Source organism: Pantoea sp. X-Soil-OKNW-713 (assembly GCF_059730685.1).
This window is the reverse complement of sequence record NZ_AP035995.1, coordinates 3,787,013-3,902,355: the sequence shown is the minus strand read 5'-3', so window position 1 is coordinate 3,902,355 and position 115,343 is coordinate 3,787,013. Positions and strand designations below refer to the sequence as shown.

The window sequence follows — 115,343 nt, the reverse complement described above, 5'->3', positions numbered from 1 at the left end:
AAGGTGCCAATGTCCTCGGTTTTGGTTTTATGGATAAAGAAGAGCTGGGTGAACGGCTGGTACAGGCCTGGAACAAAAAATACGGCAGCTAAGTATGAAACAACAATACGTGACTCAGGTAACGGTACAGGGCAAAGGTGACAGCAAAGCCAAAGCCTTTGCCGATGCCCTGAGTAAGGTGCAGCAGCAGGTGCTGCGCACCACACAAAAAATTCTGCTGCGCATCGAACCCCAGGATGTCCGGGTGCTGCGCGCGCAGGAGCGCGTTAAGACAGAGAAGTTTTTGTTCTTTTTCCTCGCGCGTGAGCGACGGAACTACAGCGTGGAGCTGGAGATTACCGTCAGCGTCACCGTGATCGATACCGAACAGGTGGAATTCACGGCGGCACCTTAACAACAGACGAAAAACAAAGGTAAACGCATGTTTTTAATTATTTTGTTTAAGTCGTTAATCATTGGCGGGTTGGTAGGGGTTGGCGTTGGAGCAGGTGCGGCGCGCATGTTCCATGCTCCTACCACGCAGGGCATGGGCGCGTTCCGTACGCTGGGCGAGCTTAACTCCTGTGAGGGCGATCCGGCATCGCACTTCTCCTTTGGTCTCGGCTTTTTCTTTAACGCCTGGGCTTCATCCGTTGCAGCGGGTTCCTTCACTCAGGATGTTGACCATCGCATCCTGCCGAACTGGGGCGCGGCGGCCCTGATGGTGAAAAACCGCAACGTAGCAGAAACACTACACAACCCGAAGAAGATGGCGATTGCCTGCGGCATCATCGGCATGATCGTCGTCGCCTTCCTGAACAGCACCGCTTCTGCCGTTCCGGCAGCGTTGCAGGTTACGGCGGTAAAAGTATTGGTACCGGCGGCCAACCTGCTGGTGAACACCGTGATGCCGGTGATTTTCTGGCTGGCAGCGATTGATGCCGGTAAGAAATCGGGCTTCTGGGCCACCATTTTCGGCGGCCTGGCGCAGCTGATTATGGGCAACGCCGTACCGGGCCTGGTACTGGGTATCCTGATCGGTAAGGGTGTCGAGGAGAGCGGCTGGAACAAAGTCACCAAGGTGATGATGACCGCCATTGTGCTGCTGTTCGTGCTGAGCGGTTTCTTCCGCGGCTTTGACATGAAACTGCTGCAATCCTTCCAACTGGGTATTCCCGGCTGGCTGGACATGATTCACAACAGCCTCAGCGGCAAATAAGGAGCCATCAGCATGAACGAAAACAAAGGGTTCTGGTACGCCGACTGGTCTTTCCCGATTTTTGTCGGCCTGCTCTCCGCCGGGGTGTTTGCCGGTACGCATATGTACTACCTGTACGGCATTGGTGCTTTTAACGAAGTGGCGTTTGTCTCCATGCTGCGTTCCGGCATGGAAACCGGGGTCTACGGCGCGGTAGCGGCGTTCGGTGCCAGCTTCCTGTTCGCCCGTATCATCGAAGGTTCGCTGGTGGGGATTCTCGATATCGGCGGGGCGATTCAGACCGGCGTTGGTCTGGGGGTTCCGGCGTTGTTACTGGGCGCGGGCATTGTCTTCCCGGTCGCGAACTTCGCCGCCTCGCTGGCAACCGGTCTGGTGATTGGCGTGGCGATTGGCTACATCATCATCCTGGCGCGTAAGTTCACCATCAATCAGAGCGACTCCACCTACGGTGCCGACGTGATGATGGGGGCGGGTAACGCCTCTGGCCGCTTCCTCGGTCCGTTGATCATCCTGTCGGCAATGACCGCGTCAATTCCTATTGGTCTTGGTTCGTTGGCGGGTTCGCTGCTGTTTTACCTGTGGAACAAGCCGATTACCGGTGGTGCGATTCTCGGTGCGATGGTGCTGGGCGCGATCTTCCCGGTTTCTCTCTAAGGAGGGGGTATGTTTGATGTCATTCTCCGTCGTGCGCGTCTGTGCGACGGACAGCTGGTGGATATTGCGTGGCAGGACGGCAAAATCGCCGCACTGGGTAGCGTAAGCGGTCAGGCGGCACAAGTACGCGACCTGGCCGGGCGCTACTACCTCAGCGCAGGCTGGATCGACAGCCACGTTCACTGTTATCCCAAATCGCCGATTTATCACGACGATGCGGATGCCATCGGTGTGGCGCAGGGGGTCACCACGGTGGTGGATGCCGGCAGCACCGGCGCTGATGATATTGACGATTTTTATCAGCTTACGCGACAGGTCACGACTGACGTTCGTGCGCTGATCAACATAGCCCGCACCGGCATTGTCACGCAGAACGAGCTGGCCGATATGGCGCAAATCGACGGTGAGGCGGTGGTGCAGGCTATTCAGCGTCGTCCCGATTTTATCGTCGGCCTCAAAGCGCGTATGAGCAGCAGCGTAGTGGGCGAAAACGGTATCCAGCCGTTAATCCGGGCCAAAGCCATTCAGCAGGCGGCGGGTGATTTGCCGCTGATGGTGCATATCGGCAACAACCCGCCGGTGCTGGAGGACATTGCCGATCTGCTGACTTCCGGCGACATCATCACCCATTGCTACAACGGCAAACCCAACCGCATTCTTACGCCGCAGGGCGAGCTGAAAGCCGCGGTGAAGAATGCGTTAGCGCGTGGTGTGCGGCTGGATATCGGCCACGGCAGCGCCAGCTTCAGCTTTGAGGTGGCGCGTCAGGCGATTGCGCAGGGCATTTTGCCTGACACCATCAGCTCCGATATCTATTGCCGCAACCGTATCAATGGCCCGGTGCACAGCCTGGCGCATGTGATGTCGAAATTCTTCAGCATTGGCATGACATTGCCGCAGGTGATCGACTGCGTGACACGCAAAGCCGCTGAAGGCCTGCGACTGAAAAACAAAGGTTGCCTGGCGGTCGGTTACGACGCCGACCTGACCATTTTTACCGTCAAAGAGGAAGCCCGCCCGTTCGTCGATGCTGAAGGCGAACAGGTGCTGGGTGAGCAACATCTGGTGCCGCTGGCCGTCGTGGTGGCGGGGCAATGGCATCTGACTGATGAAGGGAAAGCCAATCATGTCTTCGATTTATGAAAAATATGGCCTGAAGCAGGTCATCAATGCCTCTGGTCGCATGACCATTCTTGGCGTATCGACCCCGGCAGCAGACGTGGTCGATACCGTGAAATACGGCCTTAACCACTACTTTGAGATGAAAGATCTGGTGGATAAAACCGGGGCGTATATCGCGCAACTGCTTGAGGTGGAAAGCGCGGTGGTGGTTTCCTGTGCGTCGGCGGGCATTGCGCAAAGTGTGGCGGCGGTGATCGTGAAAGATAACGCCTGGCTGCTGGAAAACCTGCATGCCGCGCCACTCAGCGTACCGCACGATATCGTGATGCCGAAAGGTCATAACGTCAATTTTGGCGCGCCGGTTGGCACCATGGTGGCATTGGGTGGTGGACGTCTGGTGGAAGCAGGCTACAGCAACGAATGCTCGCCAGAACAGCTGGCAGCGGCGATTACGCCGACGACCGCCGCGTTGCTGTACATCAAATCACACCATTGCGTGCAGAAAAGCCATCTCAGTGTCGAACAGGCGGCAGTGGTGGCGCGTAAGCATGGCATCCCGTTGATTGTCGATGCGGCAGCGGAAGAAGATTTGCAGTGCTACTACCAGATGGGCGCTGACCTGGTGATCTACAGCGGGGCGAAAGCGATTGAAGGACCAACCAGCGGTCTGGTGATTGGCCGCACCCAATATGTTGAGTGGGTGAAGCGCCAGAGTAACGGCATCGGTCGTGCGATGAAAGTCGGCAAAGAGGGCATCCTCGGCCTGACGCAGGCGATTGAAAACTATCTGTCGCAGGAGAAAACCACCGGCGCAGAGATGGTGGAAAAAATGACGCCGTTTATCGCCAACCTCAACACCCTGAACGGCGTCAGCGCGCGTGTGGTATGGGATGCTGCCGGACGTGACATCGCCCGTGCCGAAATCAAGTTCGACGAAGCGCAAACCGGCTGGGCCACTGGCGAGCTGGTGCAGGCACTGAAAACCGGCGCTATCGCCATCTATTTCCGTGGCTATAAAGCCAATGAAGGCATTATCGAGGCCGATGTGCGTAGCGTCAGCGCCGATCAGCTGCATACCATTTTTACCGCCATCGAGGCGCTGCTCAGCGGGGAGAAACACGCATGACTCTGACTCCAAAATTTTATCAGGGCCGTCTGTGCCTCAATGTGCTGGCGGGTTCTAAACAGAATGCGCGCGATATCTGGGAAGCGGCGGATGGTTATGTGTTGGTGGGCGTGTTGTCGAAAAACTACGCCAGCACTGAGGCGGCGATTGCCGATATGCGCGAATATGCTGCGCTGATTGATAACGCGATTTCGGTTGGACTGGGTGCCGGGGATCCCAATCAATCGGCGATGGTGAGTGAGATTGCAGCTGAGCTGCAACCGCAACACGTTAACCAGGTGTTCACCGGCGTTGCTACCAGTCGCGCGTTGCTCGGACAACATGACACCGTGGTCAACGGCCTGATTTCCCCCACCGGCACGCCGGGCCTGGTCAAAATCTCCACCGGACCGCTGAGTGCACAAGGGCCGGATGCCATCGTGCCAATCGACAGCGCGATTCGCTTGTTGCAGGACATGGGCGGCAGCTCGGTGAAATACTTCCCGATGGGGGGATTGAAAGCGGTAGCGGAGTACCGCGCGGTGGCGGAAGCCTGTGCGCGTAACAACTTCTGGCTGGAACCCACTGGCGGTATTGATCTCGACAATTTTGAAGAGATTGTTCGCATTGCGCTGGAGGCGGGCGTCAGTAAAGTGATTCCGCACGTCTACAGTTCGATTATCGATAGCGCGACTGGCGACACACGCATTGACGATGTGCGTCAGCTTCTGGCAACGTGCAAAAAGTTGTTGTAACAATTAAGTAACAGGTGAAGCCCGTGAGATTTCCCAACCAGCGTCTGGCCCAACTTTTCGCTGCGCTGCAAACCGAAACGCTGCCGCAGGATGAGCTGGCGCGACGTTTTTCCGTGTCCACTCGCACGGTGCGCACCGATATCACGGCGCTTAACGCGCTGCTGGCGCAGCATGGTGCGCAGTTCGTGCTGGCGCGTGGCGAGGGTTATCAACTGAAGGTGGAGGACGCGCTGCGTTTTGGTCAGCTCCAGGCACAAACCGCGGCACCGCTGCGCGTGCCGCGTACTTCACAGGAACGGGTGCGTTATCTGCTCAGTCGTTTTCTCACCGCTGCATATTCGCTGAAGCTGGAAGATTTGTCGGAAGAGTGGTTTGTCAGCCGCGCGACCCTGCAAAGCGACATGGCCGAGGTGCGTGAATGGTTCGGGCGTTATCATCTGAATATCGAAACCAAACCGCGTTACGGAATGAAGCTGTTCGGCAGCGAAGCGGCGATTCGCACCTGCCTGACTGATTTGCTGTGGCAAATCGACCAGGATACGCCGGACAGCCCGCTGTTAACGGTGGAAACGCTACACAGCGGCATGCTGGAGCAGTTGCAACCGCTGCTTCAGCATTGTTTCTCGCAGCACGCCATTCGCCTCAGCGATGAAGGTGAACGCTATCTGCAAATCTATTGCGCGGTGGCAGTACGGCGCATCAGCGAAGGTTTTCCGCTGAACGATCCGGGTGCGGAGGATGTCGGCGAGGAGGTGCGTGAAGCCGCGCAGCAACTGGTTAACCTGATGCGGCCGCTGGTGGGAAAACCGATCTCTCAGGCGGAAGAGAACTGGCTGCGCGTCAACATCGCTGCCCGCCAGATTCAGGCACTGGCCCCCAGCACCATCAATGCCGATGATGCGGATGCGCTGGTCGATTACCTGCTGAATTACATCAACACGCACTACAACTATCGTCTGCAACAGGATGAACAGTTGCGTGCCGATCTGCTCACCCATATCAAAACCATGATCACCCGGGTGCGTTACCAGATCCATATCCCCAATCCGCTACTGAGTAATATCAAGCAGCATTACCCGATGGCCTACGACATGACGCTGGCGGCGGTCACCAGTTGGGGGAAATATACCCCTTACAGCATCAGCGAAAACGAAATCGGTTTTCTGGTGCTGCATATCGGCGTCGGGCTGGAGCGTCACTATGATGTGGGCTATCAGCGTCACCCCCAGGTGTTGCTGGTGTGTGACAGCGGCAACTCTACCTTGCGCATGATTGAAGCGATGCTGCTGCGTAAGTATCCCCAGTTGCAGGTGACGGGGCGCCTGTCGCTACGTGAATACGAGGCGCTTGCGGTTATTGATGAAGATTTTGTTATCTCAACCACCCGCTTGCGTGAGAAAAACAGCCCGGTGGTGGTGATGTCGCCGTTCCCAACGGAATTCCAGCTTGAGCAGCTCGGCAAACTGGTGCTGGTGGATCGTACCCGGCCTTATATGCTGGAAAAATACTTCGATGCACAGCATTTTCTGGTGGTGGACCAGCCGATGACGCAATCGGCGCTGTTCCATCAGCTGTGCAACCAGCTTCAGCGTGAAGGCTATGTGGAAGACGATTTTTATCCCTCGGTTGAGGAACGTGAAGCGATTGTCAGCACCATGCTGGGGGAGGGGATTGCGCTGCCGCACTCGCTGGGTCTGCTGGCGAAGAAAACTGTGGTGTACACCGTGTTGGCACCGCAGGGCATCAGTTGGGGCGATGAAACCGCCTCGGTGATTTTCCTGCTGGCCATCAGCAAAAGTGAATATGAAGAGGCGATGGCGATTTATGACCTGTTCGTCACTTTCCTGCGCGAACGCGCAACCGCCCGGTTGCGTGACTGCGGCGATTTTGTCAGCTTCAAGGCCGTGGCGATGGATTGTTTGAGTCGCCTGTAACGGCGCCCAATACGCATTCGCACTCATTCGTAGCGGCGCGATTTATCGCGCGGATTTTTCCTGCATCTCGCACGGAACCGCGCGATAAATCGCGCACGGAACCGCGCGATAAATCGCGCACGGAATTGCGCGATAAATCGCGCCGCTACGGAAAGGTTAATCAGCGATGCTGATTAACCTTTCTTCGCCAGCAAACGCGGGATCTCGCGCAGGCACCAGGCTTTCGCTTCACCCATGCTGTCGCGGCGCCACGCCATAATGATATCCACCTCGCGGGTATATTCCGCACTCACCACGCGCAGACGTCCTTCGGCGATATCCTGCTCCACCAGCGAATAAGGCATGGTCGCCACACCCAGTCCGGCCAGCAGCGCTTTGCGTTTGTCTTCCATGCTGCTTACCGTCAGGCGCTGTTGCTTGTCCAGCAACTGCACGGTCAACACCGGGCGCTCGCGCGCGGTATCGGCCACCGCAATGCCGCGATACTTCACACGCGTCACCTCAGATTGTGGCTCCGCTTCCTGATGAATGGGATGATCCGGGCTGGCGACATACACGCTCATCATGCTGTACAGCTTGCGGGTGTTGATTTCCGTTGAGGCGCGGAAATGCATATCCGGCGCAATGACGATATCGGCACGCCCCTGCTCCAGCCGCTCCCAGGCACCGGCCAGCACTTCGGTCACCAGGGATATCTGGGTATTGGCTTTGTCCGCCAGTTTGGTCACCAGCGGAAACAGGTGTTCGGTGGGCACCAGCGCCTCGGTGACGATGGTGAGATGGGTTTCCCAACCGCGCGCCAGCGCTTCGGCGTCAGTGGTGAGTTTGTCGGCGGCTTCCAACAGCACGCGGCCACGTTCCAGCAGCATGCGTCCTACGTTGGTGAATTTAGTGCGGTGACCGGAGCGGTCAAACAGCACAACATCCAGCTCCTCTTCCAGCTTCTGCATGGTGTAGCTCAATGCGGAAGGTACACGTCCCAGCTCGTCGGCCGCAGCCGCAAAGCTGCCGCGCCGGTCAATAGCATCCATCACACGTAAAGCTTCCAGGGTTAACGCGCGCTCTTTTGCCATGCCGATTCTCTGTCAGGAAATTTGAACATGCCAGGCAGATTAACTGGCTAACAATCCGGCGTCCAGCCTTTTACCATAATCCTATAAACCTGCGGCCGTATCATCCCGCAGAGCGTCGGAGGTAAATCATGATGACAACCCGCTGCGCGTCAGCATGTGGCCAGGCCGATTTCGGTTGGTTGCAGGCGCGTTACAGCTTCTCATTTGGCCACTATTTTGATCCGAAACTGATGGGCTATGCCTCACTGCGCGTGCTCAATCAGGAAGTGCTGGCACCCGGTGCTGCCTTCCAGCCCCGCACCTATCCTCAGGTTGATGTCCTCAACCTGGTACTACAGGGCGAGGCGGAGTACCGCGACAGCGAGGGCAACCATATTATCGCGCGTGCCGGTGAAGCGCTGCTGTTGTCGGCGCGCCAGGGCGTGAGCTACAGCGAAATCAATCTCAGCAAAGATCAACCGCTGACACGTATGCAGCTGTGGCTGTCGGCGTGCCCGGAACGCGAGAATCCGTTGTTGCAGAAAATGTCGCTGCCCGAGCAGACCTCTTTCCTGTTGGCTTCGCCAGACGGTGCGGAAGGCAGTTTGCAGCTGCGTCAGCAGGTGTGGATTCATCAGGTAACGCTTGCTCCCGGCGAGCAACATAGCGTGAAGCTGAACGGTCCACGCGCCTATCTGCAATCGATCCACGGATCGCTGGATGTGCAGGCGAGTAGCGCGCATCAGGAAAAGCTAAGCTGTGGCGATGGGGCATTTCTGGCAGAAGAACAGCAGATTACGTTGCTGGCGAAAACGCCGTTACGTGCGTTGGTGATTGATATACCGGTGTAAAAAAGGGCGGCTGATGCCGCCCTGAAGGTTTATTTCAGAATGGTAAAGGCGGTGGTGACGTGCTTCACACCGCTTACCCGGCTGGCGATATCCGCCGCCGCTGCCGCTTCCTGTTGTGTCACCAGACCCAGCAGGAACACTTCGCCGTTTTCGGTGGTCACTTTCACGTTCGACGATTTCACCTGATCGCTGCCCAGCAGTTGTGAGCGGATTTTGGTGGTGATCCAGGTGTCGTTAGAGGATGTACCGAGGCTGACTTTCTGGCCGGTACGGATTTCGTTGTAAACCTCAGTCGCGCCATCGACACCCATCGCGATCTGTTTCGCGCGGCTGGCGAGATCCGCCGACGGTGACTGACCGGTCAGCAGCACTTTGCCCTGATAGGCGGTCACCACGACGCGCGCCTGGTTTTTGATCTGTTCATCTTTTGCCAGCGCGTTGCTGACGCGTAACTCCAGCGTACCGTCATCCACCTGGGTGCCCACGGTGCGGGGATCGGTGGCGGTTTTGGTGGCTACTGCGGCACCGCCAGCGACGACAGCAACGCAGCCCTGCAACATCATGGCGGTGAAAAGAATGGCGACAGCGTTCAATGCTTTCATCTTAGCTCCTTCAGTCATTCCTGGTGGGGGAACAAGGTGTTATCGATCAAATCGCACAGGCAGTTCAGCGTCAGCATATGCATCTCCTGAATACGCGCACTGCGATGTGACGGAATGCGAATTTCCACATCGTGTGGGCCGAGCAGGCCGGCCAGCTCACCGCCGTCGTAGCCGGTCAGCGCCACGATGGTCATATCGCGTGTAACCGCAGCTTCAACCGCTTTAATAATGTCACGGGTGTTGCCACGGGTGGAAATGGCCAGCAGAACATCACCGGCCTGGCCAAGCGCTCGCACCTGCTTGGCATAAATTTCATCGTGCAACCGATCGTTACCAATCGCCGTCAGCATTACGTTGTCGGCACTGAGCGCTAGCGCGGGCAGGCTGGGGCGTTCGGTCTCAAACCGGTTGATCATACTGGCGGCAAAATGTTGGGCGTTGGCCGCTGACGCGCCATTACCACAGCTAAGGATTTTGTTACCGCTCAGCAGCGACTGCACCAACGTCATGGCCGCGCGGGAAATGGCATCCGGCAGCGCCTCGGCGGCAGCGATTTGAGTCTGAATACTTTCGGTAAAACACGCTTTAATTCTGTCCTGCACAAGACCACCTGGTTCTACACATCGGCATGAAAGGCATCGGGCAGCCACTCCAGCTCGCGCCCGGTAATGGCTATGATGTCAAAGCGGCAATTTACCGTGTCAAAACTGCCGTTACGTCCCAGCAGCCATAGCGCTGCGGTACGGAGTAGCTTTTGTTGTTTCTGACGCGTGACGCTGGCGGCTGCACCGCCAAAACGCGCATCGCGTCGATAGCGCACTTCGACAAAGACCCAGCAGTCGCCATCCTGCATGATGAGGTCAATCTCACCGCTGCGACAGCGAACATTGCTGGCAATCCATTGCAGCCCGGCGCGCTCCAGATAGCGGCGCGCCTGCTGCTCTTGCTCAGCGCCAATGCGCTGGCGATTTACTGTACCGGAACGATTTGTCCCTGACGATACTGGTTCCATGCCAACTTCCTGTTGATCACGCAATCCGGGGTGGCGCTCAGCTTGCCGGTGTTGCCATCAATGGCAAAGCCCGGAACCTGACGCATCTGGTTAAAGTGGTTCGCCAACGTCCAGGCATCAATGCCCATTGCGTACAGGCGTACCAGCGAATAATCATTGTTAAACGACTTCGCCGCTTGCTGCATCAGCGCCGGGTTGCTACCCGAAAGCAGCGGAATGTCACTGAATTGTAAGCCATCCATCTCCAGACGGAAGTCCGGACCTGCACCGGCCTGGAAGCTACGTGAGCTGGCGTACAACGCGATATTGTTGCGGCTGCTGGTACGCATCGCAATCATCGGCTTGATCAGCTGTAGCTCATCCTGGTTGGCGACGATATACACCGCATCAAGGCTGCCACCGCTGGTATCGGCTACCGGGGCGCTGGTCTGCGGTGCCGGGATGTTCAATCCGGCAATCGATACGCCCTGTGGCTGTGCGGGTTCCACCACCAGCGGCGTGCCACTCAGGTTGATACCGGCACCGCTGTTGATACCCTGTTTCAGCTCGCTGACGGAACCAAAACGCTGTTGCAACACGGTCGAACCACCCAGCGTCTGCCACTCTTGCGCAAAGGCCTTACCAACACGATCGCCATAACTGTTACGCGGCAACAGCAGCAGCGGCTGGCGTTTGCCTTGATCCCACATATGGTGGGCGGCATCGCGCGCTTCGTCTTCAGGAGAAAGCGCAAAGTAACAAATATTCGGATGGTTCTGGATCTGTTCCGGCTCGTTCAGGGCCAGTACGTTAAGCGGCGAGTTGCTGTTAGCGACAGTCTCTACATCACTTTTCAACAGCGGGCCGACGACGATGGTTGCGCCATCCTGCTGCGCCTGCTGCATCACCTGCTGAATCGGCTGACTGCTGGTGTCATACACCTTGACCTGGGCATTGCTATCGCCTGCGCTGGCTGCCGGGGCAGGTGCAGCAGCAGGTTGCGGCTGGGTGCTTTGATCCGGGGTGATGGCAGCAGCGGCCGGGCTGACTACGGTATTGGCGGTCGCATCTGGCGTTGCAGCGGCTGGCTGCGGCTGGGCGCTGGCATCCGCGCTGGCCGGGGTCGCTGTCGGCTGTGGTTGTGGGGCTGCGGCCGGGGCGGTTAGCACACCGTTTTTCGCATCGTTAAAGCCTTTCTGAATGGCGTTGGCGAAGATCTGCGCCTGACCATTCAGCGGCAGCAGCAACGCGATGGTGCTGGTCGAAGCTTTGCTGAAGTTCTGCACCTGACTCAGGGCGGTCGGCAGGGTTTTGGCACCCGGATTGAGCGGATAGCGTGTTTGCCAATCTTTGATGGCGGCTTTCAGCATTTCCGGGTCCTGGCTGTTGGTATGCCAGGTGTTGAGCAGATCCAGCCAGCCCTGCAAGGTATTCTCGTCGGCATTGATCACCAGGCTGTTGAGCTGATCTTTGGTCATCTGCGTCAGCGCCTGCCAGGTGGCGTCAATATTGCTCTGGTGATCGGCCGCTTTCAGCAGCGGTTCCTGAGCGATATAGGCGCGTAGCAATGCCAGCGAGGGACGATTCTGGGCGGCTGCGATTTGCAGGCCGTAGAAGCGCGCCTGTTGATCCTGCGACAGACCATCGGTTTTCACCTGGCTCAACAGTTGTTGTGCACCGTTGAAATCCTGCTGACCAATCTGCATCTGCGCCCGCAGCAACTGTAATTCCTGCTGCTGCACATCAGAGAGCTGCTGCGGCAATTGTTTGATCTGATCGCTGGCCTGTGGATACTTTCCTTCCTTCAACAAGGCACGGATGGCAAGTAATTGCCAGTCGGTCTTGCTATCATCGCTGCTTTGCTGCACCTGTTGCAGGTAATAGTCAGACTGGGCCGTGATCGGACCCTGAACATTGACGGAAGACGTTTGCTGTGGTCCCTGACCGCTACAGGCGGCTAAAATTAGCCCAGCGAGAAGAACAGGTACAAAGCGTCCTGCTTTACGACGTAAGACTTTTGAAGGAAGCATACTGTATCCAGTGATGTTTTTTTCTAGATGCTCAATATTAAATCGGCAATTCGGATGAAACAATGAAACAACTCGATCGGGCAGACATTTCTGCCAGCACGCTCTATATCGTTCCTACCCCGATCGGTAACCTGGGTGATATTACGCAGCGTGCGTTAACGGTGCTTGCGAGCGTCGATCTGGTCGCTGCGGAAGATACACGTCATACCGGGCTGTTGCTACAACATTTCGCCATCAATGCGCGACTGTTCGCACTTCACGACCACAATGAGCAGCAGAAAGCCGAAGTGCTGCTGGCCAAATTGCAGGAAGGCCAAAGCATTGCGCTGGTTTCTGATGCCGGAACGCCGTTAATCAACGATCCCGGTTATCATCTGGTGCGTCGTTGCCGTGAAGCGGGTATCCGCGTGGTGCCCTTACCAGGTGCCTGCGCGGCGATTACAGCATTAAGCGCAGCGGGATTACCGTCCGATCGTTTCTGTTACGAAGGGTTTCTGCCGGCGAAAACCAAGGCGCGCTGCGATGTTTTACGTGCTCTGGCGCAGGAGCCGCGCACCCTGATCTTCTACGAATCGACCCACCGTTTAATCGATAGCTTACAGGATATGGTCAGTGAGCTGGGGGCCGAACGTTATGTGGTGTTAGCGCGGGAAATTACGAAGACCTGGGAGTCATTGCACGGTGCGCCAGTGGCCGAGCTACTGGCCTGGGTGCTGGAAGATGAAAATCGCCGCAAAGGGGAGATGGTGCTGGTGGTGGAAGGCCATAAGGCCGATGAAGAAGCCTTACCGGCAGATGCGCTGCGCACCCTGGCGCTGCTACAACAGGAGCTGCCCTTGAAGAAGGCGGCTGCGCTGACGGCGGAAATTCACGGTGTGAAGAAGAACGCACTGTATCGCTACGCACTCGATCAGCAAGAGGCGTGACAAACGACGGCGGATCGCCTATTATCCCGCGCCGAAGCTGACCAGACAGTCGCCGCTTTGTCGTCGTCCCTCTTCGGGGGGAGACGGGCAGAGGGGAGGAAAGTCCGGGCTCCATAGGGCAGGGTGCCAGGTAACGCCTGGGGGGCGCAAGCCTACGACCAGTGCAACAGAGAGCAAACCGCCGATGGCCCAGTAATGGGATCAGGTAAGGGTGAAAGGGTGCGGTAAGAGCGCACCGCGCGGCTGGTAACAGTTCGCGGCACGGTAAACTCCACCCGGAGCAAGGCCAAATAGGGGTTCACAAGGTACGGCCCGTACTGAACCCGGGTAGGCTGCTTGAGCCAGTGAGCGATTGCTGGCCTAGATGAATGACTGTCCACGACAGAACCCGGCTTATCGGTCAGTTTCGACTTTTTTAATGCAAAAACCCCGCTTCGGCGGGGTTTTTGTTGTTGCCCGGAATGAATGACTGTCCACTCCTCTCTCTATGAAAAGAACGCGACTTATCGGCCAGTTTCGGCTTTTTAATGCAAAAACCCCGCTTCGGCGGGGTTTTTGTTTTTCAGCATGCACTGAACCGTAGCGGCGCGATTTATCGCGCTATTCCGTGCACGGTACCAGAAAAATCCGCGCGATTAATCGCGCCGCTACGAATTTATCCCCGTCCGTGCGGCTCATCCCAGTTAAATGCCGGTCCAAGCGAGATCACCCCACTCGGGTTGATGGTCTTATGGCTGCAATAATAGTGATGACGGATATGCGGCAGATTGACGGTTTCGGCAATCCCTGGCATTTGGTAAATATCACGCAGAAAGCCGTTGAGGTTGCGATAATCGCTGATCCGGTGGCGATCGCACTTGAAATGCGTGACATATACCGGATCAAAACGTACCAGGGTGGTCCACAGGCGCAGATCGGCTTCGGTTAATTGATCGCCGGTCAGATAGCGATGCTGACCCAGGATCTGCTCCAGGCGTGCCAGTGAATGGAACAGCGCCGTTACCGATTCATCATAAGCAGCCTGCGAAGTGGCGAAGCCCGATTTATACACGCCATTGTTTACCGTGTCGTAAATCCAGCCATTCAGCTCATCAATTTGTGACCGCAACGCCTCGGGGTAGTAATCGCCAGCGCGCGCACCCTGCGCATCAAACGCGCTATTCAACATCCGGATGATGTCGGCCGATTCATTGCTGACAATGGTGTGCTGATGTTTGTCCCACAGCACTGGCACGGTAACGCGCCCACTGTAGTGAGGATCGGCATGCAGATAGAGTTGATACAGGTATTCGTTCTGATATAGCGAATCGCCGGTAGCGTCGGGGAAATCGTCGTCGAAGGTCCAGCCATTTTCCAGCATCAGCGGATGTACCACCGACACGGAAATCATCTCTTCCAGTCCCTTCAGCTTGCGCATCAGCAGAGTACGATGCGCCCACGGGCAGGCGAGTGAAACGTATAAATGATAGCGGTCGCGTTCGGCGGCAAAACCGGCTTTCCCGGTGGGACCCGCGCTGCCATCAGCGGTAACCCAGTTACGCCACACCGCTTCTGTACGTTTGAAGCGGCCACCGGTTGACTTCGTATCGTACCAGGTGTCATGCCAGACACCGTCAATCAGTTGTCCCATAAGCCCTCCATAAAAAAATGGGGCGAGGAATATCCTCGCCCCTTTTCAGTATACGCTGCTTGTGTACTTAGCGTGCGGTTGCAGTCTGGAAACGCTGACGAATCAGACGGTCGATGCTGTATGCACCCGGACCAACCAGACCCAGCACCAGGAAACCACCAGCGATTGACAGGTTTTTCATAAACATCAGCTGGTTAACACCTTCAGCGAAGTTACTGTGGAACAGGAACGCCGTCAGAATGGTGAAGCCGGCAGTAAACAGCGCCGTGAAACGGGTCAGGAAGCCGAACAGAATCGCCAGACCGCCACCCAGTTCCAGCAGAATCACCAGCGGCAACAGGAAGCCAGGGACGCCCATTGACTGCATGTACTGTGCGGTGCCTGCATAACCGGTCAGTTTGCCCCAGCCAGCGGTGATAAACAGAATGGTCATCAGAACGCGTGCCAGTAACAGGCCAGAATCTTCGAATTTTTTCATCATCTACTCCAACAAGGTTTTTATTGCAGGTTGCTGGCCTGCGGCAATGTATCCCGTCGAATCACGTCTTGTGATTCATTGGGCTGATGGCTAGAGATGATAATCGCGGGTTGGAAAGGTTGTAAGCGAGATAATCTGTCGATGTTGTTCAGGAATTCTGATTAAAGGAAAAACGGACCTGAAAAAGGTCCGTTGTCAGAAGGAGTTAGCCTAACGTGGTGGCAGCGCTGATTTGATCATCCGCCAGGTGCTCCACAGCCCAAAGCCGCGTTTCGCCCAGCGTAGTAGCCGATTAGGGCTGCGAATTGACCAGATTGCCAGCGCGCTGCTACCAATCGCCAGATAGCGGCGCAAACTGAGGAAGGTGAGCCAGCCCCTATCATACTGCGCGGTGCTCTCCAGCCAGTCACGCCTGGCTGCGCTCAGATCCAGCCGTTGCTGTTGTACCTGATTCAGCAATGCGTGGATGCGTGCTTCGCGCTCGCGGCGACTCATGAGCGATGCTCCTCCAGCAGTTTGCGATCGGTATCCAGCTCTTTGCGCGTATGGCGCAGCAGTGTGGACTGGCGGGATTTACGCAGTGTCCAGACACCAAAAATCAGCGCCAGCAGGAACAGGACGGCAGTGGTAATCGCAATCGCCATCAGCCGATATTGCGCATCCACCGCCCAGATGATCAGCACCATCAGGCTCATTAACCCGAAAGCGGTAAACAGCATGGTAAGGCCCACCATCATCAACATCTGAATCAGGTTGGCTTTTTCCTCTTCCAGTTCCACCACTGCCAGGCGGACGCGTGTCTCAACGATACTGACCAACGTGGTAACGATACGTTGACCAATGTTGATGACCCCTTTGCCCGGGCCGTGGCTTTGCTGACTGTCACTCATCATTAACGCCGTGAAAGCAGAATGCCGATGACCACACCCACCGCAGCACCAATACCGACGCCGTGCCAGGGATTTTCACGCACGTAATCATCTGCCTTATGTGCGGCTTCGCGGGTGGATTGCGCCAGGCGTTCGCCAGACTCGCCCAGGCGTTCACGCGAAGTGTCGAGGGCTTCGCGGGCTTTCTGACGCAATTTATCCAGCTCAGTCTTTGACTTCTCGCCGGTGCTGCTCAGTACTTCTTCCAGGGTGTCGGCCAGGTTTTTCAGTTCGGCACGCAAATGTTCTGATGTTGGTTCTTTAGCCATGAAAATCTCCTTTTATGCCCGTCATACTTCAGGCTACAGGTACGTTGGCTGCGTTCATATACCTCAGTCACTTACTGAGGTAAGCTCCTGAAGTCTATGAGCTTGCCGCCTTCCTGTAACCTGAATTATTTAGGGCATATAACAGTAAGTCCGATTAATAGCGTTCAGCTTCGAGTTGCTTTAACTCGTGCTGCGCTTCTTCCAGCTTGCGCTCGCGTTTAGCGATCTTCTCTTTGTCATTACCTTCCTGGCGCTCTTCTTTCAACTCACGCTCACGTTCGGCGACATCATGCTTTTGCGCCTCAATACGCTCATGATGTGCAGCTTTCAGTTTTTCATCGGTACAACTGGCGCGCACTTCGGTTAGCGCACGCTCCAGCCCGTTTACCCGGCGCTGGTTATCATGTTGCTTTGCCATACCAATTTCGCGCTGAATGTCCTGCTCCTTCTGCTGACATAGTGACTCTGCTGCCAGAAGTGAGCCGGAGAGGGAGAGGAGAACAGCACCCAGGAGTAATTGACGTTTCATCAGGTAAAACCTTCCTTTGTGAATGACCTGCCGCAAACCGGGCAGGAGAGGCTTCCCAGCTTGTCTTGTGCTCGCGCTACCTTTAAGCATAGACAGCGGATGAAAAAATTCAAAGAAGACGCGGGGATAGCGAGGGTTGTGGTCGCCCGGACGAGTATCCGGACGACGCAATTTAGCTGTAAGTCAGACGACTGGGGTCCTGATTTTGCTGCGATGCCTGATGACCGGCGGCCACAACAAAACCCTGTGGCAGCAGGCGACGCAGTACCTTCTGCGCGGCCAGGCTTTGCTCTTCGTTTTCGAAATGAATCACCAATGCATCACCAGAAGGCGTGATGCTTTTAATGCGCACGCCCTGGGCGGAGAGTTGCTGATACAGATAGAAGCCATCCGGCAGCGGGGTGCCGCTGTTGGCAACGCGAATCTGCACCACAGTTTCATGGCTCAGCAGCGCAGGGGCGAAACTGATGGCAACGAGAGCCAGCGCAGCGCCCAACAACCAGGGCAGAAGACGCCTTGGGATGCGGGTCAGAATTTTCATCACTGTGATTTCCCATTCTGATCAGACTGACGTTTACGCCACAACACCACCAGTGACCCGACAAGACCAAACACCAGCAACACCAGGGGAAGCATCATCAGGCAAAACATCAATTCGTCTTCATAGCGACGGAAAATGGGGGTTTTGCCAAGTGCGAAACCGAGCACTGTAAGGATCACTACCCACAGCAAACCGCTCACCCAGTTAAAAAACTGGAAACGCGCATTGCTGAGGCCAGATAACCCGGCAATGGTTGGCAGCAGAGTACGCACAAACGCGATAAAACGGCCAATCAGCAGGGCGGAAAGCCCATGACGATGGAACAGGCTGTGCGCGCGTTGATGATATTGCGCGGGTAAATGGGAAAGCCATTTTTGTACCGTGGGGGTATTCCCCAGCCAGCGTCCCTGAATGTAGCTAACCCAGCAACCGAGGCTGGCACCGGTGGTCAGGACCAGAATGGTGAGTGGAAAGTTCATGGTGCCTTTGGCGATCAGCACGCCAACCAGAATCAGCAAGCTATCGCCGGGCAGAAATGCAGCGGGCAGTAGGCCGTTCTCAAGGAAGAGAATCATGAACAGCACGCCATAAATGGCCCACACCAGTGTCGGGTCGGAAAGGGTTTCAAAATCCTGCTGCCATAAGGCATGCAGTAATGCCTGCAAAATATCCATCAATCGGTCCTGAACATCATTGTTAAACGTGCCCGAAGGGCTGGAGCACTAGCTGGCAGTTTGGTTATGCATTTTAGGAGCGCAGCTGAGCCGGATTTTCCGGATCCTTCCAGAATTGATTGTTAAATCAGCAACTTTTTAATGCCCTGTCGCAAAGGGTAAGAAAAGGGCGATAACTGTAACAAAAATCATGGATCTGAGACAGTAGAAAGTTCCCGCAAGAGAGGAGTTTTACCTTTAGATGCAACTGGTCAAAAGGAGCTTTACATGAGCTGACACTATTGCAGATTAACTGACTTTCCTGCCGGAAAAATCAGCAAAATTAGCGGGAATTATCAGTGCCTTCCGGCAGGATGACCGGGTTTTCAGCAAACATGTAACGATCGACATTAAACTCAAAATCGTCTGCGGTAGCGTTAAACAACATCTGTTTAGTATTTTCCAGATGTTGCCACATAGCCAGCTTACTGGCGGCGGGATCTTTGCGGATGAGTGCTTTCAGAATCTGATCGTGATCATCGCACCAACTGAGGATGTTGCGCTGATCAATATGCTCATGCAACTTCAGCCAATAGGGGTTATGCAGGCGGTGCAACCACATCTTCTCGACAATGGCGGCTAAGGCGCTGTTCTGCGTCGATTGTGCAATGCGGACGTGGAACTGCATATCCCATTCAGAATCACGAAAATGGTCTTCCTGGCGGGCCTTCTCCTGAATGGCCATCAGCGCGATGATATCCTGGCGAGTCACCTGGGTTGCCGCGAACTCCGCGACATTACTCTCAATCAACTGACGTGCCTGCAACAATTCAAACGGACCAAAACTGGCGAATTCCAACTGGCTGGAGGTCACGATACGGTTTTGCTGTTGGCTGGCAATAACGTGAATGCCTGAACCTTTGCGCACTTCCACGTAGCCTTCGACTTCCAGCATGATGATCGCTTCACGTACCACGGTACGGCTGACCTGCATCTCCTCAGCAATTAAACGCTCGGCAGGAAGTTTATCACCCACCGGGTATTCTCCGGCTTCAATGCGGCGTTTCAGCTCGCTGGCCAGTTGTTGATAAAGACGTCGGGATTCGGTCAGGTCCATTGCGCGGTTCCGCTATGCAGGTAAACGAGGAGTTGTTATACCACTTCGGCCGGGCGGAAGAAATGGGCTGGCTCACACCAGCCCAAAGAGATTAACTACGGACCGCCGCAGTTTGTACGGGTGGCGCGCTTTCCATTTCGGAAACCGGTTTGTTTTTCAGCACACTCCAGATAACGACCGCGCCGATCAGGTCAAACACCGCCAGAGCAGCAAACAGCGGGCTAAAGCCGAGGGTATCGGCCAGGGCACCCACCACCAGGGCAAACAGGGTGCTGGCGGTCCAGGCTGCCATACCGGTCAGGCCATTAGCGGTTGCCACTTCATTGCGACCAAACACGTCAGATGACAGGGTAATCAGTGCACCGGACAGGGCCTGGTGAGCAAAACCGCCGATACACAGCAGACCAATTGCCACATACGGACTGGTAAACAAGCCGATGGTACCGGGGCCAATCATCAGCACTGCACCCATCGTGACCACCAACTTACGTGAGACGATCAGATTGACACCGAACCAGCGTTGAAACAGCGGCGGTAAATAACCCCCCAGGATGCAGCCGAAGTCAGCAAACAACATCGGCATCCAGGCGAACAGTGCAATCTCTTTCAGATTGAAGCCATACACCTTAAACATAAACAGCGGAATCCAGGCGTTGAAGGTGCCCCAGGCAGGTTCAGCCAGGAAACGTGGCAGCGCAATGCCCCAGAACTGGCGATTACGCAGAATCTGACCAACCGACATTTTGCTGTTGTTACCGGTTTGATGCTGTACTTCCTGGCCGGCAATGATGTAGTGGCGTTCTTCCTCGCTCAGCTTGGTTTGCTGCTTCGGATGTTTATAAAACACCAGCCAGCACAGTGCCCAAATCATGCTCAGCACCCCGGTAACGATAAACGCCATCTGCCAGCTATGTGCCACAATGGCCCAGACCACCAGCGGCGGTGCCAGCATCGCACCTATCGATGAACCCACATTGAAGTAGCCCACCGCCACAGAACGTTCTTTGGCCGGAAACCACTCGCTGCTGGCTTTTAATCCTGCCGGGATCATGGCTGCTTCTGCGGCACCGACCGCACCACGCGCCAGCGCAAACCCACCCCAACTCCCTGCTAACGCAGTGGCGGCGCAGAAGATAGCCCAAAGTATCGCAAACACCGCATAGCCGACCTTCGTGCCCAGCATATCCAGCACATAACCAGCGACCGGTTGCATCACGGTGTAACAGGCCGAATACGCGGCGACGATATATGAATATTGCTGGGTGGTGATGTGAAGCTGGGTCGCCAGCGTGGGTGCTGCTACGGCAATAGTATTACGCGTCAGGTAGCCCAGAACGGTGCCCATCGTCACCAGTCCAATCATGTACCAGCGTAGCCCTTTGATCTTACGCATCATTAACCTCTTCCAGTTTGTCGTTGCGGCGTTGCCGCTGTTGTTATCTGGAGCGGGACTGCTCGTGAGACAGCTCTCTTCACGCCCGCAGACGCTGAAACGCGCCTTTATTTCCTTGCCTGTGCCATCGGTCTGGCATCAATGGAGCGAGAGGTTAACTTGTTATACAACTTTAAAAGTTGAGAGCCATCACAAAAACCCTTCAAGGCGTGTGTGATACTGTTCTTCGACGTAATAACAGCAGGTTAGCGGTATTTTTGCGGCTTTTTTGTCCATATCCACATCAAAGATCTGTCATTAATGTGAGGTTTGTCGCAAAGAATTCCGCCGTTTATCAAAATTGGTATGATAACTTTGTGTCATTAGCCAACGGGCTACAAAAATGAGGAAGCAGGTATGTCGCGTTTTATGACTGAGGATTTTTTACTGGAAAGCGAATTTGCGCGTCGTCTTTATCATGACTACGCCAAAGACCAGCCGATTTTCGATTATCACTGTCACTTGCCGCCACAGCAGATTGCCGAAAATTACCGCTTTACCAACCTCTATGACATCTGGCTGAAAGGCGATCACTACAAATGGCGAGCGATGCGCGCCAATGGCGTACCGGAAGCCCTTTGCACCGGCAACGCCACCGACCGTGAAAAATTCAATGCCTGGGCGCGTACTGTGCCGCACACCATTGGTAACCCGTTGTATCACTGGACGCACCTCGAACTGCGACGCCCCTTTGGCATCACCAATGTGTTGCTGTCTGAGCAGACGGCAGATGACATTTGGGATCGCTGCAATGCGTTGCTGGCACAGGATGCCTTCACCGCACGCGGCATTATGCAGCAGATGAAGGTGAAAATGGTCGGCACCACCGACGACCCGCTTGACGATTTACAGCATCATCGCGCCCTGGCGCAGGATGACAGCTTCAGCGTCAAAGTGCTGCCGAGCTGGCGTCCGGACAAAGCCTTTAACATTGAGCTGGAAACCTTCCTGCCGTGGATCCACAAGCTGGAGCAAGTGGCGGATGTCAGCGTGCAGCGTTTTGACGATCTACGTCGTGCCTTAAGCAAACGCCTTGATCACTTTGCCGCTCACGGCTGCAAGATTTCCGATCATGCGCTGGATGTGGTGGTGTATGCAGAGGCTGATGAGGCCACACTTGATGGCATCCTGACGCGTCGTTTGCAGGGTGGTTCCCCATCCAGCGAAGAAACCGCGCAATTCAAAACGGCGGTGCTGGTGTGGCTGGGCAGTGAATATGCCCGTCGCGGTTGGGCGCAGCAGTACCACATCGGTGCACTGCGTAACGCCAATCGTCACCACTTTGAGCTGCTGGGACCGGATACCGGTTTCGATTCTATCAACGATGCACCGCTGGCGATCCCGCTGGCTCGTCTGTTGGATGCACAAAATCGGCAAAACGCATTACCGAAAACCATCCTGTATTGCCTAAACCCGCGCGACAACGAAGTACTGGCGACGATGGCCGGGAATTTCCAGGGTGAAGGGGAACCGGGCAAGATGCAGTTTGGCTCGGCATGGTGGTTCAACGATCAGCTCGATGGCATGCAGCGTCAAATGACGCAACTGGCGCAGATTGGCCTGTTGAGCCGTTTTGTCGGCATGTTGACCGACAGCCGTAGCTTCCTGTCCTATACCCGTCACGAATATTTCCGCCGTCTGCTGTGCCAGATGATCGGCAATTGGGTGGAACGCGGCGAAGCACCTGCCGACGAAGCACTGCTGGGGCAGATGGTACAAAACATCTGCTTCAACAATGCCCGTGATTACTTCGGCATTGAGTTAGGAGCCTGATGATGCAGCGGCTAAACCGTCACGACTTTCCCGGCCCGCGCTATACCGACCGCGTAATCCAGTTTGGCGAAGGGAATTTTCTGCGCGCCTTTATTGACTGGCAACTCGACTGGCTCAATGAGCATCAGGGTACCGATGCCGGTGTGGTGGTGGTGCGGCCGCGTAACCGAGAAGTGAAAGACTCGCTGAATCAGCAGGATGGGTTGTACACCACGCTGATTCGCGGGCTGAATGCGGCGGGTGAGCAGGTGAGCGAAACCCGCCTGATTCGCAGCCTCAACCGGGAAATTCAACCCTATCAACAATTCGACGATTTTCTGGCCCTGGCACGCGCGCCAGAGATGCGTTTTGTGTTCTCCAATACCACGGAAGCAGGCATTGCGTTTGCCGAACAGGATCAACTGACCGATGCGCCAGCCTCCTCCTTTCCCGGCAAGCTGACCCAGCTGCTGTGGGCGCGTTATCAGCATTTTGCCGGGGACGCTGCTAAGGGCTGGTTAATCGTTCCCTGCGAATTGATCGACTACAACGGCGATACGCTCCGCGCGCTGGTACTGCGCTATGCCGACCACTGGCAGTTACCGCAGGCATTTGCCCACTGGGTACAGCAGCATTGCGCGTTCTACAACACGCTGGTTGATCGTATCGTCACCGGCTTCCCGGCCGACAGTGAAGCTATCGCTACCCAACTGGGTTACGAAGATCGTTTCCTGGTGGCGGGTGAGGTGTATTACCAGTTTGTGATTCAGGGACCGGCGGCACTGGCACAAGAGCTGAAGTTGGCCGTGCTGGCACCTGAAGTGAAGCTGGTGGAAGACATCACTCCTTACAAGGCGCAAAAAGTGGCGATCCTCAACGGCGCGCACACTGCGATGGTGCCGGTGGCGTTCCAGTCCGGTCTGGAGAGCGTCGGAGAAGCGATGGACGATGCGCAGATCGCGGGCTTTGTTGAGGCGTTACTGCGCGATGAAGTGATCCCTACTCTCGACTTGCCGCCTGCTGAGCTGCATGCCTTTGCTGCTGCGGTACAGCGCCGTTTCCGTAACCCATTTATTCGCCATGCACTGCTTTCTATCGCGCTGAACGGCATGACCAAATTCCGTACCCGCCTGCTGCCGCAGCTATTGCTGGCGCAGCAACAACTGGGTAGCTGGCCGCCGCGCCTGACCTTCGCCTTTGCCGCGTTGCTGGCGTTTTATCGCGGTCAGCAGGGCGATAAAAGTTGGCCGTTGCAGGACGATGCCCACTGGCTGCAACGCTATGCCGAACTCTGGCCTGCGGTGCAATCGCAACAGCTGCCCGTGGAACAACTGGTCAGCACGGTTCTGAGCGATGCCAACCACTGGGGCGAAGATTTAACCCGGCAGCCAGGGCTGGTGGCTGCGGTAAGCCAACACCTGCAAAACATCATCGTTCACGGGATGCGAACGGCGCTGACACAACTGAGATAACGCTATGCAAGATGCGATAAGAATACATTCACGCGATAACGTCGCTGTGGCGTTGCGCGATTTGGAAGCCAATACCCTCGTTGAAATCGATCACGTCCGTGTTGAGCTGCGTCAGGCCGTGGGTCGCGGTCATAAATTTGCGCTGCAACCGCTGGCGACCGATGCGCTGGTGATCAAATACGGATTGCCGATTGCGCACGCTACGCAGCCGATTGACGCGGGTGAAATCATCCATTCGCAGAACGCGCGCACCAACCTGAGCGATCTCGACGAATATGATTATCAGCCCGATTTTCTTGCACTGCCGCCGCAGGCCGGGGATCGCGAAGTACAGATTTACCGTCGCGCCAGCGGCGAAGTGGGGATTCGCAATGAATTGTGGATCCTGCCAACCGTGGGTTGCGTTAACGGCATTGCGCGCCAAATTCTGCAACGTTTTCTCAAAGAGACGGACGATGCGGCAGGGATCGATGGCGTGCATCTGTTCAGCCATCCGTTTGGTTGCTCGCAGTTGGGCCAGGACCATGAAAACACCCGCACCATGTTGCAGAATATGGTGCGTCATCCGAATGCTGGCGCGGTGCTGGTGATTGGTCTGGGCTGTGAGAACAATCAGGTGGATGTGTTCCGCGACACCCTCGGCGCGTATGAAAGCGATCGCGTGCAATTTATGGTGTGTCAGCAGCAGGACGATGAAGTGGAGGCCGGACTCGAGCGGCTGCACGCGTTATACAACGTGATGCGTCACGATCAGCGCCAGCCGGGCAAACTCAGCGAGCTGAAGTTTGGTCTGGAGTGTGGCGGTTCGGACGGTTTTTCCGGCATCACGGCGAACCCGATGCTGGGGCGTTTCTCCGATCAGATGATCGCCAATGGCGGCACCACGGTGCTGACCGAAGTGCCGGAGATGTTCGGGGCGGAGCGCATTCTGATGAGCCGCTGCCGTGATGAAGCCACCTTTGACAAAACGGTGGCGATGATTAACGACTTCAAACGCTACTTTATCGACCATCAACAGCCGATTTATGAAAATCCCTCACCGGGCAATAAAGCCGGGGGCATCACCACGCTGGAGGAGAAGTCGCTGGGTTGTACGCAAAAAGCCGGGCAGAGCCAGGTGGTGGATGTGCTGAAATACGGTGAGCGCCTGAAAACGCCAGGTCTTAATCTGCTCAGCGCGCCAGGCAATGATGCCGTTGCCACCAGTGCCTTAGCGGGCGCGGGCTGCCATATGGTGTTGTTTACCACCGGACGTGGCACGCCTTATGGCGGCTTTGTACCGACGGTGAAAATTGCCACCAATACGCAATTGGCGGAGAAAAAGCCGCACTGGATTGATTTCAACGCCGGACGACTGATTGAGGGCATGAGTATGGATGCGATGCTGGCCGATTTTGTCGAGATGATCGTCGCCATTGCCAACGGTAAGCCTGCGCGCAATGAAGCCAATGACTTCCGTGAACTGGCGATTTTTAAAAGCGGAGTGACGCTGTAAACCGCGTAGCGGCGCGATTTATCGCGCACGAAATTGCACGATAAATCGCGCCGCTACGGGAAATAATTATACTGCGGTGCGCGTCTCGCGTTCTGCTTCGGCCTGACATACCGCCGCGGTAAACAGAATATCGGTTGACGAGTTCAGCGCGGTTTCGGCTGAATCCTGCAACACGCCAATAATAAAGCCCACCGCAACCACCTGCATCGCCAGATCATTAGGTATGCCAAACATATTACAGGCAACCGGGATCAGCAGCAGGGAACCCCCCGCCACCCCGGAAGCGCCACAGGCGCACAGCGAGGCCACCAGGCTGAGCAGAATCGCCGTCGGCACATCAACAGAAATCCCCAGCGTATGCACTGCCGCTAGCGTCAGCACGGTAATGGTGATTGACGCACCCGCCATGCTGATGGTGGCACCCAGCGGAATCGAGACTGAATAGGTGTCTTCATCAAGGCCCAGGCGTTTCGCCAGCGCCATATTCACCGGAATATTGGCCGCGGAACTGCGGGTAAAGAAGGCGGTCACGCCGCTTTCGCGGATGCAGGTGAACACCAACGGGTACGGATTGCGGCGGATTTTGTTGAACACCAGCAGTGGGTTGACCACCAACGCCATCAGCAACATACAACCCAGCAGCAGCGACAACAGGCTGGCATATTCCCACAGCGCATCAAAACCGGTGGAGGCAAGAATCGATGCCACCAGGCCGAAAATACCCAGCGGCGCACAGCGGATCACGCAACGTACCACCCAGGTCGCGGCGTTTGAGGCATCATTGAGGAAAGCTTTGCTGCTCGGGCTGGCGTGACGGAATGCCAGGCCAAGCCCCAGTGCCCATACCAGAATACCGATGTAATTGGCGTTCATCAGGGCATCAATCGGGTTCGCCACCATACTCATCAGCAGGCCATGCAGCACCTCGGCGATCCCGGACGGCGGAGTGATTTCAGTTTTACCGACATTCATCGACAACATTTGCGGGAACAGATGGCTGAAAATCACCGCCACCACTGCCGCAAAGAAGGTGCTGAGCAGATACAGCATGATAATCGGGCGGATATTGGTTTTCTGTCCTTGCTGATGGTTAGCAATCGAGGAGATCACCAGCACCAGGACCAACAGCGGTGCCACGGCTTTTAGCGCGCGAACGAACAGTTCACCCAACAGGCCGACCGCCAGCGCGGCATCACGCGAGAACCAGGCCAGCGCCACACCGGCAATCAGACCCAGCATAATTTGTTTTACCAGGCTGCCCGCAAACAGCGCGCCCAGACGTCCAATGATGTTTGTTTGCATATCACGATCTTTTTATATGGCGGTAATAAGTTTGCTGCGCGGAGCCACCACGCAGCCCTAGTTTAACGGGCGGAGTATAAGGAAAACATGCGTTGAAGAAAGAGAAAATTCTGTCTTTGTGGGAATGATTGGATTTTCGATCTGCTAATGATGTTATCTGTGACAGCAGTATAAAATGTGACTGTTTATAGTGGCAAAATAAAGCAGGGGCGATTAACGCCCCTGTAGCAGATTATGATGATATCTTCTTCTGGTCGTTTCTGCGGTTAACCCAGGCATTAATCAGCAGTGTTCCCCCCAAAATCACCCCAACTACCGTCAGCGAAACCCCCACCGGGATATGCCAGAACTCGACGATCAGCATCTTGATACCGATAAACACCAGCACAATCGCCAGACCGTATTTGAGCATTGAGAAACGCTCGGCCACGTTTGCCAGCAGGAAGTACATGGCACGCAGACCGAGGATGGCGAACAGGTTAGACGTCAGCACGATAAACGGATCGGTGGTGACGGCAAAGATTGCCGGGATACTGTCGACGGCAAAGATCACGTCGCTCAGCTCCACCATAATCAACACCAACAACAACGGAGTAGCGAACAGCACGCCGTTTTTACGCGTGAAGAATTTCTCACCTTCCAGACTATCGGTCATGCGCAGGTGCTTGCGCAGCCAGCGCACCAGCGGTTTGTCGCCGACGGCGTTGTCATCTTCTTCTTTCGCCAGCGCCATTTTCAGGCCAGTGAACAGCAGGAAGGCACCGAAGATATACAGAATCCAGCTGAACTGCGTAACCAGCCAGCTACCACCGAAAATCATGATGGTACGCAGCACGATCGCGCCCAATACGCCATAAATCAACACACGACGTTGCAGTTGCGCCGGAATAGCGAAGTAGCTGAACAACATCAACCAGACAAAGACGTTATCGACTGCCAGCGCTTTTTCCAGAATATAACCGGTGAGGAAAGCGAGGGTTTGGGCGGTGGCAACCTCGCGCCCGGCGGTGCCGTTGAGGTACCACCAGAAGGCGGCGCTGAACAGCAATGAGATGGAAACCCAAACCAGCGACCAGACAGCCGCTTGTTTGAATGACATTGTTTGTGCGCCGCGACGTCCCTGAAGAAAGAGATCGATCGCCAGCATGATAAGCACTACGACAGCAAAGCTGCCCCAGAGTAGTGGCGTACCTACAGATTGCATAAGCGTATCCTGTCCTGAAAATAAAAAAGGCTGATGTCAGAAGACGTCAGCCGCTTTATTAGGTATAAGCAAACCTCGCCTTCCGGCAAGGTCTCACTTACAACTCAGAATAGATTCCGCGTTGCCTGATGACCGGATGGGCAAATAGCGCATCGTAATGACGATCAATCAGCTTACAAGTTACTCCCCTTTGCTGTTGCGTAAATTACGTGCTGCAAAGTGAATAAGCAATAAGATGTCGGAAATATTTAGACATATTTACACAACAAGCGCCATTTCGTAGCGGCGCGATTTATCGCGCAATTTTGTGTGCGCTCCAGGAAAAACCGCGCGATGAATCGCGCCGCTACGGGGGCGTATCATCAATTAGCCTGATCTGCCGGGAAAACCACGCCAGTCTGACGGCGGATTTCCGTCAGCAGCGCTGCGGTGATCCGCGACGCCTGCAACCCCGGGTGTTCCACCAGGCCCTGGCTTACCAGTTGCGCAAAGGTTTCGGCCTCATACAGCATCGAGTTGATATGCTGTGGTTGGGTCAGGTTCTGGCTCTCGCCGCCACGCGGGGTAAAACGCAGTTGCTGGCACTCGGAAATTTTCTCGATCACCAGTGAACCTGCTTCGCCCTGAATCTCACTCGGAATCAGTGAATCGCTGACTTTCGAATGCAAAATCGTCACATCAAAATCGCCGTAGCCCAACACCACCACGCCGTGCGCATCCACGCCGCTTGCCAGCAGTGACGCTTGTGCAGTGACCCGTTGTGGTTCACCCCATAACGTCACCGCCGCTGCGAGGCAGTAGTAACCAATATCCATGATCGAACCATTGGACCAGCGCGGATTAAAGGTATTGGGGTTTTCACCATCAAGATAACGCTGATAACGTGATGAATACTGACAATAATTAAGCATCGCTTTGCGCAGCTTGCCGACCTGCGGTAACGCTTTTTGTAACTGCAAAAAAGTGGGCAGGCTGGCAGTTTTAAAGGCTTCGAACAGCACCACCTTGTTGTCACGCGCGCAGGCGATCATCGCTTCTGCTTCACGCAGGTTGGAGGACAGTGGCTTTTCGCAGATCACATGCTTGCCGTGCGACATAAACAGCAGCGCCTGCTCGCAGTGCAATGCATTGGGACTGGCGAGGTACACCGCATCAATGGCATCGCTGGCGGCCATCTGTTCCAGCGAGGTGAAGGTTAGCGGGCAAGGATAATCTGCGGCGAACGCTTCAGCCTGCTGCTGGCTGCGCGAATAGATGGCGCTCAGTTTCATTTTGCCGCTTTCATGTGCGGCGTCGATAAACTGGCGGGTGATCCAGTTGGTTCCCACAATAGCGAAGCGAATCACGTACGGTTTCTCCGGCAAGGGTAAAACGGCAGAGTAACACGCTGACCCGGTGGCGTAATTAGCAAACGCAGGCGAAATTTGATCCTGAGATCCGCATTCCAATATGATGATGCAGCTACGATTTTTAACCCGGAAAGAAGAGGACGCGCGGGTGAGCGGAAGTAAAAATGCCCTGAACTGGACCACATTGCTGATTGCTATCCCCGTGGGGTGTGCGGCCTCGCTGGTCACGCTGGCTTTTCGCGGGGTGATCGATCTGATTAACCGTTTGTTATTTAACAGCGATAACGAAATCACGGTGGCGATGCACGCCTGGCCGTGGATTTTCTGGCCGCTGTTGGTTGGCGCGGGCGGCCTGTTGGCCGGGTGGTTTTTACGTTATGCCGTGACCATCGAGCAGCAGGAAACGGTGAAAACCGATTATCTGGAGGTGATCAACGCCCGGCTGGATGCGGTGCCGACTAAAACATCGCTATTTCGCGCCCTGTCATCGATCGCCAGTATCGGCAGCGGTGCCTCAATCGGTAAAGAAGGGCCGATGGTGCAGCTCTCGGCGTTGTGCGGCAGCCTGATCGGGCGCTGGTTGCCAAAATCACTTGGCCTGCGTAACAGCGATATTGTGGCGATGGCCGCCGCAGCCGGACTTTCGTCGGTGTACCACGCACCGCTTGCCTCGGCCATTTTTGTTGCGGAGATTGCTTTTGGCATCTCCGCGTTGCAACGTCTGATCCCGCTGGTGATCGCCTCGGCGGTTGCGGTGATGACCATGTGGTCGCTGGGATTCCGCAGCGCGCTTTATCCGCTTTCCAATGTGACTTTCCAGATGGATATCACCAGCCTGCTGCTGACGGTGGTGATTGGGCTGGCATCCGGGCTGGCTGGCTGGTTGCTGATTAAATTGATTGCGCGCAGCAAGACGATGTTCAGTCGGGTACGTTCCCTGCCGCTACGGCTGGGCGCTGGCGGGTTGGCGGTGGGCTTTCTGGCGCTAATCTCCACCGATATTCTGGGTAACGGCTATGAAGTGATCGTCAAAATCATCGATGGTCATTATCTGCTGGGTGGCTTGCTGGCGTTGTTGGTATTAAAAACCCTGGCGACCACGCTTTCGGTTGGCTCCAATGCGGTCGGCGGATTGTTCACCCCTTCGTTACTGATTGGCGCGCTGCTGGGGGCGTTGCTGGCAAGTTTAGGGGCGGTGTTGCATCTGCCGGTCGGCGATACGTTGTTATACGCGGCGGTCGGTATGGCGGCGGTGCTGGCGGCCGTCAGCCAGGCACCGTTAATGGCGATGCTGATGGTGCTGGAGATGACGCTTAACAGCAGCCTGCTGTTCCCGTTGATGATTGCGTCGGTGCTGGCCTCGATGCTGGTGTACCGCCTGCAATCCGCCAGTACCTATCCGGTGGTGAGTGGGCATCTGAGTCGTTCCGAAGCCAAATACGATTTCGATAATATGCGTGTCGACCAACTGATCATTCCCGGTGCCGCCTTGCAGCCAGAGGAATCGGTGGGGCAGGCGCTGGCGGTCAGCTCGCTGAAGCGTGAGCGTTATGTCTATGTCATCAATGCCAGCGGCCAGTTTCTCGGCGTCGTGTCGATTCACGATATTGCGCGCAAAGTGCTGGCGGAGGAGATCACCCTGCATTCACCGGTCAGTACGGTGATGGACAGTAATTTCCCGTGTATTTATCAGAACCAAAGCATGCGCGAAGGGTGGGAGGCGTTTGCCCGTGTCACGCTGGAACGTCTGCCAGTGCTGAATAACCCGCAGGAGCGCCGTTTCCTTGGCGCGTTGACCAAAACCAGTCTGATTCAGAAGGCGCAGGAATTTTTGTAATCCTGCCAGGAGCAGCGCCCGATGCAGGGCGCTGCTGGCGGCTTAACGAATGGCGTAGGTTTCAATTTCTACCCGCTGCCAGGTTCGCAGCATCGAATCCACCTGCACGATGGTGCTGGCCGGACGGATGGTGCCAAAGGTTTCAAGATGCGCCTTTGCCACCTTTTCCGCATCGTTGATGTCACGGACATACACCACGGTACGGACCACATCCTCCATTTCCATATCCGCCTGCTGAATCACGCTGGCGATGGTGTTCATGATCGATTTTGTCTGCTCGTAAGCATCGGCCTTTTCAAAGTCAGGCGTGGCGCAGGTGCCTGAGATATGCAGCTGATTGTCGGCTTTGACCGCCCGTGAGTAACCAAAAACAGACTCATAGGCACCGCCGGAAGAGATTTTAACTTTCGTGGTCAGGCTCATTTTATGCTCCATAGATACACAGGTGATAAAGAGAGGTCAGGACGGCAAGGGCTTGCCGGTACGGTCCTGCATTTTCCACAGCGCCAGCAGACCCAGCACTGCGCCGCCCATCAGGTAAAACGCCGGGATTAGCGTGATACCGGTTTTTTCGATCAGCCAGGTATTCACCAGTGGCGCGGTGCCGCCGAGCAGTGAAACCGACAGGTTGTAGCTAATGGCGAAGCAGCTGTAGCGTACGGTGGTGCCGAATAGCGAAGTCAGGGTGGCAGGGATGGTGCCCTCGAAGAACAACATGCCGAGAATTAACACCGCCATACCGATGACGATCGCCGCCAGGCCATGACTTTGAATCGCCCAGAATACGGGGATCGCAGAAAGGATGATCAGCACACAGCCGGTCAGGAGCATGCGCTTTCTGCCAACCCGGTCACCCAGCATGCCGAACAGCGGGATAAACAGCAGCAGCGCGAGGGTCGCAATCAGCGACAGCCGGGCGCTGAATTCGGCGGATTTCCCCATAAAGCTCACCAGGTAGCTCGGGATATAACCCAGCACGATGTAGTAGTTGATATTGAAGGTGGCGACCAGACCGGCGCAACGTAGCAACTGCGGCCACTCTTTAAGGAATAATGTCCAGCGCGCTGGGGACTGCGCTTCGGCGCGGGCTTTACCGGCCTGCATTTCACGAAATACCGGGGTTTCATCGACGCGCAAACGGATAAACAGCGCGACAATGCCCAGCAATCCGGCAATCACGAACGGCACCCGCCAGCCCCAGGCAATCATGGTGTCATCGCCCAATGTATTGCTGATCACATTGACGATAACCCCGCCCACCAGGAAGCCGGAAATGTTGCCAAACTCCAGCCAACTGGTGAAAAAGGTGCGGCGTTTATCCGGGCTGTGTTCGGCGATAAAAATGCAGGAGCCGCCATATTCACCGCCGGTGGAGAGCCCCTGCAACATGCGCATCAACACCAGCAGAATCGGGGCGGCGATGCCTATGCTGTGATAACCGGGGATCAGCGCGATGCAGAGGGTGGCAATCGACATCAGGCTGATGCTGGCAACCAGCGCGGTACGGCGGCCATATTTATCGCCAATCGGGCCAAACAGAAAGCCTCCTAACGGCCGGATAACAAATCCGGCGGCAAATGCCGCATAAATGGCGATCAATTCGTTGTAGCTGTTGCTGGTGGGGAAGAAAACTTTTGCCATCGTCATCGCCATCGAGGAGTAGATAGCGAAATCGAACCATTCCACCATATTCCCCAGCGTGACGCCGGTGACTGCGCGAGTTAAATTTCCGTCGCGCGCCATGTGACGCGATGTCGGGCGCTCCTTTACATAGCGAACTGCTCCCTGAAGTGCTGGATTTATTGTTTGTTGTTTCATTGTCTTACCCTGTCTGTTTGAAGTGGAGTACGACGCCTGTGAAAAAAATGCTTAACGCATATAACTGCCCCCGGAGATAACCAGGGTTTCGCCGGTGATATAGCCCGGTTGTGAACTGAAGGCCCACACCCAGTCGGCGATCTCTCCGACACTGGCCGCGCGCTGCATCGGCACGGCTTTAACACCTTCATGAATACGCCCGCTTTTTAGCGTGCCTTCGGTCTCGACCCAGCCGGGGGCGATGGCGTTCACCACGATTTTTTTGCCAACCAACTCAATCGCCAGCGATTTCACCAGCGACACCACCGCAGCTTTCGAGGCGCTGTACAACAGCTGACCCGGCGAGACGGCAAAGGCATCGACTGAGGCAAACATCAGCAACGCGCCACCCTGTTCGCTGATAAATTCGCTGGCGACTTTGGCGGTATTTACGCTACCCAGCACGTTGACGTCGAAAATCTGGCGATAGAGCGCATCGTTGCTGCTCTCCAGCGTGGAAACCGGAAAAATCCCCGCAGCGTTGATCAGCGCGCTAACGCGACGGCCCTGGAGCGCAGCGGCCACCGCGTCGCGTAACGCGCTGTAGCTGGTGATATCAGCCACCACCGGCGTGATGCCGGGTTGTGGCGGTATTTCGCTGCGATCGATGGCGATCACCGCCCAGCCTTCGCGCTGAAACTTCTCCATCACGGCTTTGCCCATTCCGGAGGCGGCACCGGTGACCAGGGCAACAGGTTGTTTGTTCATGGTTTTCTCCCGTCAGGCGGTTAAGGAAGCGTTGTGCAACAGGCTGCTATGCATGGTTTCCAGCAGATCCAGCGTGCGCCAGGTTTCATCAAGGTTGGCTTGCCACAGACGGCGCACGATATCGATACGTGCCTCATGCGGCTGCTGGGCCGCCAGCAGGCTGGCGATGTTGGGGATGCCCTGTTCACGCAGCTGAATCATGCGCGCGATAAGCCGCGTTTGCTGGCAGTAGGTCGGCCATTGCGGGCCGCGTGGGGCAGAAAGCCCGACAAAATAGAGGTTCTCCAGCGTGGTCGGCAGGGTCATGGCGGCGGTGCGTAACGGTACGCCATCCTGCCAGTCGAGCAGGGTCGCATCGAGGAACGGTAAACGGGTGTGAAAACCGGTGGCCCAAAGAATGCTGTCGTATTCTGTGGCGCTGCCATCACTGAAATGCACCGTTTTGCCGTCGATATGGTCGATGGCCGGACGCACGCCGATACGGCCATGCTGGATCCAGTACATCAGCAGGGTGTTGACCACCGGCGGCTGTTGTTCGAGGTCCCAGCTTTCTGGTTGCGGCATGCCGGGATAGTTTTCCCAGCGGCCCACAGAGATCATGGTCAGCACCTGGGTGACCGCATTCTGCATTTCCGGCGGTAACTGATTAAGGAAAGGGATTTCAGCGCGCGGCACACCAAGCAGCGCCTTGGGCTGGAACACCTGACCCCGGCGAATCACGATATCGGTAGCCAGACGATGCTGAGCGGCGTCAACCGCCAGGTCGCAGCCTGAGTTTCCGCAACCCACCACCAGCACCTTGCCTTGCAGCTGATCGGTGTTGCGATACTGGCCGGAATGCAGCGAGATACCGCTGAAGTGGCTCGCTTCTGCCGGGAACGCGCAGTCCCACAGGTGTCCATTGGCGACCAGCACGCCCTGGTAATGACGTGTCTGACCATTTACCGTCACCTGCCAGCCTTCGCTGCCTGCCTTACCCAGCGGAACAATGCGTTCAACCGTGCTATTGAAATGGATTTGTGCTCTGAGGCCGAAGTGGTCGGCGTAGCTGTCGATGTAGTGCCGCACCTGATCGCGGCTGGGGTAGACCGGCCACGACTCGGGCATTGGGAAGCCATCAAAACCGGAGCTTTTTTTCGGGGTAATCAGATGCAGGGCATCGTAGTCATGATGCCAGTGGCCACCGACCTGGCTACTTTTCTCAAAGCAATCAGCGTCGATACCCAGCTCTTGCAAGGTGCGCAGCGCCGCCAGACCAGCAGCTCCTGCACCAATCACACAATAGCGCGCCTGTGATGTCATACGTCTCTCCTGCAAAGTTATTGCAACATTGGGGTAACGTGATTGACATAGTTTTAAGCGGCTATTTGCACGGGATGAATAGGGTTATGATTTTGGTTCATATAGGTTTGCCCTATACCCACCGTTTTCCATCAGCATTCGATATGGCTGTACGCCATCTGTACCTCCTGCAAATAACGTCGCATCAGCTGCATCATTTCGCGGGTGGCGGATGAGATCGCGGTATCGGCGCGGTGGATAAAGGCAAACACCTCAAAAGCCGGAGGCTCGATCGGTACCCACTTGAGTTTGTCGCTATAACCCAGGTGGTGGAGGATCGGACGCGTAGCGATAAGATCTCCCAATCCCCGCGCCGCCAGTTCCAGCGCGGTAGCCTGGTGCTCCACTTCAATAATCGGCTCCAGCCGTGCGCCAATCTCCTGCGCCCGTTGGTTGAGCAGACGGCGAATCGGATCGCTGTTATGCCAGGTGGCTTCGCTTAGAATTAATGGGGCGTTGAGCAGCGCCTGCATATCCTTACTGCCTTCCAGCCGCGCGTCGCTGGCTGAGATATAGCCAATCTGCGTGGACCACACCGGTTCACTGATCACCAGGTTTTTGTTGTTCACCGGCAGCATCACCAGACCCGCTTCAATTTCGCCATCAATTACCGAGCGCGCGACCTCCGAGGAGTTGGTTCCGACCAGTCGCATCCGCACCCCCGGATAGCGCGCGCGGAACTCACAAATCAGATCGGCCAGAAAATATTGGTAAGCGGAACTGAAGGTGCCAAACGAGGCGAGACCATCCTTGAGCTGGCGCACCGATTGCACCGCTTCGTAGCCGCGTTGTGCCGCCTGGGTGGTGGCGCGGGCATGGGGTTCGAGACGTAGTCCGGCCTCGGTCAGGATCAGACGACGGTTGGTGCGAATAAACAGATGGGTGCCCATCTCGCTTTCCAGCCGCAGAATCTGGTCGGACAGCGACGGCTGCGAGATATGTAACGCCTCAGCCGCTTTCGAGATGGTGCCAAAATCGATAGCGGCAAGAAAATAGTTCAGCTGCTGAAGTGTCATTGCGCCAACCCATTAAGTGAGGGAAATCAGACGCCTCTGAGCATATGCGCTACCACAGGAAAAGCAAACCGGTCAGGCGGCGTTGCCGCGTAGCGCCTGGTCGGTCATCCACAGCCGCGCATCGAACTCCAGTTGATGGTAATCCGGCTCCATATGACAGCAGAGTTGATAGAAGGCTTTGTTGTGATCTTTCTCTTTCAGGTGCGCCAGTTCATGCACCACGATCATGCGCAGGAAGGGCTCCGGTGCGAGGCGGAAAAAGGTGGAGATGCGGATTTCCGCTTTGGCTTTCAGGTTGCCGCCCTGCACGCGGGAAATGGCGGTATGCAGGCCAAGGGCGTGCTTCATCACCTTGATTTTATTGTCCCAGATAACTTTGCTCACCGGCGGCGCGCTGCGCATATAACGGCTTTTCAGGCTTTGCGTGTAGTCGTACAGCGCTTTGTCGCTCACCACATCGTGGGTATCCGGGTAGCGCTGCTGGAGAAAAGCCCCCAGACGTTGGTGGTCAATCAGCGTCTGGACCTGGGTGAGGATATGTTCAGGGTAGCCCTGGAGGTAGATTAATGACATTGGGATTCCCGGCGAAAGACAGTATACTGCGCCCCCTTTTTAGGGCGAAAATCGCGCAAAGTGTACCACGCCGGAGATTCCATGAGCCAACTTGAACTGACTGAACGCACCCTGACGTTGCACCGCTTTCCACCGATGCGTGAAGAAAGCCCGTTGCAGGCGTGGGATGCGGCAGATGAATATCTGTTGCAGCAGGCGCTGCCGGATGGCCCGGTGCTGGTGTTTAACGACAGCTTTGGCGCGCTGACCTGCGGATTAAATCCGCGCCAGGTCTGGCACGTCAGTGATTCCTGGCTCAGTCAGCAAGCGGTACGCCAGAATCTGCATCTTAACCAGCAGGATGAAGATCAGGTGACGTTCCTCGACAGCCTGGCGGCGTTACCGTCGGCCCCGGCGGCGGTATTGATCAAAATTCCTAAGACGCTGGCGCTGCTGGAACATCAGCTGCGTGCGTTGCGCGATGTGGTCACCCCGGACACCCTGATTCTGGCGGCGGCAAAAGCCAAAGATATCCATAGCTCCACGCTGCAACTGTTTGAACGTATTCTCGGCGAGAGTAAAACCTCGCTGGCGTGGAAAAAAGCGCGTCTGATTTACAGCCGCTACACCGCGCCCAAGCTGCCTGCCCTGGCGCAAACCACTGTCTGGCCGCTTGACGGCACCGATTATCAGATCCACAACCATGCCAACGTGTTCTCCCGCAGTTCGCTGGATATTGGCGCGCGCTTTTTTATGCAGCATCTGCCACATGATATCGAAGGGGAGATTGTCGATCTTGGCTGTGGCAATGGGGTGATTGGCCTGATGGCGCTTGAGCAGAATCCCCAGGCGGAGGTGTTGTTCTTTGACGAATCGTACATGGCGGTGGCATCCAGTCGTCTGAACGTTGAAGTGAACCGACCGCAGGATGTGGATCGCAGCCAGTTCCGCGTCAATAACGCGTTGAGCGGCTTCCCGTCCGATCGTCTGCACGCGGTGCTCTGCAATCCGCCGTTCCATCAGCAGCATGCAGTGACTGACCACCTGGCGTGGCAGATGCTGCGTGATGCCAAACGATGTCTGCAATATGGCGGCGAGTTGCGCATCGTTGGCAACCGCCACCTCGATTATCACCACAAAATGAAGAAGCTGTTTGGCAACTGCACGCTGGTGGCGTCGAATGCCAAGTTTGTGGTGCTGCGTTCGGTCAAACTGCGTTAATCACAGGCTGAGCGCCAGCTCGGTGGCTTGTGCGATGGCGCGGCGGGCATCCAGCTCCTGCGCCACATCGGCCCCGCCAATCAGCCTGACCTTTTTGCCGCGCGCAGTGAGCTGATCTGCCAGCACCCGCAGCGGTTCCTGACCGGCACAAATCACCACGTTATCCACCGCCAGCACCTGGGTTTGGTCCTGATGACGCAGGTGCAGACCCTGGTCGTCAATCTTCAGATACTCCACATCGCCCCACATGATGACGCCGTGGGCCTGCAAACTGGCGCGGTGAATCCAGCCGGTGGTGCGCGCCAGCCCGGCACCCGGTTTGCCAGATTTACGTTGCAGCAACCAGATCTGCCGATCAGCGGGCAGCGGCTGGGGGGTAATCAATCCGCCACGAGCCGCCAGTGCGCGGTCAACGCCCCAGCTTTGGTAGAAATCTTCGTGATGACCTGCCTGATGCAGCAGATATTCTGCGGTATCAAAACCGATGCCTCCCGCGCCAATAATGGCCACCCGCTTGCCGACCGGTTTTTTATCCCGCAATACGTCGAGATAGCTGAGTACGCACGGATGATCGATGCCGGGTAACGTCAGTTGGCGCGGCGCAATGCCGGTGGCGACGATCACTTCATCGGCGTCCTCCAGTTGGTCGGCGCTGACGCGGCACTGGGTATGAATCTCCACGCCAGCGGCCTGGAGTTGGTGGCGGAAATAACGCAGCGTTTCGCTGAACTCCTCTTTGCCGGGGATCTGACGGGCGATATTAAACTGCCCGCCAATCTGCGCCTCGGCTTCGTAAAGCGTCACCTGATGCCCGCGCTGTGCCGCCTGCAAGGCAAATGCCATACCCGCCGGTCCTGCGCCCACCACCGCCAGCCGTTTGGGTTGAGTGGCAGCGGTCACCGGCATCAGCGTTTCATGACAGGCGCGGGGATTGACCAGACAGGAGGTCACTTTGCCGACAAAAATCTGGTCAAGACAAGCCTGATTACAGGCGATACAGGTATTAATCGCTGCGTCATCACCCGCCTGGGCTTTGCTGACAAAGGCGGCATCGGCGAGAAACGGGCGCGCCATCGACACCATATCCGCAATGCCGTCACGTAACAGCTCGGCAGCCACCGCCGGATGGTTGATGCGGTTGGTGGCAATCACCGGCACGGAAACGCGCCCGCGCAGGTGTTTGGTCACCCAGGCAAAACCGGCGCGTGGCACGCAGGTGGCGATGGTTGGAATTCGCGCCTCGTGCCAACCGATGCCGCTGTTAAACAGCGTGACGCCGCACTGCTCCAGTTTTTCCGCCAGATCCAGCGTTTCATGCAGCGTGCTGCCGTTGTGCACCAGATCCAGCATCGAGATGCGAAAGATAATAATGAAATCGTTACCGACCGCCTCGCGTACAGCACGCGTCACCGCCAGCGCGAAACGTTGACGGCGTGACACATCGCCACCCCAGTCGTCGTCCCGCTGGTTGGTGTGCGCCACCAGAAACTGGTTTATCAGATAACCCTCTGAACCCATGATTTCGACGCCATCGTAACCGGCCTGCTGAGCGAGGCGGGCGCATTGGGCGAAGTCGGCGATGGTTTGCCGAATGTCGGCGTCGCTCAATGCCTGGGGCATAAACGGATTGATCGGTGCCTGCAACGGTGAAGGGGCGACCAGATTGCGCTGATAACTGTAGCGTCCGGCGTGCAGGATTTGCAGGGCGATTTTGCCGCCCCCGGCATGTACCGCATCGGTGATGGTGCGATGCCAGCCGCACTGGCTTTCCTGGTTAAGAATGGCCCCACCCTGGGCGACCACCCCTTGCGGATTGGGCGCGATACCGCCGGTAACAATCAATGCCACCCCTTCACGCGCGCGTTCTGCATAGAAGGCAGCGAGCCGGGATGCGCCATCGGCATGTTCTTCCAGGCCGGTGTGCATGGAACCCATCAGAAAGCGGTTTTTGAGTTGGGTAAAGCCTAAATCCAGCGGGGCGAACAACTCAGGATGCGGAGTCATAATCACTCATAAATTAAGTGGTCGGATGAGTTAACTTTAGCGACAATTTATCGGGAAGGAAGTGCAATGCATCCAGCTTGTGAGAAGTGTCAAAAAAGCGCGATAAATCGCGCCGCTACCGCAAGGTGCCATGCGCAATCTCGCCTCTGACGCTGGATGATCTTGCCCGTATCACGTTATGCGTAACAGCTTTTCCGTAACATGGTTTTGAGTGATCTTCATCACAGTTTTAACCCCTGTAACCCGGTTTTATGAGCCCCATTGCAACACCACTGAATGGGGAAGTTATGAAAATCGAAACGCAATCCTGCGTGATCACCGGAAAACAACAAGTCAGCGTGGCGCAGCAGCAGGTGGAGTGGAACGGCAAAGGCACGCTGGTACGCATTACGCGCGGCGGTATTTGCGGCTCCGACCTGCATTATTATCAGGAAGGTAAAGTCGGTAGCTATGAAGTCAAGATGCCGATGATCCTCGGCCATGAAGTGATTGGTTTTGTGGTGGAAAGTGATGATCCACGCCTGAAGCCGGAACAAAAAGTGGCGGTTAACCCGTCCAAACCTTGTGGTGAATGCAAATATTGCCGCCGTGAGCAGGAAAACCAGTGCGTTTCGATGCGCTTCTTCGGCAGCGCCATGTATGTGCCGCATGTCGATGGCGGGTTTACCCAGTACAAAGTGGTGGACAGCGCGCAGTGCATCCCTTTCCCACAGGACGCAGACGAAAGCGTGATGGTGTTTGCCGAGCCGCTGGCGGTGTGCATCCATGCCACCCACCAGGCAGGCGATCTTACCGGTAAGCATGTGTTTATCTCCGGCGTTGGCCCGATTGGCTGCCTGATCGCCGCAGCGGCCAAAGCGCGTGGTGCGGCATCGATTGTCTGTAGCGACATCAGCGAACGTTCACTGGCGATGGCCCAGCAAATGGGGGCCACTGACGTGATTCATGCCGCCAACGGCGACTTCACCCCTTACCTGGCAGACAAAGGCTACTTTGACGTGTCTTTCGAAGCCTCTGGTCATCCTTCTTCGTTGCAACGCTGCCTCGACGTGACCTGCGCCAAAGGTACTCTCGTGCAGGTGGGTATGGGCGGAGCAATTCCCTCTTTCCCGATTATGCAATTGATTGCTAAAGAGATTAACCTGGTCGGTTCCTTCCGCTTTACCCATGAATTCAATACCGCTGTCGAGTGGCTGGCACAGGGCGTGGTCAACCCGCTGCCGTTGTTCAGCGGAGCATATGGCTGGCAGGACATTGATGCGGCGTTGCAGTTTGCGGGCGACAAAACCCGGGCGGCAAAAGTCCAGTTAACATTTTAAGGAGATACGATGAGTCAGCTATTTTCCCTCGAAGGTAAACGCGTACTGATCACCGGTTCGGCGCGCGGAATTGGTTTCCTGCTGGCACGCGGTCTGGCGGAAGCGGGTGCAGAAGTGATCGTCAACGCCACCACCCCAGCCGGGGCCGAGCAGGCGGCAGCGAAACTGCGTGACCTCGGCTTGCGTGCCCAGTCGAAAGCCTTTGATGTTACACAATCGGCGCAGGTGCAGCAGGCGGTAGACGAGATTGAAGCCGAGTGGGGCGCCATTGATGTGCTGGTGAACAACGCGGGTATTCAGCGTCGCCGTCCGTTCCTCGAATTCCCTGAGCAGGATTGGAATGACGTGATTGCCGTGAACCAGACCGCGGTATTCCTGGTGTCACAAACGGTGGCGAAGAAGATGGTGGGACGTCAGCAAGGCAAAATCATCAATATCGGTTCGATGCAGAGCGAACTGGGCCGCGACACCATCACGCCGTATGCTGCTTCCAAGGGGGCCGTCACCATGCTGACACGCGGTATGTGCGTTGAGCTGGCGCGTCACAATATCCAAGTCAACGCCATTGCACCGGGCTACTTTGTTACCGAGATGACCCAGGCACTGGCTGACGATCCGGCTTTCACCGGTTGGCTCACCAAACGTACCCCAGCGGCGCGTTGGGGTAAGCCAGAGGAGCTGATTGGTGCAGCGGTGTTCCTCTCCTCAAAAGCCTCCGATTTCGTCAATGGTCACTTGCTATTCGTCGATGGCGGTATGCGCGTGGCGGTGTGATGTGACTGGCGCATTCACCAGGGTGCGCCTAAACCTTAATCACCTCTTGTTTCTCTATGGATAATAAAAAATGCCAATAACCATAATCGTTCTGGGCGTGGTTCTCCTGCTGGTTTTAATGATTGTTTTCAAGGTCAACGGCTTTATCGCTCTGGTGTTTGTCTCCGCTGTGGTGGGGATTGCCGAAGGGATGACGCCGCTGAATGTCATGGCGTCGATCCAGAAAGGTATCGGCTCAACGCTGGGCGGGCTGGCGATGATCCTCGGCTTCGGTGCCATGCTTGGGCGGCTGGTGTCGGACACCGGGGCCGCGCAACGGGTCGCGACCACGTTGATTGCCGCCTTCGGGAAGGAGCGACTGCAATGGGCGCTGGTGGTCACCGGGCTGATTGTTGGTCTGGCGATGTTCTATGAAGTGGGCTTTGTGCTGCTGCTGCCGCTGGTGTTCACCATCGTCGCCGCTGCCGGGTTGCCGTTGTTGTATGTCGGTGTGCCGATGGTGGCTGCGCTGTCCGTTACGCACTGCTTCCTGCCGCCGCATCCTGGTCCAACGGCCATCGCCACTATTTTCGGCGCGAACCTCGGCACCACGCTGCTGTACGGCATGATCATCACCATCCCGACGGTCATTGTCGCCGGTCCAATCTTCTCGAAGTTCCTCAAAAGCTTTGAAAAGTCACCGCCGGAAGGGCTGTATAACCCGAAAATCTTCACGGAAGAGGAGATGCCGGGCTTCGGAATCAGTATCTTCGCCGCCGTGATCCCGGTGGTGCTGATGGCGGTCGCTGCGGTGTTTGAATTAACCACGCCGAAAGAGAATCCGCTGCGGCAGTTCTTTGAATTTATCGGCAACCCGGCAGTGGCGCTGTTTATTGCCGTGGTCATTGCAGTCTTCACTCTTGGCCTGCGCAATGGGCGCAAGATGGAGCAGGTGATGGATATGTGTGGCGAGTCGATCGCTGCCATCGCCATGATCATCTTTATCATTGCCGGTGGCGGTGCCTTCAAGCAGGTGCTGGTGGATAGCGGCGTGGGTAACTACATCGCCGATATGATGAAAGGCTCCTCGCTGTCTCCGCTGCTGATGTGCTGGACGGTGGCCGCGATGCTGCGTGTCGCGCTCGGTTCTGCCACGGTTGCGGCGATCACCACCGCGGGTATCGTGACGCCAATCATTGCGGCGACCCATGCCGATCCGGCGTTGATGGTACTGGCGGTCGGATCCGGTAGCGTGATCGCCTCGCACGTTAACGATCCGGGCTTCTGGCTGTTCAAAGGGTATTTCAACCTCAGCGTGGTTGAGACGTTGAAAACCTGGACGGTGATGGAAACGCTGATCTCGATCCTGGGTCTGGCGGGCGTGTTAATCCTTAACGCGTTGATCCACTAAATAATATGGCTGCACAGGGAGGTGAGCTATGACAACAACGTTGCAGGATATTGCCGAGCGGGCGGGCGTTACCCGGATGACCGTCAGCCGTTATCTGCGCACACCGGATAAGGTCGCAGCACAAACCGGCGAGCGTATCGCACGCGCAATGGCTGAGCTTAATTACGATCCCCAACGCCCGGTAGCGATGCCGGGTCATGCACCGGGACGTACCTTGGGGGTGTTAATCCCATCGTTTAAAAATCAGATCTTTGCCGATCTGCTGAGTGGCATCGAACAGGCCACTCACGCCAGTCACTGTCAAACGCTGATCGCCAACTACAACTATGATCCCCGTAGCGAAGAGGAGCAGGTACGTAACCTGCTTTCCTGGAATATTGACGGCATTATCCTGAGCGATAAGCACCATACGCACCGTACCGTGAAATATCTGCGTGCGGCTAACATCCCGATTGTTGAGGTGATGGATACCCAGGGGCCGTGTCTGGATATGCAGGTGGGTTACAACAACTTCGATGCGGGCTACGACATGACGCGCACGTTGCTTGAGCAGGGGCGGCGCTGCATTGTCTATCTCGGCTCGCTGGACGATCGGCGTGATGAGTGTCGGTTTCAGGGTTTTCGTAAAGCCATGCAGGAGCAGAAGTTACGGGCGGCACGCATCAACCCTCGCGCCATGTCATCCCAGCGTCTGGGAGCCACCATGCTGGAACAGGCGTTGCGGCTGCACCCTGAACTGGATGCGATTTTCTGCACCAATGACGATTTGTCCCTCGGCGCTTTGTCGTGGTGCCAGCGTCAGGGGATTGCGGTGCCGGATAAGATCGCCATCAGTGGTTTTCACGGCCTGGAGAGCAGCCGTGAAATGTATCCCAGCCTCGCCAGCGTGGTCACGCCACGCTATGAGATTGGCTACCAGGCGGCAGAGTTGCTGCTGAAGAAGATCGCCGATCCGGCGTTCACGGTGGACAGCGTTGATCTTAACTACCAGATTTTTATCGGTGAAACCCTTCAGTCACGGCAGCGGATCCACGAAAAACGTGACTGATAACCGCTGGCGAAATGGGTGTTGTAGCGGTAGCTGGACCCGCTCTCGGCCATGCAATAAGTACACATCTCCACCACCTCAATCTGCGCAGCCGGGATGCCACGTTGTTGCAGTAAGCCCCGCGCCAGATGCGGCAAGTCAAACCAGATCCCGTGCTGTTGTGGTTGTGCCTGGGGACGGATAGCACGCAGATTTTTCGGTTGGGTTTCGGACCAGCTCAGGGAGGGCAAACCCGGTTGTGCCTGCATTTCATCCACTAAATTTCTACCCAGTTCGTAGCAGCACGGCCCAATCGCCGGGCCGATGGCGACATGCAGCGTGTTCGTTTGCGCGCCCAACGTGAGTAGACGATCGATGGTGCTGTTCAACACGCCGGACAGCGTGCCTTTCAGGCCAGCATGCACCGCCGCCACCTGGCGACTATGGGTATCGGCAAACAGCACCGGCAAACAATCGGCGGTGTACACCGCCACCGGTCGCGATCCCTCGCCAATCACCGCGTCAGATTCGCAGCTTTTGGGCGGCAGGTTATCGGTCGCCATCACCACGGTCGCGCTATGGCGCTGGTGTCCGTAGGCCGCGTCGTCAGGAGCTGCAACGCCCGCAGGCTGAAAGGCGTACTCCAGCCAGCTCAACGCATCCAGCAGGGATGAACGTGGAATCTGGAGTGGGTGGTGAGCCATAAGTATCTCCTTTATCTTGCCGATCGCTTTGTACTGCCAACCGCGTTGGTTAACTGCTACATTTTTAACGCTTTACCTAAACTGACCGCAATCGCTTAAGGATGAAATGATGAAAAAAACCACCTGGCTGGCCGCCTCCGGCCTGATGGCATTGGTGCTGACCGGCTGCGCGCAGCCAAACAAACAGCAGGCACAGATGCAGCTTGCCCAGCAATCGGTGCTGGCCGTCAACTGGTTCCAGCAGTCGGGCGAATATCAGGCGCTGAGCTGGCAGGCATTCAATACTGCGCGTATGGCGTTTGATCAGGCCCCTTCGCTGGCGGGTAAGCCGAAAGCGGTGATTGTCGATCTTGACGAAACGATGATTGATAACAGCGCCTACAGCGCGTGGCAGGCGAAGAATGGTCAGCCATTCAGCGGAAAAACCTGGTCTGCCTGGACCCAGGCGCGCCAGGCGACGGCGGTACCGGGGGCGGTCGATTTCGCGAACTACGTGAACAGTCACGGCGGCATCATGTTTTACGTCTCCAACCGTGACCAGAAAGATTACGCCGCGACGGTGGATAACCTGAAGAAACTCGGTTTCACCGGGGTGAGTGAAAAAACGGTACGACTCAGTACTGGCAGCTCCAACAAACAGGCGCGTTTCGATGCCATCAAAGCGGAAGGTTATAACGTGGTGCTGTACGCCGGGGATAACCTGAATGATTTTGGTGGGGCGACATGGCATCAGGGCAACGCGCAGCGTCAGGCGTTCGTGAGCAGCAACCATCAGCGTTTTGGCACCCAGTTTATCGTCCTGCCTAATCCACTTTATGGCGACTGGGAGAGCGGGATGGCGGAAAACTACAACAAGTTGACGCCAGAACAGCAGTTGCAGGTACGTGAAGCGCGTCTCAAAGCGTGGAACGGTAAATAATTCGTCAGGCAAAAAAGCGCCTGTGATGCGGGCGCTTTTTTATCCGCTTTAGGTCCGGCAATATTTACTTTTCATTGCAACTATTATTCCCCTCATTATTTTCCTGATCTCTTGCCACCACAACCGGTCGATAATGGCGTGTTATTCTGCAATAAAGCTTATTTTATGGTGAAATCGTCTAATTATAAATTTTATAATTAAGATATTTCCTGGTAAAAATGGTTTGTCTGGTATGGAAGATCGAAAGTCCTGATCAAAGTGCGTGTATTTTTTTGTCGTTGCATTAAAAACTCATCATTGAAATTAATATATAACTTTATGATTTTAATGCGTATCATTCGGCGTAACATTGCGACCATCTCTTGCATAACCTTACATTTCTCTGACGTAAACTGAATCTTAATTTACATTGAGAGGCATTTTGTCGCAGGTAGAAATATTCCTGGTGCATAACTACTCTTAAGCGTCTATAACCATTTTCTGTGAGGAATCTCCAGTTTTTCCCCTGAATCAGGTCTTATTCACGGCGTTATTCGCCTGGATGCGATATTCCCGGACATTAAGAGAAGATAATTGTGACGACACTCAAACCCTTATTAGCGAAAAATCGCAGTTGGGCATTACAGCGCCGCCAGCGTAATCCGCACTATTTCGAAAAATATCTTCATCAGCAGAAACCCCATTCCTTGTGGATTGGCTGCTCCGATAGCCGTGTTCCGGCGGAAGTGTTGACCGGCGCGCATCCCGGCGAGCTTTTTGTCCATCGCAATATCGCCAATATGGTGGTGCCTGATGACGACAACTTAATGAGCGTATTGCAGTACGCCATTTTCTATCTCGGCGTACAACGCATTGTGTTGTGCGGCCATTACGGCTGTGGCGGGGTGCAGGCCGCGCTGGGACTGCCGGAAAGCCCGCTGGCTAAAGAGGATTCGGCGCTGGCGCGCCGCATTGCAGCTCTGCGTCGTGACCTGGCGCAGGGACTGGCGGCGTATCGTGCTGCCGATGCGCAGGAAGAGGAGAGCGACAAACTTAACCGTCTGGTGGAGGCCAACGTGCTGGCCCAATTTGCTCAACTGACTGGCAGCGAACCGGTGCGTTCGGCATGGCAGGCCGGTCAGACGCTGGACGTGTTTGGGTGCGTGTATGACCTGCAATCAGGACATCTCAAAGAGTTAATTCAGCAATCTACAGAGGAATCGATACCATGAATCTGCATACCTTGCGCCAGGATATCCCGGCCGGTCTGGTGGTTTTTCTGGTGGCGCTGCCACTCTGTCTCGGTATTGCCCAGGCCAGTGGCCTGCCGCCGTTTGCCGGTATGCTCACCGGGGTGATTGGGGGGTTGCTGGTCACCGCGTTAAGCCCGTCGCGCTTCGCCGTGAGCGGCCCGGCCGCCGGGTTAGTCACCATTGTGGTGGCGTCAATCGAGACGCTGGGCAGTTTCTCCGCCTTTCTCACCGCATTGATTCTTGCCGGTTTGTTGCAGTGCCTGTTTGGTTTGTTGCGTGCCGGACGTTTTATTGCGCTGGTGCCGGGTAGTGTTATCAAAGGAATGCTGGCCGCGATTGGTATTTTGCTGATTATCCAGCAGATTCCGGTGGCGCTGGGGGCCGCAGGCGATGCGGAGCTGGTGTCGCTGGTCAATGGCGAGTTTGCCTTCTCCACCTCGGCGATGCTGGTGGCGGGCGTTGGCCTGGTGATCCTTTGGTTGTGGACCACGCCTGTCGTCAAATCGATCAAAGCGTTGAGCTGGATACCCGGTCCGTTGGTGGCGGTGCTGGTCGGCTGTCTGGCGACGCTCTTCGGTTTGGCTGGCCTGCCGCGTATTGCCCTGCCGGAGTTTGACAGCATGGCTCAGCTTGCTGCCGAGTTGGAAACTCCGGACTGGCTGGCATGGCGCAATCCATCGGTGTGGGTGGTGGCGGTGACGCTGGCGCTGGTTGCCAGCCTGGAAACATTGCTCAGTCAGGAGGCGCTGAAAAAGCTGCGTCCACAACATCCGGCACCGTCACCCAATAAAGAGATGTTTGCTCAGGGGGTGGGAAATCTGACCGCCGGTTTACTTGGGGCGATGCCGATCACTGCGGTGATTGTGCGTAGTTCGGTTAACGTCAGCGTGGGTGCACAAACCAAGGTATCGATTCTGCTGCATGGCGTGCTGCTGCTGATTTGCGGTTTGTGGTTCAGCGATTTACTGAATGCCATCCCACTCGCCAGCCTCGCTGCGGTGTTGTTGTATACCGGGTACAAACTGGCGACGCCACGCTTGTTCATCGAACAAATACGTATGGGTGCGCAGCAATATGTACCGTTCCTCGCCACCATTGGCGGCATCATCGTGTTTGGCATGCTGGCGGGGATTGGCATCGGTATTGCGACCCAGCTTTTGTGTAGCCTCTATCAAAGCCATCGTAATGCGTTGCAACTCACCCGTTATGACGACCATTACGTATTGCGCTTCCAGCAGAATCTGACCTTTATTCACAATCCCAAATTGCAGGGACTACTGGCGGAGATCCCAGAAAATAGCGTGGTGATTGTGGACCACGATAATGCTGAGTATCTCGATCCGGACGTGAAGGCGGTACTCCAGGATTTTGGCGAAAGTGCGGATAAACGTGGCATTCGTCTGAGTCAGTGGCCAGTCGCGGTAAAATAGCAATCGGTTAGCCACTGAAATTTGTGTTTTGGCTTAAAAATCGGATATCTCGGATATCCGATTTTTTTGTTTACAGGGCATAATTATCCCGCTTTTCTCCAACATCCTTTAGTACCGGCGATGGATTCAGCCGCAGAGTTGAAGGATGAACACGAGCTTAATTAACGAATCAGATTACTAACTTTTCAGGTTTAATGCCTGCTGATGCCCACCGGCGTATGGCAGCGACTTTCCAGGTTACAGGGTTCAGACGTATGCGCGTTAAGCTGTTTGCAGAGAATAATTTTAAGAAGAATGCTCTCTCACTGTTCCTCATCACGCTTTTCTTCTGCTTTATCGGCAGCCATTTGCGTGTGCCGCAGGAGCTGTCGCTGTTCTGGCCGGTCAACGCGCTGATTGCCGGGTTGATGGTGCGTAATCCTTATCTGCACCGCATCTCCAGCTATGTGGTGTGCTTTGTCGCGATGGTGTTTAACGACACGGTATTTTCAGGCTGGGCGCTGCCTGCGGTCACTCTCAATGTAGCGAATATCCTGTTTATTCTGGTCGCGGTGAGCATGCTGATTAAGCATCTGCTGCCGCCCTCGGCGAATAGCCAGGTGATCAACGCGATGCGTATTTTCCCCGCCTGTCTGTTGGCGGCGCTGGCCTGTGCTACCTGGGGTGCCTGGGCGCAGGAAGTGGATTTCAACGCTCGCTTTATTACCGCCTGGGGCGACTGGTTCAGCGAACAATTCTCCACGTCATTGATGTTGCTGCCGGTATTACTGGCACGCCCGCTGCGTACCGTCCCCTGGCGTTCATTGTTGCATCCCGGAAAACTGCTGCCGCTGACGGGCGTGGTGCTGTCGCTCACCATTGGCGCGATGATTGGTGGCGCGGGTAGCCTGACGTTCCCGGTCCCGGCATTGATTTGGTGTGCGATTGTTCTGCCAATCCCCATCACCAGTCTGGTGCTGCTGCTCACGGGCATCACCGAGATTATCCTGGTTTCTCATGGGGTGATGAATATTCAGGGCGATGATGCCTTGTTGCCCATCAGCCATCTGACCTCGGTTCGCCTCGGCGTCGCCACCATCACCATCAGCCCGTTGCTGGTGGCTGTCAGTATGGATGCTATCCGTCAGCTAAACCAACGTTTGTCATTACGCGCCAATTTTGATTTTCTCACCCAGCTGTTATCGCGTTCCGGGTTGTATGAAAATCTGCGCCAGGAGCCATTCTCACCGCAGCGAGCGGCAGGTGTGGTGATGCTGGATGTCGACTATTTCAAAACCATTAATGACAACTTCGGTCATGATGCGGGTGATGGTGTGCTGGAAGAGATCGCTCGCCGCATTCAGGATGTGGTGAATAATCGAGGTCTGGTTTGCCGTTTTGGTGGCGAAGAGTTCGTGGTGGTGGTGTTTGATTACAATCACAGCCAGCTTTATCAACTGGCCGAAGCGATTCGTCAGTCGATGGTCAGAGAGAAATTCTGGTTGCAGGGAAATACCGTCACCGTGACGGCCAGCCTGGGGCTGGCGCTTGGCAATGCAGTGAATGAGCGTGAGTGGCATGGGGTGGTGAACCGCCTGATTTCGGCGGCTGACAAAAATCTTTACCTGTCGAAGCGCAACGGTCGCAATCAAACCTCGCCCGCTGTCGAGCCACGCGCGCTGGTTAACGACGTGGCCTGATAATCACATGCTGCTTTTCAGGGCGCTGCTCTGCTGATGGCGCTCCAGCGCCAGTTCGATCAGACGGGTAATCAACGAGCGATAATCCAGACCGGCTGCCTGCCAGAGCTTCGGATACATGCTGATGTTGGTGAAACCAGGCAAGGTATTGACTTCATTGACGATGATTTCCCCGCCTTCAGTCAGGAACACATCGACACGCGCCATCCCGCTGCATTCCAGTGCCTGAAACGCCTGCAATGCCACGGCGCGAATCGCTTCGCTATCGTCTGTGCTGATCGTGGCGGGGACAACTACCTGTGCACCGTTCTCGCTGATGTACTTGGTGTCATACGAATAAAACGCATCGTGCACCACCACTTCACCGCAGGGGCTGGCGACCGGCTCATCATTGCCCAATACGGCGCATTCGATTTCGCGTCCCTTAATACCTTGCTCAATCAATACCTTGCGATCGAAGGTAAAGGCGAGATCGAGCGCTGCCGCAAATTCTTCGAGACGGCTGACTTTACTGACGCCAACCGAAGAACCCTGATTCGCCGGTTTGATAAACAGCGGCAGGCCAAAACGATCCACCACCGCCTGTGCATCAAGCCGGGCACGTTGCGCCTGAGTGACGCTAATCCAGGGGGCAACCTTAAGACCGGCATCGCGCAGCAGACGTTTGGTGAAATCTTTATCCATGCTGACGGCGGAACCCAGTACGCCAGAACCGACAAACGGTAGATTAGCCATGCGCAGCAGGCCTTGTAGCGAGCCATCCTCGCCCAGCGTACCGTGGACAATCGGGAAAATGACATCAACCTGCGACAACGGGTGGGCATTCTGACGCGTGATCAACTGCTGCGATGCCTGGCCGGGCACCAGCGCCACATTCTCGCCAGAGCGATTAAGGGCAATCAGTGAGGGGTTCTCTGCATTTAGCAGAAAGCCGGATGCATCATTCAGATGCCACTCGCCCTGTTTATCGATGCCCAGCAACACCACTTCAAATTTGCTGGTATCAATGGCCTCAAGAATATTTTTGGCTGATTGTAATGACACTTCATGCTCGGCTGATTTACCACCGAAAATGATCCCCACACGTTGTTTTGCCATTGTTTTTTGTCCGATTGCGATAAAGCGAATGGCTAAGATAGCACGGGGTGGTAAGAGGGGAAATCAGATGAGGAGAAGGGCGGAGAGCGGCAAAAAAATCCCCTCGAAAGAGGGGATGTGTGATTATGAGATTCTGTTTCTTCGGGCATCATGATGTAACGCGCCGTGGACTTTCCTTTCATGATTGCCACAACTGTTTATTGATGCCAGATACTTTCCGCAATCCGGATATCTACACAGGTAAGTAAATTCTTTGGTATGCGTGTTGATATGGTTATCCAGAGCGTAGCTTGAAACCAGACGTAGCCCACACATTGGACATTGAAACTGAAATTCAGTGTGGGAAGATGAAATATGAATACCAAGAATATCTTTTGATTTATAAAACTTCCCACATCCAGGTTCATTACAACGAAAAGATGCTTTGCTGGCATGGGCATTTTTTATATGTCGGTTCAAATCTCCTTTTGTCTTAAAACGAGAGACACAATCCGATCTGGGGCATTGTACTTCGCGTGAATTATTATGTTGTGACAGATGTTGTGAAAGTAAGGTGCGACTATTAAAACTGGCATTGCAATCCCGGCGTGTGCAGCGGAAACTTACCGGTGCATGTTGCTTACGATGTTGATAAAAGCTCTCTTGATGTTTATATGCATTTCCACATCCCGGCCAATCACACTTATAGAATAGAATGTTATGTTCATCACTCAGGTGGTTCGTATAATTATTTTTACGATCGAAACTTTCACCGCAATAAGGGATGCGGCAGGTGTATTTGATCGTAGGTTGTTCAATGATTACACTTTCGTCTAATATGTTTTTCTTGTCCAGACTCCTGTAGTCTTCATTCGCTGCAACATACTCTTCATCAGTCAATTTGTCATTTTTTCGATGTTTCGCGATGCCTTCTTGTTTCATCCAGATAAAAAAACCCTCATCATCATCGATATATATTTTTCCACCCTCTTCACGCATTCTACCGTCAAGGTCGCTGAAGGTTATGGGATTATTTATGGTGATGGAAAAAACATTCATTCCATCGATTTCTCCTGCCGGATCAGGATTCATCCAGCGCATTATCCAGGGGGCATAATATCGATAACCATAATAAACCAGGCCAGTTATGTCGCGCTCTTTACCTGAATAATGAAGGGTTTTATAACATGCTTCTATTTGGCTGCGCGTTAACCAGATGGCTGTTCCGCCGTAAGGATAATATTCTTCGCGGCTGATGATTCCCGCTTCGCCATCAATTTCCAGTGTACTGCTGTGATTCCGATTCTGAATGCTGTGGCGTTGAAGTTGGTTATCCGTTCCTTCAGGCATACCTGACAACCAGCAGTAGATTCGCAAATTATTGACGGTTATCACCGCTAATTTTTCTTTCTGTCTGGTTCCCGTATGGCGCATACGCATTTCAATTCCTGGCAAATAACGGATGACATGCTGTTGCACCGAATTGGCATTTTTTTGTGACGAGGATTTTAGCACGCGTGTGCCAGGCACGCAGTAACGATACTGCTCACGCTGCATGATATTTCCGTTTGATTGCATTGTACTTTTCTCCATCAGGATGAAAAGCGCAGGATTATAGAAATCATATCCAAAAAATAGTCTTCCCTGATGTCAGGGTTGAAAAAAAATTCCCCTCGGAAGAGGGGATGCCTAATCTATTCAGGCTAACACCAGGGAAATAATGCCTTGACTATACCAAAGTATAGCTTGCGTAAATGTCGGGTTGATCAAAAAAATGGCAAATATATTCTCGTGAGTAGTAACAGCAGCAGGATCATACCGACGACTTCGCTTAATGCTTGCCAGTTACGCGATGGGTTTAACTGGAAGGCATTACGTAATGACTTGAAATTTATTGATGTTATTTTTTCAAGGTAACGAATTATTAATCTGATATTTTTATTTTTTTTCATAAAAAAATATGAAAATTCCTGGTGTTTAATTGCATGGAACTGTTTACTGTCAGCCGTTTTTTTCTGCGATACATGCCGAAATATGTAATTTCAGGCGTTGCATTCCTTCAGAACTCTCATTTATATTGCGCAAGAATTACACACGGAAAGATTTGTCCTGCCATTTTCCCTGCCATTTTTACAAGGAGTAAATATGAGCAATTCTTATCAAAATGAGATCCCGAAGGCGCGAGTCAATATCAAACTGGACCTACATACAGGGGGGAGCCAGAAGAAAGTTGAACTGCCACTTAAGTTATTGGTTACGGGGGATTTTAGTCATGGTCAGGAAACTCGCCTGATTTCTGAACGAGAAAAAGTCGAAGTTAACAAAAACAATTTCAACAATGTACTGGCGGAGTTTTCGCCTGCCATCAATCTGAATGTACCGGATACACTTGCCGCTGACGGCAGCGAACAGTGGCTGAACCTGACTTTCCGCGAGATCAGCGACTTTGAACCGGAACAGGTTGCCCGCCAAATCCCGCAACTTAAAGCGATGCTCGCGATGCGCAATTTGTTGCGCGACCTTAAATCCAACCTGCTCGATAACGTTACCTTCCGCAAAGAATTTGAAGCCATCCTGAAAGATCCCGCGCTGAGCGATGAATTGCGCGCTGAACTGACCTCCCTGGTGCCAGAAAAGGCCTGATCACCCGTCATTTAATGGATTAATACGAGAGAATAGTCATGTCTGCAAAGAATGAAACTGCTACTGGCGGTCAAACGACTGTGCTTGAAAGACCAGCTTCGGCCGGTATTTATAACTCCCTGTTCGAAAAAATTAATCTCAATCCGGTGTCGCAACTTCGTGAGTTAGACATCTGGCAGGACAATCAGGCAATGTCCGATGCCAGTGCGGATGAACGCGTTACCGCAGCGATGCAGGTGCTACTGGAATGCCTGAAACAACATGGTTCGAAAGTTGAGAAGCTCGACAAAACGTTGCTGGATCTCCACATTGCACACCTTGATCAACAAATCAGTCGCCAGCTTGACCTGGTAATGCATCACCCCGCTTTTCAGCAAGTTGAGTCCACCTGGCGTGGTCTGAAATCTTTGGTTGATAAGGCCGATTTTCGCCAGAACGTCAAAATTGCCCTACTGGACCTTTCCAAAGAAGCCCTGCGTCAGGATTTTGAAGATTCACCGGAGATTATCCAGAGCGGCCTCTATCTGCAAACATACGTCAGCGAGTATGACACTCCCGGTGGTGAACCCATTGCGGCGATGATCTCGGCGTGGGAGTTTGATGCTTCAGCCCAGGATATTGCCCTGTTGCGTAATATCGCCAGGGTGGCGGCCTCGGCACATATGCCATTTATTGGTTCCGTCGGCCCGGCATTTTTCCTGAAAGAAAATATGGAAGAGGTCGCCGCCATCAAGGATATCGGCAATTACTTCGACCGCGCCGAGTACATCAAGTGGAAGTCCTTCCGGGAAAGTGATGATGCGCGTTATATCGGCCTGACTATGCCCCGTGTGCTGGGACGTCTGCCTTATGGTCCGGATACCGTGCCGGTGCGTAGCTTTAATTACGTCGAGGAGGTGAAAGGCCCGGATCATGACAAATATCTGTGGATTAACGCGTCCTTCGCCTTTGCCGCCAACATGGTGCGCAGTTTTATCCACAATGGTTGGTGCGTACAAATTCGCGGTCCACAGGCGGGTGGTGCAGTACAGGACTTACCTATCCACCTCTACGATCTTGGCACGGGTAATCAGGTAAAAATACCTTCCGAAGTGATGATCCCGGAAACCCGTGAATTTGAGTTTGCCAATCTCGGCTTTATTCCGCTGAGCTACTACAAAAACCGCGATTATGCCTGCTTTTTCTCGGCTAATTCGACGCAAAAGCCGGTTCAGTATGACACTGCCGATGCCACCGCCAACAGCCGCATCAACGCACGACTGCCTTACATTTTTCTGCTATCGCGAATTGCGCACTATCTGAAGATGATCCAGCGTGAAAATATCGGTACCACCAAGGATCGACGTCTGCTGGAGATGGAGTTGAACACCTGGGTACGTAGCCTGGTCACGGAGATGACTGATCCCGGCGATGATCTTCAGGCATCGCACCCCCTGCGCGACGCTCGGGTGGTGGTGGAAGACATTGAAGATAATCCCGGCTTTTTCCGCGTGAAGTTGTTCGCGGTGCCGCATTTCCAGGTGGAAGGCATGGATGTCAACCTGTCGCTGGTTTCACAGATGCCAAAAGCGAAATCGTAAGGGTGGTAATCAGGGATGAAAACCGAACAACCGCTGTGGGGGCGGGGGGTGATGATCTCGCCCCAGCATTTCCAACAGCAGATGGCCTGGATGGATTGGCGCAGTGAGTGTCTGGCAAACATGGGGCTCAATCATCCCTGGGGGGTATTTCAGGCTGAGTTTGAACTGGAATCGCTAAGGCAGGGTCGGCTTCAGCCCCGGCATCTGCGGGTCCGTTTTCGCGATGGAACGCTGATTGATACGCAAAATGCCGATCCACTCCCTCCGACACTGACATTGGGTTCTGAGCACAAGGAGGGGGTCGTGGTGCTGGCGCTTCCGCAAATGTACGCCAACGGCGGCAATTGTCTGCAACCCGACCAGGTGGCGGAACGTCCGGTGCGTTTTCGTCAGCACTGGCGCGACATTCGCAATCTGTTTGGTGATGACTCAAAACAGATTGCCGTGTTGCATCCGGAGCTGGCGCTGCGCTTTGCCCATCAGGACAACAGCGATTGGTTGACCTGTCCACTGGTGCGTCTGCAACGGGATGCGCAGGGAACCTGGGCAATTGACAGCCAGTTTCTTCCCCCGCTGCTGGTGATGAGTGGACATCGCGGGTTAATGACTTCTCTGGAACAACTGATGACGCAGCTGCGTGCGCGGCTGGTTCGTCTGATGGCGATGCGTCGTGAGAGCAACCAGCGTATGGCTGATTTCGCTGTCGCAGATGTGTCGTTGTTCTGGTTGTTAAATGCGTTGAACAGCGCTGAGCCGGTACTGGCAAATTTCTTGCGCTATCCGCAAAGCGCGCCAGAGCGATTATATCCGGAACTGGCACGGCTGGCGGGTAGCTTGCTGACATTTTCCCTTGAGCACCAGGTCAACGCGATACCTTGCTATCAGCATGATGATCTCAACAATGTATTTCCGCCGTTATTGAGGCTGCTTTCCCAGCTGCTGGAAGCCAGCCTGCCTTCACGCGTGGTGGCGATTGAGATGAGCCATGATCGCAGGCTGCGCCAGTGGCGTGCTCGCCTCAATGATCCTCGTTTGCGTGAAGAGGCGGATTTCTATCTTTCGGTACGCTCACCCTTACCCGTGGTGCAACTTCAGGAACAGGTTCCACGTCAGTGCAAAGTGGGCAGCCCGGATGATGTTGTCAGCCTGGTGAACACTTCACAGTTGGGGGTTCCACTCCAGCCATTGAGCCATGTTCCAGCCGCCATTCCGTTGCGGCTGGAAAATCAATATTTCTCACTCGACCTGTCGCATCCGGCAGCACGCGCGATGCTGGAGAGCGGCTGCTGCATGTTTTACGTCCCCGGTACCCTGGGTGACCCGGAACTTGAACTCTTTGCGGTACTAAGAACATGAGTGACAACCAACTGGAAAGTCCCGTGGATATTGATGCACTGATGCTGAACTGCTGGCTCCAGGTCATCAGTCTTCGGCATCAGCCACAATTCAGGGAGGGAGAGGGCAAAGCGTTATGGCAGCGTTGCGTGACTGACATTGAGCGGGTTCAGAAAGCCCTGCGTAATGCAGGCGTCAGTGACGAAAGCCGTCACGATATCCTGCGCGCGCATTGTGCATTACTCGATGAAGCGGTCAAGGGGCGTGGCGTGCAGGATGATGCCTGCACGCAGTGGTATCACCTGCCGCTTCAGGGGCACTTTCTGCATACCATCGATGCCGGTGAAACGTTGTGTGACCGGATGCGGCAGGTACTTAGCCAGTCCGCTGCGGATGCTCAGGTAGTGAAGTGCTTTCATCGGGTGATGTTGTTGGGATTCCTTGGCGGCTATCCGTCGCTGGACGTTGCGGAGCGTCAAAACCTGATCGGTGCGCTCAATGAACGTGTTCCCCCTTGCTCGCTCACCACTGATCAGCCTCTGTTGGTTGGGGCTGGCAGCGGTTTGTCGCAGGGCGTGTTGAGCCACTGGCCGGTTCGCCTGGGAATTGCCGCGTTGCTGTTGTTGGCTTTGTGGTGGGGGCTGGATCGCTGGCTGGATCAACTGATAGCGACACTGCTGCCAGAGGTGAAAGGATGAAGTCTGCACTTCAGCGTTGGAAGATGTGGTGGGCTTCTTTCCGTCGTCCTCCATATTCTGCTCCGTCATTCAGTAAGGCTTTGCCAGAAGCGGGCTATCGCCTGCCGGTGGTGCTGTGTTGCGGCGATGACGCAGAGGGCTGGCCGCAGGGAGAATTTGTCCGACTCGTGCCACAGGGGTGCTGGATACGCATCACGGCCAGCAGCGAGCTCCAGCATGTTTTGCGTCAGTTGCTGCAATGTCGTCCTGGCTGGGGTGGGCAGATTGCCGTCTGTATCAGCGTTAATCCGCAGCAGCATACACAACAGTCAGCGCTGGAAAACCAGCTTCATGAATTACGTTGGCAAATTGGTGTGCTGCGGCGTGAAACGCGGCAGGCGTTGCCGTTGCTGATAACTATCAGAGTGGCGGGCAACGTCACGCTGACGGCAACTCCTCTGTGGCAAGTCACGACCTCAGAGGGGGGAACGCAGATCTGGTACCAGGGACAGGCACCACAATCCATCGAGCAGTGGTTAGCAAAGGCGGATAGCACCGTGCTACAGCAGCAGATGCTGTTTAACGCGGTGGAGCGCGGTTTCAGTCAGCAGGTGCGCCAGATCTTTACTGCGCAGCATCCGGATGTTGATGCAGTGCCACCTTATGCCATCCTCAGCGCGCTGCAATCCGCGCTGGTGCAGGAACAGCCGGATTCACTTTGGCGGCAATGGCTGTCCAGGCACACCGCTTTGCAGTTGGTTGCTGGCTGGTCGGCAAACCAGGATGAGTATGCCCAACCTGATTTCCTCCTACCCTTGTTACCTCGCGGGCAGGGCTTTACCCCTTTTCGCCGGGCGCTGCCGGTTATCCTGACGGGCTTGTTTGTTTCCGCGATCATCGCGATGAGTTGCAGCGCATGGCACAACCAGTCGCTTATCCGTCGTATCGCGTTTGATCTCGCCAGTTACCAGGCTATCGCCATGACTGAGGCAGCGCCAAAAGCGGCGGCAGTTGCGGTACTGAGAGAGGATGCTGCTCAGCTGAACCACTGGGCTCGACAGGGGGCACCTTTGTATCTGGGACTGGGGCTGTATCGTGGTGAGCGTCTGCACCTGCCCGTCTTGAATGCTATCCGCAGCTGGCAGCCTCCTCCACTGCACCCACTCCAACCTGAACCCCAACCGACGATTGCCCAGCTTGACAGCCTGGCCTTGTTTGATTCTGGCAAAGCCGTGCTGAAACCGGGCTCTACCAAAGTACTGATTAATGCCCTGATTGGCATTCGAGCCAGACCGGGCTGGCTGATTGTGATCAGCGGCCATACCGACAATACCGGCGATCCCGGATTTAATCAGCAGCTTTCACTGAAGCGTGCCGAAGCCGTGCGTAACTGGATGCGGGACACCGGTGCTATAGCGGAGAGCTGCTTTGCGGTGCAGGGATACGGTGTCAGCCGTCCTCTTGCTACCAACGATACATCGGAGGGGCGCGCGACCAACCGGCGTGTCGAAATCCATCTGGTGCCGCAGGCAGATGCCTGTCAGGTGCCAGATGACACCCTGCTGTCATCACGGGATGGTGACGGTAATCAACACTTAACGGAGTAAAAATTATGGCGATTCCAGTTTATCTGTGGCTGAAGGACGATGGCGGCGGGGCGATTAAAGGCTCGGTCGAGGCTGAAAACCGTGAAGGAAGCATTGAGGTGGTTGCAATGAAACATCAGGTGCATATCCCCACCGATGACAACACCGGCAAGGTGACAGGCACACGTATCCATGCGCCATTGCAGTTTACCAAAGCGATCGACTCCTCCAGCCCCTATCTCTACAAGGCGGTGAGCACCGGCCAGACGCTTGAGAGTGCTGAACTGAAATATTACCTCATCGATAGTGGTGGGAACGAAGTGGAGTACTTCAACATCAAGCTGGAAAAAGTCAAGGTGGTAAAGGTGAGTCCACTGGTGCATGACATCAAAGACGCCACCAAAGAGAAGCGCAATCACCTGGAAGATATTGAGCTGCGCTACGAGAAAATCACCTGGAACTATAAAGACGGCAACCTTGTTCATTCTGATGAGTGGAATGCGCGACCTGTCGCGGTTGCTGCTGGCTAAACCAGCGCGGGCGGCATTGCCGCCCGCTTTTATTCTGCTCGGCAAACAACACCGGAAGTTCACACCTGATGGGCATGGGTTACGGCCAGGGGCGGTAGCGTGCCTGAATTGGAGAAAGAGATATGGAACATCAATCCGCCGTTTTGTTACGGCGCCTCAATCCCTTCTGCGCGCGAGCCCTCGAGGCTGCGGCCTGTTTATGTCAGACGCGTGCCCACGCAGAGATCACGCCTGAACACTGGCTGCTGAAGTTACTGGAGGCAGGGGAAGGTGATCTGACGGTGATCGCCCGCCGTTATGCATGGGATTTGGATGCCATCTGGCAATCTTTGTTGCGTTATCTGGATACTCTGCCTCGTACCGTACGCAGCAATCCCTCGCTTTCAGCTCGCTTGCAAACATTGCTGAAGCAGAGCTGGTTGTGTGCTTCGCTGGAAAATGAAAGCACTCAGATTCGCACGCTCCATGTGTTGATGGCGATCGTGGATACCCCAGCGCTGCTGGTGTGTGATGAACTCTGGCCGCTACTGACATTGGGTAAAACTCAGCTTGATCGCTTGTGCCCACTGCTTGAAGAACAGTCCGATGAGCGGGTCAGACCCCCTGAGATTTTTAGTGCCACAGCGGCATTGCCTGTTCCCGGTGTAAAACACGATGCACATCAGGCGGTGCTGGATCGTTTTACCCTTGATCTTACGGCCCGCGCCCGCGCTGGCCATATCGATCCGGTATTCGGGCGTGACAATGAAATCCGTCAGATGGTGGATATCCTCGCCCGCCGACGCAAAAACAATCCGATTCTGGTGGGGGAACCTGGCGTGGGTAAAACCGCGCTGGTGGAGGGGCTGGCGTTACGTATCGTGCAGGGAAACGTACCGGATAGCCTGAAGTCAGTTAGCGTTCGTACTCTTGATCCGGGCCTGCTCCAGGCGGGGGCGGGTGTAAAAGGTGAGTTTGAACAACGGCTGAAAAATATCATTGCGGCAGTACAGCAGGCAACCAGCCCGGTGCTGCTGTTTATTGATGAAGCCCATACCCTGATCGGTGCAGGCAATCCGGCGGGTAGCGTCGATGCTGCCAATCTGCTGAAACCGGCACTGGCAAGGGGGGAACTCCGCACTATCGCGGCCACTACCTGGGGTGAATACAAACAATATTTCGAACGTGATGCAGCATTGGAACGGCGTTTTCAACGCGTGCAGGTTGATGAGCCAGATGATGAAACCGCTTGCCTGATGCTACGCGGCCTGAAACCCCGCTATGCACAACACCACGGCGTCTACATTTCAGACGAGGCGGTGCGTGCTGCGGTGGCCCTGTCGCGGCGTTATTTGACGGGCCGCCAACTGCCGGATAAAGCCGTTGATCTGCTGGACACCGCCAGTGCGCGGGTACGCATGAGCCTGGACACTGTGCCGGAATCGCTGGTACGACTCAGGGCGCAAATTGTCGCGCTTGAGATCGAACAACAAGCATTGCTGGAGGATTGTGCTGTCGGCCATTATGACGGCAACAACCGCCTGGCGGAGACCCGGCAGCTTATCCGCCAGCATAATGACGATCTGGCTGTGCTGGAAACGCGATATCAACAGGAAAAAAAACTAACGGAACAGCTGCTGGCTTGCCGCAGCGATCCTTCCCGCGAACAGGAGATTGCCGCGCTACAGGATGAGCTGATTAAGGTTCAGCAGACTGCACCACTGCTGGCGCTCGATGTGGACGCACGCACGGTGGCGAATGTCGTCGCTGACTGGACTGGCATCCCGCTCTCCTCATTAATGAAAGATGAACAGAGTGAGTTGCTGATGCTGGACAACGTGCTGGCCCAGCGCATTGTTGGACAAGATCACGCGCTGCATGCAATTGCACAGCGGTTGCGGGCAACCAAAACCGGTCTCGCTGCGGAAAATGGCCCACAAGGGGTATTTCTGCTGGTGGGTAGCAGCGGATCCGGAAAAACCGAAACCGCCCGGGCGCTGGCGGATGCCCTTTACGGTGGTCAGCGCTCGCTTATCACCCTCAACTTCAGCGAATATCAGGAAGCGCATACTGTCAGTCAGCTTAAGGGTTCACCTCCGGGATACGTCGGTTATGGTCAGGGCGGTATCCTGACGGAAGCGGTACGTAAGCGTCCCTATAGCGTGGTGCTGCTGGATGAAGTGGAAAAAGCGCACCCTGATGTGTTGAACCTGTTTTATCAGGTATTCGATCGCGGAGTTATGCGCGACGGTGAAGGTCGCGAGATCGATTTTCGCAATACCGTTATCCTGATGACCTCCAATCTCGGCAGCGACCCACTGATGCAACTCCTGGAGGAACATCCCGACACCAGCGATGCTGAGCTACAGGAACGGTTACGTCCACTGCTGCGTGACCATTTTCAGCCTGCCCTGCTGGCACGCTTCCAGACGGTGATCTACCGGCCACTCACACCGGCAGCGATGCGCACCATCGTTGCCATGAAGTTGGACCTGGTCAGCCAACGCCTGGCTCAACATTATGGCGTCTGTACCAGGCTTGAAGAAAACCTGTATGACGCTCTCACCTCCGCCTGCCTGCTGCCGGATAGCGGCGCACGTAATATCGACAATCTGCTGAACCAACAGATTCTCCCGGTACTAAGCCAACAACTGCTGACGCTGATCGCTGCCGGGCATAAACCCACCGTCCTGAAGCTGGGCTGGGATATTGAGCAGGGCATTGTGCTGTCTTTGGAAGATCAGAGCGTTGGTGTGGCTGGTGGATAAGCATGGCTACATTCACCCGCTGCGTAAAACGATACCTGTGCTGAACAGCGTGATACTCGCTACTGATTAAAGACCCCTTAAGGATGGAGGAGCCGAAGGTATGTCCGAAATAATCCGTCGTATTTCGTGTGCCGCTTTTTTAGCCGGCATGGTGTTTTTGTCGATCTGTATGCCGTTAAAGGCCGGGGCCGGTGTGATTAAAGCGATTAATCACACCCACTGGGCGATTAATCGCTTCAGTGTTAATGGTCAGTCCGGCATCGATATTATTGGCCCGTATCAGGGTGGCGGGGGAGGCTGTTGTTTTAGCGTACCGGAGAAATGGCAGCCGGGAATGACGGTGAGGGTGGACTGGGAGACCGGGGTGGGTATTTCGATGGATTTTCCGGGTTATCAGAATCGACAAAGATATTTGGAGTGGAAAAAAAATATTGATTCTCAAAAACGCCAGCACAGCAAAACGGTGCCGCTGCCGGATTATAACGGTCAGGATACCTGCGGCATCACCATCCATTTCCTGCCCTGCGACGAAATTAAAGTGACCACCAGTTGCTGGTCGCCGCGAAATGCGAACTACCCGATTAAAGAACCCTTAAGGATGGAGGAGCCGAAGGTATGTCCGAAATAATCCGTCGTATTTCGTGTGCCGCTTTTTTAGCCGGCATGGCGTTTTTGTCGATCTTTGTGCCGTTAAAGGCCGGAGCCGGGGTGATTAAAGCGATTAATCACACCCACTGGGCGATTAATCGCTTCAGTGTTAATGGTCAGTCCGGCATCGATATTATTGGCCCGTATCAGGGTGGAGGGGGAGGTTGTTGTTTTAGCGTACCGGAGAAATGGCAGCCGGGAATGACGGTGAGGGTGGACTGGGAGAGCGGGGTTGGATCTTCTGATGATTTTCCCGGATTTGCTGACTGGGAAAAATATCAGGCCTGGACGAAAAAGAACCACGCGCAAAAACGCCAGCACAGCAAAACGGTGCCGCTGCCGGATTATAACGGTCAGGATACCTGCGGTATCACCATCCATTTTCTGCCCTGCGACGAGATTAAGGTGACCACCAGTTGCTGGTCGCCGCGTAATGCGAACTACCCGATCAAAGAACCCTTAAGGATGGAGGAGCCGAAGGTATGTCCGAAATAACCGACAAAGCACAGGCCTGGTATCCCCCGGCATTTCCGGCGCAGGGCCGTTTACCGGCGGCTGCCACGCTGGTGGGCGAAAACTGCAAAAAGCAGAACAGCCGGGAGCGGGCGTATCGTCAGGAACTCTGTCTGGCTGCCGGACGGCGGGTGGAGCCTCCCTGCTGCAAAACGCTGCATATCAGCCTGTTTTTCGACGGCACCGGCAATAACCTGAATAACGACCTGTATCTGTCTGACCCGCCACATCCGACCAATATCGCCCGGCTGTTCAGTGCCGCCATCGGCAGCGGTTATGCGGGCGGTGTCGGTGCACAACAGGCGCAGTTGTTCGATATCGGGGCGGAGAACTATTTCAAGTTCTATATTCCCGGCGTGGGCACGCCGTTCCCGGAAATTGATGACCTGGATTACAGCACATGGGGGCTGGCATTCGCCAGCTATGGAGAGGACCGGATTAACTGGGCGCTGTTGCGTATTATTGATGTGCTGAAGTTTACCCTGACAGAGCTGTGGATGACCAATGGCGAAAGCCGCGCAGCGCTGGAAAATATGAAAACCAGCTGGGCCCACTTCGGTTTTGGCGGCAGCCATAACCGCTATGAGGAATTTACCCGACAGCTGCGGGCGCTGAAAGCCCGGCTGAAAAACGCACTGGAGCAGCCGGAGCCGGGCAAACCGAAGTTGCTGGGTATCAGACTGTATATTTACGGCTTTTCCCGGGGAGCCGCCGCAGCGCGTGCCTTTGTCAGCTGGCTCAGCGAACTGCTGCCCCCTCCCGCAGCGGACGAAGACAGACCCGAGCAGTGTCTGGCGGTGGAGGGGATGAAAATTCCCCTCAGCGTGGAGTTTCTTGGTCTGCTGGACACGGTGGCTTCGGTGGGAGTGGCACATATGGTCCCTCTGGCTGACGGGCATATGTCGTGGGCGGATGGCACGCTGGAGCTGCCGGATGAGACCACCTACGGCGGCCTGATTAAACGCTGTGTGCATCTGGTGTCTTCCCATGAGCAGCGCCTGTGTTTTCCGCTGGATTCCATCCGGCGCGGCAACGGGAAATACCCGGCGAACAGTGTCGAGGTGATTTATCCGGGCATGCATTCTGATGTGGGGGGCGGCTATCCACGGGGGGACCAGGGTAAAGCTAACGGTAGCGATGACAGCCTTCTGCTTTCACAGATTGTATTAAACGATTTATATGCAGAGGCATTTAAAGCGGGAGCACCGTTAAAAGTACCTGATAAAATACAGATACAAAGTTTAGAGTTACAGAATTGGAGAATAATGGGTGTTGACGTTCTTTCTGATTTTGATGTTGATACAATCTTAGTCGACCGCTTTAACGCCTGGCGCGAACGCACCCTTAACCTCCCCACCCCCGACACCCCTGATGATCTTCAGGCCGCTGATTACCAGCCCACTCAGGCCCCGGTCTGCCTGGAAGTGGCCGCCGATGCACAGATGGCCTGGATAACCGGCTGGCGCATCAACCGTTATGCGCTGAAAACGCTGTTGCAGACTCCTTTCTATCAGCGCGCCACAGACACGCAGGCCAGTCCGGAGGTCCGCAGGCAGGCCAGAATCCAGCGGGATAAGGACCAGGCTGCCGTGGAGGGCAGAAGACGTAAATCGGTAAAGCTGAAAAATTATCTCCCGGAGCCGGGTATTAAAGACTTCGACCCGGATATGGCGCAGACGCAGTTAAGGGAGGCGGCACAGGAATTTGCGGAGGATTATCACAAAGTCTTTCGCAGCCTGAACAGCGCAATGGAGGTGTTGGTGGATAAGACGCAGCAGGTGGTCTTTCTGCTGAACAGCGATGATGAGGAGACGGAGTACCTCAGAATGAAAGCGGCAGGGGAGCAAAAACACCGGGTGCTGCTTGAATCTGCTGACGGGTTGCTTATGGCGTTGTTTGATGACCAGGTGCATGACTCGCGCGCCTGGTTTCTCCACGCCAGTCTGGGCAGTCGTGAACCCTGGGGCAGCTACTTCCGCTACCGGATGATTTACTTTGGCGACAAGTGCAGCAAGTCGCTGGCAGCGCTGGTGGTTGACGGGAAGGTACCGGGGATGGTCACCCAGGATGAGCCAGTTCTCCTCCGCTTCAGGGTCAAATCCGACAGGGACATTCCCCCGGCTCTGGCCGTGTACGACGTGGAGGTAGTGGACCGGCAGAGCGGAGCGCCCGTGCCGCTGCTGGCGGAGTCTGCCAGTCTGCGTCAGTTCACCCGGGAACCCGGTGTGGTGGTGGCACAACAGAGAGCGATCAACAGTGAACAGCATCTGGCCCAGGTGAAAAGCGCCCTTCAGGAAGGATGGCGTGAAAAGGCACAGTCAGCAATCGCATAACCAAAGGATAATCAACGGATGATGAGCGAACTACCTCCCCAACCAATCCAGACCGGTGGAGACCCGCGTACCTTCAGCGAATACGTCACGTTGCGTGATGAGATAGGCAAACTTTCTCATCCTGCCCGGCCTGATGTGGACTGGCGACATGTCGAGAAGCTCTGTCTCGCATTGTTTGAGTTGAATGGCGTGGAGTTGCAAAGCGCCTCCTGGTACACCCTGGCGCGCATACACACGGCTGGGGTGCATGGCTTGAACGAAGGGTTGAGTATCCTCGAGGCGCTGATTGCACGCCAGTGGGCGGTACTGTGGCCGCAGGCCATGTCGGCGCGCATGGATATCATTAGTACCCTGGTACGTCGGCTCCAGAACTTTCTGCGTTGCTGTATGTTTCAGCATCAGGATGAGTTAACGGGATTGTACCGTAGTGAAGCATTGCTCCAGTCACTCCGTGATACGCTCACAGGCTATGGCATGAGAGATGCAGGTCAGACAGGCGCTCTGTACGAGCAGATAAAGTCTGCGATCGCGCATCTTAAGGAGGGCGCGGTAAATATGCCGCAGCCACTCTCCGAACCGCCGACTCCGAAAGTCTATGTCATTCAGCCTACAGTGGGATCGTCAGCTTCAATGTTAAAGCCTTTCGTCAGCGGTGCCTGTTGTGCGCTACTGGCTGGGGCGATGGTATTGGGCAGTGTTGTCTGGTTCAGATATGAGCAAATGCAACAACAGGCGCACATGGAACAACAACGTAGGGTAAAAGAAGCTATTCCGTTTGAGCGCTTACAGAGCTGGCAGCAAGGAATGGCTGAGTTACAGCAATTGACAGAGCAACTTAACCGTCTGGATAAAACGCGCGGCAAATACCTGACGGTAAGTGAATTGAAATCCAGCATATTTTCAGTGATGCAGGCATTTAATCAGCACCCTCCAGTTGAGGAGCAGCTACGGCGTTACGCTGAAGACGAAGGGAATCAGAGCGGTGAACAGGTTCAGATCGAAATATTGCTGAGGCAGTTGGAGTATCGGTATCAGTTGCTGCGGGAGGAGAAGGGAAGCTGATGTTGGTGATAGATAGTTTGAGTTTGGTGGCCCCTGCTGGGTTTGAACCAGCGACCAAGCGATTATGAGTCATATGAATAGCTTGTTCCATCGTTTTTCATCTTAAACCATGTTCGCTTATTAAATGCTATAAAACAGAAGGTTATGTTGATTTCTTCGTTTCATGTTGTTCCGGGATCTTCCTTTCAGTATCATCCTTACGTCACCTGCTACATCACCCAGAAAACAGCAATATAATTCTCGTAAGGACTCTCTCTTGGCAGACAATCTAACGGACTCAATGGTGCGCGGTCTTAAAGCTCGCGACTCGGCTTATCAGGTTTGGGACAAGAGTGGTGAGCGCGGAGCAGGGCGTCTGGGCGTTAAAGTTGAGCCATCCGGGCAGCGAGTTTTCTACTATCGCTACTACTGGGATGCTAAGCGCCACTTTATTCAGTTGGGTCGTTACCCTGAAATGTCGTTAGCTCAGGCTCGTCAGCTTGCGAAAGGTTATGCCGGTACGCTGAAGGAAGGGAAGAACCCTAAGGTCGAAAAGGCTGAACAGGAAATCGCGCTGGAAAAGCAAAAACGTGCCGAACAGTTAAAGGGCAGCATCGAGCAGCTTATTCAGGGTTACACCAACAAAATGCGGGAAGATGGAAAGCGGACATGGCAGCAGGTGTTGTACCGTCTGGAAAAGGAAACCTATTCCTTTATCGCCAAAGATACCAAAGCTAACGAAGTCACACCGCTACATATCAAACAGATTTTGTCTGCCATTATTCAGCGCGGGGCGAGCGTTGAAGCTAACCGTGTCCGCTCTTATCTGATGGCGGCGTTCAACTATGGGCTCAAAGCGGACAACGATCCGGCCAACCACCAGCAGAACGTGATGTTTGGACTTGAGATGAACCCGGTAAGCGTCATCCCTAAACAGTCCGCTGCAGAGAAAGCGGGAACCAACTGGCTTAAATTGAATGAACTGCAACAGCTGATGGGTGACTTTCCCAAAACGCCCAGCGTCGGGAGCACGGTGAGTTTGCTGCTTAATTTATGTGTTTACGCTGGTGGTCAGCGCCCGCATGAACTGGCTTCCAGTCGGTGGGATGCCGTGAACTGGGAAGAAAAAACGCTGTTGATCGTCGCTGATGTATCAAAGAATAAGCGTGACCATCTGGTTCCGTTAACGGATTCAGCGGTCGAAATTCTGGAAAGGCTGAAGCTAGAAAATGTTAACGATAGCCTGTTTATCTTCCCGCAGAGGTTGGATGCAGGTAAGCATCTTCGGACTGACAGTTTTGCGCAGGCAATTATCTATTATCGCGAGCATTTTCCTGATCATTCGGTATTTGTTGCGAGAGATTTGAGGAGGACCTGTAAAACGCTTATGGGGGAAATCGGTGTCTCGAAAGAGCTGCGCGACCGTATTCAAAACCATGCATTGCAGGATGTCAGTTCAAAGCACTATGACCGTTATGATTATCTTAGCGAGAAGCGTAAAGCGCTGGAGTTGTGGGAGCGGCGTGTCAATAAAGGTGAAAATTATAACAGCAATGTTGTCAATCTTTTCCGCTAACTTGTATAAGATCAGACCTGACAGTTATTGGTTAGTGTTATCAGTATCTGTCAGGTTGTAAGGAATTTGAACTCTTTCTGCGTAATAATTCTGTGAGTATTCTGACACTTGATCTGTCAAGTCAGTGTTGAAGAGTCCTTTCAAACCCCTAAAAAATCTATTACGCAGCTTCGGGCCATATTGTTTTTAGCAATTTAACGACGTGATATTAAAGGTGTGTTTAACATTTGTTCATAGTAAAAATCTTCACATCTTTGATAACTATCCCAAACCTCAACTTCTATAATGTCATCTTGGTGGTTGTTGATTAAATTAGAAATGAGACGATGGCAATTGTAGTAGTTATTGCCTCTTTCTTTAAGTCGCTTTACTACTTCTTTTTGCATCTCATTGCAATGAAATCTAAGCCTTGAATTTTCAGGAGAGTGCTTCTCGTGGTGAATATTTAATGTATATTCAAATTCTAAGCTTTCACTTTTCCTTTTGACTAAAGAAAAGTTTAAACCATAGTGCTGTTCTATAATTATTTCGTGACCTTGAATTTGAATCTTATCCCACATGCCATTATAAACAGACTTCCAAAGGAAGCCATGCGTATTATAGAAGTTGAATGTTTTATCATATAGTGTTTTGTTTAATTTAAATGTTCGGAAATAAACCCTCGTGTTTTTAATGGTTTCTGGGGTTAGATTAACATCAAAAATTCTTAAATCCGAAAGAGATGGAGGGTTATATTTTATAATCATGAGCTTCTCAGTAAGTCGGTTAATGGTTTTTTAAATATCAGCCTTTCATTCAGTTAGAAAGGTATATGTTACAGTGAATTAATTGATGGCCAACGAAATTCGTAACGCCCGCCAACCATAACGATTTTTGGTCTTATCCAGTTCAATGATTCTAAGAACCTGGACCCTATGGCCATCTAAACCATCTGAGATTAAATTTTTTGGAACAAAAGTATCGCCTACAAAAGCAAACCCTTTTTCTGTGACACGGAGAACATCTTCATATTCACCGGAATCTGTCAGAGGTTGCGCCATAGTAGATGTAATCGCTAACACGGAAAGCTCTTCTTGAGCAATAGTAACTAATACATAATCGCCTGGTTTTGGTGGTTCTTTTTCTTTCCAAATACTCATTCGAACGGAGAGGGCTTGTTTGCGGTTAAGCCAGACATGAAATCCCCGATCACCAGGGTGGATGTTTTGTACAATAGCCAACTTCTGAATCCGCTCACCAAACAGATAATCGCTTGATGTCTGTGAATGTTCCTTTAGAAAAGGATGTAATGTAGACACGTCCGTGTTCGCTTTATACCAAGATTGAATGAGAAATTTTTCCAGATCACTTTTAATCTGCCAGCCATTCTTTACATAGCAATTTATAGCTCGCAGGACACATGCGGACGCTTCATTATAAAATCCTTCAGCAGCCAGTAGAGTAGCAAACCCTTTCAACGTCGGTAGTGCCAACGTGTCATCATGAGCACAACTTAGGGCCTTGGCGAAAAGAGAAATAGCCGCTTTGGGATCATCCTGGCGGTAGGTTGCTGCCAGAGCTCCCCAAGCCCATGCTTCGTTCTGTTTTTTACGAAGTACCGGCAATACTCTTTTTCTTGCTTCTTCATAACGTCTGGCAGCTATGAGACAACGAGACTCATCATAATCAAGCCATATCAATTGTTGTTTATCTTTCACTTCGCGTCGAGTTAATGCTATCAAATCAAGAAGATCATCCAACGGTAATCGACGGGTTTCCTCTTGGCTTATCCAGCACTTAGCTAGTTTACGCGTAAACTTCAGCATTAGACTAGGGGACTCACCTTTTTCACTGATAAAGGGTATTTTATCCTCGATGCTAAATAATGTTTTTGCATGCTTGGTCAGCAGTAGCAACAGTTTCGGAAATTGTTCCATGTTCTGTTGAAATATGAGAAGCAAACTACGATATTCAAACCCCGAATCTGGAAGCTGCAGCCAGATTATCCAGTCTAATAGAAAATCTATGCGTTCTGCTTCTCGTGAGGAGGGTTTAGCATCCAGTTTTCCGGAGGTCGTTCGAGACTTAATTAGCCCTTGTACCTCTTTCAGATAATCGAAGCACACCCAGAAAAAGGAAGATTTTAGACGAATATCCTGAGTGTTATTTTGTACTGCCGTACAGCCAATATCCCATGCAGCACTAATATCACCACTTTTCCTTAGGCGGTTGATTTGCTGATATAGTTTTTCAGACATCAATAAAGTCCACCTTAAACTGTGTGTATGTCGCTTCGGAATCTGCCTGAACCAAATGAATGCTACTGATGATTCCTTTACGTGAAACTGTACTTTCAGAAGGTATGTTAATATCTAATTTTACTTTTCCAATAGAATGTTCAACAATAACAAATGCTTTATAGGGTTTTTCCTCAGCATCAATTATACGCCATCCCTTTGCAGTGATTTCATTTTCAAAGTGAATCATGGCCGAATGAATCGTTTGATTTCGCCAGACCACTGGTTTTTTGAACAGGTTTTCTAATTCATTCTCAAGATGAGCTTCACCTTTAGTTACTTGGAATTTACCCAAGCTGACTTCAAACTTACCGTTATAGTTAAACTCCATTTCCACTTCCCAAGACTCCCTCTGAACCACATACCGCTCCTTGTAGTTATGCTGCGCCACTGATATTACATGCCAGCCAACAGGATTAATGGCCTTTTTTACCTCAATCAATAAAGAATATAATTCAGGTGTTGAAGAATTGAAACCTTCAGGAAGTGCTATTCCAGCATCAATATTGGACAATAACCTATCTGAATTAAAGTGGAAACGTTTCTTGACCACCAGTGGGATTATTTTGGCAGAAGAGAAATGCCATTGAGTTTTTGATAACGGAGTGAGTATGGGATAGCGAAGTATATCCATTTCACACACAGTTCGAGTACTGGCTGTGTAAATCCAGCGATAATAACTGTCAGTAGCGGGATTATCGGTATCATGGGCCACGCTGGCATCCAGAATAACTCGCTGAAAAGGTGCGTGTGACTGAGCGCGATGAACAGTTAATGCCCATGCATAACGAAGACGAGCTGCGTAGGTAAATTGGCTGTTGAGAATCAAATTATTATGTCTGATTTGATAAACCTTAGATGCTTCTTTGTAACGTTTGTCAGCCAGAGCCAGTCTTGCGAGTTCCTTTTCTTCCAATGCGGAAATTGTATCAATTGAGAGTTGGCGTTTTTTTTCATTGTAATTATTTAGAGCATTTTTATAAGATTTAGCATTTTCTTTTAGTACTTTTAAGGCTGCTTTCTCGGCACCTAACTCACTATCCGCCTCTTCTCGGGCCCAGATACGAAGCGCCAAAAGAGTGTCAGATGAGACTTCGGGTTTAATATTAATCAAAAATTCAGGTAGATAAAGTATATTAAACCAGTTGGCGCCAACCTCAAGCGTTACTTTTGCGAATTCAACAACTGTTGGATTATCTCTGCCTTGAAGTTGAATAGTTTTAGTGAAAAAATCATTAGCAGGTTTTTTTACAGTCGCAAACACGCCGGCATGAAGCCTATCGTCTTTCGATATTTCATTTTCATCTCGCGAACAATTTATCGTGTTATTGTAGATTTCGACACGGTCTCCAATAATTAGATGGCCCGATGCTCTTGCCTGTAGGTATTTATTACGTATGCCAAAATTTACCGACTGCGCCCGTTCGTGAGTTGCACAGAGATAGATACTATGATAATGGTGAGAGAGAAGGGCTTCTGCAATCTGGGCAGTCTGTTCACCTCTGGTGATTGTGCGAAATACCTGATGTGTGCATATGGGTAATTGGATGAATTTCTGAGCGGATAGCTGGCCGACTAACTCGCGTTGGAAGTTAAGTTGTTCAGCTGAGATTGTTTTGTCTAAATCCTGAGATTTTAACTCATAAAAACCACATTGAATTTTTAGTTCTTTAAAGATTTGACCTTCAAGAAGGCTTTTATCTCTGGCTCCACGGCGCAGTTGATAGGGATCGCCCAATAAAAGGATTTTTGGTAATGGTCGAGATTCTACACCTGATTTTTCTCCTTTTAGAGCAAGCAGTAAATCAGCGAGTAAGTAGCCACTGCCGTACAGTGCGGTTTCCGAAATGAAATACTCATTTCCCAAAAGATGTGCATCGAATATAACCAGGAAAGACTGCCCTGATTGACTGATTTCTTCGGCATAATCACAGCTTACTGGATAATGAGGTGTATCATTAACTAATCCATCAGGAGTATGGCTATAAAGCCAACTATAAATGCTGGTAACCTCAATGTTATCATTAGCATGCAGTTTTGCAATACGAGCATTGGGTGCAAGGAAGCACTGTGGTCGAATTGAAGCTGGTATTTGTGTCAGTAGTGCTTCAAGCACTTTACTCATACCAGTCCCATATGCGCCTGATAGAGCAAAAACAGGAACGTTAGGGTTCTCTAACCACTCTTTAACTAAAACTAATGCCTGATTTTGTTCGCTATTAAGCTGAGCCGGGCTCCTTACTCTAGAGCTATAATCCGGAAAGCTTATTTCCTTGGGAATATCGTCTGGATGCCAAGATTGTAGGTCCAGTACAGCCAGGATTGATTTGATTTCTTCATCTGAAAGATTTATTTCAGGACTGACAATTGCATTACTAAAACGGAACGCGCCGGAAAAATCAGTGATATGAAACCAGCGACTAATTCCAGGGGGAAGTTGACTCGCATCAAAATTTATTTTTTGCTGGAAGAGGCATAACCCTGCTATATGACCGAGATTGTGTGAGTGATCAAAATGAACACGTTGATTTAGATAATTTAATAATTGATATTTATTCTTTCTGATTTGCAAATAGGGGTTATTTTGGTTTCCACCACGGACTTTAATACCATCTATAAGCCAGCGCCCGTTCTCCGAAAACTTTACTTCACCACCATAATCTTTAAAGTCGATTATTATCAACGCGTTGCGCTTGATGATAATGGCATCTATCTCACATCCATCCACGTAAACATTCCCCAGAAGGTGCAATGCTTCCTCTCGATGTAGCCAGTGATGGCGTAACGTATCATGTAACTGGTTGAAGGCAATGTTTTCGTGGGTATGTTCGAAAGGTTTAGTATGCCAAGCTTTAAATGTCATAAGGCAACGTCGATGTGAGTCAATGAACAAAAAGGTAACACTACACCTAACGTCCGTCACCATCCAGATAAATGTACCCCCTAATTTTAGGAGTACATCTATTTTGAATTGTCTACTTTTTTAGTAAAATCAATTGAATACGAATGTAGGCTCTGGTGCTTTGTCTTAGTTCACTCCCAAAGCTTTATAAACTGCATCGACTGGTTCAGCATAAAAACTTACCTGAAATTTAGTAAACAGTTCAGTTGGAACGGTCGGGATATCCATCGCCGATGCCATTGGGAGCAGCACACGTTTGGCACCACTGTCGAATGCCACCTGTAAACATGCTGCAAGATCCTGTACAGGGTTGATCACGCCACCCAAGGTCATACTGCCCAAAACCACCATTTGTTCTTGAATGGGTTTGGCTAATAAAATAGAGCAGAATGCGATTAGTGAAGCTAGGCTGGTGGTCGTGCTGGGCCCTGTGCTGTGCAGTTCAACGACATGAAGGTGATATTCATGTTCTGAGAACTTAGCTGAAGCGCTGATTCGGCTAAGATTGCCTTTAAAGTAGTCAAATCCTACTCGGATGGCTTCTTTAGCTGCTGTATTTGACCCCAGTCCTGAAACGGCATGCTTCCCATTTCCTGCTGTCATTTGTGTTTCGAAACGGTATAGGCCTGTCATTCCTGAGTCAGCTTGTGTGACAAGATGTACAACACCAGGTTTTGGCATACCTGCCGGGATAAGTTCACTACCACCTTGTTCAGGAACGCTCACGAAAAACTCTTCCAGACTTTCGCTATCGATATAACTGAAGTTCACATCAAAGAATTCCAGACCACCGAGCTTCTTAAGTTGTTCTTTAACGCGACGGCGAACCTCCATAGCATAGCTGAGACAAACACGTACATCTTCTTTGCCGTAAGCGCCATCCGGGTGCATCAATTTCAACAGACCTGACACAGTGCGGCGTACGGCAATCACGTCGCGCTGATTGAGGTTATTACCAAGCTTGAAAAATTTATCAATAGCATCAGAGAAACTACGTTTACGCATCTCGCGCATGTATTCAGCGAGGTAATCCGTGATCAAACCATAACGATTGGTGAAAAATTCCGGCCGCATCTTAGGAATTTCCCAACCAGGAATATAGGCATGGAAGCGGTCAAAAAAGGCAGTATCAATCATCGCATCCGGGAACGGTGCAAGCAGATGGCTTGTTTTGACCAGCGTGTCCACGCTCTGGTTAATGTTGCCTACAAACACCATGGAAGCTTTGCCTTCAATGGAGTCTCGTCCACGAGAGAACGAGCCCGACGCCATGTAGTCCTTCATGATCTGCACGCCGTCTTTGTCTTTGAAAGTGATTCCAGCTACTTCATCAAACGCGACTACGTCCCACATTCCCACAAGACCAATCTGGCGGCTGGCCATGTTGTAAAACAAGTTTGCTACAGTCGTTTGTCCGCCAGATACCAGCAATGAATTAGGTGAGCATTCTTTATAAACGTGGCTCTTCCCTGTACCACGTGGCCCAAGCTCGCAAACGTTATAGTTGTTTTCCACAAAGGGGATCATGCGAGTAATCAGATGCCACTTTGTACGCTGTTCAATATTCGCGGGTTCCATCCCTACAGAACGTAACAACACATCAATCCACTGGTCACGATCAAACTGCTTACGTGCCTCAAACACCTCATCCATGTCCATGTTTGGCATCTGAATTGGCTTCAGTGTGAACAGTGAAAAAGGTGACGTTTTTTGCCCTTCCTCATAAAAGTAGTTCACGGTGATCATGCACCAGATACCACCTGTCAGCAGTTTCTCGTTATCTTTCACCATCTGCGACGGTACCAAGGCATCTTTAATGCCGAGGTTCGAAAGCTGGGCTTCGTAAACGTCTTTCTTCTGGTTTAACTTTACCGTGACCTTATCGATAATTTTGTAAGAGCCACGTTCACGAATCAGCGATTTCACTTTTTCTGCTTCATCCGGGCGGACGTAGTTATCAGAAAGAATGCGCTTAACCGACTGTAGTCCCTGCTCAACAACCTCATCGTCATCGGAGGCACAATACATCCCGAGTAAATATTCCAGTACATACACCGGAACATTTGCCCCTTCTTTAAGTTGCTTTGTAAGATCTTTACGCACTACGCGACCGCGAAAATGCTGATTCAACATAGAATCAAGGTCCTGAGCCGATGCCGAGGCCGTTTCAATTTTGCTAGCCGAGCTATCCTGCTGTTGCATAACGCCTCACTTAAAAGAAGTCATCCTGGAATGCCAAGTCGATTGTGATTGGATAGCGGCCATACTCTGTGGCGCTGTCCGCATTCTCCAGAATCAGAACATATTTGTTTTTGCGATTGAATGCCGTTCCCATGAGTTTCATGGTTACATCGCGGGTGCGTTTACCCATATCTGTGTTATCACTGTCGAAACATACCGTTTCTGTGCCTGAGACGACTTGGTTGTTTTCATCCATGATAAAGATATTCAGCGTGCGCGGTTCATTGAATTCATTCACTGCTGAGGTCTGAATAAAACCAACTTTATCAATGCTGTTAACCAGCTTGATCATCTGATCCCGCGCAACAACGGACACGGGCTGTCGCTGGGGTTGTTTCTCAGCCGCTTTCTTCTCAAGCGCGCGGATCTTCAAAACAGGAACACACACTTCCTGCAACATGGCTCCGCCATGAACAAAACGCGCCCCCCCTACGAAGTGAAAACGCTGTACTCCTTTGGGTAACAGGAATTCACTCTCATCGCTTGCGCCTGCGGTATCGGCCAGTTTTCCATGCCAGCAAAATTCACTTTCAGGCAGCTGATGACCCACAATGAAGCGCTTATTCGCTTCAATAGTATCCTTGGCCTTACTTTCCAGCTTCGTTTTATCCTGCTCCACCAGCGCCTGTTGTTGGAACAGGAACCCATGATCGGCGGTAACAAAAATTCGACTGGCATTAAATCGGCTACGCAGACGTGAAACCAAATCTTTTAGCTCAGTAATTGTACTTCGGCAGGCTTCAAACGTTTTATCTTCTGTTGCAGCCTTATCCCCAATGGCATCAATAGTGTCGTGCCAGATATACACTACGGAGGCGTTGCGAATTAGCTCGTTCACTTCCTGGTTATTGGCGTTCTGCAAATCCTTTGCTTTCAGCGCCACACCATTTGCCTTCGCCAGAATAGCGGCTCGTTTATCAAATCCGGAAGTGGACATCCCATCGGCGTACACTATGCCAGAATTATCAGGAAGGTAGCTCAACGACTCATGGGGTAACAGTGCGGCCATTCCCAGTTGGGTATAGCTTGGGAGCACTCCGGTCTGGGAGCGTAGCTCTGCACTAAAGTGCTTCTCATGATTGATATGTCTGCCCAGCTCTTCTGCCACTTCGTAGCGCAACGCGTCTGAGATCACGACAAAAACACGTTTTACCTGAGAGGTGTCAAACTGACGTTTAACATTATCTTTATAGAAATTCCGCTGCAGCGGAACGCCGCTAAACTGCCATGCCTGCATACGGTCTTCTGCTTCCAGCAGTTTGTTCCAGCCACGGCTCAGCTCTGCCAGGTACCAATTGCTGTAAAGCTCTTCAATGAATTTATCCAGCTCATGGAGAATCATCGCCCCTTTACTATGCACTGGAGCGGCATATTCATTGAACAAACGATAGGTCTGATCAAAGCGATAAATTTCGTCGCAGTACGCCTTCCAGAAAGCGCCAGTATCAGGAAAATTGAACCCGTCGGTGTAGAGGTTACGCAAATTCAGCAGATGCTCAGCTTGGCGGATAGCATTCCAGATAGAGAGATACTCTGGTCTGGTTTGACTCCAGTATTTCGCACTGCGCTCAGACACCAACGCTTTAAACGCATCTCTATCCAGAGTGGTGCTCTCTTCCTGCAGTTGTGTCACCAGACCACGAATAATCAGTTGCTCAATGGCCTCGAAGGTTTCGCATTTTGCCAGTGCGTACGGTGAGCTATAGTTGTAGTGCTCTTTTGGCTGCAGTGTCTGCTGCAAATCCTCTGCACAATAATCGTATTCTGCTTTATAGCGACGATCGTTACGCCACGCTCCCATAAAGGCCAATGAAGACGCTCGGCCAGCAGCGGTAGCCAACACATTTTTACTCAACCAGTCACGATGCGCCTGATCACCCTGCGCCCAGAGATCGGTACAGAACAGTTTCAGCAGCAGGTTTTCCAGTGACGGAGACTCAGACTGGTATCCGAGCTCAACGCGAACAATCTCCCAGAGTACTTCATCCAGGCCAAGTTTTTTCAGTATGGCGGAGGTGTTCTCCAGCGCACTATCATCTTGCTGTCGTGCCGCGACAAATTGCTGAACCAAAGCAAACAAAATCTCTTTGGTTTCAAAGGTACTGGCCCCGACCACCACTGCCAGCATCTTCTTATCGAGAGAGTTTTCCGTTTCTCGTTCGGTGACCCATCCCTTCAAGATCTGAGTTCGCTTGACGGTAAAGAAGGCTTTGCGAAGTTGAATATGTTCGCGTAAACCAAGTTGCGGGATACCCAGAGAATTCAGAGTGATTGCAGCATAATCAGCGTGGAATTCGGTGCTGTAAAGACGAATATCTAACAACCAGTCCTGCTCGCGGGCGGGGACTTCATTGGTAAAATAGAGTAAAAATTTCTGTGTTGGCTCGTCGATTTCGATTCTTTTTTTTGTGGCGAGCACTGAAAAGCCGCGCATATCCAGCAGCGAGACATCGTCGAGATCCAGCTCATTGAGCGAATCGGTAAAACGTTGTTCCGGGTCGTGCCAGAAGACGATACGGTTGTCAGTAAACTTCTGACGAAGGCCGGATTCCAGTTCTTTAAATTGCATAATTAATTATCTTCTGGGGTTAAATCCATGCGTTGCCAAACAAATGCTAGGTCTGCCGGGACAGGCATTTCTCGGAATAAATCCTCAACTGAAATAGCACTCTGAATGGCAAATAGTTCTCTGAAAGCAGGAGTAACTACTGCTTTAAAGAATTTTTTACCATGAACAATGGTGCGCAGGTTTTCATCATTAGTCTGAGCTTGAATTGCAGTCAGTTTCTCCTGATATCTCTGCCATAGTCCCTGAGGCTCAAGATGGCTATGCCAGCTAGCGCACTGTGCCCGAAAACGTTGCTCATCAACAACCAGTTCAGGATCGAGTAGGTCTCGGTTGAAACCAAGTAACCGCAGTTCATCCCAAAGCGGGTTTATTATTGCCCATAAAGCGCCAAATTGAACCCACCGCTCAAGGTTTTCAGCAATAGGTACAGTGATAGATTGAATAGCCGCTTCTCGCCCTTCTGGTAGTTTTTCTTTTTGCTTCTGTGGCAAGCAGTGCCAGAGCTCATCCGGGACGGTGAGATAGTTTTCAATACAGAACCTGGGCAAAATTAGCAGGTTAGGCAGTTGTTGTTGCCGTTGGCTCAACTGGGCATTATCCCACTCATCACGATCAACAATGCCCAACCAAGTTGGTTGTTTTGACAAAATTTCGACAACATTGCGTTTCCCTCCAACCTCTGCAAGAACCCATCTTGTTTCCCATTGAGGATCAACTTTCTTTAAGAGCTGAGTAAAAACGAGTTCATCCGTTTTTCCTTCAACGATTAATGCTCGTTTACCTGCGGTGATTTTTGTCTCAATGATGGTCTTGATATGCCACTCAAACTCCTTCATTGATCATTATCCTTTTCAACAGAAAGGGGATAACGCAGTCCCAACGTTTCGTAACGCTGCCAGACGTCGGTCGCATGGGAAGTCAAAATCAGCTGCCCCTGCTTTTTCTGGATAATGTTTTCCAGCGTCGCAAGCAGAGGCGAAACTAAGGAAGGATGAAGATGTAGATCCGGCTCGTCGATTAATACAACACCACCCGGCTGAAGCCAGCGTTGAACCATAAACAGCATGATCAAAACCTGATGTTCACCTGAACTCAGTTCATCTAACGTATGAGTGTCGCCGTTAGCAAGTTTGACCTGCTGACGCTGCCCCGGCTGGATGTCCTCTTCAATGGCTTTCCCAGAGAAGAACTGATTCAGGGTTTTCATCATCTCCGGATACATTTCAGGGAGCGTCGCTTTCATGTTGAACAGCGAAGCTTCCAGCTGATCTTTCCAGTCACTTGAAGGAGAGTAGGTCGCCAGCCAACGTTGACTTAAATCATCCTGAGATAAGGACGATATATTTTTTTGCGGTGAAACCCAGCGCCGCTCATCTGCATCGAGATAGATAATATTTGGAGCATCAACGTACTCACTGGTAATGAGTAAACGCTGCCTAATCTGAGACCACTTATCAATAAGATCAGGGGCTAGTGACGAGTGGCCTGACTCTGCACTCCAGATACCTTTACTCAGACTTATACGTGTAGAGCTACTACCAAAGATTTCTCCAGTCCAGCAGACCTCAGGATGTTCGATGAATAATTTTCCGACCCATTCCTTGTTGCCGAAATAAACACCAATTTTTTCAGTGCCGAGAAAATTCATATCTTCAAGAACAATGGCTACTCCATCCCACCGGCGAAGCCATTTCTTAGTCTCCATTCTTAGAGGCATGAAATCCCGCTGATCAAGCCAATAACCTAAAGCTTCCCACAGCATAGCAATACCGCGAAGCAGCGTCGATTTACCGCAGCCGTTTGGGCCAGTGAGGAGAACATTCTCCTCCACCTCTCCCGTCCAGTCGTTTTTGAAACTAATTTCCGCATCGCCCAGCGGGCCAACACGCTGCGTATAAATCGCCGCTATTTTCATCAAATCTCCTCAGGTGCGCTACCGGTAATAGCCTTCACATCTGCCAGCAGATCGCCAAATTTGCCGTAGTTAACCTTAACGCCGTCATCCAGATCAATAGTGATACGCATATCAGCATAATGACGTAAGCGGTCGTCGAAGTTGCGCAGCTCGTTGAATTTTTTGCTCAGTCCATCAAGCTCTTTTTTCAGGCGCGTGGTTGCAGCGCCTGATTCGGCACTCTTAAGCTGCTCGTTAACCAGATCGATATTGCCCTGATAACGCGCCAGCAATGGAATTACATACTCGGTACGCATACGTGATAGGGTGGCGTCATTATAGCGGTGCAGATAGACCATGCATTCAAACGCTTTCTCTTTACCGGAGCTGAACAACCAGTAAATCGGGCGCTTCTTGTACATTTTCATATGATCTTTCCAGAACTGGGTGGAAAGATAGCGGCGGATAGTATCTAGAGAAGATTCGCCTTTTTTCGGTTTGATCGCGTACATACATAGACTTTCAGCTATGAAATCGAGGTTTTCCTGTAGATGCTCTTCACCCCATACGGTTTGGACAAACTCTTTAACACGCGCAGTAACATCGTCATTGAACCAGTCGGAATCCATTAATGGCAGGATGCCATCTTCATCGGCGGGGAAGGTTTTGTAAGCACCTTCGGCGACTAATTCGACAAAACCTTTGTTGCCTTCATGGGCGTAGACCAAGCCTTCACGATCAAGGGAGTAGCGGCCCATCATGCAACCGATGATTCCGCTAATATATCTAGAAATGTATTTTGAAATAAATCTATATTCAATTGCATTTTTTCCTTGATTATCAATTGTAACGTCAGAATATAAAAGATTGCATTCAAGGGTTATATTTTCCAATGATACATCACTATTAATAATACCAGTTGTTTTGTAAGTTTTATTTAGAATGACATTGATTTTCTCTTCTTTTTCCTTTGCTTCATTAACAATTTCAAATGATTTTTCAATTATTCTTTTTACATGTTCTGATATTAAAAGTGAGTCGGAGGAGGAGTTATAAAAAACGAAGTCCTTCGATATTTCAATTGAGTCATAATCCTCTTTTGTAAGTTTAATAAGATCCTCAACTAGGATAGAGGTATCAATGCATGGTTTGAGATATGGGATTTTTGATATCTGGCCACTTTCATTAGATAGTGTTGGTGAAATTATTCCCATTAGATGTTGAAATACATTAGAGTTTAAAATGGATAATGTTGATAATTTATCTTTTTCATTATCAATGAATAAAGACATTCCTTGAGCATCAAATATTGCACCTTGGGGCTGAAATCTAAAAGAGGTATTTTCACTAGCTATCTTTGACCAAGTCAGACTCTCCTTAAAGTAATAACCTTGACTTACTAATCTTCCCATGGAGGTCCCAATAGTATTTAAATAATCCGCCCACTCTCTTAGCTCTTTTCCATTGTTTTCCCAGTTAATTATATAATGATGATTACCATACCACTTTTTAAATCCGCCACCTTTATTGTATGGAAACCATTTTAACCCTGAATTTTTTGCTTTTTCGATATCGCCAAATGAATAACCTATTTTCTTGAAACAGACCTCCCACCAATAGCGTAAAAAACGATCATTATCGCTTGTGGATAGCCCTTGTCTGGCAACACCGACATCGCCGATGCTAGGATTTTCCTTGAAAAGGCTAAATATATCGTCCCCTGCCCAAAAAGCTATTGGCATTCCTGCTATAGATCTAAAGTTATTTTGTTTGGGAGTGTAATGTGTTGCTTTTTTAATATCATTAACACTGCCTTCATTATTATTTCTAAGGTTTTGATAAACACCCCGATACAAAGGTTCCTTATGATTTAAAATAGAGAACATGCAAGCTTGGACAACTTCCCCTGAAATCTCATCAAATACACCGCTACCTAAATGCGATAGGCAAACTATTGCTTGCTCGTCAATGACAAATTTCCTAGTATCTTCAAAAGAGCTTAAAAACATCCATGACTGCATGTTTATGTGGGCGTAGAATTTATTTTCCTTGCAAAGAGCGCTAGATTGCTCCATAAATAATGAAAATAGATCTGCTTTAGAAAGATGATAATGTGATTTCGCATATTCTTTTATTACTTTATTCATTCCCCGCTTACCCATATACGGTGGATTCGCGACCACAGCATCATAGCGTTGCGCCAGTATCCACGCCTGCTGGATATATGTGGTCAGTGCTGCCGCAGCCTCTTTCTGCTGAATATCACCTTCAACAGCCAGACGATACAATCCATCCAGAAACTCGTTCAACGCAGCTTCATCTTCTTGCGGCACCTGAATCAGTGACCCCAGCGTTTTTGCACTGGTGAACAACGCCAGTGTGCGCATCAGCAGTTTATATTCCGCGCTGTCGGTATTGGCCAGTGCCGTCCCTTCAGCAAACATATCTCCCATGCTGCCGCGCTGCACTTGCTGGTGGAAATTCAGCTTGGTCCACAGCTCAGCGATATCCAGCTTACTCTCCTGCAGGGATACAATATTCAAACGCACACCACGGCCCAGAATACGGCGATCGTCCTGACGGGCCAGCATCAGCATCGCAAAACCAGACAGCTGTGCGGCGCGATCATCAATGTCCAGCCCAAAGAGATTGTTTTCCAGAATCAGCTGCGGGATATCACGGGTACGGTAGCCGCGTTCCTCGTAAATCGCTTTCAGCACGTTATAGGCTTCAGTCAGGATATGCCCGGAGCCGCAGGCTGGATCCAGCACCTTAATACTTTCAGGTTCAATGCTCGATGGGGTGATGGCTGCCAGCTGCGCCTGCACTTCCGGGGTTTGCTCCGCTGGCTCAATATAGTACGGCATTTTTCCTTTCAAACTGGAGTTCGGATAGGTTTGCAGCCACTGGCGACCCACCGAGTTCTGCACCAGATACTGCACAATCCAGTTTGGCGTAAACAGCTGGGTAGCGGCGGGAATATCTTCGCTCTTCACCACTTTGCCAATCACAACGGCTTTTTTCTCGGAGATGTAGAACTGATACAGCCAGCCGATCACTTCGACTTGCCCCCAGTCTTCTTCAGGAATCGTGTCCACCAGCCCGCGCAGAATGGAGTCGGTGCGAGTCAGGTTATCTGGCAGTACCAGTTCGATATCATCATTGACTGCTTCGAACAGGAAAGGCATAGCGCCGTGCAGCGCATGGCACTGTGCAAGCAATAGTTCACGGTACAGCTCTTCGTCACGATCACCCGCCAACTTCATCTCCACCAGGCGCGCTTTGTCCAGCCCAAGTGCATCAGCCACTTCCGGCACATGATCTAGAACCTCAAAACCCCCTTCCAGGGTCGGGTGAGACAGCATACGGAAACCGTGATCAAGATAGCCATGCAGCTCCATATAGCGAATAGCGCAAAAGCGGTTAAACCAGGTGTAAGCGATGTGCTCCACGAGCACGTCGTAGCCCTGCTTTTCTGCACGCTTGACCAGACGCTCACGGCGTGACGCCAGTGATTTATCCAGCGAGAACTGACCATAACGCACACTGTCACCAAGATCGGTTGCTTGTGCAATTTGCAGGTTGCCCTTTTTATCGGCCTCAATACCCAGCGTGGTCAGTTTTTGCATAACCGCATCGCGGAACTGTTTACGTGCAACTGGAGCGTATTTTTTGATATTTGACGTATTCATGTGAAGTCCTGAAAAGGGCAGACAACATCTGCCCTGAAAATGGGGAAATTACTGAAGCTGTACGCGTTCACCTGCGTTAATGGCATCCATTAGCGTTTTACGGAGTTGCTCCAGGGCTTTGTCTACCTGTTCGGCGTTATCCAGCGTTGTCACACCCGCAGCTCGTTCCATCGTTTTACGCGTGTTCACGTAGATGGTCTTTTTCAGCTTGGGTTCAGGCTTAACTACTGGGTCGATAATCCCAGGCTGAGGGACGGGCTTTGGTTCAGGCACTTTCTTACGCTGTTCCTCTACCCAGCCGTTCAGCCGTTCATTCGCTTTAAATTGTAGCGCCCGAACCTCAGCCTGCTCTTCCATAATCTGTGGGATCAGACCGTTCTGCTCCACTTTCTTGCGCGATTGCTGCATCGGGTGTAAAAGCGAGTGCTGCAAATCAGCAGGGACATGCATCTCCTGCATGCTTTGCTTCAGCTCATTGATATGGCCATCTATCTGCAACAGCGCATGGCTTCGGTATTCTTCCACCAGACGCTGGTTGATGGTTTCAACAGTTTCAATCAACGGAATAATCCGGTGCAACTCTCTGTAAGGGCTGGGCATGCCGTAGATAGCTTCAAGATCGCGCAGCGCCTTTTGAGCTGTTTCGTCTTTATCCAGTGCGTTACGGTTAGCTTTAAAACTGCCATTCAACGCCGCACTCAAGCGCTGCCATGTGGCGTATTGGTTTTTGTAGAAACTGACTAGGTTGTCCCAATCTTCCGAGAAATCTCCGAGGTCACCAGCTGCTGCAGTGACTTTCTCAATAACAGCGTATTCTTCTTTCTCGTTGAGAATCCCGTTAAGCAGTACCAGACCTTCTGCAATCTCTTTTTGCCCGGGGTTTGCGCCACTCTCCGCACGAGTTTTAAAGATTGTCAGCTCGCTCTTCCAGCGGCCAAACAGTTCGCGAATATGTGATACTAGCGACTGTTCTTCGCGCTCGTTAAACGGTTCCCCGGCAATATCGCCCATTAGCTGTGCGGCTTTGGTCAACTGCGCTTCATCATGGCGACGAACTTTGTGCAAACGCAAATCACTGTAGCGACGTGAGTTGTTAAACGCGTCCCACGCCTGCTTCAGTGCAATTTCGCTACTTTGCAGGGTGAAGCTGTATTTACCGTTACGCGCCAGACGCGCCACCAGCAATTTGACCTCATCTTCCGGCCAGCCAAATGGGCGACGACCAAAGGTAGTGAGGATATCCCGTAGGTACACCGGTTTATGAGCCTCAATACTCATTGAGATCCAATTATCCACTTCGCGCATCGCTTCTGGGTTGGATTCTTCCATCCCCCCGAAATCTAGCTGGGTGTCATTTTCTACTGTCAGCAACGCGTGAGTTTCACGATTTACATCTCCGGTACTCAATCGCAGCAATTTCAGTTTGGAGAAACTGTTCTCAATAACGTAACCGCAGGCTGCATCCACGATAGCTATCGGCGAAGAGGATTTCTTATCCAACCGCTCGCCCAACGCCCAGACATCAGCCTGAGCCAGAAGTCCTTCAATCTGCGCCTTCAGCGTTTTTTCGCGCATGCCATTTTCACGACCTTTTTCCGCCAACAGCGTTGCCTGTTCCGGACGTTGGCCACTTTGCTTGCTGAGGAAGGCTTTGGTCTGAGCGTACATTGTCAGGTCTTGCCACGTACGTGCTTCATCAGGCAGACAAATTAAGATGCAGTCTTTACTGTCCGTCATCAGCTGGCTATTTGAATGAGCACCCTTGTAGCTTTCGTAATTCGAATCCAGTGGAGTTAGTACTTTCACTACCAGATCGTTAAGATTTGCGCCATCCAGTGGATGCCCGTTGCAGAAGCGGCTGATATCAAAATCCTGCTTATTTGCTGGATAGCGATATCTTTTGTTCTTCAGGATCTCTTCGAAAATGATGGTTGAAAGCTGCTTATTGATGGTGGTGAATTCCACGTCAATATTGCGGATTTCGTTTTCAATCTCTTTTTCTTCGTTAGTGAGGAAAACGAATTTGTCATCAATACGCGAGATCAGCATCTCAGCTTGCAGACGATTAAGACTGGCTTCAATCTGTCGACGGAGTTCCACTTTGTCAGTATCAATGCGCTCGATAGAGAGCGTGACGAGATTATCTAGAGTACTTTTCAGCACGTCGACGTAGCGGATAAGGAACAACGTCTTCAACAGTTTGCCGTCAAACTCTGTTAATGACGGAGACTGACTGGCCTGAATGATGGTGCGGCTAACCGCTGGTTCCAGGAAGCTTTCAATCGCTGAGTAGAAACGCCAGAACGGTACGAGGCTATCAAGGCCATCGGCAGAAATCTGGACTGCAGCTGACTGGAAGGCGTCCAGCAAAGAGCGCTCCCCCATTGCCAGCTGCTTACCTGCGGCCCCTTTAGTACGGATTGATTCAAAGACCTTTTGCAGGATCTGGTAGTGCCACGGCACAAACGGATAGTTATCCACGAACTCGCGGCTATTTGTGTAGGCGCGCAGCGTAGCAGTGGTTGTGGTGTCGAATGCCAGCTGATTACGCAGAATGTCGCCTTTTTCCTGCCAGACCGCCTCCAGTGCAGGAATTGCCTCATCGGTTTTCACCAACAGGCGTTTCTGTATAACCTCAGAAGTGTTGGAACTGGAGAGCTGTAAGCGAGTGGAGAATCGTCCCTGAATCTTGGAGAAGTCCTGACCGTCACGGCTGCTCATGCCGCCAATAGCGGCATTGATATCTGCTTGAGAGGTCACTATTACCCATGCGCGACCACCACAAATGACGCCGAGATTTTCGGTGATGGTTTGGAGCTTCAGCATCATCTGAGCATCTTTGCCAATGAACTGACCGACCTCATCGACCATAAACAGGATGTTACGATTTCCTTGGCTATCGAGCCACTCTTTTACCCATGTACAGAAGTTTTTGATATCAAGAGGGAAGTTCTTGTCAAGTTGCTCGATCCATTGACGAGAAGACTCTTCACTCTGACCAGTTGCAACACTCAATGACTGTGCCATCTGATCGTTGATCATCAGATAAACATCACGTTCATCTTCCCAGCGAGACCCGGTGATGTCCGCGAAGGCAGCCCTAAAGGTATCAAACTGTCCACGCTTATCGAGTTCACGCTCCAGATGTGCAATGTGCGGGAAATCACCGCAATAACCAGCAAGCTCGTTAAAGACTTTCAGAAATACTTTGAGAATCGCATCGACACCATCTTCAACATTTGCACGTGAGTCAATATTGAAAAGTACGACATCTGTCGGATGTTTAACAGATTTACGAATATCAGCTAAAAGCAGTGCATCGTCGATTTTCTCTTCAAAGAATGAGATCGCATTGCGTTTTATGCCTTTGTGGCTTACTTCGCGGTTGGCCAGCAGGTAAGAGAGGATTTTAATAAAGTGTGATTTACCGGAACCAAAGAAACCTGAAACCCAGACTCCCATCTTATCGGCAAGCTGTAATCTACCTGGTCCCGTAGCAGGGGCATAGACTTCAAAGAATTGGCGCAAGTGGCCATCCAGCTCTCGAGTTATGACATACTCATCCAGCTCAATCCAGGCACTTTCGTCATCGGTTTGCTCGGCTTTAACCACGCCGTTAATATTTCGTTTTAGCGGTTTCTCAAAGATTTGTTCAATATTCATTGCTGTCGTCTTTTATCGAGGATTCAAAGATGCCGCGGGACCGGTTTCTGGAACCAGTCTAAAGGCACGATAATAGTTTCGGGAGTTAATCCCTGCTAATGGAGAAAGGTCATACCCACTGTAAACTCCAGGATAGAACATTAGCAGTGGTGTGAACCCCATAACATCCTGTAAAGCACTCATTAGCTCGTGTCCGCGCACTAACGGCCAGGCGTTACCCAGCCCAGTCAGAATGACAAAATCCTGCGAGGGGAGGTCTACAGTTCGGGCAATATATTCAGCAATTTTTTTCTGGCTGAGTGGGGCTGCCAGATGTTTTTTCATTGTCTCAAGGCCAAGCTCAGGTTCTCGCTGGCAAATACGGTCAAAGAGCTTACGTTCTTCCAGCATATCGATAATGACCTGAAAAATATTCAACTCAGTAAATGTGTATTTCTTATCCAGTTTTTTAAACAGAAACGCCAGATACTCGCGAACCTGCAGTTCCTGCTGTGCCGGATAATCAAAAATCCAGAAGCCAATTTCATTGCCGGAGCCCTGGTTTTTCAAAAAACGGTCATCGCTGATGCGTTCTTCAAGCTGTTTTAAGCGGTAAGCCAGTATCTGATCACTCACGCTTTACCCTCCAGTACCGGTATCAAATCAGCCTTATCCAAACGATGTAGCGTAGCGGCTACCTCGGGTAGTAGGAATATCGACTGAAGGTTGCGTCGACGTGGGGTATCCAGGTATCCAGCTTCAGCCAAAGACTTGATTAGGTTATTGCCCATTTTTTTTATCGACGAATCGGAGAAGCTGCTAAGTTCGGGGTGCATGCGAAGATTCTCATCGACAAACTCATCCCAGCAATTTCCAGGCAACTTGTCCTTAAATTCCAGACGAGCAGGATTGACAACGCTAGAGATAAAATCAGCGACAACAGGTGATTGGAGGGTCAATGCTGCTAGCAAAAGTTGCAGGCGTTCACTCTCACTGCCGTTGGCGATGAGCCCTAGAGCTTGAGCATCAAGAGTCATTAATCTCAACTTGAGCGTTCGGGCATAACGGTTTGCGGTGTTAGGGGATGACGCCTGTAAAATATTCTCATCAACGATTTGCGCTTGCCACATGGCCTCGTCAGGCTCTTCCAGCAAGAGTTCAGCAATGACTCTACTCTCTCGCCCCATAAGTGGCCCACCAAGAAGGTCACCGATCCAGCTTTTATCATTTTTGATAGTCATATTTGTCATCTAAAACCTGGAATGTTGATCGCAAAAATAAGCAACAATTGTAATCGTCTGAACATTCAGACGCTATGATTTCAGCGCTTGGTTTTCATAACGAATGCTTAAGTCAGTATCGGTGGGTGGTTTAGTAATTTTAGATAAAAAATCGTTCACTTATTGAACGGGTTCGGGGCTGCTATGAGATTGTTTGTATTTGAAGTTATTGATGAGATACAAGCAGCTTCTATTGCAGATGCTGTAGGTGGGGCTAAATTGACAGACAGTGGTGCAAGCCGCATTGCTATGACTGAGAACCTTCTGCGAATTCCTGCTCAACTGCTCGTGCCATTGATGCCATTTCATCGAGCCATTCTTGTGGCACGCCGTTGACGGCAATTGAATAGATTTTCATAACAAACAACAGCTCGTAGGGCGCGCAGACATTGTCATTGAGCTCATAAATTCCTTGCGCATGGCCTTCTCCCGTAGACGTTATATGCCAAAACAGGGCCTGAATATCCTGTAGAGTGAAGCCTCCTGTCACGGTCATTTCGGAGGGCACAGCAACTCCATTTCCTGTAAAAATTACCGTGCCTTTATGCTCGCCTTTGGCTAATTGAAGAGTAATCATAAATGCTCCTCTTACTTATATTTTCGGAAAACTAACTATAGTGGCCGGTTCTGGTTTATTCGGTACCGCGTCCTTCATTTTAGCTAAGCGTCAGAATGAAACATGGGGAAAAATCATTTAGGGTGCCCGATCTCGAAATGCGCCAAGCTTTTATTCGCTCTGCGTGCTGATGGTTATAAGGTGAATTAACTGCTCTACGATGGCGGCTTCATCAGGAATGAGGTCGACACTCGCTACATGTAATCGTTCATCGCCCGCTAAAATCCTATAGCCTAAGTTCAGGGTCTGCTCTCCCAAACCTGCATGATGTGGATAGAGGAGCATGACTTGTGGGCAGTGATAAATCCGGGCATAGGCCATCATCTGGTAGACATCGGCATGTGATACGTCTCCCTTAGCATCTTCAGGATGACGCATAATCCGTTTCCACTTAGTGTCTATGATCATCACCGTCCGGTGGTTCCGCTCGATAAGCAGGTCCGGCCGTGTCTGGAAGTGTGGTTTGCCCTCGTTTCTGTCCTCACTCAGACAATACAATCTGCCAGCCTGTGCACGGACCGTCCATTCCGTACCGCTTACCGCACGCTTCGCCAGTGCTGCGATATAGGCCTCGAACAAATCATTCATTGGAAAAAGCAGTGTTATCCCATGCTGCGCCTGGCTATCGTGGTGTGTTGCCTGCCAGTTGCGTTGCAGGAGGAGGCGCGCCAAATTGTAGAGCGATTCCCAACGGTGGTTGGTCCGGTCGATCCGCACTTGTGACCACGGAAGATGACTTAATGGGACATCGTTAACATCCACCAGCAGGCTGCGCAGTTCGTTCAGCCGACGGAGGGTATCCGCCGCTCGGGCATAGCGGCGAAGCAGGACTACACATGCCTTCATAATACGAAGCAGGGCGGTATCGGCCGACAGTACGTCGTAACGACAGGCGAGGCGGTCAGGGCGCACGGCATGTGTAGTGAATTGCCGCTTGATATTGAGCCTTCCACGCAGTGCAGGTAAATCATCCTCCTGCGCCAGATAGGCGCGCGGCAACCCCCGCTGTACTTCGGCTAAGAGTCGCTCGGCGAACAGGCGGATAAGTATATCGAGCAAGCTTTCCGCTTGTTGCGCCATTGTTGCGGCCTGTCCATTACCGAGTTTAAGCCCGAGGGCGACATCGAGCATGCGAATCAGGCGGCGTCGGATTGTGCTGTCTGATTCTATCGTCTCATTGTCGATTTTGGGCAGGATCTCAAGGCTACACCCCGGTGCGGCAATGACCCCAACCATTTGCCCGGCAATTATTTTGTTGTGGCGATCGATTAAGATATTAGTTCCGTGCTGATTTGCCAGCGGATGCATACGCGCCGCCGCAAGCAGGGCGTTAGCCTGAATGCGGGTGAAGGCATGAGGAGAATTTGTGCTGCTTTCCGCGCCTACACAAATACCCTCCCATTCGTGAACCGTGAGGTGTGTCATTCTTCCGATTCACCGGCCATATTGGAGGTGGTGGCGTTATGCGGTCTGGATTAACCTACCAGTCGGTCAAAAGCGTCATTCCTGAACGGTGAGCGAATCAACCAGCTTGATAATGGTTCTCCCTCTATTCCTGCCGGCGGTAAAATACGAGCTTCCTGCATAAACCCATCGCCTAGCACCGCCCCGATTCGGCTCCAATCTTCGAAAAAATACTCCTGTAACAGCGGTATAATCTTATTACGCACCGCATCTTCAATCTGTTCCCTGGTTTCACAATTTATGAAGAAGGCGTGTCCAATACGATATTCCCGTCCTATAAGGTATTCGATTCTTTGATTGATGGTGGTCAGGACTGCAGTGAGATCGATACCGTCTATTTCACTTAGCAGGCTGGCGTCGGGAGCCATTTCCCGGAAGTTGAAGCGTCGCCGTAATGCCGTATCTAGCAAGGCGATAGAGCGATCGGCGGTGTTCATTGTGCCAATGATATGAAGGTTGGCGGGAACACCAAAGTCTTTCTTTTTCGAATACGGAAGCGTCACGGTGAGAGCATCAGGCATTCCCAAGCGCTTATCCGTCTCGATTAACGTGATCAACTCACCGAACACTTTCGAGATATTCGCCCGATTGATCTCATCAATAATGAGGACGAACTGCTCTGGCGGCCCTTCAACATCAGAATTACTCGTCTGGTTATCTGTATTCGAGAGCAGCCTACTCAGCGCTGGGAGATTCACACGATTGGTGGGGAGTGAATAGAGAGTTCGCGTCGTGAAGTTACCATCAACGATGGTATCGAGCGGGAGCGGTTCGTCGAGAGTCAGTAGCCAGCGCACATGGCGTCGATGGGCATAGTAACCTTCGGCTTCGGGAACGAAATAGTAATCGCCCGTGATTTCAGCGATAGCGCGAAACGCGGTGTTTCCGTAAGGAACTATCACGATATCGCCAGGTTTCATTTCGCATCGGAAGGGATAGGTTTGTGTCCAGTTGCTTGGCGTTTTGTTCTCAGGATTTTGCTTGATCCATTCATCATTAATCGCGTTGAACGATGAAAATCTTTCTGCGCTCCAGTCGATGCTTCCTCCCCACCCCAGTGCGATATAGCCATTGGCCCGCGCTTCTTCATAGACATCGTCTTCTGTGCCAATGGCACTTTGTCCCATTTTCCAGAAGCGTCTTTGGGTGAGCTGGAATGCCGGGAGGTTGGTCTGCACACGTGGCTGAGTTCTTGCCTGCTCGGCAAGAGCGCAAATTTCCCTGAAGATGCCCGGCGTGGGTGTGAGTGTGAATCCTGCGGAAGAAGAATCATCTTGACCGATTTCCGGACGAAGGCCCTCAACGAAAGTTTCGTAGTCATAGCTCTGATGAAAGGTGACGAAAGCGATCCTTTCTTCTGCCATCAGTTCGTTATAACGCGTCATCAGAGCTGCACGGCCATCCTTTGAATCCGGGTAGTCAGCTTCTCCATCACAAAGTGCAACAGCTTCCCTGGCCGTATGATAGGTTTTACCTGTACCGGGAGGACCGTAAAGAATAAGGTTAGTCGGCGTTGGTTTAGTCTGGGCCACCAGATTGTCTCCTTCTATGAGGATAAACGTGTATTTCCGGGTGGTGCTCATTTTTGGCCCTTCTGTCACCGGAGGAGGAACATCAGCTAACTCCTGAAACTTTTTCCCATTAAGGGCTTGACAGATGTTTGGCCATGCCACATCGAGACCCATTTCAGTATTCAGCGGGCCGACTACCACGGTCACGCTAGCCTCACCGCGATCACGGGCGGGGGTGATGTAGTTTTCAAGTACATAATCCCGAATCTCGTCGGCCTGGGAGTCATCACCGCCAAGGAAGCGTCCATATTGCCCTAGCCAGCTGTTCCAGTTTGACAATCGGTTAAGCGGCTGTTCGGATTCAGGCATCAGTAGCCGGTAGTCGTCACCATTATCTTTAGCATCGCGACGAATCTGTTTGAGACGTTGTCGCAGTTGCGCAAAACCGTCTGCTTTGTAGGCTGCATCTAGATCTGCATGAGGGGAATCCAGTGCGGCGAGATTTTTTTCGATAGTTTTGACCGCATAAATACGAGAGTTGAGGCCTGCTTGTGTTTTTGCACCTCTGGTCTCCAGCCATTCCCGGAATTCAACTTCGAGCATTCCCAATGTCCTCTCATTTAACGTTAACTCCCTGATAGTTATCATCGTGGATGATGGGAGGACCAGCAAGGATATTGTGTAACACGAGCGATATTGTCATGCATTTCTACGCTCGTGTTGATCTGGATGCTTCCATTGAGTGGTCCAGCACAGCTGTCTTACGCCCATAGCTGCCTGTCAACTTGATGAGGTAACTTGCCCACATTTTTGTTGGATATGACCAAGCGAAATGCAAATAGTCTGTAGGAAGACCATAAAACATGCATATCACTTAGAAGTGTGCCTTTTGGCACTAAACCTGATTGATTCTGGGAACGTCAGTGTTAAAAATTCGAAGGGAGAGTTTTATCTCCTTTCCCACCACGGACTTTACCAGGATGCGATCAAAATTCGCGATCATAACAATTTTGCACAGCTTTGCTTTCAAAGCCTACTGTAAGGGTGCTGCATCAATTGTAATACGACTTGTCTTTATTATCATGTTGATTTTATTTGTTTTTATTGTTTTCATTAAACACATTCATGATCGCTGCAGTGATCATGCGCCTGGCAGTGATCACTTGATCACGACGACTTTTATGATCGCAACTCAACAAAGTAGGGCAAGGTTGACCAGCTCCCCGTTTAAGAAGTCATCTCGGGAAGGCTAAGATTCTCAATCATAAATGAGTACGGCGACAGTACGCAGTTATTTACGCTTTCCATCAAACGGTATCGATAAATTGATTAGATATCTTTTGGCAGAGCTGAATTTCAGCCCATGTAATTTACAGTACAATTCAATGGGGGTGTTGAGAGGAAGAAAGAAGCAATAATAACGTTCTATGTGGTTCTGCCAAAATATGCGTAATTTGGCTTTCTGGGGAGATTCTGTCGTGATTTCGCCTTGTGGTGATTTGATATTTATAGGTTTTTTAATCATCGCAAGGTGGCCTTTCTGTTGATGATTAAGGTCTCTATTCCAAAGGTCAATTTTTGATCGGAGAACGATAGGGGCATTACAAGCAGGATTAATTCCTGCTGAAATGGAAAAAGAACCATACTTAGTTGTCTGCTCAGATGGAGAAATAATTTGATTAACGGGATTTTTTTCATTATTTGAGCACACTTCATCATTTTGTCGTTTAGTCTCAGTTGAACAATGAGTTGCTATAGCCTCAGATTTAATTTTCTCCTGAACATGCTTTGGTAAACGTACTGCAGTTTCATAGCATTTCACACCGGTAGGAGTATGTTCTTTACTTCTTTTCTTACCGAGATAGCTGACACGCTTCATAAACTCAGCTTGGGAATCAGCATCATTACGGCTAAGCAAGTACCATGGGTTTCGAGGCAGCCAGTAAGTACCACCAGTAGCTTTAGCCCATGATTGTGACATAAGGTCCACCAGCGATTGTGCATATCGGACGTGATGCGCATTCATGATGAGAACGTAATGGTAGTGCTGAGCTTCAGACTTTACTTGCTCTCGAACCCATGCATAGCTGATAAGTGATTTAGGATACTTTCCGCGTAATGCAGGGATGAGCTGCTGGTGGAAACGAGTGATTGGGCTGTTGTCATCTGTGTAATGATTGAGCCTGAAATCCATACGAAGTGCGAACAGGCGGCTTGAATGTTCAAAGCATTTATCTTTGAGAGCAAACAGCTTATCCATAATTTTCTTTTCTTGATCTAACTCATTGGGAAGTACATCCCAGACTAAACCGTCATAAACGTACTTATTCATGCTCTGAACAATATTCATTAAACATCCAGCGGGTAAATATTATAAATATCCTGCGTCAGGCTTACCGTAGTTGCGAAGCTAATCCCGTTGTATACGCGGCTTTACAGCCTCAACCACCTTGATTCTTTAAGCGCGAGTACAACGGGTTTTGTTTCATCTGGTTCCGCACCAGAAAGAGAAAAGCAGAGCGGGGGCTCTGCTTTGATTAACGACTCAACAAAGGGAAGTTAGCTGTTTTGCAACCAACTTTCGTAGGCTGAAAGTTGCCAGCCCAAAGTACGGCCAGCACGTTTCAGAGGTTGTGGGAAGTCGCCTTGCTGGACCCAACGGTAGAGAGTGGTACGGCTACAATCCAGCAGTTCCAACATTTTGCTAATGCGGATAAGAGGCTGTGGGGGCTGCACTGGGTAGATATTCGTGGTTTTCATTTGTTCCTCATTAAACCATTTCTCTTCAAGGAGGATTTAAACAAACCAGAATAAATTTTTTTGGGAAGTGAAAGCTAACTTCCCGGTGAGTCAGGTTTAATGCATTGATTTTATTATCTTTATTTTAATGATTTAATTTGTTTAGCGACAAGTCTCTCGATTGTCTCAATTGCGAGTGGGGGTTCTGCCATATCAGGCCAAAATATAGTCGATTTCTGGTCAAGCAACTTTACTAACGCCCGCGCAGCTGGAAGATTTTTCTTTACGACTTCTACGGTATGGCTGTTCTCTATGTACAGATTGGGAGCATAAATGAGGCTGATGATAGCTTTTAAGATGCCTTCGCGTACAACGGCATTTTTTTCTGTGAGGTACGCTTTTTTGGTTTGGCTCAATCTGGCATTTTCTTTTTCTAATCGAGCATTATCTTCTTTCAATTTGAGAATTTCTGCCAAATGATCGGTCGGTAATGGCTTACTGATGGGTAAGGTGAGTTCCAGGGCCGCCTCGATGTCTGACTTAGAGTAGCCAAACATTTTCAAAATACTTTCCTGGATACTTTCATTATGCAGACTGCTTAGCACTTGAGAGAGTGTTGGCAGTGAATTTTTGTCAACCTCTTTATAATGCTTACTGCGGCCATCGAAAGTGATGATACCTTTGCCTACATGAACCAGCCCATTTCCATTCCGCATTAAAAGCTGATACTTCTCAAGTCGTCTGATAAGGATTTTGGCAATTGAAGACCAGGTCACTGAAGGTTTTTCGTTCTTGAGGGAGGTACACACGGAATAAAGGCTTATAAAACTTGGGGTTATTTGTTCCAGAGTTTGGCTTTCAGACTCGGTTACTTCAAGCTCTTCAAATAAATTCATGCGCTTTAAGGTCTCATTACACAGTAAGGGTTACCAGGCAATTACGTCACCCACTACATCACCTGAAAAGCCAGAAAACAAAAAGGACTCAGCCAGTTCCCTGTCTAAGTCCTTGATAAATTTGGTGGCCCCTGCTGGGTTTGAACCAGCGACCAAGCGATTATGAGTCGCCTGCTCTAACCACTGAGCTAAGGGGCCAGCGGAGCGGGGATTATAAAGTATCTCGCCAGGGCGATCCAGCCATTGATAGCTGGTTGCTCAAAATTAGCACAGTATCTGACTCCTTGATATCCATAAGAAAATTCGTAGATCCCTTATCCGTTGTGACAGCAATCCCCTTAATCCGCAGACGAATCTGAAACAGGGCAGGAATGCCCTGTCTGCTTGTTACCTTCATGCCTGCTGATAACGTGATGCCGGTTTGTTCAGCGACAAATAAGGTTGCAACGCTATCCGGGCGTTATCGAATTCCTGCCATAGCCCAGTATTTTCCAGCGACGGGATGGTGACCGACTCACCAGCATCCAGTCCACTCAGCGCGGCACTTACCAGATCTTCCACTTCCATCAGCATTTCTGCCGGGAATTTGGTAATTGGGGTGCCTGAACGATCGAAAATTTCGGTACGCGTTGCACCGGGCAGGACAGCCTGGACGTGGACACCGCTATCAGCCAGCTCACGCTGCATGGCGCGCGTTAGTGTCAAAACAAAGGATTTCGTCGCGTCGTATGCGCCGTTAAAGCGCTCATGGATCAACGCCAGCACGGAAGCAATATTAATGATGGTGCCGTGGCCGCGCGCACGAAAAGCCTGGGCCGCGACATGAGCTAATTGGGTTGGTGCGACAATATTCAACGCCAGCATGGCTTGAATACGTTCGATATCCGCATCAACAAATTCACCCTCTACGCTCATTCCTGCGTTATTCAGCAGCAAAGTGATTTGGTGGTTGTCACGAATTTCTTGTTCAATGCGCTGCAAATCCTGCGTTTTGGTGAGGTCTGCCGGGAGTACGGAGACTTCCACGCCTGCTGATTCTCGCAAGCTCTGCGCCAGCGCGTTAAGGCGGGTAGCATCGCGTGCCACCAGAATCAGGTTGTAACCGCGAGCGGCCAGTTGTTTTGCGTAGGTTGCGCCAATACCGCTGGATGCGCCGGTGATCAAAGCCAGTTGAGATGTTGACATGGTCGATTCCTCTAAATGATGGTTATCATATTTGATGTGATAAATATGACGGTCATAATATTTTTCGTCAAGCTGGAATATGATGGTCGTAATAATTACTATGATTGTCGTAACTGATGATCAGGAGGGGCAGAAGATGGAAAAGCTGAGCCACAAAGCGCGTACGCGTCAACGCATTCTGGATGAGGCGGCCAAAGTGATGCGTGAGTGTGGTACTGAGAGCATTGGCGTGGCGTCGTTAATGAAGCGTGTCGGTTTGACGCACGGTGGTTTCTATGCCCATTTCGCGTCGCGTGAAGCATTGGTTGAGGCGGTGATTGAACAGATGTTTGCTGACTCAGCGCAACGTATCGCCGCGATTGTGCAGGTCGAGGACCCGGCTCAGCGCCTGGCATTGCTAATCGATAATTATCTCTCTGATATCCATCGTGCGATGCCGGGTGAAGGTTGCCCACTGCCCGCGCTTGCCAGTGAAATGGCGCATTTGCCACTCGAGGCGCGTACGTTGTTTTCCCGTCGGCGTGAAGCGGTCCGCCAGCGTCTGGCTGAACCTTTGCAGCTGTTGGGTAATGCTCAGGCTGACACCCTTGCTGCCAGCATACTGGCCGAGATGGTGGGAGCGATGGCGCTGGCGCGCGCCTGTCCAAATGAAGCCGACGCGAACGATATTTTGGCTGCCAGCCGTCAGTCAGTGAAGCAGCGCGCCGGGTTGGTGTTGGCATGAGTGAGCACAACATTCGCGACATCATCGCTCCGCATTTGCAGGTGTTGTTTTGCGGTATCAATCCAGGCCAATCCTCAGCGCACACCGGTTTCCATTTTGCACATCCGGGTAATCGCTTCTGGAAGGTGATTCATCTGGCGGGATTTACCCATGAACAACTCAAGCCGGAACAGGAGCAACGCTTACTGGAAACGGGTTGTGGCATCACCATGTTGGTGGAGCGTCCTACCGTACAGGCCACGGAACTGGCGGGTGATGAGCTGCGCGATGGCGGCAGTCGATTGCAGGAAAAGGTGCTGCGTTATCAGCCGCGTGCATTGGCGGTGCTGGGTAAAGATGCCTTCCAGCGTGCATTTCGCCAGCGTAAGGTGGAGTGGGGCGAACAGCCGCAAACGCTAGGTGCTACCCGGTTGTGGGTGCTGCCGAACCCGAGCGGCCTGAATCGCGCTTCGCTGGAGGAGATGGCTGCCGCCTATCGCCAGCTGTATGAAGGATTACAGTTGTTCTGAGACAATAAAAAACCCCGGCAAGCCGGGGTTTTTTGTTTAGGACCAAATCAGTCGTCGAGGAAGCTACGCAGTACTTCGGAACGGCTCGGGTGACGCAGTTTACGCAGCGCCTTGGCTTCAATCTGACGAATACGCTCACGCGTTACGTCGAACTGTTTGCCTACCTCTTCCAGCGTATGGTCGGTATTCATATCGATACCAAAACGCATACGCAGTACTTTCGCTTCACGCGCAGTCAGACCCGCCAGCACGTCGTGAGTTGCGGAACGCAGGCTCTCAGAAGTAGCAGAGTCCAGCGGCAGCTCCAGCGTGGTGTCTTCGATAAAATCGCCCAGATGCGAATCTTCATCATCACCAATCGGCGTCTCCATAGAGATCGGCTCTTTAGCGATTTTCAGCACTTTGCGAATTTTATCTTCCGGCATCAGCATACGCTCAGCCAGTTCTTCCGGCGTCGGCTCGCGGCCCATCTCCTGCAACATCTGGCGCGAAATACGGTTGAGTTTGTTGATGGTCTCAATCATATGCACCGGAATACGGATGGTACGTGCCTGGTCGGCGATAGAACGGGTGATGGCCTGACGGATCCACCAGGTGGCGTAAGTTGAGAACTTATAACCACGACGGTATTCAAACTTATCAACCGCTTTCATCAGGCCGATGTTGCCTTCCTGAATCAGGTCGAGGAACTGCAAACCACGGTTGGTGTATTTCTTAGCGATTGAAATCACCAGACGCAGGTTAGCTTCCACCATCTCTTTCTTCGCACGACGCGCTTTGGCTTCGCCGATAGACATACGACGGTTGATGTCTTTGACCTGCTCAATGGTCAGGCCGGTTTCTTCTTCAATTTGCAGCAGTTTTTGCAGGCAACGCATAACGTCATCCTGCACTTCCAGTAGTTTTTCAGACCACGGCTTGTTCATTGCCAGCGCGGCTTTGAACCAGCTTTCACTGGTTTCGTTGCCGGTGAACAGCGTGATAAAGTTTTTCTTCGGCATTTTGCACAGTTCAACACACAGCTTCATGATGATGCGTTCCTGAGTACGCACACGCTCCATCATTTCACGCATGTTGTTCACCAGGTAATCGAACTGCTTCGGTACCAGGCGGAACTGTTTGAACACTTCAGAAAGATTCTGAATTTCGGCAACTGCGTCGGCATGACTGCGGCCCTTGGCTTTGATCACCGTGCGGGTCGTTTCATACTGTGTACGCAGCTCAACGAATTTTTCGCGCGCCAGTTCTGGATCGATAGAGTTATCGTCGTCAGAACTGTCGTCATCGCTCTCTTCGTCGTCTTCATCATCGTCATCGCGGTCTTCTTCAGACAGCTCAGAACCGACGTGAGTCGCAGTTGGTGCCAGATCTTCTTCTGCATTCGGATCGACAAAGCCGGTGATCAGGTCGGACAGACGTGATTCGCCCGCTTCAACACGATCGTACTGATCGAGCAGATAGGTGATCGCTTCCGGATATTCTGCAACGGAGCACTGAACCTGGTTGATGCCGTCTTCGATGCGTTTAGCGATGTCGATTTCGCCTTCACGCGTCAGCAGTTCAACAGTACCCATTTCACGCATGTACATGCGCACCGGGTCGGTGGTACGGCCAATTTCAGATTCAACGCTGGATAACACCTGAGCGGCGGCTTCCGCGGCATCTTCGTCGGTATCGGCACTGTTTTCATTCAGCATCAGATCATCGGCATCAGGGGCTTCTTCCACCACCTGAATACCCATATCGTTAATCATCTGGATGATGTCTTCGATCTGATCGGAGTCGACGATATCTTCCGGCAGATGGTCATTGACCTCAGCATAGGTCAGATAGCCCTGCTCCTTACCACGGGTGACAAGTAGCTTAAGCTGTGACTGCGGGTTTTGCTCCATAAGACGGTATCCACACTTCTGTTAATTAGATTGGTGTCGGTCGGCAGCGAGCCAACAATAACAGTGAAGGCGTTGTGTTTTTGCCGCTGCCTTCGTCGCGGCCAGGGCTTTTGCCCTTCTATAATCGGCACTTAAGCCGCTTGGATTCTTTTTTTTCGGGCCTGGCTTCTCGCCAGGTTCCGCTAATGCTTATCGCCCCGGTTCCCTGCCATTTTAACGGTATCGGCAACCAAGGCGCTTAAAACGATTATTTCTTTGCCAGTGCCTGGCTCAGTGCCCAGAATTCACGGCGTTCGGCGGCACTTAATCCTTCGGTACGGTCGCGCGCGATAAGCGCTTCAAGGCGCTGCTCCAACGCGGAATCGTAAAGACTTGCCAGCGAATCCTGGAAGACCGCTTCGGCCTCTTCATCCACTATCATGTGGTTCCAGGTGGCCAGTGTTTCAAGTGTCTGACTAAAATTTGTCCCGCGATATAACTCTAGTAGCTGTCCGGTCGTCAGGCCAGGATTCTCAGAACAACGGCTGACTAACTCCACGAACAACGGTAAACCCGCCATTTTTGACTGCTCAAGACCTTCGAGAGCAGGCACCATCGCGGCGAACTGCGGATTTTGCACCAACAAGGCAACCAGCACGCGCATGGTGGTGCGCTTCAGTGGCGGTGCAGTGGGTGCGGTACCACTCTCGGCCTGTTTCGGCAGTAGCTTCTCTAACTGGTTATCGTCAAGAATGCCGAGTTTATTACCTAATTCCTGGCGCATATAAATGCGCAGGGTCTCGCCCGGGATCTGGCTGATCAACGGCAGCGCCAACGTACTCAGGCGTGCTTTACCGTCGCGCGTGCTCAGATCAACTTGCGGCAGCAGGCTGTCGAACAGAAACGTGGAGAGCGGCATTGCCTGCTCCATCCTTGCTTCAAACGCCACTTTGCCCTCTTTGCGCACCAGCGTGTCCGGGTCCTCGCCATCAGGCAAAAACATAAAGCGTAGCTGACGACCATCATTCATGTAAGGCAATGCGGTTTCGAGTGCACGCCAGGCGGCTTCACGACCCGCGCGGTCGCCGTCGTAACAGCAAATCACATTTTCCGTCGAGCGAAACAGCAGCTGGATATGTTCGGCGGTGGTCGAGGTTCCCAGCGAAGCAACGGCATAATCAATGCCGAACTGCGCAAGTGCCACCACATCCATATAACCTTCCACGACCAGCAGACGCGCTGGTTGGGGATGATTTTTCTGCGCTTCATACAGGCCATACAACTGACGGCCTTTATGGAAAATCGGTGTTTCCGGCGAGTTCAGGTATTTCGGCGTATCGTTGCCCAGCACCCGGCCGCCAAAACCAATAACTCGTCCACGTTTATCGCGAATCGGAAACATGATGCGGTCGCGAAAGCGATCGTACGTCCGGCCTTTGTCATTGCTAACCAGCATGCCAGCTTCCATCAGCGACTCTCGATCATCTTTCTGCTGACCGAAGCGCTTGAGCGCGTTATCCCAACCCGGTGGAGCATAGCCAATAGCGAAGTGATCAATCACTTGCTGGCTAAGGCCGCGGGTGGCGAGATACTGCTGAGCAAGCTGTGCCTGCGGCTGGCGCAGACTCTGCTGATAAAAGGTGTTCAGGCCTTCCAACAGTTGGTAAAGGCTTTGGCGCTGATGGCGTTCCATCTGGCTGGGGCCGTTACCCGCTTCATAAGGGACTTCAAGGCCGTGCTGGGTGGCCAGTTCCTCAATGCTCTCAACAAATTCCAGACGATCGAAATTCATCAGGAAGTCGATGGCATTGCCGTGGGCACCACAGCCGAAGCAGTGATAAAACTGCTTATCGCCGTTTACGGTGAAAGAGGGCGTCTTTTCGTTATGGAATGGGCAACACGCGTGATAGTTCTTACCCTGCTTTTTCAGCTTTACGCGGGCATCGATAAGGTCCACGATGTCCGTGCGGGCAAGTAAGTCATTGATAAATACGCGTGGAATTCGTCCAGCCATAAGCCCCGATTTTTCAGCTCATAAACGGCAACAAGCCGCGCTTCCTTTCGGAAAGCACGGCCTCTTACTTGACTCTGTCTGCGTTGATCACGCGGCGGAGGCGAACCTCCGAAAGAAATTAGTACAGACGAGTGCGGCGTGCGTTTTCGCGAGCCAGTTTCTTGGCATGACGCTTAACAGCAGACGCTTTAGCGCGCTTACGTTCGGTAGTCGGTTTTTCATAGAACTCACGACGACGAACTTCAGCCAGAACGCCTGCTTTCTCGCAGGAACGCTTGAAGCGACGCAGTGCTACGTCGAACGGCTCGTTTTCACGTACTTTAATTACCGGCATGTAACTCTCACCTCGATAAAATTCGGTTTTGCTGCTGGCTGCGGCGCCAGCACATTTCAAAATGGTGCATAATTCTACTCCAACCGCGGTTGGCTTGTAAAGCACCAAGGACAAATTGAAACCAACAGGGGCGTTTGCCATTGCGGCTGCCGGTTTTTTCAGGCCGTGGAGTATAGCGCACTCTTTGCGCGGCGGAAAAACACTTTTTCCAGCCCAAAGATGTCCGGCCGGTGATCTCCCTGTGATACACTGCGCGCCGCAAGAAGAGGGTACGAAAGCTATGCGAGTTCTGGGTATTGAAACGTCCTGCGATGAAACCGGCATCGCGATTTACGACGACGCGTCCGGTCTGCTGGCAAATCAATTATATAGCCAGGTAAAATTGCATGCCGATTACGGCGGTGTGGTGCCGGAACTGGCATCGCGCGATCATGTGCGTAAAACGGTGCCGTTGATTCAGGCGGCGTTAAAACAGGCCGAATTACAGCCGCAGCAGATTGATGCGGTGGCTTATACCGCCGGACCGGGTCTGGTCGGGGCGCTGTTAGTGGGTGCGACCGTTGGACGCGCGCTGGCGTTTGCCTGGAATGTACCGGCGGTGCCGGTCCATCATATGGAAGGCCATCTGCTGGCCCCGATGCTGGAAGATAACCCACCGGACTTCCCGTTTGTCGCGCTGCTGGTATCGGGTGGGCACACTCAGTTGATAAGCGTCACGGGTATTGGTGAATACGCGTTGCTGGGCGAATCTATCGATGATGCGGCAGGTGAAGCCTTCGATAAAACCGCCAAGCTGCTGGGCCTCGACTATCCGGGCGGGCCAATGCTATCGCGGATGGCACAGCAGGGCACACCGGGTCGCTTCACGTTTCCACGCCCGATGACCGATCGCCCCGGCCTTGATTTCAGCTTCTCCGGCCTTAAAACGTTCGCGGCCAACACCATTCGTGAACATGCGGGGGATGAACAGGCGCGTGCCGACATTGCCCGCGCCTTCGAGGACGCGGTGGTGGATACCCTGATGATTAAATGTAAGCGTGCGCTGGATCAGACCGGTTTTAAACGTCTGGTGATTGCGGGTGGCGTGAGCGCCAACCGTACGTTACGTGAGCGTATGGCTGACATGATGCAGGCCCGTGGCGGCGAAGTGTTTTACGCCCGTCCGGAATTCTGCACCGACAACGGCGCAATGATTGCTTACGCAGGCATGGTGCGTCTGAAAGGTGGTACGCGTGGTGAGTTGGGCGTTAGCGTCCGGCCACGTTGGCCATTGGCGGAATTGCCTGCCATCTAAAATAAAAAAACCGGCCTTGCGCCGGTTTTTTTATTCTTTCTTCTTTTTCTTCCGCTTCCAGATTTTGTTTTCCTGGCCGCGCCACAGGCGTTGGATGTTGTCATGATGGCGCAACAGAATCAGGCAGGAAAGCATCGATACCGGAAAAGTGAACTGTGGTTTGAACCACCAGACGTAAAACGGCGCGATGAGCGCGCTGACAATCGCACCCAGCGATGAGTAACCACTCAAGAGGACCGTCAACAGCCAGGTACCGGTCATCAACCCGGTCAGGTCCCAGCCAATCGGCGCGATGGCACCGAATGCCGTTGCCACGCCTTTGCCGCCGCGAAAACGAAAGAATACCGGATAGATGTGACCGAGACAGGCAGCGATGGCCGTCAGGCCAAGGTAGAGCGGAGCAACATGCAGCAGCCAGGCAATCCACACTGGCAACATGCCTTTGGCGATATCGAAAATCAGTACCGCTGCCGCAGGCACTTTTCCGCCGATGCGCAGCACGTTAGTCGCCCCCGGATTACCAGACCCCTCGGTACGTGGATCGGGCAGGCCAGCGAGTTTGCATACCAGTATCGCGCTGGAAATGGAGCCGCAAAGATACGCGAAAATAATCATACCAAGCGCGATAGCACTCATAGTTCCATACCGTTCCTGTAGGGTCGTTTTGTTCTCGGTAAGTGTGGATAATACGCATAATCCGCCGGAAGTGGTATCCGGCATGGCCAAAAACAGAGACTACATCATGGATATCGTATTTATCGAGCAACTCACCGTGTTCACCACCATTGGCGTTTACGACTGGGAGCAGGGCATGCAGCAGAAGCTGGTGCTCGATGTCGAAATGGCATGGGATAACCGTCAGGCAGCTGCCAGCGACGATGTTGATGATTGCCTCAGCTATGCTGACGTCACCGAAGCTATTTTAAACCATCTTAACGGCCAGCGTTTTGCCCTGGTTGAACGCGTGGCAGAAGAAATTGCGGATCTGTTGATGAACCGTTTCAAAACGCCCGGCGTACGCATCCGCGTAGGCAAACCGGGGGCTGTAGCGCAGGCAGCAACGGTTGGCGTGCGTATTGAGCGCGGGACTATTCCTAAATAAATCCGATGTGATTGCCATCACAATGAAACCAAACCAAATTATGGTGTGTCTTAGTTGCAGCCGCCGCGCTTAGTGCGGCTTAGTTGCCGGAAACCTTAAGGTTTCCTTCAGACTGGCGCAGGCATAATTTAAGGCGGTAAGCAGATGCGACCGCCTTTTTACTGTTTAAAACGGATAGAGGAAAATGTTGATGGCAGATATTCATCAGCTTTGGGTAGCTGCAATCCTGGGGATAGTGGAAGGTCTGACCGAGTTCTTACCGGTCTCATCCACTGGCCACATGATTATTGTTGGCCACCTGTTAGGCTTTGAGGGTGAAACCGCCGAAACCTTTGAAGTGGTGATTCAGCTCGGTTCCATTCTTGCTGTCGTGGTGATGTTCTGGCGTCGGCTCTTTGGCTTAATCGGTATTCACTTTGGTGAAGTCAAACATGAAGGTACGGGTAAAGGTCATCTGACCCTGATCCATATCCTGCTGGGTATGGTCCCGGCGGTGGTGGTTGGTCTGGTGTTGCACGATCAAATCAAAACCCTGTTTAACCCGATCAACGTGATGTATGCGCTGGTGGTTGGAGGCGTGCTGCTGTTGGCGGCGGAACTGCTCAAACCTAAGCAGCCGAAAGCGGTCGGGATTGACGATATCACCTACCGCCAGGCATTTATGATTGGTTGCTTCCAGTGTCTGGCGCTGTGGCCAGGTTTCTCACGTTCTGGTGCAACCATCTCAGGCGGTATGCTGATGGGGGTGAGCCGCTATGCGGCATCGGAGTTCTCGTTCATTCTGGCGGTGCCGATGATGATGGGGGCAACGGCGCTGGATCTCTACAAGAGTATGAGTTTTCTGACGATGCAGGATCTGCCGATGTTCGCCGTCGGCTTTGTGACCGCTTTCGTGGTGGCGCTGATTGCGATCAAAGCCTTCCTGGAACTGATTAAACGTATCTCGTTTGTCTCATTCGCCATCTACCGCTTTATTATTGCGGGCGTGGTTTACATGCTGTTTATGTAAGACCTTGCGCGGCCAGCTCAGACTGGCCGCGTGTCGATCAATCCTTCCTGCACCGCGACTCTGCGCCGACGGGTTAATTCTTCCCGTACTTCTGCCCCTTTGAATCCAGCCTCAATCACCGCTTTGGTTGGTACGGCCTGTGCCAGGGCAAAAGCCTTGCGCAGATAATCTCCCTGCGGATAAGCGTTGCTCTCCAGACCGGCACGACCACGGGCATCAGCTTCACTGGTCAGCGCCAGTTGCTCCACACGCTGTGGTTTACGCCAGGCGTCGACGCGATCGAATAACGCCACCAACATCTCGGCCGACTGCCGCTCAATGGTGTGCACCATATCGTGAAATTCGGCGACGATCAGCGCCAAATCGCGAATCGCATTGGGGACGCGTAAGCGCTCGCACAGCGCAGCCACAATTGGAACGCCCGCCAGGCCGTGACCGTGATGGCTCGGCCACTTTTCGCGCGGCGTAACCGCTTTGCCAGCGTCGTGAAATAGCGTGGCAAAACGGACATCCAACTCATCCGAGAGCGCCGCGGCAAGGGTTAACGTCATCAGCGAATGGATGCCGGTATCAATCTCCGGATGCCATTTGACGGGCGCGGGAATGCCAAACAAGTTATCCAGTTCCGGGAACAGCACCTGCAAGGCACCGCAGTCGCGCAGCACCTGGAAATAAACCTGCGGATTACGTGTCAGCAGCGCTTTTTCCGTTTCCTTCCAGACGCGCTCTGGCGTGAGGTGTGCCAGTTCGCCACTGGCGGTCATATCGCGCATCAGCGCCTGGGTTTCTTCGGCAATGCGAAAGTTGAGGTGAGCGAAACGGGCAGCAAAGCGCGCCACACGTAATACGCGCAGAGGATCTTCATTAAAAGCCGCAGAGACATGACGCAGGGTTCGATTGGCCAGATCGTGTTGACCACCGTAAGGGTCGATCAACTCGCCGTTGTCTGCCTGGGCGATGGCATTGATGGTGAGATCGCGCCGTTGCAGATCCTGCTCCAGCGTGACGTCAGGGGCGAACCAGGTCACAAAGCCGGTGTAGCCATTGCCGCTTTTACGTTCAGTCCGTGCCAGCGCATACTCTTCACGGCTTTGCGGATGCAAAAAAACCGGAAAATCCCGGCCAACTTGCTGATAGCCCTGCGCCAGCATCGCATCAGGCGTGGTGCCGACCACCACCCAATCTTTATCTTTTACCGGTAAACGCAACAGCGCATCGCGCACCGCGCCACCGACCAGAAACGTCTTCACTCAACTACTCCAGAGGTCAACTGCCTTTGCGTGCCATCCACGCATCTGACTTTAATTGTTACATAGTTTGGCCAAAATTCGGACATGCCAAAAGGGGCATCTTACGATCCCCTTAAGAAAAAGAACAAAAAGGTGCTTAGTTCATCCAGCGATTGTTCTTTTTGCGACGCGGCACCATATGCGGCAGTACCAGACCCAGCAGCAAACCGACACCCAACACGCCACCGCCATACATAAACCATTGCATGATGATGGTGCGCTGCTTGTCATCTAACTGGACATTGGCGGCACTGACTTTTTTCTGCGCGACGATCAACTCGTTTTTCAACTTCTGATTTTCGTCTTTCAGATCGTTGATGGTGCTGTCGCTGTTGGCCACTTTATTTTGCATTTCCGACGTACGCTGGTTCCAGCTGTTGTCGATGTTTTGCAGCTTATCGGTGAGATCTTTCACCTGCTGTTCCAACTGTGGCACACGGGTACGCAGGCTGGGGTCGGTACTCAGCTGTGACAGCGGAATCCAGGTAGTACGACCCTGTGAGTCCTGGATTTGACCATACTGGGAGTCAGTGTTGGTTTGCAGCAACTGCACTTCCTCCCCGGCATTCAGCTTGCCAACCAGACGATATTGATCGCCAGGCCCGCTGCGTACCCAGGTGGATAATTCATCGGAGATATAACGCTTTTCGGCAGCATGGGCTGTCGAGATGGCGCTGAAAGCCAGCAAAGAAAGAGCGGCAAAAGTAATTTTTTTCATTCGATATCAAAGTTTGGTAAAGGCGTAAAAACACTGGCACAGTCTGGAGAGGCTTCCCATAAATCTGAATGAGAACTATCCTGGTCTCAATCTGGTGCGAAAAGGGTCGTAAAAGCAAAAGAAACCCAAGACAGCGCGCATTCAGTGCATTACTCTTCGCCAGATTAACTTCTTAACGTGCCAGCAGCGTATTCAAAAAAATTATGACCATCGAAATCGAATTAAAGTTCATTGCCACGCCAGAAGCGGCCGAAAAACTTGCCACCACCCTGGCGGCAATGCCTCATCAACATGTGGCGGCACGCGAACTGACCAACATCTATTTTGAAACCGATGACAATCAGTTGCGTCGCTGGGATATGGGACTGCGCATTCGTGGCGTTGATCAACGCTATGAAATGACACTTAAAACATCCGGTAAAACCGTGGGTGGTTTGCACCAGCGCCCGGAATATAACGTGGATCTTGATGCGCCAGACCTGGACATCGCGCTGCTGCCAGCCGAAATCTGGCCGCAAGGCACCGATGTCGCTGCACTACAGCAGCGGCTGGAACCGTTATTCAGCACCCATTTCCAGCGTGAGATGTGGCTGGTGCAATTTGCTGACAGTGAAATAGAAGTGGCGTTTGATCGTGGTGAGGTTGCTGCCGGTGAATTCAGTGAACCGCTGTATGAAGTGGAGCTGGAGCTGAAACAAGGTAGCCGTGCGGACCTCCTGAGTTTCGCTGCAAAGCTGATTGATATGGGGGGATTACGTCTTGGCAGCCTGAGTAAAGCCGCCCGCGGCTATCAATTGGCACAAGGTAATCCACCCCGTCCATTGCGGACCTTTCCGCTGTTGAAGATACCGGCAAAAGCGACGGTGGAGCAGGGGATGATCAACGCTTTGTCTGCGGGGCTGAATCACTGGCAATACCATGAAGAGGTCTGGTTGCGAGGTAACCCGGCAGCAAAAACGTCAGTTCTGGAAGCGCTGGACGCGCTGCGTCAGACATTTTCACTGTTCGGCGCGCTGGTACCGCGCAAGGCCAGCAGCGATTTGCGTCAGAAATTGACGCGCATTGAAGAGGTGCTGACGAATGACGACCAGGAAGCTCAGGAACTCTGTTTTTCTCTTGCCTCTGTAGAGGCTCAGTTAGCGCTTACTCACTGGCTGGTCGAATCACAGTGGCAAAACTGGTTGGATGATAAGAACAAAAGCAAATTGCAGGGTTCCTTCAAGCGCTTCAGCGACATTATGCTGAGTCGCATCGCCGCCGACCTGAAAGAAACGTTTGTTGATGTGCAGTTGTTTAATGAGTTTCAGGATAAAGCCACTCGCCTTAATCGTCAGTTACTGGCGGTCCATCTGCTGGCAGGGGCCTATCCGGCAGAAGAGGTGAACAACTGGATGTCATCCTGGCAGACATTGCAGCACGCTATCCATATCAAGCAGGAACGTGGCTTGAATACCTTAGTGAATCAGGCGGTTAAACAGGTGCCATTCTGGCTCAATAGCGGCGCATCGCGTTAACGCGACGCAAAACAAATTCAGGGAGGGGAGATGTTGTTACCGTTATCCGCGCTGATGCAGGCGCAACTGAACAGTGCGGCAGACAAATTAGGTCTGTCGCCAGACGCACTGACCCCTGAACAGGCAGGCGCGCTCGCATTCAGTGACTTTATTGTCGACAACCTGCAACAGCACCCTGAGTGGTGGCAGCAGTTGCAACAACAACCTCCCCAGCCTGAAGAGTGGCAACACTACGTCGCGTGGCTTAATGACACGCTGGCGGGCATTGGTAACGAAAGCGACCTGATGCGCGAGCTACGCCTGTTTCGCCGTCACATGCTGGTGCGAATTGCCTGGATGCAGTGCCTGCAACAGGCAAGCACCAGTGAGAGCCTGCAACAACTGAGCGTACTGGCCGAAACCCTGATTGCCGCCGCACGCGATTGGGTATGGCAGGATTGCTGCCGCGACTTCGGCACCCCCTGTAATGCCGCTGGCGAAGCACAGCCGATGTTGATTCTCGGCATGGGCAAGTTGGGCGGCAACGAACTCAACTTTTCCTCAGATATCGACCTGATTTTCGCCTGGCCAGAAAATGGCGTGACGCGCGGTGGCCGGCGTGAACTCGATAATGCCCAGTTCTTTACCCGTATGGGCCAGCGTCTGATCAAAGTACTGGATCAACCCACGGTGGATGGCTTTGTCTATCGTGTGGATATGCGCCTGCGTCCGTTTGGTGACAGCGGTCCACTGGTGCTGAGTTTTGCGGCGCTGGAGGATTACTATCAGGAACAGGGACGTGACTGGGAACGCTATGCCATGGTTAAAGCGCGTCTGATGGGCAATGACCAGGGGCGCTGGAGCCAGGAGTTGCAGCAGATGCTGCGGCCTTTTGTCTATCGCCGCTATATTGATTTCAGCGTCATTCAGTCGCTGCGCAACATGAAGGGAATGATCGCACGCGAAGTGCGCCGTCGTGGCCTGAAAGACAATATTAAATTGGGTGCGGGTGGTATCCGTGAAACCGAATTTATTGTTCAGGTATTCCAACTGATTCGCGGTGGGCGTGAGCGTTCACTTCAGCTGCGTTCCCTGCTGCCAACGCTGTCAGCCATTGGTGAGCTGGGTTTACTGACGGCACAGCAGGTGGGGCATTTGCGTGAGGCCTATTTGTTTTTACGCCGCCTGGAAAACCTGTTGCAAAGCCTGAATGATGAACAGACTCAAACCCTGCCGGAAAATGCACTGGATCGGCAGCGTCTGGCCTGGGGCATGGGGATGGCGGATTGGACAGCGCTCATTAACCAGCTTGAATGGCATATGGCCGGTGTCCGCGCCATCTTCGATGAACTGATTGGTGACGATACACCCGATATTGATGATCAGCGTGAACTGGCGGAATTCGCGGTGTTATGGCAGGACTCGCTGGAAGAAAGTGAGCTGGCCGTGCTGGTACCGCAGTTGGATGAAACACAGCGACATGCGCTGTTTGAGGCGTTAAACGCCTTTCGCCTGGATGTGGGCCGCCGTACCATTGGGCCGCGCGGTCGTCAGGCGCTTGATCAACTGATGCCGCGTCTGCTCAGCGAGGTGTGTCCGCGCAATGATGCGGCGGTGCTCCTCAATCGCCTGACACCGCTGCTGCTCGGCGTGCTGACGCGCAGTACCTATCTCGAACTGCTGACGGAATATCATGGTGCGTTGCGTCATTTGATTCGCTTGTGTGCCGCTTCGCCCATGGTTGCCAGCCAGTTAGCGCGCTATCCGTTACTGCTGGATGAACTGCTCGATCCGGCAACGTTGTATCAACCCACCGCGACGGATGCCTATCGCGATGAGTTGCGTCAGTATCTGATGCGTATTCCCACCGACGATGAAGAGCAGCAACTGGAAGCATTGCGTCAGTTTAAGCAGGCGCAGCATCTGCGTATCGCCGCAGCCGACATCGCCGAAACGCTACCGGTGATGAAAGTGAGTGATCACTTAACCTGGCTGGCCGAAGCGATCATCGAATCAGTGGTACAACAAGCGTGGAACATGATGGTGCAGCGCTATGGCCGCCCGTCGCATCTGAGTAACGACAACGAGCGCGGTTTTGCGGTTGTCGGCTATGGCAAGCTGGGCGGTTGGGAACTGGGTTATAGCTCAGACCTCGATCTGGTTTTCCTGCATGATTGCCCGGACGATGCGGTCACCGATGGAGAACGATCGATTGATGGCCGCCAGTTTTATCTGCGTCTGGCGCAACGTGTGATGCATCTGTTTAGCACCCGGACCTCTTCAGGCATTTTGTATGAAGTGGATGCACGCCTGCGTCCATCTGGCGCGGCCGGGATGTTGGTCAGCACATTCGCGGCTTTCGATGATTATCAACGTAATGAAGCCTGGACCTGGGAGCATCAGGCTCTGGTGCGGGCACGTATTGTGTTTGGCGAACCGGCGTTGTGCGAGCAATTTAATCAGATCCGGCGCGGCATTCTTTGCTTGCCGCGTGATGCTGATACGCTTCAGAAAGACGTACGTGAAATGCGTGAAAAAATGCGCGCGCATCTCAGCAACAAACATAAAGGGCGCTGGGAAATTAAAACCGATGAAGGTGGTATCACCGATATTGAATTCATCGCGCAATATCTTGTCTTAGGCTACGCCGCCCGGCAGCCAGCGCTGACCCGTTGGTCAGATAATGTGCGTATCTTTGAGCTGATGGCGCAGCACGACATTATGCCGGAAGAGGAAGCGCGTGCGCTGACGCATGCCTATGTCACGCTGCGTGATGCATTGCATCATCTGGCGTTGCAGGAGTTACCCGGCCATGTGGAGCCGGAAGCCTTCGCGGCAGAGCGCGCGACGGTCAACGCCAGCTGGCAGCGCTGGTTGGCTGGGGCTGAATCTGACAGCGCGGAACACTAAGCCATCTGTGCTATTATCCGCGCACTATTTTTATCGCAGTCTGGAGTCTCTGGAATGAAAGTAACACTGCCCGCATTTAACCAGGCCGCTGTGCTGGTTGTCGGTGACGTGATGTTAGACCGCTACTGGTATGGCCCCACCAGCCGTATCTCGCCTGAAGCACCGGTACCGGTGGTGAAAGTGGATACCGTGGAGGAGCGTCCTGGCGGCGCGGCCAACGTTGCGATGAACATTGCAGCGCTGGGGGCGGCTTCACGCCTGATCGGCCTGACCGGCGAAGATGATGCGGCGCGTGTGCTGAGTAACACGTTGCAGCAGGTGAAAGTGGACTGCGATTTTGTGGCGGTTAAAAGCCATCCAACCATCACCAAACTGCGCGTCCTGTCGCGTAATCAGCAGTTGATCCGTCTCGATTTTGAAGAGGGATTTGAACAGGTTGATCCTGAGCCGATCCATCAACGTCTGCGCCAGTCACTGGCTCAGGCGGGCGCGCTGGTACTGTCTGACTATGCCAAAGGGGCGTTGAACAGCGTTCAGACTATGATCCAACTGGCGCGGGAAGCTAAAGTGCCGGTGTTGATCGACCCGAAAGGCACCGATTTCGCTCGCTATCGCGGGGCGACGCTGCTGACGCCGAACCTGTCAGAGTTTGAAGCGGTGGTGGGTAAGTGCAAAAGCGAAGAAGAGATCGTCAGCCGTGGTATGCAACTGGTGGCGGATTACGATCTCTCCGCGTTGCTGGTGACCCGTTCTGAAAACGGTATGACCTTGTTGCAGCCGGGTAAAGCACCGCTGCATCTGCCCACTCAGGCACAGGAAGTGTACGACGTGACAGGTGCCGGTGATACGGTAATTGGCGTGCTGGCGGCGGTTCTGGCGGCGGGTGAAAGCCTCGAAGATGCCTGTTTCCTTGCGAACGCGGCGGCCGGTGTCGTGGTGGGTAAATTGGGTACTTCAACCGTGAGCACTGTCGAGCTGGAAAACGCCATTCACGCCCGCCCGGATAGCGGTTTTGGTGTGATGAACGAAGCGCAGTTAAAAGCGGCGGTGGCGCAGGCGCGTCAGCGTGGTGAGAAAGTAGTGATGACTAACGGCGTGTTCGACATTCTGCATGCCGGTCACGTATCTTATCTGGCCAATGCCCGCAAGCTGGGCGATCGTCTGATTGTGGCCGTCAACAGCGATGCTTCGACCAAACGTTTGAAAGGCGAAACGCGTCCGGTTAACCCGTTGGAAAACCGTATGATCGTCCTGGGCGCACTGGAAGCGGTAGATTGGGTTGTCTCATTTGAAGAAGACACGCCGCAGCGTCTGATCGCTGAAGTGTTGCCAGACCTGCTGGTGAAAGGTGGCGACTACAAGCCAGAAGATATCGCGGGTAGCAAAGAAGTGTGGGCCAACGGCGGCGACGTGCGGGTGCTCAACTTTGAAGATGGTATCTCCACCACCAATATCATCAAAACCATTCGCAGCCATTAAGCTGCCTGATGTCACGTAGCGGCGCGATAAATCGCGCCGCTACGGTTTTTTTAATTGATCATTTTGTTTCTTCTGGCTTAACCACATCGGCGGCTGGTGGCGCGCTGCGGCTTTCCAACTGGGCCAGACGCTGTTCCAGCGCGGCCAGTTTCTCACGGGTGCGCAGCAACACCTGCGTCTGCACATCAAACTCTTCACGGTTAACCAGGTCCATACGGGTTAATTGTGCCTGCAAAACCTGACGAATTTTCTTTTCGACATCGTCGCCAAATTCGCGAATGCCTTTCGGCATGGCTTCATGCACCTGGCGGGCCAGTTGTTCAATTTTTTTCGTGTCGATCATGATAATTTCCTGGTTACGGGGGCCGATGACAGCGCGTATTCGGTCTTAATAAGCATTAAGTGTAATGCCAGAAACGAAAAGGTTAAACCTGAAATCTGCACCGCAGGAAATGCAAAAGCATTTGCGCTTTTGTTGATTGCCCGACCAGGTGATTGGCGTTATAGTGACTTCGCTTATTCTCAGGGCGGGGCGAAATTCCCCACCGGCGGTAAATCAGCTTCGGCTGAAAGCCCGCGAGCGCTTTCGCTGTAAAGTGAAAGGTCAGCAGATCCGGTGTAATTCCGGGGCCGACGGTTAAAGTCCGGATGGGAGAGGGTAACGACATCAAACGGGCTATGCCCGTGTCACGTTATTGCCATGTGTTTTAAACGCACTCCTAAGCTCGCCCTGATTCTGGTAACTCATATTTTTTAAATAAAGGTTTTTTACCATGAATCAGACGCTACTTTCTGAATTTGGCACGCCGGAACAGCGTGTAGAACGTGCTATCGAGTCACTGCGTAATGGTCGCGGTGTGATGGTACTGGACGATGAAAATCGTGAAAATGAAGGCGACATGATCTTCGCCGCTGAAACCATGACCGTTGAGCAGATGGCGCTGACAATTCGCCACGGCAGCGGGATTGTGTGCCTCTGCCTCACCGAAGAACGCCGTCAGCAACTCGACCTTCCGATGATG

At 52.6% G+C, this 115,343-nt stretch carries 97 protein-coding genes, 1 tRNA gene, 1 other RNA gene and 1 riboswitch (2 of these 100 running past the window's edge); of the genes, 45 read left to right on the top strand and 54 right to left on the bottom strand.

What is annotated here, in order from left to right; all coding sequences use genetic code 11:
* The 8 genes in view from AC6I8R_RS18120 to AC6I8R_RS18085 are tightly spaced (at most 27 nt apart) and all read left to right on the top strand, a layout consistent with a single transcriptional unit that may run on beyond the window.
* Positions 1–92, top strand: partial view of an SFCGS family glycine-rich protein gene (locus AC6I8R_RS18120; RefSeq protein WP_152521872.1) — the final stretch only. The gene continues 271 nt to the left of window position 1, outside the view; only the last 92 of its 363 coding nucleotides appear in the window; its start codon lies beyond the left edge, outside the window; it ends in the stop codon at positions 90–92.
* Between the two features lie 2 nt (positions 93–94).
* The gene (locus AC6I8R_RS18115) at positions 95–394 is read left to right on the top strand and encodes a DUF4312 family protein (RefSeq protein WP_013510658.1); all 300 of its coding nucleotides are present in this window, start codon (positions 95–97) and stop codon (positions 392–394) included.
* A gap of 27 nt (positions 395–421) precedes the next feature.
* Positions 422–1,198, top strand: a complete 777-nt coding sequence (locus AC6I8R_RS18110; protein ID WP_021183537.1) for a DUF4311 domain-containing protein — start codon at positions 422–424, stop codon at positions 1,196–1,198.
* Positions 1,199–1,210: 12 nt separating this feature from the next.
* On the top strand, positions 1,211–1,852 hold the full coding sequence (locus AC6I8R_RS18105; RefSeq protein ID WP_021183536.1) for a DUF4310 family protein: 642 nt from the start codon (positions 1,211–1,213) through the stop codon (positions 1,850–1,852).
* Between the two features lie 9 nt (positions 1,853–1,861).
* Positions 1,862–2,995: an amidohydrolase/deacetylase family metallohydrolase gene (locus AC6I8R_RS18100; protein ID WP_497832675.1), complete on the top strand. Its 1,134-nt coding sequence runs from the start codon at positions 1,862–1,864 to the stop codon at positions 2,993–2,995.
* Positions 2,979–4,100: a DgaE family pyridoxal phosphate-dependent ammonia lyase gene (locus tag AC6I8R_RS18095; RefSeq protein ID WP_415173159.1), complete on the top strand. Its 1,122-nt coding sequence runs from the start codon at positions 2,979–2,981 to the stop codon at positions 4,098–4,100. The genes AC6I8R_RS18100 and AC6I8R_RS18095 overlap by 17 nt, the downstream gene beginning before the upstream one ends.
* Positions 4,097–4,834 carry a 2-dehydro-3-deoxy-phosphogluconate aldolase gene (gene dagF, locus AC6I8R_RS18090; RefSeq protein WP_021183533.1) on the top strand — a complete coding sequence of 246 codons (738 nt, stop codon included), beginning with the start codon at positions 4,097–4,099 and terminating at the stop codon, positions 4,832–4,834. Before AC6I8R_RS18095 ends, dagF begins: the two co-directional genes overlap by 4 nt.
* Before the next feature lie 23 nt (positions 4,835–4,857).
* Positions 4,858–6,768, top strand: coding sequence for a BglG family transcription antiterminator (locus AC6I8R_RS18085; RefSeq protein WP_021183532.1), 1,911 nt, complete (start codon positions 4,858–4,860; stop codon positions 6,766–6,768).
* 173 nt (positions 6,769–6,941) lie between these two features.
* On the opposite strand, the gene AC6I8R_RS18080 is transcribed toward AC6I8R_RS18085, so the two are convergent.
* Positions 6,942–7,841 (bottom strand): LysR family transcriptional regulator, encoded by a 900-nt coding sequence (locus tag AC6I8R_RS18080; RefSeq protein WP_013510651.1) that lies wholly within the window; start codon positions 7,839–7,841, stop codon positions 6,942–6,944.
* Between the two features lie 128 nt (positions 7,842–7,969).
* On the opposite strand from AC6I8R_RS18080, the gene AC6I8R_RS18075 reads away from it, so the two are divergent.
* Positions 7,970–8,671: a pirin family protein gene (locus tag AC6I8R_RS18075; RefSeq protein ID WP_415173160.1), complete on the top strand. Its 702-nt coding sequence runs from the start codon at positions 7,970–7,972 to the stop codon at positions 8,669–8,671.
* A 29-nt stretch (positions 8,672–8,700) separates the two neighbouring features.
* On the opposite strand, the gene dolP is transcribed toward AC6I8R_RS18075, so the two are convergent.
* From dolP to AC6I8R_RS18055, 4 genes are read right to left on the bottom strand one after another with little or no spacing between them, the layout of a single operon-like run.
* A complete protein-coding gene (dolP, locus tag AC6I8R_RS18070; RefSeq protein ID WP_021183530.1) occupies positions 8,701–9,273 on the bottom strand; it encodes a division/outer membrane stress-associated lipid-binding lipoprotein in 573 nt (190 codons plus the stop codon).
* A gap of 14 nt (positions 9,274–9,287) precedes the next feature.
* Positions 9,288–9,875: a DnaA initiator-associating protein DiaA gene (gene diaA, locus AC6I8R_RS18065; RefSeq protein ID WP_013510648.1), complete on the bottom strand. Its 588-nt coding sequence runs from the start codon at positions 9,873–9,875 to the stop codon at positions 9,288–9,290.
* A gap of 14 nt (positions 9,876–9,889) precedes the next feature.
* Positions 9,890–10,285: a YraN family protein gene (locus tag AC6I8R_RS18060; protein WP_013510647.1), complete on the bottom strand. Its 396-nt coding sequence runs from the start codon at positions 10,283–10,285 to the stop codon at positions 9,890–9,892.
* Positions 10,243–12,294: a penicillin-binding protein activator gene (locus tag AC6I8R_RS18055; RefSeq protein ID WP_415173162.1), complete on the bottom strand. Its 2,052-nt coding sequence runs from the start codon at positions 12,292–12,294 to the stop codon at positions 10,243–10,245. The genes AC6I8R_RS18060 and AC6I8R_RS18055 overlap by 43 nt, the downstream gene beginning before the upstream one ends.
* 62 nt (positions 12,295–12,356) lie before the next feature.
* Here AC6I8R_RS18055 and rsmI point away from each other — a divergent pair, with 62 nt between their 5' ends.
* Both rsmI and rnpB read left to right on the top strand, forming a co-directional pair.
* Entirely contained in the window at positions 12,357–13,220 is an 864-nt protein-coding gene (gene rsmI / locus AC6I8R_RS18050; protein WP_415173163.1) for a 16S rRNA (cytidine(1402)-2'-O)-methyltransferase, read from the top strand.
* A 33-nt stretch (positions 13,221–13,253) separates the two neighbouring features.
* Positions 13,254–13,632: RNase P RNA component class A (gene rnpB, locus AC6I8R_RS18045), an RNA gene on the top strand.
* Positions 13,633–13,875: 243 nt separating this feature from the next.
* Here rnpB and AC6I8R_RS18040 read toward each other — a convergent pair.
* The 10 genes from AC6I8R_RS18040 to AC6I8R_RS17995 all read right to left on the bottom strand — a co-directional run bounded on the left by AC6I8R_RS18040 (position 13,876) and on the right by AC6I8R_RS17995 (position 20,759).
* On the bottom strand, positions 13,876–14,850 hold the full coding sequence (locus AC6I8R_RS18040) for a glutathione S-transferase family protein (protein ID WP_497832674.1): 975 nt from the start codon (positions 14,848–14,850) through the stop codon (positions 13,876–13,878).
* 67 nt (positions 14,851–14,917) lie between these two features.
* On the bottom strand, positions 14,918–15,328 hold the full coding sequence (locus tag AC6I8R_RS18035; protein WP_036625565.1) for a DoxX family protein: 411 nt from the start codon (positions 15,326–15,328) through the stop codon (positions 14,918–14,920).
* Between the two features lie 210 nt (positions 15,329–15,538).
* Positions 15,539–15,823, bottom strand: a complete 285-nt coding sequence (locus tag AC6I8R_RS18030) for a YqjK-like family protein (RefSeq protein ID WP_208724245.1) — start codon at positions 15,821–15,823, stop codon at positions 15,539–15,541.
* Positions 15,820–16,218: a phage holin family protein gene (locus AC6I8R_RS18025; protein WP_200864654.1), complete on the bottom strand. Its 399-nt coding sequence runs from the start codon at positions 16,216–16,218 to the stop codon at positions 15,820–15,822. Before AC6I8R_RS18025 ends, AC6I8R_RS18030 begins: the two co-directional genes overlap by 4 nt.
* A gap of 2 nt (positions 16,219–16,220) precedes the next feature.
* Positions 16,221–16,526, bottom strand: a complete 306-nt coding sequence (locus tag AC6I8R_RS18020; protein ID WP_208724244.1) for an ElaB/YgaM/YqjD family protein — start codon at positions 16,524–16,526, stop codon at positions 16,221–16,223.
* A gap of 154 nt (positions 16,527–16,680) precedes the next feature.
* Positions 16,681–17,055 (bottom strand): DUF1090 family protein, encoded by a 375-nt coding sequence (locus AC6I8R_RS18015; protein WP_021183522.1) that lies wholly within the window; start codon positions 17,053–17,055, stop codon positions 16,681–16,683.
* 172 nt (positions 17,056–17,227) lie between these two features.
* Entirely contained in the window at positions 17,228–17,596 is a 369-nt protein-coding gene (gene mzrA / locus AC6I8R_RS18010) for an EnvZ/OmpR regulon moderator MzrA (RefSeq protein WP_021183521.1), read from the bottom strand.
* The gene (locus AC6I8R_RS18005; protein ID WP_013510637.1) at positions 17,596–18,270 is read right to left on the bottom strand and encodes a DedA family protein; all 675 of its coding nucleotides are present in this window, start codon (positions 18,268–18,270) and stop codon (positions 17,596–17,598) included. Before AC6I8R_RS18005 ends, mzrA begins: the two co-directional genes overlap by 1 nt.
* A gap of 322 nt (positions 18,271–18,592) precedes the next feature.
* The gene (gene exuR / locus AC6I8R_RS18000; protein WP_021183520.1) at positions 18,593–19,366 is read right to left on the bottom strand and encodes a transcriptional regulator ExuR; all 774 of its coding nucleotides are present in this window, start codon (positions 19,364–19,366) and stop codon (positions 18,593–18,595) included.
* Between the two features lie 91 nt (positions 19,367–19,457).
* Entirely contained in the window at positions 19,458–20,759 is a 1,302-nt protein-coding gene (locus AC6I8R_RS17995) for an MFS transporter (RefSeq protein ID WP_036625639.1), read from the bottom strand.
* 396 nt (positions 20,760–21,155) lie between these two features.
* Between AC6I8R_RS17995 and uxaC the strand changes: the two genes are divergently transcribed.
* From uxaC to AC6I8R_RS17980, 3 genes are read left to right on the top strand one after another with little or no spacing between them, the layout of a single operon-like run.
* On the top strand, positions 21,156–22,571 hold the full coding sequence (gene uxaC / locus AC6I8R_RS17990) for a glucuronate isomerase (protein ID WP_021183518.1): 1,416 nt from the start codon (positions 21,156–21,158) through the stop codon (positions 22,569–22,571).
* A gap of 2 nt (positions 22,572–22,573) precedes the next feature.
* Positions 22,574–24,022 carry a tagaturonate reductase gene (locus AC6I8R_RS17985; RefSeq protein WP_497832774.1) on the top strand — a complete coding sequence of 483 codons (1,449 nt, stop codon included), beginning with the start codon at positions 22,574–22,576 and terminating at the stop codon, positions 24,020–24,022.
* A gap of 4 nt (positions 24,023–24,026) precedes the next feature.
* Positions 24,027–25,517, top strand: a complete 1,491-nt coding sequence (locus AC6I8R_RS17980) for a UxaA family hydrolase (protein WP_021183516.1) — start codon at positions 24,027–24,029, stop codon at positions 25,515–25,517.
* A 66-nt stretch (positions 25,518–25,583) separates the two neighbouring features.
* On the opposite strand, the gene sstT is transcribed toward AC6I8R_RS17980, so the two are convergent.
* The 3 genes from sstT to AC6I8R_RS17965 all read right to left on the bottom strand — a co-directional run bounded on the left by sstT (position 25,584) and on the right by AC6I8R_RS17965 (position 29,369).
* Entirely contained in the window at positions 25,584–26,819 is a 1,236-nt protein-coding gene (sstT, locus tag AC6I8R_RS17975) for a serine/threonine transporter SstT (protein ID WP_415175686.1), read from the bottom strand.
* 232 nt (positions 26,820–27,051) lie between these two features.
* Entirely contained in the window at positions 27,052–28,023 is a 972-nt protein-coding gene (locus tag AC6I8R_RS17970) for a TerC family protein (protein WP_415175685.1), read from the bottom strand.
* Positions 28,024–28,385: 362 nt separating this feature from the next.
* Entirely contained in the window at positions 28,386–29,369 is a 984-nt protein-coding gene (locus AC6I8R_RS17965) for a Gfo/Idh/MocA family protein (protein ID WP_415175684.1), read from the bottom strand.
* A gap of 151 nt (positions 29,370–29,520) precedes the next feature.
* On the opposite strand from AC6I8R_RS17965, the gene AC6I8R_RS17960 reads away from it, so the two are divergent.
* Positions 29,521–31,209 carry a chloride channel protein gene (locus tag AC6I8R_RS17960; protein WP_415175683.1) on the top strand — a complete coding sequence of 563 codons (1,689 nt, stop codon included), beginning with the start codon at positions 29,521–29,523 and terminating at the stop codon, positions 31,207–31,209.
* Between the two features lie 42 nt (positions 31,210–31,251).
* Here the strand turns inward: AC6I8R_RS17960 and AC6I8R_RS17955 are convergent, their stop codons facing one another.
* The 6 genes from AC6I8R_RS17955 to AC6I8R_RS17930 all read right to left on the bottom strand — a co-directional run bounded on the left by AC6I8R_RS17955 (position 31,252) and on the right by AC6I8R_RS17930 (position 36,704).
* Positions 31,252–31,632, bottom strand: a complete 381-nt coding sequence (locus AC6I8R_RS17955) for a Rid family hydrolase (protein WP_021183511.1) — start codon at positions 31,630–31,632, stop codon at positions 31,252–31,254.
* Positions 31,633–31,668: 36 nt separating this feature from the next.
* On the bottom strand, positions 31,669–33,027 hold the full coding sequence (locus AC6I8R_RS17950) for an MFS transporter (RefSeq protein WP_021183510.1): 1,359 nt from the start codon (positions 33,025–33,027) through the stop codon (positions 31,669–31,671).
* 51 nt (positions 33,028–33,078) lie between these two features.
* Complete coding sequence (locus AC6I8R_RS17945) at positions 33,079–33,774, bottom strand: SDR family NAD(P)-dependent oxidoreductase (RefSeq protein WP_497832673.1); 696 nt, start codon at positions 33,772–33,774, stop codon at positions 33,079–33,081.
* A 12-nt stretch (positions 33,775–33,786) separates the two neighbouring features.
* Positions 33,787–35,076, bottom strand: a complete 1,290-nt coding sequence (locus AC6I8R_RS17940) for a flavin-containing monooxygenase (protein ID WP_415175681.1) — start codon at positions 35,074–35,076, stop codon at positions 33,787–33,789.
* 131 nt (positions 35,077–35,207) lie between these two features.
* Positions 35,208–36,131 (bottom strand): LysR family transcriptional regulator, encoded by a 924-nt coding sequence (locus tag AC6I8R_RS17935; protein WP_021183507.1) that lies wholly within the window; start codon positions 36,129–36,131, stop codon positions 35,208–35,210.
* 72 nt (positions 36,132–36,203) lie between these two features.
* Positions 36,204–36,704 (bottom strand): M48 family metallopeptidase, encoded by a 501-nt coding sequence (locus tag AC6I8R_RS17930; protein ID WP_208724236.1) that lies wholly within the window; start codon positions 36,702–36,704, stop codon positions 36,204–36,206.
* A gap of 81 nt (positions 36,705–36,785) precedes the next feature.
* On the opposite strand from AC6I8R_RS17930, the gene rlmG reads away from it, so the two are divergent.
* Complete coding sequence (gene rlmG / locus AC6I8R_RS17925) at positions 36,786–37,904, top strand: 23S rRNA (guanine(1835)-N(2))-methyltransferase RlmG (RefSeq protein WP_021183505.1); 1,119 nt, start codon at positions 36,786–36,788, stop codon at positions 37,902–37,904.
* Here the strand turns inward: rlmG and AC6I8R_RS17920 are convergent, their stop codons facing one another.
* Complete coding sequence (locus AC6I8R_RS17920; protein ID WP_497832672.1) at positions 37,905–39,908, bottom strand: NADPH-dependent 2,4-dienoyl-CoA reductase; 2,004 nt, start codon at positions 39,906–39,908, stop codon at positions 37,905–37,907.
* A 287-nt stretch (positions 39,909–40,195) separates the two neighbouring features.
* Here AC6I8R_RS17920 and idnD point away from each other — a divergent pair, with 287 nt between their 5' ends.
* The 4 genes from idnD (at position 40,196) to idnR (ending at position 44,439) form a co-directional block, all read left to right on the top strand.
* The gene (idnD, locus tag AC6I8R_RS17915; protein WP_021183503.1) at positions 40,196–41,227 is read left to right on the top strand and encodes an L-idonate 5-dehydrogenase; all 1,032 of its coding nucleotides are present in this window, start codon (positions 40,196–40,198) and stop codon (positions 41,225–41,227) included.
* Positions 41,228–41,236: 9 nt separating this feature from the next.
* On the top strand, positions 41,237–42,001 hold the full coding sequence (idnO, locus tag AC6I8R_RS17910; RefSeq protein WP_021183502.1) for a gluconate 5-dehydrogenase: 765 nt from the start codon (positions 41,237–41,239) through the stop codon (positions 41,999–42,001).
* Positions 42,002–42,071: 70 nt separating this feature from the next.
* A complete protein-coding gene (locus AC6I8R_RS17905) occupies positions 42,072–43,391 on the top strand; it encodes a gluconate:H+ symporter (RefSeq protein WP_021183501.1) in 1,320 nt (439 codons plus the stop codon).
* A 28-nt stretch (positions 43,392–43,419) separates the two neighbouring features.
* The gene (gene idnR / locus AC6I8R_RS17900) at positions 43,420–44,439 is read left to right on the top strand and encodes a DNA-binding transcriptional regulator IdnR (protein WP_497832671.1); all 1,020 of its coding nucleotides are present in this window, start codon (positions 43,420–43,422) and stop codon (positions 44,437–44,439) included.
* Here idnR and AC6I8R_RS17895 read toward each other — a convergent pair.
* On the bottom strand, positions 44,403–45,122 hold the full coding sequence (locus AC6I8R_RS17895; RefSeq protein ID WP_415175678.1) for a purine nucleoside phosphorylase YfiH/LACC1 family protein: 720 nt from the start codon (positions 45,120–45,122) through the stop codon (positions 44,403–44,405). The genes idnR and AC6I8R_RS17895 overlap by 37 nt on opposite strands.
* A 109-nt stretch (positions 45,123–45,231) precedes the next feature.
* Here AC6I8R_RS17895 and AC6I8R_RS17890 point away from each other — a divergent pair, with 109 nt between their 5' ends.
* The 4 genes from AC6I8R_RS17890 to AC6I8R_RS17875 all read left to right on the top strand — a co-directional run bounded on the left by AC6I8R_RS17890 (position 45,232) and on the right by AC6I8R_RS17875 (position 50,382).
* Positions 45,232–46,041 (top strand): 5'-nucleotidase, lipoprotein e(P4) family, encoded by an 810-nt coding sequence (locus AC6I8R_RS17890; RefSeq protein ID WP_036625550.1) that lies wholly within the window; start codon positions 45,232–45,234, stop codon positions 46,039–46,041.
* Positions 46,042–46,610: 569 nt separating this feature from the next.
* A complete protein-coding gene (locus tag AC6I8R_RS17885; RefSeq protein WP_497832773.1) occupies positions 46,611–47,252 on the top strand; it encodes a carbonic anhydrase in 642 nt (213 codons plus the stop codon).
* A gap of 2 nt (positions 47,253–47,254) precedes the next feature.
* Positions 47,255–48,703 carry a SulP family inorganic anion transporter gene (locus AC6I8R_RS17880; protein ID WP_415175690.1) on the top strand — a complete coding sequence of 483 codons (1,449 nt, stop codon included), beginning with the start codon at positions 47,255–47,257 and terminating at the stop codon, positions 48,701–48,703.
* Positions 48,704–48,957: 254 nt separating this feature from the next.
* Positions 48,958–50,382, top strand: coding sequence for a GGDEF domain-containing protein (locus AC6I8R_RS17875; protein ID WP_208724230.1), 1,425 nt, complete (start codon positions 48,958–48,960; stop codon positions 50,380–50,382).
* A 3-nt stretch (positions 50,383–50,385) separates the two neighbouring features.
* On the opposite strand, the gene ddlA is transcribed toward AC6I8R_RS17875, so the two are convergent.
* Positions 50,386–51,480 (bottom strand): D-alanine--D-alanine ligase, encoded by a 1,095-nt coding sequence (gene ddlA, locus AC6I8R_RS17870; RefSeq protein WP_021183493.1) that lies wholly within the window; start codon positions 51,478–51,480, stop codon positions 50,386–50,388.
* A gap of 123 nt (positions 51,481–51,603) precedes the next feature.
* Positions 51,604–53,037 carry an RHS repeat-associated core domain-containing protein gene (locus tag AC6I8R_RS17865; protein WP_497832670.1) on the bottom strand — a complete coding sequence of 478 codons (1,434 nt, stop codon included), beginning with the start codon at positions 53,035–53,037 and terminating at the stop codon, positions 51,604–51,606.
* A 567-nt stretch (positions 53,038–53,604) separates the two neighbouring features.
* Here AC6I8R_RS17865 and tssB point away from each other — a divergent pair.
* The 12 genes from tssB (at position 53,605) to AC6I8R_RS17805 (ending at position 68,668) form a co-directional block, all read left to right on the top strand.
* Positions 53,605–54,102, top strand: coding sequence for a type VI secretion system contractile sheath small subunit (tssB, locus tag AC6I8R_RS17860; RefSeq protein WP_021183490.1), 498 nt, complete (start codon positions 53,605–53,607; stop codon positions 54,100–54,102).
* Positions 54,103–54,140: 38 nt separating this feature from the next.
* Complete coding sequence (gene tssC, locus AC6I8R_RS17855) at positions 54,141–55,682, top strand: type VI secretion system contractile sheath large subunit (RefSeq protein WP_415175675.1); 1,542 nt, start codon at positions 54,141–54,143, stop codon at positions 55,680–55,682.
* A 15-nt stretch (positions 55,683–55,697) separates the two neighbouring features.
* The gene (gene tssK, locus AC6I8R_RS17850; protein ID WP_497832669.1) at positions 55,698–57,038 is read left to right on the top strand and encodes a type VI secretion system baseplate subunit TssK; all 1,341 of its coding nucleotides are present in this window, start codon (positions 55,698–55,700) and stop codon (positions 57,036–57,038) included.
* A complete protein-coding gene (gene tssL, locus AC6I8R_RS17845) occupies positions 57,035–57,715 on the top strand; it encodes a type VI secretion system protein TssL, short form (RefSeq protein ID WP_497832668.1) in 681 nt (226 codons plus the stop codon). The genes tssK and tssL overlap by 4 nt, the downstream gene beginning before the upstream one ends.
* Entirely contained in the window at positions 57,712–59,301 is a 1,590-nt protein-coding gene (locus AC6I8R_RS17840; protein WP_497832667.1) for an OmpA family protein, read from the top strand. The genes tssL and AC6I8R_RS17840 overlap by 4 nt, the downstream gene beginning before the upstream one ends.
* Before the next feature lie 5 nt (positions 59,302–59,306).
* Entirely contained in the window at positions 59,307–59,810 is a 504-nt protein-coding gene (gene tssD / locus AC6I8R_RS17835; RefSeq protein ID WP_415175672.1) for a type VI secretion system tube protein TssD, read from the top strand.
* 122 nt (positions 59,811–59,932) lie between these two features.
* Complete coding sequence (gene tssH, locus AC6I8R_RS17830) at positions 59,933–62,557, top strand: type VI secretion system ATPase TssH (RefSeq protein WP_497832666.1); 2,625 nt, start codon at positions 59,933–59,935, stop codon at positions 62,555–62,557.
* A gap of 148 nt (positions 62,558–62,705) precedes the next feature.
* Positions 62,706–63,185: a Tli1a family immunity protein gene (gene tli1a, locus AC6I8R_RS17825; RefSeq protein ID WP_497832772.1), complete on the top strand. Its 480-nt coding sequence runs from the start codon at positions 62,706–62,708 to the stop codon at positions 63,183–63,185.
* A 35-nt stretch (positions 63,186–63,220) separates the two neighbouring features.
* Positions 63,221–63,700 carry a Tli1a family immunity protein gene (gene tli1a, locus AC6I8R_RS17820; RefSeq protein ID WP_497832771.1) on the top strand — a complete coding sequence of 160 codons (480 nt, stop codon included), beginning with the start codon at positions 63,221–63,223 and terminating at the stop codon, positions 63,698–63,700.
* Positions 63,688–66,051: a T6SS phospholipase effector Tle1-like catalytic domain-containing protein gene (locus AC6I8R_RS17815; RefSeq protein ID WP_497832665.1), complete on the top strand. Its 2,364-nt coding sequence runs from the start codon at positions 63,688–63,690 to the stop codon at positions 66,049–66,051. The genes tli1a (AC6I8R_RS17820) and AC6I8R_RS17815 overlap by 13 nt, the downstream gene beginning before the upstream one ends.
* A gap of 18 nt (positions 66,052–66,069) precedes the next feature.
* Positions 66,070–67,113: a VasL domain-containing protein gene (locus AC6I8R_RS17810; protein ID WP_497832664.1), complete on the top strand. Its 1,044-nt coding sequence runs from the start codon at positions 66,070–66,072 to the stop codon at positions 67,111–67,113.
* Between the two features lie 256 nt (positions 67,114–67,369).
* Entirely contained in the window at positions 67,370–68,668 is a 1,299-nt protein-coding gene (locus AC6I8R_RS17805) for a tyrosine-type recombinase/integrase (protein WP_497832663.1), read from the top strand.
* A 194-nt stretch (positions 68,669–68,862) separates the two neighbouring features.
* On the opposite strand, the gene AC6I8R_RS17800 is transcribed toward AC6I8R_RS17805, so the two are convergent.
* The 19 genes from AC6I8R_RS17800 to AC6I8R_RS17710 all read right to left on the bottom strand — a co-directional run bounded on the left by AC6I8R_RS17800 (position 68,863) and on the right by AC6I8R_RS17710 (position 97,575).
* The gene (locus AC6I8R_RS17800; protein ID WP_497832662.1) at positions 68,863–69,414 is read right to left on the bottom strand and encodes a hypothetical protein; all 552 of its coding nucleotides are present in this window, start codon (positions 69,412–69,414) and stop codon (positions 68,863–68,865) included.
* 78 nt (positions 69,415–69,492) lie between these two features.
* The gene (locus tag AC6I8R_RS17795) at positions 69,493–70,905 is read right to left on the bottom strand and encodes a tetratricopeptide repeat protein (RefSeq protein WP_497832661.1); all 1,413 of its coding nucleotides are present in this window, start codon (positions 70,903–70,905) and stop codon (positions 69,493–69,495) included.
* Positions 70,898–73,807, bottom strand: a complete 2,910-nt coding sequence (locus AC6I8R_RS17790; protein WP_497832660.1) for an NERD domain-containing protein — start codon at positions 73,805–73,807, stop codon at positions 70,898–70,900. Before AC6I8R_RS17790 ends, AC6I8R_RS17795 begins: the two co-directional genes overlap by 8 nt.
* A gap of 165 nt (positions 73,808–73,972) precedes the next feature.
* Complete coding sequence (gene brxL / locus AC6I8R_RS17785; protein ID WP_497832659.1) at positions 73,973–76,048, bottom strand: protease Lon-related BREX system protein BrxL; 2,076 nt, start codon at positions 76,046–76,048, stop codon at positions 73,973–73,975.
* A gap of 10 nt (positions 76,049–76,058) precedes the next feature.
* Positions 76,059–78,656 (bottom strand): BREX-1 system phosphatase PglZ type A, encoded by a 2,598-nt coding sequence (gene pglZ, locus AC6I8R_RS17780; RefSeq protein WP_497832658.1) that lies wholly within the window; start codon positions 78,654–78,656, stop codon positions 76,059–76,061.
* A gap of 2 nt (positions 78,657–78,658) precedes the next feature.
* Positions 78,659–79,492, bottom strand: a complete 834-nt coding sequence (locus tag AC6I8R_RS17775) for a DUF4435 domain-containing protein (protein WP_497832657.1) — start codon at positions 79,490–79,492, stop codon at positions 78,659–78,661.
* Entirely contained in the window at positions 79,489–80,571 is a 1,083-nt protein-coding gene (locus AC6I8R_RS17770) for an ATP-binding protein (protein WP_497832656.1), read from the bottom strand. Before AC6I8R_RS17770 ends, AC6I8R_RS17775 begins: the two co-directional genes overlap by 4 nt.
* Entirely contained in the window at positions 80,571–84,242 is a 3,672-nt protein-coding gene (gene pglX / locus AC6I8R_RS17765) for a BREX-1 system adenine-specific DNA-methyltransferase PglX (protein WP_497832655.1), read from the bottom strand. The genes AC6I8R_RS17770 and pglX overlap by 1 nt, the downstream gene beginning before the upstream one ends.
* Before the next feature lie 48 nt (positions 84,243–84,290).
* Positions 84,291–87,905, bottom strand: coding sequence for a BREX system P-loop protein BrxC (gene brxC, locus AC6I8R_RS17760; RefSeq protein ID WP_497832654.1), 3,615 nt, complete (start codon positions 87,903–87,905; stop codon positions 84,291–84,293).
* A gap of 12 nt (positions 87,906–87,917) precedes the next feature.
* Positions 87,918–88,520, bottom strand: a complete 603-nt coding sequence (locus AC6I8R_RS17755) for a DUF1788 domain-containing protein (RefSeq protein ID WP_497832653.1) — start codon at positions 88,518–88,520, stop codon at positions 87,918–87,920.
* Complete coding sequence (locus AC6I8R_RS17750; protein WP_497832652.1) at positions 88,517–89,134, bottom strand: DUF1819 family protein; 618 nt, start codon at positions 89,132–89,134, stop codon at positions 88,517–88,519. Before AC6I8R_RS17750 ends, AC6I8R_RS17755 begins: the two co-directional genes overlap by 4 nt.
* A gap of 277 nt (positions 89,135–89,411) precedes the next feature.
* Positions 89,412–89,741, bottom strand: a complete 330-nt coding sequence (locus AC6I8R_RS17745; RefSeq protein WP_497832651.1) for a hypothetical protein — start codon at positions 89,739–89,741, stop codon at positions 89,412–89,414.
* A gap of 150 nt (positions 89,742–89,891) precedes the next feature.
* Positions 89,892–91,205 (bottom strand): McrC family protein, encoded by a 1,314-nt coding sequence (locus AC6I8R_RS17740; RefSeq protein WP_497832650.1) that lies wholly within the window; start codon positions 91,203–91,205, stop codon positions 89,892–89,894.
* A 50-nt stretch (positions 91,206–91,255) separates the two neighbouring features.
* Positions 91,256–93,358, bottom strand: a complete 2,103-nt coding sequence (locus AC6I8R_RS17735; RefSeq protein WP_497832649.1) for a DUF8426 domain-containing protein — start codon at positions 93,356–93,358, stop codon at positions 91,256–91,258.
* Between the two features lie 688 nt (positions 93,359–94,046).
* Positions 94,047–95,105 (bottom strand): YagK/YfjJ domain-containing protein, encoded by a 1,059-nt coding sequence (locus tag AC6I8R_RS17730; RefSeq protein ID WP_497832648.1) that lies wholly within the window; start codon positions 95,103–95,105, stop codon positions 94,047–94,049.
* Positions 95,106–95,314: 209 nt separating this feature from the next.
* On the bottom strand, positions 95,315–95,515 hold the full coding sequence (locus tag AC6I8R_RS17725; protein WP_497832647.1) for a helix-turn-helix transcriptional regulator: 201 nt from the start codon (positions 95,513–95,515) through the stop codon (positions 95,315–95,317).
* 119 nt (positions 95,516–95,634) lie between these two features.
* Complete coding sequence (locus AC6I8R_RS17720; RefSeq protein ID WP_497832646.1) at positions 95,635–96,390, bottom strand: hypothetical protein; 756 nt, start codon at positions 96,388–96,390, stop codon at positions 95,635–95,637.
* 122 nt (positions 96,391–96,512) lie between these two features.
* A tRNA-Ile gene (locus AC6I8R_RS17715) sits at positions 96,513–96,588 on the bottom strand.
* Positions 96,589–96,783: 195 nt separating this feature from the next.
* The gene (locus AC6I8R_RS17710) at positions 96,784–97,575 is read right to left on the bottom strand and encodes an SDR family NAD(P)-dependent oxidoreductase (RefSeq protein WP_497832645.1); all 792 of its coding nucleotides are present in this window, start codon (positions 97,573–97,575) and stop codon (positions 96,784–96,786) included.
* Positions 97,576–97,711: 136 nt separating this feature from the next.
* Here AC6I8R_RS17710 and AC6I8R_RS17705 point away from each other — a divergent pair, with 136 nt between their 5' ends.
* Positions 97,712–98,299, top strand: a complete 588-nt coding sequence (locus tag AC6I8R_RS17705) for a TetR/AcrR family transcriptional regulator (RefSeq protein WP_415173173.1) — start codon at positions 97,712–97,714, stop codon at positions 98,297–98,299.
* Positions 98,296–98,808 (top strand): G/U mismatch-specific DNA glycosylase, encoded by a 513-nt coding sequence (gene mug / locus AC6I8R_RS17700; protein WP_497832644.1) that lies wholly within the window; start codon positions 98,296–98,298, stop codon positions 98,806–98,808. The genes AC6I8R_RS17705 and mug overlap by 4 nt, the downstream gene beginning before the upstream one ends.
* A gap of 47 nt (positions 98,809–98,855) precedes the next feature.
* On the opposite strand, the gene rpoD is transcribed toward mug, so the two are convergent.
* From rpoD to rpsU, 3 genes are all read right to left on the bottom strand, one after another.
* Positions 98,856–100,700: an RNA polymerase sigma factor RpoD gene (gene rpoD / locus AC6I8R_RS17695; protein ID WP_013510546.1), complete on the bottom strand. Its 1,845-nt coding sequence runs from the start codon at positions 100,698–100,700 to the stop codon at positions 98,856–98,858.
* A gap of 247 nt (positions 100,701–100,947) precedes the next feature.
* Entirely contained in the window at positions 100,948–102,693 is a 1,746-nt protein-coding gene (gene dnaG, locus AC6I8R_RS17690) for a DNA primase (RefSeq protein ID WP_497832643.1), read from the bottom strand.
* A 118-nt stretch (positions 102,694–102,811) separates the two neighbouring features.
* Positions 102,812–103,027, bottom strand: coding sequence for a 30S ribosomal protein S21 (rpsU, locus tag AC6I8R_RS17685; RefSeq protein ID WP_001144069.1), 216 nt, complete (start codon positions 103,025–103,027; stop codon positions 102,812–102,814).
* Between the two features lie 280 nt (positions 103,028–103,307).
* Between rpsU and tsaD the strand changes: the two genes are divergently transcribed.
* Positions 103,308–104,321, top strand: coding sequence for a tRNA (adenosine(37)-N6)-threonylcarbamoyltransferase complex transferase subunit TsaD (tsaD, locus tag AC6I8R_RS17680; protein ID WP_497832642.1), 1,014 nt, complete (start codon positions 103,308–103,310; stop codon positions 104,319–104,321).
* Positions 104,322–104,351: 30 nt separating this feature from the next.
* Here tsaD and plsY read toward each other — a convergent pair whose 3' ends face one another.
* Positions 104,352–104,957, bottom strand: coding sequence for a glycerol-3-phosphate 1-O-acyltransferase PlsY (gene plsY, locus AC6I8R_RS17675; RefSeq protein ID WP_036625533.1), 606 nt, complete (start codon positions 104,955–104,957; stop codon positions 104,352–104,354).
* A 106-nt stretch (positions 104,958–105,063) separates the two neighbouring features.
* On the opposite strand from plsY, the gene folB reads away from it, so the two are divergent.
* Complete coding sequence (folB, locus tag AC6I8R_RS17670; RefSeq protein ID WP_013510542.1) at positions 105,064–105,423, top strand: bifunctional dihydroneopterin aldolase/7,8-dihydroneopterin epimerase; 360 nt, start codon at positions 105,064–105,066, stop codon at positions 105,421–105,423.
* Between the two features lie 190 nt (positions 105,424–105,613).
* Positions 105,614–106,432: an undecaprenyl-diphosphate phosphatase gene (bacA, locus tag AC6I8R_RS17665; RefSeq protein WP_021183465.1), complete on the top strand. Its 819-nt coding sequence runs from the start codon at positions 105,614–105,616 to the stop codon at positions 106,430–106,432.
* A 17-nt stretch (positions 106,433–106,449) separates the two neighbouring features.
* On the opposite strand, the gene AC6I8R_RS17660 is transcribed toward bacA, so the two are convergent.
* Together AC6I8R_RS17660 and AC6I8R_RS17655 are read right to left on the bottom strand one after the other, a co-directional pair.
* Entirely contained in the window at positions 106,450–107,682 is a 1,233-nt protein-coding gene (locus AC6I8R_RS17660) for a multifunctional CCA addition/repair protein (RefSeq protein WP_497832641.1), read from the bottom strand.
* A gap of 136 nt (positions 107,683–107,818) precedes the next feature.
* Positions 107,819–108,439 carry a TIGR04211 family SH3 domain-containing protein gene (locus tag AC6I8R_RS17655; RefSeq protein WP_021183464.1) on the bottom strand — a complete coding sequence of 207 codons (621 nt, stop codon included), beginning with the start codon at positions 108,437–108,439 and terminating at the stop codon, positions 107,819–107,821.
* A gap of 203 nt (positions 108,440–108,642) precedes the next feature.
* On the opposite strand from AC6I8R_RS17655, the gene AC6I8R_RS17650 reads away from it, so the two are divergent.
* Genes AC6I8R_RS17650 through hldE form a run of 3 tightly spaced genes read left to right on the top strand, consistent with a single transcriptional unit; the run spans position 108,643 to position 114,321 of the window.
* Positions 108,643–109,953: a CYTH domain-containing protein gene (locus AC6I8R_RS17650; protein WP_415173176.1), complete on the top strand. Its 1,311-nt coding sequence runs from the start codon at positions 108,643–108,645 to the stop codon at positions 109,951–109,953.
* Positions 109,954–109,983: 30 nt separating this feature from the next.
* Positions 109,984–112,842, top strand: a complete 2,859-nt coding sequence (gene glnE / locus AC6I8R_RS17645) for a bifunctional [glutamate--ammonia ligase]-adenylyl-L-tyrosine phosphorylase/[glutamate--ammonia-ligase] adenylyltransferase (RefSeq protein WP_415173177.1) — start codon at positions 109,984–109,986, stop codon at positions 112,840–112,842.
* 54 nt (positions 112,843–112,896) lie between these two features.
* Positions 112,897–114,321 (top strand): bifunctional D-glycero-beta-D-manno-heptose-7-phosphate kinase/D-glycero-beta-D-manno-heptose 1-phosphate adenylyltransferase HldE, encoded by a 1,425-nt coding sequence (gene hldE, locus AC6I8R_RS17640; protein WP_021183461.1) that lies wholly within the window; start codon positions 112,897–112,899, stop codon positions 114,319–114,321.
* Positions 114,322–114,379: 58 nt separating this feature from the next.
* On the opposite strand, the gene ubiK is transcribed toward hldE, so the two are convergent.
* The gene (ubiK, locus tag AC6I8R_RS17635; RefSeq protein ID WP_021183460.1) at positions 114,380–114,664 is read right to left on the bottom strand and encodes a ubiquinone biosynthesis accessory factor UbiK; all 285 of its coding nucleotides are present in this window, start codon (positions 114,662–114,664) and stop codon (positions 114,380–114,382) included.
* 171 nt (positions 114,665–114,835) lie between these two features.
* Positions 114,836–114,985, top strand: a riboswitch (FMN riboswitch).
* 109 nt (positions 114,986–115,094) lie between these two features.
* Here ubiK and ribB point away from each other — a divergent pair.
* Positions 115,095–115,343: the 5' portion of a 3,4-dihydroxy-2-butanone-4-phosphate synthase gene (gene ribB, locus AC6I8R_RS17630; RefSeq protein WP_021183459.1), read on the top strand. Its footprint extends 408 nt past the window's final position; 249 of the gene's 657 nt are visible here — the first part of the coding sequence; the start codon lies at positions 115,095–115,097; its stop codon lies beyond the right edge, outside the window.

Bases quoted from the DNA above. Each gene is read 5' to 3' on its own strand.
- AC6I8R_RS18115 (WP_013510658.1), top strand. From the start codon at position 95: ATGAAACAACAATACGTGACTCAGGTAACGGTACAGGGCAAAGGTGAC.
- AC6I8R_RS18110 (WP_021183537.1), top strand. From the start codon at position 422: ATGTTTTTAATTATTTTGTTTAAGTCGTTAATCATTGGCGGGTTGGTA.
- AC6I8R_RS18105 (WP_021183536.1), top strand. From the start codon at position 1,211: ATGAACGAAAACAAAGGGTTCTGGTACGCCGACTGGTCTTTCCCGATT.
- AC6I8R_RS18100 (WP_497832675.1), top strand. From the start codon at position 1,862: ATGTTTGATGTCATTCTCCGTCGTGCGCGTCTGTGCGACGGACAGCTG.
- AC6I8R_RS18095 (WP_415173159.1), top strand. From the start codon at position 2,979: ATGTCTTCGATTTATGAAAAATATGGCCTGAAGCAGGTCATCAATGCC.
- dagF (WP_021183533.1), top strand. From the start codon at position 4,097: ATGACTCTGACTCCAAAATTTTATCAGGGCCGTCTGTGCCTCAATGTG.
- AC6I8R_RS18080 (WP_013510651.1), bottom strand. From the start codon at position 7,841: ATGGCAAAAGAGCGCGCGTTAACCCTGGAAGCTTTACGTGTGATGGAT.
- AC6I8R_RS18075 (WP_415173160.1), top strand. From the start codon at position 7,970: ATGATGACAACCCGCTGCGCGTCAGCATGTGGCCAGGCCGATTTCGGT.
- dolP (WP_021183530.1), bottom strand. From the start codon at position 9,273: ATGAAAGCATTGAACGCTGTCGCCATTCTTTTCACCGCCATGATGTTG.
- AC6I8R_RS18060 (WP_013510647.1), bottom strand. From the start codon at position 10,285: ATGGAACCAGTATCGTCAGGGACAAATCGTTCCGGTACAGTAAATCGC.
- AC6I8R_RS18055 (WP_415173162.1), bottom strand. From the start codon at position 12,294: ATGCTTCCTTCAAAAGTCTTACGTCGTAAAGCAGGACGCTTTGTACCT.
- rsmI (WP_415173163.1), top strand. From the start codon at position 12,357: ATGAAACAACTCGATCGGGCAGACATTTCTGCCAGCACGCTCTATATC.
- AC6I8R_RS18040 (WP_497832674.1), bottom strand. From the start codon at position 14,850: ATGGGACAACTGATTGACGGTGTCTGGCATGACACCTGGTACGATACG.
- AC6I8R_RS18035 (WP_036625565.1), bottom strand. From the start codon at position 15,328: ATGAAAAAATTCGAAGATTCTGGCCTGTTACTGGCACGCGTTCTGATG.
- AC6I8R_RS18030 (WP_208724245.1), bottom strand. From the start codon at position 15,823: ATGAGTCGCCGCGAGCGCGAAGCACGCATCCACGCATTGCTGAATCAG.
- AC6I8R_RS18025 (WP_200864654.1), bottom strand. From the start codon at position 16,218: ATGAGTGACAGTCAGCAAAGCCACGGCCCGGGCAAAGGGGTCATCAAC.
- AC6I8R_RS18020 (WP_208724244.1), bottom strand. From the start codon at position 16,526: ATGGCTAAAGAACCAACATCAGAACATTTGCGTGCCGAACTGAAAAAC.
- AC6I8R_RS18015 (WP_021183522.1), bottom strand. From the start codon at position 17,055: ATGAAACGTCAATTACTCCTGGGTGCTGTTCTCCTCTCCCTCTCCGGC.
- mzrA (WP_021183521.1), bottom strand. From the start codon at position 17,596: ATGAAAATTCTGACCCGCATCCCAAGGCGTCTTCTGCCCTGGTTGTTG.
- AC6I8R_RS18005 (WP_013510637.1), bottom strand. From the start codon at position 18,270: ATGGATATTTTGCAGGCATTACTGCATGCCTTATGGCAGCAGGATTTT.
- exuR (WP_021183520.1), bottom strand. From the start codon at position 19,366: ATGGACCTGACCGAATCCCGACGTCTTTATCAACAACTGGCCAGCGAG.
- AC6I8R_RS17995 (WP_036625639.1), bottom strand. From the start codon at position 20,759: ATGCGTAAGATCAAAGGGCTACGCTGGTACATGATTGGACTGGTGACG.
- uxaC (WP_021183518.1), top strand. From the start codon at position 21,156: ATGTCGCGTTTTATGACTGAGGATTTTTTACTGGAAAGCGAATTTGCG.
- AC6I8R_RS17985 (WP_497832774.1), top strand. From the start codon at position 22,574: ATGCAGCGGCTAAACCGTCACGACTTTCCCGGCCCGCGCTATACCGAC.
- AC6I8R_RS17980 (WP_021183516.1), top strand. From the start codon at position 24,027: ATGCAAGATGCGATAAGAATACATTCACGCGATAACGTCGCTGTGGCG.
- sstT (WP_415175686.1), bottom strand. From the start codon at position 26,819: ATGCAAACAAACATCATTGGACGTCTGGGCGCGCTGTTTGCGGGCAGC.
- AC6I8R_RS17970 (WP_415175685.1), bottom strand. From the start codon at position 28,023: ATGCAATCTGTAGGTACGCCACTACTCTGGGGCAGCTTTGCTGTCGTA.
- AC6I8R_RS17955 (WP_021183511.1), bottom strand. From the start codon at position 31,632: ATGAGCCTGACCACGAAAGTTAAAATCTCTTCCGGCGGTGCCTATGAG.
- AC6I8R_RS17950 (WP_021183510.1), bottom strand. From the start codon at position 33,027: ATGAAACAACAAACAATAAATCCAGCACTTCAGGGAGCAGTTCGCTAT.
- AC6I8R_RS17945 (WP_497832673.1), bottom strand. From the start codon at position 33,774: ATGAACAAACAACCTGTTGCCCTGGTCACCGGTGCCGCCTCCGGAATG.
- AC6I8R_RS17940 (WP_415175681.1), bottom strand. From the start codon at position 35,076: ATGACATCACAGGCGCGCTATTGTGTGATTGGTGCAGGAGCTGCTGGT.
- AC6I8R_RS17935 (WP_021183507.1), bottom strand. From the start codon at position 36,131: ATGACACTTCAGCAGCTGAACTATTTTCTTGCCGCTATCGATTTTGGC.
- AC6I8R_RS17930 (WP_208724236.1), bottom strand. From the start codon at position 36,704: ATGTCATTAATCTACCTCCAGGGCTACCCTGAACATATCCTCACCCAG.
- rlmG (WP_021183505.1), top strand. From the start codon at position 36,786: ATGAGCCAACTTGAACTGACTGAACGCACCCTGACGTTGCACCGCTTT.
- AC6I8R_RS17920 (WP_497832672.1), bottom strand. From the start codon at position 39,908: ATGACTCCGCATCCTGAGTTGTTCGCCCCGCTGGATTTAGGCTTTACC.
- idnD (WP_021183503.1), top strand. From the start codon at position 40,196: ATGAAAATCGAAACGCAATCCTGCGTGATCACCGGAAAACAACAAGTC.
- idnO (WP_021183502.1), top strand. From the start codon at position 41,237: ATGAGTCAGCTATTTTCCCTCGAAGGTAAACGCGTACTGATCACCGGT.
- AC6I8R_RS17905 (WP_021183501.1), top strand. From the start codon at position 42,072: ATGCCAATAACCATAATCGTTCTGGGCGTGGTTCTCCTGCTGGTTTTA.
- idnR (WP_497832671.1), top strand. From the start codon at position 43,420: ATGACAACAACGTTGCAGGATATTGCCGAGCGGGCGGGCGTTACCCGG.
- AC6I8R_RS17895 (WP_415175678.1), bottom strand. From the start codon at position 45,122: ATGGCTCACCACCCACTCCAGATTCCACGTTCATCCCTGCTGGATGCG.
- AC6I8R_RS17890 (WP_036625550.1), top strand. From the start codon at position 45,232: ATGAAAAAAACCACCTGGCTGGCCGCCTCCGGCCTGATGGCATTGGTG.
- AC6I8R_RS17875 (WP_208724230.1), top strand. From the start codon at position 48,958: ATGCGCGTTAAGCTGTTTGCAGAGAATAATTTTAAGAAGAATGCTCTC.
- ddlA (WP_021183493.1), bottom strand. From the start codon at position 51,480: ATGGCAAAACAACGTGTGGGGATCATTTTCGGTGGTAAATCAGCCGAG.
- AC6I8R_RS17865 (WP_497832670.1), bottom strand. From the start codon at position 53,037: ATGCAATCAAACGGAAATATCATGCAGCGTGAGCAGTATCGTTACTGC.
- tssB (WP_021183490.1), top strand. From the start codon at position 53,605: ATGAGCAATTCTTATCAAAATGAGATCCCGAAGGCGCGAGTCAATATC.
- tssC (WP_415175675.1), top strand. From the start codon at position 54,141: ATGTCTGCAAAGAATGAAACTGCTACTGGCGGTCAAACGACTGTGCTT.
- tssK (WP_497832669.1), top strand. From the start codon at position 55,698: ATGAAAACCGAACAACCGCTGTGGGGGCGGGGGGTGATGATCTCGCCC.
- tssL (WP_497832668.1), top strand. From the start codon at position 57,035: ATGAGTGACAACCAACTGGAAAGTCCCGTGGATATTGATGCACTGATG.
- AC6I8R_RS17840 (WP_497832667.1), top strand. From the start codon at position 57,712: ATGAAGTCTGCACTTCAGCGTTGGAAGATGTGGTGGGCTTCTTTCCGT.
- tssD (WP_415175672.1), top strand. From the start codon at position 59,307: ATGGCGATTCCAGTTTATCTGTGGCTGAAGGACGATGGCGGCGGGGCG.
- tssH (WP_497832666.1), top strand. From the start codon at position 59,933: ATGGAACATCAATCCGCCGTTTTGTTACGGCGCCTCAATCCCTTCTGC.
- tli1a (WP_497832772.1), top strand. From the start codon at position 62,706: ATGGTGTTTTTGTCGATCTGTATGCCGTTAAAGGCCGGGGCCGGTGTG.
- tli1a (WP_497832771.1), top strand. From the start codon at position 63,221: ATGGCGTTTTTGTCGATCTTTGTGCCGTTAAAGGCCGGAGCCGGGGTG.
- AC6I8R_RS17815 (WP_497832665.1), top strand. From the start codon at position 63,688: ATGTCCGAAATAACCGACAAAGCACAGGCCTGGTATCCCCCGGCATTT.
- AC6I8R_RS17810 (WP_497832664.1), top strand. From the start codon at position 66,070: ATGATGAGCGAACTACCTCCCCAACCAATCCAGACCGGTGGAGACCCG.
- AC6I8R_RS17800 (WP_497832662.1), bottom strand. From the start codon at position 69,414: ATGATTATAAAATATAACCCTCCATCTCTTTCGGATTTAAGAATTTTT.
- AC6I8R_RS17795 (WP_497832661.1), bottom strand. From the start codon at position 70,905: ATGTCTGAAAAACTATATCAGCAAATCAACCGCCTAAGGAAAAGTGGT.
- AC6I8R_RS17790 (WP_497832660.1), bottom strand. From the start codon at position 73,807: ATGACATTTAAAGCTTGGCATACTAAACCTTTCGAACATACCCACGAA.
- brxL (WP_497832659.1), bottom strand. From the start codon at position 76,048: ATGCAACAGCAGGATAGCTCGGCTAGCAAAATTGAAACGGCCTCGGCA.
- pglZ (WP_497832658.1), bottom strand. From the start codon at position 78,656: ATGCAATTTAAAGAACTGGAATCCGGCCTTCGTCAGAAGTTTACTGAC.
- AC6I8R_RS17775 (WP_497832657.1), bottom strand. From the start codon at position 79,492: ATGAAGGAGTTTGAGTGGCATATCAAGACCATCATTGAGACAAAAATC.
- AC6I8R_RS17770 (WP_497832656.1), bottom strand. From the start codon at position 80,571: ATGAAAATAGCGGCGATTTATACGCAGCGTGTTGGCCCGCTGGGCGAT.
- pglX (WP_497832655.1), bottom strand. From the start codon at position 84,242: ATGAATACGTCAAATATCAAAAAATACGCTCCAGTTGCACGTAAACAG.
- brxC (WP_497832654.1), bottom strand. From the start codon at position 87,905: ATGAATATTGAACAAATCTTTGAGAAACCGCTAAAACGAAATATTAAC.
- AC6I8R_RS17750 (WP_497832652.1), bottom strand. From the start codon at position 89,134: ATGACAAATATGACTATCAAAAATGATAAAAGCTGGATCGGTGACCTT.
- AC6I8R_RS17745 (WP_497832651.1), bottom strand. From the start codon at position 89,741: ATGATTACTCTTCAATTAGCCAAAGGCGAGCATAAAGGCACGGTAATT.
- AC6I8R_RS17740 (WP_497832650.1), bottom strand. From the start codon at position 91,205: ATGACACACCTCACGGTTCACGAATGGGAGGGTATTTGTGTAGGCGCG.
- AC6I8R_RS17735 (WP_497832649.1), bottom strand. From the start codon at position 93,358: ATGCTCGAAGTTGAATTCCGGGAATGGCTGGAGACCAGAGGTGCAAAA.
- AC6I8R_RS17730 (WP_497832648.1), bottom strand. From the start codon at position 95,105: ATGAATATTGTTCAGAGCATGAATAAGTACGTTTATGACGGTTTAGTC.
- AC6I8R_RS17725 (WP_497832647.1), bottom strand. From the start codon at position 95,515: ATGAAAACCACGAATATCTACCCAGTGCAGCCCCCACAGCCTCTTATC.
- AC6I8R_RS17720 (WP_497832646.1), bottom strand. From the start codon at position 96,390: ATGAATTTATTTGAAGAGCTTGAAGTAACCGAGTCTGAAAGCCAAACT.
- AC6I8R_RS17710 (WP_497832645.1), bottom strand. From the start codon at position 97,575: ATGTCAACATCTCAACTGGCTTTGATCACCGGCGCATCCAGCGGTATT.
- AC6I8R_RS17705 (WP_415173173.1), top strand. From the start codon at position 97,712: ATGGAAAAGCTGAGCCACAAAGCGCGTACGCGTCAACGCATTCTGGAT.
- mug (WP_497832644.1), top strand. From the start codon at position 98,296: ATGAGTGAGCACAACATTCGCGACATCATCGCTCCGCATTTGCAGGTG.
- rpoD (WP_013510546.1), bottom strand. From the start codon at position 100,700: ATGGAGCAAAACCCGCAGTCACAGCTTAAGCTACTTGTCACCCGTGGT.
- dnaG (WP_497832643.1), bottom strand. From the start codon at position 102,693: ATGGCTGGACGAATTCCACGCGTATTTATCAATGACTTACTTGCCCGC.
- rpsU (WP_001144069.1), bottom strand. From the start codon at position 103,027: ATGCCGGTAATTAAAGTACGTGAAAACGAGCCGTTCGACGTAGCACTG.
- tsaD (WP_497832642.1), top strand. From the start codon at position 103,308: ATGCGAGTTCTGGGTATTGAAACGTCCTGCGATGAAACCGGCATCGCG.
- plsY (WP_036625533.1), bottom strand. From the start codon at position 104,957: ATGAGTGCTATCGCGCTTGGTATGATTATTTTCGCGTATCTTTGCGGC.
- folB (WP_013510542.1), top strand. From the start codon at position 105,064: ATGGATATCGTATTTATCGAGCAACTCACCGTGTTCACCACCATTGGC.
- bacA (WP_021183465.1), top strand. From the start codon at position 105,614: ATGGCAGATATTCATCAGCTTTGGGTAGCTGCAATCCTGGGGATAGTG.
- AC6I8R_RS17655 (WP_021183464.1), bottom strand. From the start codon at position 108,439: ATGAAAAAAATTACTTTTGCCGCTCTTTCTTTGCTGGCTTTCAGCGCC.
- AC6I8R_RS17650 (WP_415173176.1), top strand. From the start codon at position 108,643: ATGACCATCGAAATCGAATTAAAGTTCATTGCCACGCCAGAAGCGGCC.
- glnE (WP_415173177.1), top strand. From the start codon at position 109,984: ATGTTGTTACCGTTATCCGCGCTGATGCAGGCGCAACTGAACAGTGCG.
- hldE (WP_021183461.1), top strand. From the start codon at position 112,897: ATGAAAGTAACACTGCCCGCATTTAACCAGGCCGCTGTGCTGGTTGTC.
- ubiK (WP_021183460.1), bottom strand. From the start codon at position 114,664: ATGATCGACACGAAAAAAATTGAACAACTGGCCCGCCAGGTGCATGAA.